The organism is Microlunatus sp. GCM10028923, from assembly GCF_042666975.1.
Classification (GTDB): domain Bacteria; phylum Actinomycetota; class Actinomycetes; order Propionibacteriales; family Propionibacteriaceae; genus Microlunatus.
Window position 1 is genome coordinate 114,094 of the sequence record NZ_JBHTFF010000014.1, and the last position, 112,978, is coordinate 227,071.

The 112,978-nt window shown below is 69.2% G+C and carries 102 protein-coding genes (2 of these 102 running past the window's edge); 67 read left to right on the top strand and 35 right to left on the bottom strand.

The window, feature by feature from the left end:
- The 4 genes from ACFQU4_RS28595 to ACFQU4_RS28610 all read left to right on the top strand — a co-directional run.
- Positions 1–874: the final stretch of a hypothetical protein gene (locus ACFQU4_RS28595; RefSeq protein WP_377498655.1), read on the top strand. 2,792 nt of this gene lie to the left of the window's left edge; only the last 874 of its 3,666 coding nucleotides appear in the window; the start codon falls outside the window, past its left edge; its stop codon occupies positions 872–874.
- Positions 875–1,333: 459 nt separating this feature from the next.
- Positions 1,334–2,962 (top strand): hypothetical protein, encoded by a 1,629-nt coding sequence (locus ACFQU4_RS28600; protein WP_377498657.1) that lies wholly within the window; start codon positions 1,334–1,336, stop codon positions 2,960–2,962.
- Between the two features lie 965 nt (positions 2,963–3,927).
- Positions 3,928–4,800 (top strand): hypothetical protein, encoded by an 873-nt coding sequence (locus ACFQU4_RS28605; protein WP_377498659.1) that lies wholly within the window; start codon positions 3,928–3,930, stop codon positions 4,798–4,800.
- Positions 4,801–5,045: 245 nt separating this feature from the next.
- Positions 5,046–5,702, top strand: coding sequence for a hypothetical protein (locus tag ACFQU4_RS28610; protein ID WP_377498661.1), 657 nt, complete (start codon positions 5,046–5,048; stop codon positions 5,700–5,702).
- Positions 5,703–6,086: 384 nt separating this feature from the next.
- On the opposite strand, the gene ACFQU4_RS28615 is transcribed toward ACFQU4_RS28610, so the two are convergent.
- From ACFQU4_RS28615 to ACFQU4_RS28635, 5 genes are all read right to left on the bottom strand, one after another.
- The gene (locus tag ACFQU4_RS28615) at positions 6,087–6,524 is read right to left on the bottom strand and encodes a hypothetical protein (protein WP_377498663.1); all 438 of its coding nucleotides are present in this window, start codon (positions 6,522–6,524) and stop codon (positions 6,087–6,089) included.
- A gap of 326 nt (positions 6,525–6,850) precedes the next feature.
- Positions 6,851–7,684 (bottom strand): hypothetical protein, encoded by an 834-nt coding sequence (locus tag ACFQU4_RS28620; RefSeq protein WP_377498665.1) that lies wholly within the window; start codon positions 7,682–7,684, stop codon positions 6,851–6,853.
- A 1,820-nt stretch (positions 7,685–9,504) separates the two neighbouring features.
- Positions 9,505–9,810, bottom strand: coding sequence for a hypothetical protein (locus ACFQU4_RS28625; protein ID WP_377498667.1), 306 nt, complete (start codon positions 9,808–9,810; stop codon positions 9,505–9,507).
- Entirely contained in the window at positions 9,807–11,126 is a 1,320-nt protein-coding gene (locus tag ACFQU4_RS28630; protein ID WP_377498669.1) for a hypothetical protein, read from the bottom strand. The genes ACFQU4_RS28625 and ACFQU4_RS28630 overlap by 4 nt, the downstream gene beginning before the upstream one ends.
- Positions 11,127–11,155: 29 nt before the next feature.
- Positions 11,156–12,280, bottom strand: coding sequence for an OmpA family protein (locus ACFQU4_RS28635; RefSeq protein WP_377498671.1), 1,125 nt, complete (start codon positions 12,278–12,280; stop codon positions 11,156–11,158).
- 339 nt (positions 12,281–12,619) lie between these two features.
- On the opposite strand from ACFQU4_RS28635, the gene ACFQU4_RS28640 reads away from it, so the two are divergent.
- The 8 genes from ACFQU4_RS28640 to ACFQU4_RS28675 all read left to right on the top strand — a co-directional run bounded on the left by ACFQU4_RS28640 (position 12,620) and on the right by ACFQU4_RS28675 (position 23,931).
- Positions 12,620–14,236 carry a hypothetical protein gene (locus ACFQU4_RS28640; RefSeq protein ID WP_377498673.1) on the top strand — a complete coding sequence of 539 codons (1,617 nt, stop codon included), beginning with the start codon at positions 12,620–12,622 and terminating at the stop codon, positions 14,234–14,236.
- On the top strand, positions 14,233–15,351 hold the full coding sequence (locus tag ACFQU4_RS28645; protein ID WP_377498675.1) for a tyrosine/phenylalanine carboxypeptidase domain-containing protein: 1,119 nt from the start codon (positions 14,233–14,235) through the stop codon (positions 15,349–15,351). The genes ACFQU4_RS28640 and ACFQU4_RS28645 overlap by 4 nt, the downstream gene beginning before the upstream one ends.
- A 58-nt stretch (positions 15,352–15,409) precedes the next feature.
- Complete coding sequence (locus ACFQU4_RS28650; RefSeq protein ID WP_377498677.1) at positions 15,410–15,718, top strand: hypothetical protein; 309 nt, start codon at positions 15,410–15,412, stop codon at positions 15,716–15,718.
- Between the two features lie 211 nt (positions 15,719–15,929).
- Complete coding sequence (locus ACFQU4_RS28655) at positions 15,930–16,424, top strand: hypothetical protein (RefSeq protein WP_377498679.1); 495 nt, start codon at positions 15,930–15,932, stop codon at positions 16,422–16,424.
- Between the two features lie 401 nt (positions 16,425–16,825).
- Positions 16,826–20,587 carry a hypothetical protein gene (locus ACFQU4_RS28660; RefSeq protein ID WP_377498681.1) on the top strand — a complete coding sequence of 1,254 codons (3,762 nt, stop codon included), beginning with the start codon at positions 16,826–16,828 and terminating at the stop codon, positions 20,585–20,587.
- A 3-nt stretch (positions 20,588–20,590) separates the two neighbouring features.
- Positions 20,591–20,818 carry a hypothetical protein gene (locus tag ACFQU4_RS28665; protein WP_377498683.1) on the top strand — a complete coding sequence of 76 codons (228 nt, stop codon included), beginning with the start codon at positions 20,591–20,593 and terminating at the stop codon, positions 20,816–20,818.
- Positions 20,819–20,831: 13 nt separating this feature from the next.
- Positions 20,832–22,673, top strand: a complete 1,842-nt coding sequence (locus ACFQU4_RS28670) for a hypothetical protein (RefSeq protein ID WP_377498685.1) — start codon at positions 20,832–20,834, stop codon at positions 22,671–22,673.
- Between the two features lie 772 nt (positions 22,674–23,445).
- The gene (locus ACFQU4_RS28675; RefSeq protein WP_377498687.1) at positions 23,446–23,931 is read left to right on the top strand and encodes an ANTAR domain-containing protein; all 486 of its coding nucleotides are present in this window, start codon (positions 23,446–23,448) and stop codon (positions 23,929–23,931) included.
- On the opposite strand, the gene ACFQU4_RS28680 is transcribed toward ACFQU4_RS28675, so the two are convergent.
- Complete coding sequence (locus ACFQU4_RS28680) at positions 23,915–24,337, bottom strand: hypothetical protein (RefSeq protein ID WP_377498689.1); 423 nt, start codon at positions 24,335–24,337, stop codon at positions 23,915–23,917. The genes ACFQU4_RS28675 and ACFQU4_RS28680 overlap by 17 nt on opposite strands.
- Here ACFQU4_RS28680 and ACFQU4_RS28685 point away from each other — a divergent pair.
- Both ACFQU4_RS28685 and ACFQU4_RS28690 read left to right on the top strand, forming a co-directional pair.
- Positions 24,312–26,639 carry a family 43 glycosylhydrolase gene (locus tag ACFQU4_RS28685; RefSeq protein ID WP_377498691.1) on the top strand — a complete coding sequence of 776 codons (2,328 nt, stop codon included), beginning with the start codon at positions 24,312–24,314 and terminating at the stop codon, positions 26,637–26,639. The two genes, ACFQU4_RS28680 and ACFQU4_RS28685, sit on opposite strands and share 26 nt — an antisense overlap.
- Complete coding sequence (locus tag ACFQU4_RS28690; RefSeq protein WP_377498693.1) at positions 26,636–27,664, top strand: LacI family DNA-binding transcriptional regulator; 1,029 nt, start codon at positions 26,636–26,638, stop codon at positions 27,662–27,664. Before ACFQU4_RS28685 ends, ACFQU4_RS28690 begins: the two co-directional genes overlap by 4 nt.
- Here the strand turns inward: ACFQU4_RS28690 and ACFQU4_RS28695 are convergent.
- A complete protein-coding gene (locus tag ACFQU4_RS28695; protein ID WP_377498695.1) occupies positions 27,652–28,509 on the bottom strand; it encodes a hypothetical protein in 858 nt (285 codons plus the stop codon). The two genes, ACFQU4_RS28690 and ACFQU4_RS28695, sit on opposite strands and share 13 nt — an antisense overlap.
- Before the next feature lie 29 nt (positions 28,510–28,538).
- The gene (locus tag ACFQU4_RS28700; protein WP_377498697.1) at positions 28,539–29,180 is read right to left on the bottom strand and encodes an FMN-binding negative transcriptional regulator; all 642 of its coding nucleotides are present in this window, start codon (positions 29,178–29,180) and stop codon (positions 28,539–28,541) included.
- A 101-nt stretch (positions 29,181–29,281) separates the two neighbouring features.
- On the opposite strand from ACFQU4_RS28700, the gene ACFQU4_RS28705 reads away from it, so the two are divergent.
- Both ACFQU4_RS28705 and ACFQU4_RS28710 read left to right on the top strand, forming a co-directional pair.
- Complete coding sequence (locus ACFQU4_RS28705; RefSeq protein ID WP_377498699.1) at positions 29,282–30,190, top strand: SDR family oxidoreductase; 909 nt, start codon at positions 29,282–29,284, stop codon at positions 30,188–30,190.
- Complete coding sequence (locus ACFQU4_RS28710) at positions 30,190–30,768, top strand: TetR/AcrR family transcriptional regulator (RefSeq protein ID WP_377498701.1); 579 nt, start codon at positions 30,190–30,192, stop codon at positions 30,766–30,768. Before ACFQU4_RS28705 ends, ACFQU4_RS28710 begins: the two co-directional genes overlap by 1 nt.
- Here ACFQU4_RS28710 and ACFQU4_RS28715 read toward each other — a convergent pair.
- Positions 30,765–32,249 (bottom strand): DUF222 domain-containing protein, encoded by a 1,485-nt coding sequence (locus ACFQU4_RS28715; protein ID WP_377498703.1) that lies wholly within the window; start codon positions 32,247–32,249, stop codon positions 30,765–30,767. The two genes, ACFQU4_RS28710 and ACFQU4_RS28715, sit on opposite strands and share 4 nt — an antisense overlap.
- Before the next feature lie 160 nt (positions 32,250–32,409).
- Between ACFQU4_RS28715 and ACFQU4_RS28720 the strand changes: the two genes are divergently transcribed.
- Positions 32,410–33,384 carry a phosphotransferase family protein gene (locus tag ACFQU4_RS28720; protein ID WP_377498705.1) on the top strand — a complete coding sequence of 325 codons (975 nt, stop codon included), beginning with the start codon at positions 32,410–32,412 and terminating at the stop codon, positions 33,382–33,384.
- A 37-nt stretch (positions 33,385–33,421) separates the two neighbouring features.
- Here the strand turns inward: ACFQU4_RS28720 and ACFQU4_RS28725 are convergent, their stop codons facing one another.
- The gene (locus ACFQU4_RS28725; RefSeq protein ID WP_377498707.1) at positions 33,422–33,811 is read right to left on the bottom strand and encodes a DUF1304 domain-containing protein; all 390 of its coding nucleotides are present in this window, start codon (positions 33,809–33,811) and stop codon (positions 33,422–33,424) included.
- 114 nt (positions 33,812–33,925) lie between these two features.
- Here ACFQU4_RS28725 and ACFQU4_RS28730 point away from each other — a divergent pair, with 114 nt between their 5' ends.
- A complete protein-coding gene (locus ACFQU4_RS28730; RefSeq protein ID WP_377498709.1) occupies positions 33,926–34,789 on the top strand; it encodes a CPBP family intramembrane glutamic endopeptidase in 864 nt (287 codons plus the stop codon).
- A 32-nt stretch (positions 34,790–34,821) separates the two neighbouring features.
- Complete coding sequence (locus ACFQU4_RS28735; RefSeq protein WP_377498711.1) at positions 34,822–36,495, top strand: extracellular solute-binding protein; 1,674 nt, start codon at positions 34,822–34,824, stop codon at positions 36,493–36,495.
- Here ACFQU4_RS28735 and ACFQU4_RS28740 read toward each other — a convergent pair.
- The 6 genes from ACFQU4_RS28740 to ACFQU4_RS28765 are packed head-to-tail and all read right to left on the bottom strand — an operon-like array spanning position 36,485 to position 43,561.
- Positions 36,485–37,516 (bottom strand): hypothetical protein, encoded by a 1,032-nt coding sequence (locus tag ACFQU4_RS28740; protein ID WP_377498713.1) that lies wholly within the window; start codon positions 37,514–37,516, stop codon positions 36,485–36,487. The two genes, ACFQU4_RS28735 and ACFQU4_RS28740, sit on opposite strands and share 11 nt — an antisense overlap.
- 2 nt (positions 37,517–37,518) lie before the next feature.
- Positions 37,519–39,000, bottom strand: a complete 1,482-nt coding sequence (locus tag ACFQU4_RS28745; protein WP_377498715.1) for an ABC transporter ATP-binding protein — start codon at positions 38,998–39,000, stop codon at positions 37,519–37,521.
- Complete coding sequence (locus tag ACFQU4_RS28750) at positions 38,993–39,820, bottom strand: ABC transporter permease (RefSeq protein WP_377498717.1); 828 nt, start codon at positions 39,818–39,820, stop codon at positions 38,993–38,995. Before ACFQU4_RS28750 ends, ACFQU4_RS28745 begins: the two co-directional genes overlap by 8 nt.
- On the bottom strand, positions 39,817–40,761 hold the full coding sequence (locus ACFQU4_RS28755) for an ABC transporter permease (RefSeq protein ID WP_377498719.1): 945 nt from the start codon (positions 40,759–40,761) through the stop codon (positions 39,817–39,819). The genes ACFQU4_RS28750 and ACFQU4_RS28755 overlap by 4 nt, the downstream gene beginning before the upstream one ends.
- Entirely contained in the window at positions 40,758–42,302 is a 1,545-nt protein-coding gene (locus tag ACFQU4_RS28760; RefSeq protein ID WP_377498721.1) for an ABC transporter substrate-binding protein, read from the bottom strand. The genes ACFQU4_RS28755 and ACFQU4_RS28760 overlap by 4 nt, the downstream gene beginning before the upstream one ends.
- Before the next feature lie 38 nt (positions 42,303–42,340).
- On the bottom strand, positions 42,341–43,561 hold the full coding sequence (locus tag ACFQU4_RS28765) for an MFS transporter (protein ID WP_377498723.1): 1,221 nt from the start codon (positions 43,559–43,561) through the stop codon (positions 42,341–42,343).
- A gap of 133 nt (positions 43,562–43,694) precedes the next feature.
- Here ACFQU4_RS28765 and ACFQU4_RS28770 point away from each other — a divergent pair, with 133 nt between their 5' ends.
- Both ACFQU4_RS28770 and ACFQU4_RS28775 read left to right on the top strand, forming a co-directional pair.
- Complete coding sequence (locus ACFQU4_RS28770; protein WP_377498725.1) at positions 43,695–44,582, top strand: LysR family transcriptional regulator; 888 nt, start codon at positions 43,695–43,697, stop codon at positions 44,580–44,582.
- Between the two features lie 134 nt (positions 44,583–44,716).
- On the top strand, positions 44,717–45,880 hold the full coding sequence (locus tag ACFQU4_RS28775) for a Gfo/Idh/MocA family protein (protein WP_377498727.1): 1,164 nt from the start codon (positions 44,717–44,719) through the stop codon (positions 45,878–45,880).
- Between the two features lie 33 nt (positions 45,881–45,913).
- Here the strand turns inward: ACFQU4_RS28775 and ACFQU4_RS28780 are convergent, their stop codons facing one another.
- Genes ACFQU4_RS28780 through ACFQU4_RS28790 form a run of 3 tightly spaced genes read right to left on the bottom strand, consistent with a single transcriptional unit; the run spans position 45,914 to position 50,249 of the window.
- The gene (locus tag ACFQU4_RS28780; protein ID WP_377498729.1) at positions 45,914–47,551 is read right to left on the bottom strand and encodes a hypothetical protein; all 1,638 of its coding nucleotides are present in this window, start codon (positions 47,549–47,551) and stop codon (positions 45,914–45,916) included.
- A 22-nt stretch (positions 47,552–47,573) separates the two neighbouring features.
- Positions 47,574–48,761, bottom strand: coding sequence for a TolB family protein (locus ACFQU4_RS28785; RefSeq protein WP_377498731.1), 1,188 nt, complete (start codon positions 48,759–48,761; stop codon positions 47,574–47,576).
- A 24-nt stretch (positions 48,762–48,785) separates the two neighbouring features.
- Positions 48,786–50,249 (bottom strand): hypothetical protein, encoded by a 1,464-nt coding sequence (locus tag ACFQU4_RS28790; RefSeq protein ID WP_377498733.1) that lies wholly within the window; start codon positions 50,247–50,249, stop codon positions 48,786–48,788.
- A 138-nt stretch (positions 50,250–50,387) separates the two neighbouring features.
- On the opposite strand from ACFQU4_RS28790, the gene ACFQU4_RS28795 reads away from it, so the two are divergent.
- The 9 genes from ACFQU4_RS28795 to ACFQU4_RS28835 all read left to right on the top strand — a co-directional run bounded on the left by ACFQU4_RS28795 (position 50,388) and on the right by ACFQU4_RS28835 (position 59,550).
- A complete protein-coding gene (locus ACFQU4_RS28795) occupies positions 50,388–51,407 on the top strand; it encodes a LacI family DNA-binding transcriptional regulator (protein ID WP_377498735.1) in 1,020 nt (339 codons plus the stop codon).
- Between the two features lie 132 nt (positions 51,408–51,539).
- Positions 51,540–53,198, top strand: a complete 1,659-nt coding sequence (locus ACFQU4_RS28800; RefSeq protein WP_377498737.1) for a TIGR04028 family ABC transporter substrate-binding protein — start codon at positions 51,540–51,542, stop codon at positions 53,196–53,198.
- Between the two features lie 4 nt (positions 53,199–53,202).
- Complete coding sequence (locus tag ACFQU4_RS28805; protein WP_377498739.1) at positions 53,203–54,144, top strand: ABC transporter permease; 942 nt, start codon at positions 53,203–53,205, stop codon at positions 54,142–54,144.
- Positions 54,141–54,974 carry an ABC transporter permease gene (locus ACFQU4_RS28810; protein WP_377498741.1) on the top strand — a complete coding sequence of 278 codons (834 nt, stop codon included), beginning with the start codon at positions 54,141–54,143 and terminating at the stop codon, positions 54,972–54,974. The genes ACFQU4_RS28805 and ACFQU4_RS28810 overlap by 4 nt, the downstream gene beginning before the upstream one ends.
- Positions 54,971–56,605 carry a dipeptide ABC transporter ATP-binding protein gene (locus ACFQU4_RS28815; protein WP_377498743.1) on the top strand — a complete coding sequence of 545 codons (1,635 nt, stop codon included), beginning with the start codon at positions 54,971–54,973 and terminating at the stop codon, positions 56,603–56,605. Before ACFQU4_RS28810 ends, ACFQU4_RS28815 begins: the two co-directional genes overlap by 4 nt.
- The gene (locus ACFQU4_RS28820) at positions 56,602–57,672 is read left to right on the top strand and encodes a putative FMN-dependent luciferase-like monooxygenase (RefSeq protein ID WP_377498745.1); all 1,071 of its coding nucleotides are present in this window, start codon (positions 56,602–56,604) and stop codon (positions 57,670–57,672) included. Before ACFQU4_RS28815 ends, ACFQU4_RS28820 begins: the two co-directional genes overlap by 4 nt.
- Entirely contained in the window at positions 57,669–58,280 is a 612-nt protein-coding gene (locus tag ACFQU4_RS28825; protein ID WP_377498747.1) for a CMD domain protein, read from the top strand. Before ACFQU4_RS28820 ends, ACFQU4_RS28825 begins: the two co-directional genes overlap by 4 nt.
- Complete coding sequence (locus ACFQU4_RS28830) at positions 58,277–58,894, top strand: alkylhydroperoxidase domain protein (RefSeq protein WP_377498749.1); 618 nt, start codon at positions 58,277–58,279, stop codon at positions 58,892–58,894. Before ACFQU4_RS28825 ends, ACFQU4_RS28830 begins: the two co-directional genes overlap by 4 nt.
- Entirely contained in the window at positions 58,891–59,550 is a 660-nt protein-coding gene (locus ACFQU4_RS28835; protein ID WP_377498751.1) for a VOC family protein, read from the top strand. The genes ACFQU4_RS28830 and ACFQU4_RS28835 overlap by 4 nt, the downstream gene beginning before the upstream one ends.
- 70 nt (positions 59,551–59,620) lie before the next feature.
- Here the strand turns inward: ACFQU4_RS28835 and ACFQU4_RS28840 are convergent, their stop codons facing one another.
- A complete protein-coding gene (locus tag ACFQU4_RS28840) occupies positions 59,621–60,097 on the bottom strand; it encodes an iron chaperone (protein ID WP_377498753.1) in 477 nt (158 codons plus the stop codon).
- Positions 60,098–60,257: 160 nt separating this feature from the next.
- On the opposite strand from ACFQU4_RS28840, the gene ACFQU4_RS28845 reads away from it, so the two are divergent.
- From ACFQU4_RS28845 to ACFQU4_RS28860, 4 genes are read left to right on the top strand one after another with little or no spacing between them, the layout of a single operon-like run.
- Positions 60,258–61,487, top strand: a complete 1,230-nt coding sequence (locus ACFQU4_RS28845) for an LLM class flavin-dependent oxidoreductase (RefSeq protein ID WP_377498755.1) — start codon at positions 60,258–60,260, stop codon at positions 61,485–61,487.
- A 25-nt stretch (positions 61,488–61,512) separates the two neighbouring features.
- Positions 61,513–62,889: an NtaA/DmoA family FMN-dependent monooxygenase gene (locus tag ACFQU4_RS28850; protein ID WP_377498757.1), complete on the top strand. Its 1,377-nt coding sequence runs from the start codon at positions 61,513–61,515 to the stop codon at positions 62,887–62,889.
- Complete coding sequence (locus ACFQU4_RS28855; RefSeq protein WP_377498760.1) at positions 62,886–64,031, top strand: LLM class flavin-dependent oxidoreductase; 1,146 nt, start codon at positions 62,886–62,888, stop codon at positions 64,029–64,031. The genes ACFQU4_RS28850 and ACFQU4_RS28855 overlap by 4 nt, the downstream gene beginning before the upstream one ends.
- A 14-nt stretch (positions 64,032–64,045) precedes the next feature.
- Positions 64,046–64,564 carry an NADPH-dependent FMN reductase gene (locus tag ACFQU4_RS28860; RefSeq protein ID WP_377498762.1) on the top strand — a complete coding sequence of 173 codons (519 nt, stop codon included), beginning with the start codon at positions 64,046–64,048 and terminating at the stop codon, positions 64,562–64,564.
- Positions 64,565–64,707: 143 nt separating this feature from the next.
- On the opposite strand, the gene ACFQU4_RS28865 is transcribed toward ACFQU4_RS28860, so the two are convergent.
- Positions 64,708–65,346 (bottom strand): nitroreductase family protein, encoded by a 639-nt coding sequence (locus ACFQU4_RS28865; protein WP_377498764.1) that lies wholly within the window; start codon positions 65,344–65,346, stop codon positions 64,708–64,710.
- Between the two features lie 169 nt (positions 65,347–65,515).
- On the opposite strand from ACFQU4_RS28865, the gene ACFQU4_RS28870 reads away from it, so the two are divergent.
- Genes ACFQU4_RS28870 through ACFQU4_RS28920 form a run of 11 tightly spaced genes read left to right on the top strand, consistent with a single transcriptional unit; the run spans position 65,516 to position 78,013 of the window.
- Entirely contained in the window at positions 65,516–66,634 is a 1,119-nt protein-coding gene (locus ACFQU4_RS28870; protein WP_377498766.1) for an LLM class flavin-dependent oxidoreductase, read from the top strand.
- Entirely contained in the window at positions 66,631–67,722 is a 1,092-nt protein-coding gene (locus tag ACFQU4_RS28875) for an LLM class flavin-dependent oxidoreductase (RefSeq protein WP_377498768.1), read from the top strand. Before ACFQU4_RS28870 ends, ACFQU4_RS28875 begins: the two co-directional genes overlap by 4 nt.
- 8 nt (positions 67,723–67,730) lie before the next feature.
- Positions 67,731–69,113 (top strand): NtaA/DmoA family FMN-dependent monooxygenase, encoded by a 1,383-nt coding sequence (locus ACFQU4_RS28880; RefSeq protein WP_377498770.1) that lies wholly within the window; start codon positions 67,731–67,733, stop codon positions 69,111–69,113.
- Entirely contained in the window at positions 69,113–70,489 is a 1,377-nt protein-coding gene (locus ACFQU4_RS28885) for an NtaA/DmoA family FMN-dependent monooxygenase (protein WP_377498772.1), read from the top strand. The genes ACFQU4_RS28880 and ACFQU4_RS28885 overlap by 1 nt, the downstream gene beginning before the upstream one ends.
- Positions 70,486–71,004, top strand: a complete 519-nt coding sequence (locus ACFQU4_RS28890) for a flavin reductase family protein (protein ID WP_377498774.1) — start codon at positions 70,486–70,488, stop codon at positions 71,002–71,004. Before ACFQU4_RS28885 ends, ACFQU4_RS28890 begins: the two co-directional genes overlap by 4 nt.
- Positions 71,001–72,599, top strand: a complete 1,599-nt coding sequence (locus tag ACFQU4_RS28895) for an ABC transporter substrate-binding protein (protein ID WP_377498776.1) — start codon at positions 71,001–71,003, stop codon at positions 72,597–72,599. The genes ACFQU4_RS28890 and ACFQU4_RS28895 overlap by 4 nt, the downstream gene beginning before the upstream one ends.
- A 9-nt stretch (positions 72,600–72,608) precedes the next feature.
- Positions 72,609–73,583 (top strand): ABC transporter permease, encoded by a 975-nt coding sequence (locus tag ACFQU4_RS28900; RefSeq protein ID WP_377498778.1) that lies wholly within the window; start codon positions 72,609–72,611, stop codon positions 73,581–73,583.
- Positions 73,580–74,476, top strand: a complete 897-nt coding sequence (locus ACFQU4_RS28905) for an ABC transporter permease (protein ID WP_377498780.1) — start codon at positions 73,580–73,582, stop codon at positions 74,474–74,476. Before ACFQU4_RS28900 ends, ACFQU4_RS28905 begins: the two co-directional genes overlap by 4 nt.
- Positions 74,476–76,119: a dipeptide ABC transporter ATP-binding protein gene (locus ACFQU4_RS28910; RefSeq protein ID WP_377498782.1), complete on the top strand. Its 1,644-nt coding sequence runs from the start codon at positions 74,476–74,478 to the stop codon at positions 76,117–76,119. Before ACFQU4_RS28905 ends, ACFQU4_RS28910 begins: the two co-directional genes overlap by 1 nt.
- The gene (locus ACFQU4_RS28915; RefSeq protein WP_377498784.1) at positions 76,116–76,988 is read left to right on the top strand and encodes a DUF1684 domain-containing protein; all 873 of its coding nucleotides are present in this window, start codon (positions 76,116–76,118) and stop codon (positions 76,986–76,988) included. Before ACFQU4_RS28910 ends, ACFQU4_RS28915 begins: the two co-directional genes overlap by 4 nt.
- Positions 76,985–78,013, top strand: a complete 1,029-nt coding sequence (locus tag ACFQU4_RS28920) for an LLM class flavin-dependent oxidoreductase (RefSeq protein ID WP_377498786.1) — start codon at positions 76,985–76,987, stop codon at positions 78,011–78,013. Before ACFQU4_RS28915 ends, ACFQU4_RS28920 begins: the two co-directional genes overlap by 4 nt.
- Positions 78,014–78,145: 132 nt before the next feature.
- Here ACFQU4_RS28920 and ACFQU4_RS28925 read toward each other — a convergent pair whose 3' ends face one another.
- Positions 78,146–80,152, bottom strand: a complete 2,007-nt coding sequence (locus ACFQU4_RS28925) for a BNR repeat-containing protein (protein ID WP_377498788.1) — start codon at positions 80,150–80,152, stop codon at positions 78,146–78,148.
- Positions 80,153–80,308: 156 nt separating this feature from the next.
- On the opposite strand from ACFQU4_RS28925, the gene ACFQU4_RS28930 reads away from it, so the two are divergent.
- Positions 80,309–81,193 (top strand): siderophore-interacting protein, encoded by an 885-nt coding sequence (locus ACFQU4_RS28930; RefSeq protein ID WP_377498791.1) that lies wholly within the window; start codon positions 80,309–80,311, stop codon positions 81,191–81,193.
- Positions 81,194–81,215: 22 nt separating this feature from the next.
- Here ACFQU4_RS28930 and ACFQU4_RS28935 read toward each other — a convergent pair whose 3' ends face one another.
- The gene (locus ACFQU4_RS28935) at positions 81,216–82,220 is read right to left on the bottom strand and encodes an iron-siderophore ABC transporter substrate-binding protein (protein ID WP_377498793.1); all 1,005 of its coding nucleotides are present in this window, start codon (positions 82,218–82,220) and stop codon (positions 81,216–81,218) included.
- Positions 82,221–82,311: 91 nt separating this feature from the next.
- Positions 82,312–83,292, bottom strand: a complete 981-nt coding sequence (fepB, locus tag ACFQU4_RS28940; protein WP_377498795.1) for a Fe2+-enterobactin ABC transporter substrate-binding protein — start codon at positions 83,290–83,292, stop codon at positions 82,312–82,314.
- 58 nt (positions 83,293–83,350) lie between these two features.
- Between fepB and fes the strand changes: the two genes are divergently transcribed.
- From fes to ACFQU4_RS28985, 9 genes are all read left to right on the top strand, one after another.
- Positions 83,351–84,634: an enterochelin esterase gene (gene fes / locus ACFQU4_RS28945; RefSeq protein WP_377498797.1), complete on the top strand. Its 1,284-nt coding sequence runs from the start codon at positions 83,351–83,353 to the stop codon at positions 84,632–84,634.
- A 110-nt stretch (positions 84,635–84,744) separates the two neighbouring features.
- Positions 84,745–86,298 (top strand): multicopper oxidase family protein, encoded by a 1,554-nt coding sequence (locus ACFQU4_RS28950; RefSeq protein WP_377498799.1) that lies wholly within the window; start codon positions 84,745–84,747, stop codon positions 86,296–86,298.
- A 48-nt stretch (positions 86,299–86,346) separates the two neighbouring features.
- The gene (locus ACFQU4_RS28955) at positions 86,347–86,778 is read left to right on the top strand and encodes a Fur family transcriptional regulator (protein WP_377498801.1); all 432 of its coding nucleotides are present in this window, start codon (positions 86,347–86,349) and stop codon (positions 86,776–86,778) included.
- Positions 86,779–86,815: 37 nt separating this feature from the next.
- Positions 86,816–89,029 carry a catalase/peroxidase HPI gene (katG, locus tag ACFQU4_RS28960; protein WP_377498803.1) on the top strand — a complete coding sequence of 738 codons (2,214 nt, stop codon included), beginning with the start codon at positions 86,816–86,818 and terminating at the stop codon, positions 89,027–89,029.
- Between the two features lie 679 nt (positions 89,030–89,708).
- Positions 89,709–89,960, top strand: a complete 252-nt coding sequence (locus ACFQU4_RS28965; protein ID WP_377498805.1) for a hypothetical protein — start codon at positions 89,709–89,711, stop codon at positions 89,958–89,960.
- Entirely contained in the window at positions 89,957–90,463 is a 507-nt protein-coding gene (locus ACFQU4_RS28970; RefSeq protein WP_377498807.1) for a DUF6879 family protein, read from the top strand. Before ACFQU4_RS28965 ends, ACFQU4_RS28970 begins: the two co-directional genes overlap by 4 nt.
- A 10-nt stretch (positions 90,464–90,473) precedes the next feature.
- Positions 90,474–91,337, top strand: coding sequence for a helix-turn-helix domain-containing protein (locus tag ACFQU4_RS28975; protein WP_377498810.1), 864 nt, complete (start codon positions 90,474–90,476; stop codon positions 91,335–91,337).
- 88 nt (positions 91,338–91,425) lie between these two features.
- Positions 91,426–91,863 (top strand): NfeD family protein, encoded by a 438-nt coding sequence (locus ACFQU4_RS28980; protein WP_377498812.1) that lies wholly within the window; start codon positions 91,426–91,428, stop codon positions 91,861–91,863.
- 24 nt (positions 91,864–91,887) lie between these two features.
- Positions 91,888–92,949 (top strand): SPFH domain-containing protein, encoded by a 1,062-nt coding sequence (locus ACFQU4_RS28985; RefSeq protein ID WP_377498814.1) that lies wholly within the window; start codon positions 91,888–91,890, stop codon positions 92,947–92,949.
- Positions 92,950–92,956: 7 nt separating this feature from the next.
- Here the strand turns inward: ACFQU4_RS28985 and ACFQU4_RS28990 are convergent, their stop codons facing one another.
- Positions 92,957–93,235: a helix-turn-helix domain-containing protein gene (locus ACFQU4_RS28990; protein ID WP_377498816.1), complete on the bottom strand. Its 279-nt coding sequence runs from the start codon at positions 93,233–93,235 to the stop codon at positions 92,957–92,959.
- A 234-nt stretch (positions 93,236–93,469) separates the two neighbouring features.
- Here ACFQU4_RS28990 and ACFQU4_RS28995 point away from each other — a divergent pair, with 234 nt between their 5' ends.
- From ACFQU4_RS28995 to ACFQU4_RS29025, 7 genes are all read left to right on the top strand, one after another.
- The gene (locus ACFQU4_RS28995) at positions 93,470–93,991 is read left to right on the top strand and encodes an HNH endonuclease (protein ID WP_377498888.1); all 522 of its coding nucleotides are present in this window, start codon (positions 93,470–93,472) and stop codon (positions 93,989–93,991) included.
- The gene (locus tag ACFQU4_RS29000; RefSeq protein ID WP_377498818.1) at positions 93,975–94,424 is read left to right on the top strand and encodes an SMI1/KNR4 family protein; all 450 of its coding nucleotides are present in this window, start codon (positions 93,975–93,977) and stop codon (positions 94,422–94,424) included. The genes ACFQU4_RS28995 and ACFQU4_RS29000 overlap by 17 nt, the downstream gene beginning before the upstream one ends.
- Before the next feature lie 276 nt (positions 94,425–94,700).
- Positions 94,701–95,711: an ATP-binding cassette domain-containing protein gene (locus tag ACFQU4_RS29005; RefSeq protein WP_377498820.1), complete on the top strand. Its 1,011-nt coding sequence runs from the start codon at positions 94,701–94,703 to the stop codon at positions 95,709–95,711.
- Positions 95,704–96,552: an ABC transporter permease gene (locus ACFQU4_RS29010; RefSeq protein ID WP_377498822.1), complete on the top strand. Its 849-nt coding sequence runs from the start codon at positions 95,704–95,706 to the stop codon at positions 96,550–96,552. The genes ACFQU4_RS29005 and ACFQU4_RS29010 overlap by 8 nt, the downstream gene beginning before the upstream one ends.
- On the top strand, positions 96,549–97,349 hold the full coding sequence (locus tag ACFQU4_RS29015) for an ABC transporter permease (RefSeq protein WP_377498824.1): 801 nt from the start codon (positions 96,549–96,551) through the stop codon (positions 97,347–97,349). Before ACFQU4_RS29010 ends, ACFQU4_RS29015 begins: the two co-directional genes overlap by 4 nt.
- A gap of 90 nt (positions 97,350–97,439) precedes the next feature.
- Positions 97,440–97,874 carry an ester cyclase gene (locus ACFQU4_RS29020; protein ID WP_377498826.1) on the top strand — a complete coding sequence of 145 codons (435 nt, stop codon included), beginning with the start codon at positions 97,440–97,442 and terminating at the stop codon, positions 97,872–97,874.
- Positions 97,875–97,932: 58 nt separating this feature from the next.
- Positions 97,933–98,568, top strand: coding sequence for a TetR/AcrR family transcriptional regulator (locus ACFQU4_RS29025; protein WP_377498828.1), 636 nt, complete (start codon positions 97,933–97,935; stop codon positions 98,566–98,568).
- 5 nt (positions 98,569–98,573) lie between these two features.
- On the opposite strand, the gene ACFQU4_RS29030 is transcribed toward ACFQU4_RS29025, so the two are convergent.
- The 7 genes from ACFQU4_RS29030 to ACFQU4_RS29060 are packed head-to-tail and all read right to left on the bottom strand — an operon-like array spanning position 98,574 to position 103,750.
- Positions 98,574–99,047 carry a PPOX class F420-dependent oxidoreductase gene (locus ACFQU4_RS29030; protein WP_377498830.1) on the bottom strand — a complete coding sequence of 158 codons (474 nt, stop codon included), beginning with the start codon at positions 99,045–99,047 and terminating at the stop codon, positions 98,574–98,576.
- A gap of 49 nt (positions 99,048–99,096) precedes the next feature.
- Positions 99,097–100,137 carry an NAD-dependent epimerase/dehydratase family protein gene (locus tag ACFQU4_RS29035; RefSeq protein WP_377498832.1) on the bottom strand — a complete coding sequence of 347 codons (1,041 nt, stop codon included), beginning with the start codon at positions 100,135–100,137 and terminating at the stop codon, positions 99,097–99,099.
- On the bottom strand, positions 100,137–100,559 hold the full coding sequence (locus ACFQU4_RS29040; RefSeq protein ID WP_377498834.1) for a hypothetical protein: 423 nt from the start codon (positions 100,557–100,559) through the stop codon (positions 100,137–100,139). Before ACFQU4_RS29040 ends, ACFQU4_RS29035 begins: the two co-directional genes overlap by 1 nt.
- Positions 100,556–101,698: a molybdopterin-dependent oxidoreductase gene (locus tag ACFQU4_RS29045; RefSeq protein ID WP_377498836.1), complete on the bottom strand. Its 1,143-nt coding sequence runs from the start codon at positions 101,696–101,698 to the stop codon at positions 100,556–100,558. The genes ACFQU4_RS29040 and ACFQU4_RS29045 overlap by 4 nt, the downstream gene beginning before the upstream one ends.
- The gene (locus ACFQU4_RS29050) at positions 101,698–102,363 is read right to left on the bottom strand and encodes a methyltransferase domain-containing protein (protein WP_377498838.1); all 666 of its coding nucleotides are present in this window, start codon (positions 102,361–102,363) and stop codon (positions 101,698–101,700) included. The genes ACFQU4_RS29045 and ACFQU4_RS29050 overlap by 1 nt, the downstream gene beginning before the upstream one ends.
- Positions 102,360–103,028, bottom strand: a complete 669-nt coding sequence (locus tag ACFQU4_RS29055) for a DUF2064 domain-containing protein (RefSeq protein ID WP_377498840.1) — start codon at positions 103,026–103,028, stop codon at positions 102,360–102,362. The genes ACFQU4_RS29050 and ACFQU4_RS29055 overlap by 4 nt, the downstream gene beginning before the upstream one ends.
- Positions 103,025–103,750 (bottom strand): glycosyltransferase family 2 protein, encoded by a 726-nt coding sequence (locus ACFQU4_RS29060; RefSeq protein ID WP_377498842.1) that lies wholly within the window; start codon positions 103,748–103,750, stop codon positions 103,025–103,027. The genes ACFQU4_RS29055 and ACFQU4_RS29060 overlap by 4 nt, the downstream gene beginning before the upstream one ends.
- Before the next feature lie 113 nt (positions 103,751–103,863).
- Here ACFQU4_RS29060 and ACFQU4_RS29065 point away from each other — a divergent pair, with 113 nt between their 5' ends.
- From ACFQU4_RS29065 to ACFQU4_RS29080, 4 genes are all read left to right on the top strand, one after another.
- Positions 103,864–105,213, top strand: coding sequence for a hypothetical protein (locus ACFQU4_RS29065; RefSeq protein ID WP_377498844.1), 1,350 nt, complete (start codon positions 103,864–103,866; stop codon positions 105,211–105,213).
- Between the two features lie 41 nt (positions 105,214–105,254).
- A complete protein-coding gene (locus ACFQU4_RS29070) occupies positions 105,255–105,944 on the top strand; it encodes a response regulator transcription factor (protein ID WP_377498846.1) in 690 nt (229 codons plus the stop codon).
- On the top strand, positions 105,944–106,960 hold the full coding sequence (locus ACFQU4_RS29075) for a sensor histidine kinase (protein ID WP_377498848.1): 1,017 nt from the start codon (positions 105,944–105,946) through the stop codon (positions 106,958–106,960). Before ACFQU4_RS29070 ends, ACFQU4_RS29075 begins: the two co-directional genes overlap by 1 nt.
- Before the next feature lie 118 nt (positions 106,961–107,078).
- The gene (locus ACFQU4_RS29080) at positions 107,079–107,810 is read left to right on the top strand and encodes a maleylpyruvate isomerase family mycothiol-dependent enzyme (RefSeq protein WP_377498850.1); all 732 of its coding nucleotides are present in this window, start codon (positions 107,079–107,081) and stop codon (positions 107,808–107,810) included.
- A 17-nt stretch (positions 107,811–107,827) separates the two neighbouring features.
- Here the strand turns inward: ACFQU4_RS29080 and ACFQU4_RS29085 are convergent, their stop codons facing one another.
- Genes ACFQU4_RS29085 through ACFQU4_RS29095 form a run of 3 tightly spaced genes read right to left on the bottom strand, consistent with a single transcriptional unit; the run spans position 107,828 to position 110,652 of the window.
- Complete coding sequence (locus ACFQU4_RS29085; RefSeq protein WP_377498852.1) at positions 107,828–108,874, bottom strand: hypothetical protein; 1,047 nt, start codon at positions 108,872–108,874, stop codon at positions 107,828–107,830.
- A 44-nt stretch (positions 108,875–108,918) separates the two neighbouring features.
- Positions 108,919–110,199: an RNA polymerase sigma factor gene (locus tag ACFQU4_RS29090; protein WP_377498854.1), complete on the bottom strand. Its 1,281-nt coding sequence runs from the start codon at positions 110,197–110,199 to the stop codon at positions 108,919–108,921.
- 42 nt (positions 110,200–110,241) lie between these two features.
- Entirely contained in the window at positions 110,242–110,652 is a 411-nt protein-coding gene (locus tag ACFQU4_RS29095) for a YciI family protein (RefSeq protein WP_377498890.1), read from the bottom strand.
- 163 nt (positions 110,653–110,815) lie between these two features.
- Between ACFQU4_RS29095 and ACFQU4_RS29100 the strand changes: the two genes are divergently transcribed.
- A protein-coding gene (locus tag ACFQU4_RS29100; RefSeq protein WP_377498856.1) for an AAA domain-containing protein crosses the window boundary here: on the top strand, positions 110,816–112,978 show its 5' portion. It continues 624 nt past the right edge of the window; the window shows 2,163 of its 2,787 coding nt (coding positions 1–2,163); the start codon lies at positions 110,816–110,818; its stop codon lies off the right edge, out of view.

Sequence of the window (112,978 nt, forward strand, 5' to 3'; positions counted from 1 at the left end):
CGACCGTCTCGACGGTATTCCGAAGTCCCTCTGGCGCGCCCTCGCTCACACCGGACGAGCAGCTGCATCGGTGGCCAACCTTCACGCCTACTTACAGGAGATGGCGGACCTGGACGCTTGGTCGGAGCATCTCGATGATGATCCGTCTCGCCTCGAGGCCGATCCGGACGACAGCGAGGAGACAAGGACGGCCGTAGCGTCAGCCATCCTGGCGATGACGGTTCAATCCGACACGTGCATCAAGCTTCTGACCACACTCAAACTCCGGTCTCCGATCGATCCCTCGAAGGTGCCAGACGGCAAGATCAACATCATCCCCGACCTTGTCGAGGCCGGCCTCATGGACGATTCGCTGACCGCCTTCCGCCGGTCGAGGTCAGACGCGCAGGTCGCGCGCCGATACATTGCCATCGCAACGCAGATCTCGAGTTATCTCGCCGAACTGACCGACCTGTCGGCAGGCGAACTCACCGCGCTCGCCGATGACGGCGACCAGGCGGCCGTCCGCGTGCTTCTCGATGCACCGGCCCTGCTGGCCAGATGCGACGAGACGGCCGCCAGCAAGATCACTAAGCGTGCGCAGCAGATCGAGAGAGTCCCCTACGACACACTCACGGTCCTCGCACGTCACTGCTGCCAGGATCCACAGCCGTTCGTCGAGCTGTTTGCGAAACAGTCACCCAACCTCGCTCCGCAGCAAGCCCAAGCGCTTCTGGACCAGATGCCAGACCCCTATCTGCATCTCGGCAAGGAGCAAGTTGAGGTGCCGCTCTGGACCCTTGGGCTGCTGGACTCTCTGGAGCGCCACGGCATCATCGGCCGCAGCCGAAAGAAGCGCAACGGAGACGTCTACGCGGTGCAACCGGCGGGTTAGTCGTCGCGGACTCCTGACAGTTGTTAGTGCGCGGACCGCGCGCCTGGGTCTGCACTCCGCCGTGCAGCAAGCGGAGATCAGTTCGCGAACATGCGCAACAGGGCAGTCGGCCTCTGGGAAGTCCGCTCCCACCAGGAGCGATCGAGCCCCTCGATGGGAGACGCCGCCCGGCCACCAAGGCGATTCCGCATGTCATGGGAGCTGTTATGCTCAATGCGCGAGCGGATCCGCTCGCTAGGTTGAGAGGAGGGTCGTATGGATAGTTACGGACCTGGATTCCAGCGGCCGTTTACGCTGGCACAGCTGGCTCGACGAGCCGGAATCTCGGAGAGCCGGGCACGTGCCATGTGGGCTTCTGACCGTGGCCGGCTTCCGCGGCCCGATGAGCGGGATGCTGATGGGCGACCACTGTGGAGAGCGGCCACCATTGACGCGTGGTGCGCACGGCAGGGTCGGAGTGTGTCTGATGACTCGCTGTGGTTCTTTCGTGTCCCGCCGGCGAAGACTGCGGCAGTGGAGCTGCAACGTGGGGTGGTCTCGCTCGGCGGCAGGGATCGGCTGAAGGCCTATGCGATCGTGTGGGACACGGAGCGCGGGCACGTGATCTACCTGCAGCAGATGGACAGTGAGGAGCTCACTCCGGGCCAGTTCGCTGAGCACGCGGCCGAGCTCATCGAACCGCGGTGGTGGGCTGATGCTCTGGTGATCATGCCGACCGGCTGGACATCGCTCGGTGGCTCCGACTTGGCGGACGACGATCCGGAGCTGATGGTGTATCGGCTGCGCACGGCTGACGATGGGGCACAGGGTCGGGGCGGTGTCGTCGAGGGCTTGAGGCGCTGGATTGCTGGTCCGGCGTCCGAGGCCTCAGACGCCCGCCCTAAGGCCGACCTGGGCACGCCCGTCGAGGCTCGAGTCATTGCGGCAGCCATCGGTACGCCAGTTCCCCTGTGGTTGAGCGGCACGACGCTGTCGGAGCACGGTCAGCAGACGCTGTCGTACAACCAAACCTTTATCGTTCCTGATCGGTCGACGGACTGGCCGGCTGCTCAGCGTCGTCTGGAGCGGGCGATTGAGGTGGGCCTTCCGGCGGAGTACCCAGCGGCGTTCGCGTTGTTGTGTGTCGACGCGGCAGAAGGTCTGGCCACAGTGCACGAGGCCCACGAGCGTACGCCGGACCGCGGAGCCGGGTGGTACCTGGTGTGCCGGCCGGCGCGGCCGGCGCCGCCGATCGAGCTTGAGCAGCTGATTACCTCAGCCGAGCCGGTTTCCGATCCCGTCCTCGTCGGAAATGAGCTGGTCGAGATGCGCACAGTGGAGGCTGACCTCGATGTCGAGGACCCGCGGGGTGCGGTGTTCGCCGCGGCGATCGAACTGACGGAAGCGCATCTACGTGTGCTCGCTGGCGCCGAGCGGAGGCAGTATGTGCCGGTCGCCGACGACAAACTCGTCAGGTACCGTGCTCCCTGGGCCGGCCAGGTCGTTGAGTCCTGGCGCCGAGACCTCTCGCCGATTGTCGATGTGAAAGCGGCCATGCGGCTTCGCCGAGGCGCTCGACTGCTGGACGGATACTCCGAATCGGATGTGATCGAAGGCTTCCGCGACCGTGACGGCCGCTTCGTCTGGATCGTGCAACTACCCCGCGAGGCGAAATATGTCCTGGCCGAGTGGCCGGTATCGCTGGACGTCACTGAGCACTGGACCGACAAGACGATCATCGCCGGAGACAACGACGCTGGTGCCGTGACGGCCTTGCTCGCGCTGACACCCACGGAGGATGGACATATGCGGGTGGATCCGGTGCCGCTGCCGCCAGGTGGAATGCGGGACGCGTTTGCCTACGGCTACGCCGGCGGAACCCCAGCCGAGACCTACCACGCGCTGCTCCGATGCGCCCTCGGCGACATCCCCGCAGTACCAGCCATGTGGTCTTGGGCGCCATCCAGGCGAATCCCGAGCCAACTGTGGGATGAAGTATCGACAACAAGCGATCGACTTCGTCTGGAGTGGCCAAAGCTGAAACTATGGGCACGCGCTGACCGCAAGAGAGCAATCGAGAGTGCGTCGACTTCGTCTGATGAGATCTGAAAGGCACCCGAGGTGCACGGACGCAACCCACGTACCCATGAAATCCCGGGATTCTCGCTTGAGCGTGACCTTGCGCCTGGTGGGCCCCATCGATGGTGGCTCGGTGCTGGTCGTCCGGCTTCGACCCAGAGGTTTCGCACGGACTCCCATTTCCATGGCTTGCACAGAAAGTCGGCGATGTCATCTGGCTCGGACAGGTAGCCGGCCTGCATCAGCACGCGGCCGGTTTCGGCGAGCTCGGTGCGGTGGTCTGTCTAGGCCCTGGTGACGTCCAGGCCGGCGAAGGCGCTGCCGGCTCGGGTGAGGCGTAGCAGGGCGTAGCGAAGGGTACCCCCAACAACCGTCGTCGGCGGCCACGCAGAGGTAATCGGGCTTGTGCCGCCGGCTAAGGCGTGTCTCTGGTCGATAGCGCGCGGCCAGGGCGTCAGAGTGGCCGTCGACCAGGGCCTTCGCCGCGTTCAGCGCTCCGGACAGCCGGCAGGACCGCCATCAGTTGTCGCAGCGCCGCCGCGAACCCGAGCAGGGTCAGACAACGGTCCCGGGCACCGCGAACGGAACAGCCAGCCCCACTGAAGGACGAGATCAGCGGGCTGGCTCGGATGACGATCGCGGTGTTCCTCGAGGCGATGCCGATGACCCTGGGCGGTGACCTCCCCCGAAGATCAGGTGGGTCCGGCCACCACGCTCCTTGAGGAATGCCTGCCGGTGATGAACCCTCGTTGACCGCTGGGGACGAGATGGAGTGGTGTCGCCGGCGGATGCGAGACTCGGTTCATTCATTACGATTCAGTACAGGTTGGCACGCGGGGCGTCAATACCATTCAGACTGAATTTTCTCACTGGCGTCAACCTCGAAGGATCCTTATGGCTACTCAAATGATCCCCGCGCTTTGCGCGGCGCCACATCACAGTCCGTTGTGTCACATTTCTCGGTCTATGGTAGTTGTCACTTGGATCCAGGCCCGATGAAGAGTCTAGCGTGGGGAATCATCTTCGCCGGTCTCTTATTCGGGACGATGGCATGCAGTCCACAAACTGATCCTATTTCAGCAGATCCCACCTCCGAGTCAACGCCGATGCCCAGTGGTGAGCCCGGTGATGGTCCCAGTGACGAGCCCAGTGACGAGCCCAGTGACGAGCGCAGTGACGATCCAAATTTTGACGTTCTTGACTTCTCAGGCAATGCTGATATCGAGACGGGCGAAGGCTACACCTATACCGTAGAATTCTCGGGATCTATCTCGTCACCAACTGCAGACATCTCAGAGGAGAAGCCGGGATTTACCAGATTGTCGTTTCCGCTCGACGGGTCGGCGACAGTCACTAACACGACACCCGGCCGGGAGTTGCCTCTCGGCGGATCAGATCTCGGCGTGGTTGGTTGGTACAAGAAGGGCTCCGCGGTCTGTGAACGGATCGAGGGCACATACAACCCGGAAGCGAAAAGGGAGTTCACAACAAAGGGGTGCTTCTTGATCCTGGGCGGATTTTCGATGTACGACACAGAGGATCCGCATGCGCGGCCAGGGGGAGTAACCGTCCCGGTGAATGCTCAGGTCACCGGGACGTTTGGGGTTTCCGGTCCAGATCGATCCAACAGGCTCTTCTACGGAGTCAAGGAGAAGCAGTCGGAAGCCCTTGCGAGAGACGTCCTCAAGCCGGACTTCATTCTCTTGTATTCCACAGAAGAAGACGTGGACAAATCCTGCAAATCCAATCACTCTGGAGACACCGATTCCTCGGTCATCTACATGGACGGTGGACTCAACTGCGGAAAGCTGGAGCAGCTCTACTACGGTTGGCTGTGGTCAGTTGACGAAGGTCTCCTGCGCAGATAACCCACTCTCTCGAGTCCTACGTCGCCGCTCTCGGCGGCCGGCTCCGGGTCGTTGCCGAGTTTCCCGATGAAACCATCACGAATCGAAGACTGAGCAGATGTGCTGCTCGCGAAACTCGGCGAGTTCCGGAACGTCTTGCTGATCCTGCGCTCATACTCGACAGGTGACCAGCGACCCAACGGACATCGACGCGGCTGACGCGATCTGTCCGATCTGTCTCGTCGAGGCTGGCACGGAGAAGGAACATGTGCCACAAGGAAGCCCTCGGCGGCCGCGTCATGACCCGCACCTGCCGGCGGTGCAACAACGATCTCGGGGCCCGGGTGGAGGCAGAACTTCAGGACTGGTTCGACCGGGCTCTGACCAAGGTCCGCATGAGCCACGACGGAGAGATTCCGGGCAAGCGACGGCTTCCGACGATCTACTACCTGGAGGAGAAGGGCAGCAAGCGGTTCGCGCTGAACCCGGCGGGGGAGCTCACCCCTGAAGTGATCCAGATGATGGAGTCGGGGACGTTCTGGCTGAACTACCGCGAGCCCGATCCGCGGCGCTGGCGGTTGGCGCTGCTGAAACACGCCTACCTTGCGGCCTGTCTGTACCGCGGTGACGTGCCGGAGTCAGCCGATGCACAGGCGATCCGGGGCGATCTGATCGCTGCCCGCGATACGCCCAGTCGAGCCTCGCTACCTGAGAGCGAGGCAGCGAGCCGGCTCAAGGTCTACCGCTCTGGAGTGGGAAGGCAAGGCAGCCCGTTGTCCTTGGTGGCCCGGGTTCATCCTCAGGATGCCAGCGCCGATCCCGAGGTGCTCATCTCCTTGGCCGGCGTTCTCTTCGTGTCGTGGCCCTTCACTGACCTGCCAGCTGGCACCTGGCAGCGGCAGGCCATCGAGGGCGACCACTAGGCTCCATCTGGGGCCGCTCCGCCCGGGCCCTCATCATCGAAGGTCGCGTCCAACGCCGGCGGCAGGTCGCCAGCCTCAGCGCCGAACACTTCGAACCACTCGTCTTGGAGCCAACTACAGCGTTCGGCGACTTCCGATGATGATCATCGCGTTCGTTCGATCTGATCGCCGTGACCGAGAAATCGTCAGGGCCGCCGGTTACCGTTCTGCCATGCGACCAGTTCGGCCAACGCGGAGGGCTCTTCTTCGGTTGCCGCGGGATTCATCTGGGCCAGGCGCACTCTGAGGGTTAGACCTAAGCCAAAGCCAATGCGACCGTCACGGCCCTGATCAACTGTTGCTTGATCAGGGTACTGCTGTCGAGGTCCCAGCTTCGGGTTTCACTCATCGAGCCACCTCGTACAGCGATCCGCCCATGACCCCAGCGACCCAGTTCAAATCGGACTCGCTCTCGGCGTAGGCCACCCAGTTGCCACCTCGCAAGATCCATCCAAAGGCGTATGCGGCGGAGGCGTTGTCCAGGATCTGTTCGGTGTTCAGCTCGCAATGATCCTCGACCACCGTCACCGTAATGGCGTTGCTTGAACCGCCATGGATGCAGTCCTCCTCGGCTCCCTGCTCCTGCCACGGATTCGAAGCGGACGCCTGATAGCGCTCCTTCCACTCCGCCCGGGTGTAGCGCTTGGTTTCCCAGCCCTCCCAAGTGGGTGCGCTCACGGTCACGACCGGCCCAGGAACCTCTACGTACTTGGTGGGCTGCATGGTCGATCCGATGGCGATCCCCCCTGCGGCACCGAGCCCGAGTGCGAGAATGGCGGTCACGGCCGCTGCTTGCCAGGTCCTCAACATGGTCTCTCCGTTCGTTGGATCCTCATCGCACGAAGGAGCTCATGACCGCGGCCCACGGGCCAGGCCCAATGATCACCGGACCGGTCTCCTTGGGTGGCCGCTCTCGTTCCCCCGCTGCTGGACTTCCAGATGTCGGGACTCGCCTGGCGCCCGGTGACCCCGTGGGCAGGCCGCAGCCAGGAGACGATCACCAAAGCGGCTGCCACCACTGCTGCGATCCCGCGACAGCCGATCATGACGGTCCACCACTCAGACCTAGCGCCGGTCTGCGCCGCGATGCGGGGGGACAATGTCGAGCATCAGCATTCGCCGAAGAAGTCCGGACTAACACGACGAGCAGTGATCTGGTACACCTTGGCGTCCTCAGGCAGCGTCTGATTGGAGACCTCGTTCTTGAACAGGAAGACGATCTCGCGGTCTCCGACGGTCACGGTCAAGACCGGAAATGGGCCACCGTTGCCTTGCTTGGACACCTGTTTGATCCTGTTGCCGTAGATGGCGCGGATCTGTCGGAGGCTCATGCCGACCCGGGCGCCGCTGCGGGTCTGGTATGCCGGGCCGAAGAGGTGGACCTCTTCGACGACGTCGAACCACACCAAACGGACGCGTTTCGACTCGAGTTGCTGCGATTCGGCGAGTCCGCCCGTACATTCTTTGGTGCTGGGCTCGAGGAAGCCTTGGTTGACCAGGTGCGTCACGGGCTGCCCGATCTTCAGTGGCCCGAGCCCGTTGGTATCGAGGACGGCGTTGAACCCGACGCTGCCTCGCTCAGGCTTACCAGTCGCAACCTTGCTGAAGACGTTTACGGATCGCGTCGAGGGGTCGAGGTTCAGTGAGAAGAGGTTGTCGAGCAGCCCGTATCCCAGGGTGATCAGAGTCGAGGCGATGTTGAGCTTTCCGATGATCCGAGATCGATAGGCCGCGCGGCTGATCTTCTGCCAATCTTCGGGCTTCAGGATCGATCGTAGGCCGCGGATCAGGACTGGCCAGTTGGCGGCTACACACCGAGTCATTTCGACCGCGACCAGCCTGACCGTGTCGGCCGAACCTTTGGCTAGTGGATCGCCAAAGGCGTTGGCGAAGCAGTGAGCAGTCACTGCCGACGCGAACTGCCACCTTGCCGGACCAGTCAACTCGAGACCCTCGGCGGCTTGCCAGGGCAAGGCCGTACAGGACGGCGGCGGTCGTCGCGGTGCCGACCAATTCGATCTGGAATGTTCTGTCCGCGGGGCGTGTGAACCCGAAGTGGACTTCTTGACCTGGTGCGAGGAGGACGGTCCGTGCCGCGGCAGGTGTGCTCGCCTGCGACAGGAGGTCGACCATGGTGCCTTTCAGGGCACCGGCTGACCTTCGCCACGACCAGGCCCAGCTCTGAGATGATGTCACCGTCATCCCGGTTCCGCGGTTGTTGGTGATCTTGACGACCAACAGCTCAGGATCGGCTTTGTCGGCGCCAGTGCAGACGAGAATCGGTGGGTCGTAGGTCTGGTCGGGGACGATGACTTCGTCGACCCAGTCCGGATTCTGTCCGGCGCACTGTGGTTGCTCACCTCGAACCGAGAACAGCGTGCCCATGGACTCTGATAGCGACCCGATGAAAAGATCGAAGTCACTCAGGTGATCAGTGATTGCCGTGACTGTGCTGCGATCGGAGCTGACCCAGGTCTCAAGGATGCTCGTTGCATCGGAGCGGTGATCTCCTCGCACGAGCACAGCGGTGTTCTTCTCCTGAAGTGGTTCAGACAGGTGATAGCTGATTGTGATCGGTTGGAGTGGTTGGGATCCTCCGTCGAGCATGAGGCTCAGTCGAGCGACTAGTCCCCAGTCCGGCACATCGAGAGCCTCGCCATCTCCTGCCTTCACCGCGAGCTCGCCCGGAACCTTGGTGACTCCCGCCGGTAGGGACACCTCGAACCTGCCGGCTCGCGCAGTTGTGGTCTCGGCCGGACTTACCCGGACCGTGACAGATTCGGCCGCCGGTGCGCTAGAGGACGAGGCCGGCGGAGCGGGGGCGGAACTGGCGGAGTCGGACTGTTCATTGCGCAGCCGCTCAACAGAGCGATGGTCGCCAGTGCGGCGATTACGGCGCGCTCACCGGCTGGCTGATTGGAGCTTGCTGGAATCGCCATGACTCAGACCGCGACCCAGAGCGCCAAGCCAATGATCAACGGTCCGGGAGCTCCTGGTTGGGCATCACGGGCGAAGAGATAGATCAGCGCGGCGATCGGAGAATCGCGACGACCACCACGAGCCCCATCGAGCAGGCAGGACGCAAACCTGCTGCCCAAATCAGCCGGCTGCGCGTGAAATTGACCTGCACTAGCCATCAATGGCTCCTGCTCTCAGGGGGCCAACGACGGGTATGCCTAGCGTCAGCCGGATCCCCCCGATCCGGCCGCCTGAAGCCGAGTATCCATGAAACTGGAACGTCGCGGGAGCGGTACTAGAGAAGAGCCGAGTCTCAATTGAGCATCGCAACGCAACGTCGGGCTGGCGAGCCGAGCTGCCGCGCCCTGTTCGCCTCCCACGCCGTCACACCCCGTGCCGCCAAACGCCGGCGACCGCGATAGCGACGGAGGAGGCTCCAACGCGACTGTCCGCGTAGCGGGCAGTGGGGGATTAGTTGATCATGGAACTGTAGTTGATCATGGTGCGAGGTCATGATCAACTACAGTTCCATCAGTGGTCTCACGCCCGCGTAGCGGGTCGTGACCGGGAGGAGCCCAACGCCGCGGGCAGGGCGCCAGCCTCAGCGCCGAACACTTCGAACCACTCGTCTTGGAGCCGACTACAGCGTCCCGTGACTTCCGCTGAAGGAGGACCGGATAGAGGAGGATCTGCCGGGATGGATCGTGGTGGGCTGGGTGTCCAAACTTGCGCCGTGATAAGGCTGGCCGGACGGCACGCGGGCACGTCGCAACCGCGCTGGGTCGGCTTCCGACCTGCTGCGTGCTCAACGAAGTTCGCGGCGGTCCCGCCGAGTAAGCCCGGCGGGACCGTTGAGCTTCATGCGGGTGGCGGCCCGGAGGGTCTTCGTGATCTCCCGGTCGGTAGCAGGGAGGCGTACCTCCGTCGCGTACTTACTGAAGTCCTTGGACTGTGCGGCGATCTGTGCGGCAGGCGTCTGCGGTACGCCGCTCGGCATGGCGAGGGCCGCGCCGATCCCGAGGACGGCCTTCGCCTGCTTGCCGCGCTGCAGGATTTTCCGGGCCAGGCCGCGAGCCTTCGCGCCGGTGACGTCACGGCCGACGTTGGTCACCGGCCCTCCTCGAAGTCGAACGGATCCTGCTGTCCTTCCATCCCGGCATCGGTCTGCCGACAGAGGAGGAACCGGTGGTGTTCAGCCAGTTCCTGCGCCTGCTTCTCGGCAAGATCGAGGCTGCTCCAGTCCAGGTCAGGCTTCGGCAGAGCGGCGTTGCGGCCGCTGTAGCTCCGAGCCGCGAGGACGCAGCGCGTTTCAGCCGACTTGCTCACGACGTCATTCGTCGTCGTGCGGATGCGCTGAAGCAACCTGGCGAGATTGTGGGTCAGCAGTCCGGCGGCCTCGATGTTGTTGCTGATCTGCTTGCCGTACCGCTGGATCTGCGCCTGCCGGGAGAAGAGGCCGGCGGAGCGGTGCCGGAGCTCGTCGGTGTCGAGGCTGCCGTCGTGCATCGTGTCGCTGTAGATGAGGTAGGTGGATCCCATGATCAGCAGCGGGAGCAGCACGGCCATGGCCACGATCAGCGGCAGGAACGCCTCGGCGTCGCGGCCGTCGTTGATGATCCGGACCGCCATCAGCGTGCCGAGCGCGCCGATGATCAAGACGATCAGGATCCGCTCGAACAGGATTCGGCGTCCCGTCGGCGTCCGCGGCGAGGGCATCGTGCCGGCACTGGTCTTGAACCGGCGGTGGCTCCGACCGAGGCCCTTGGCGACGACGGCGACGAACACAGTGCCGAGCGTGGCGAAGATCGCGGCGGAAATCGCCGGGATCCAGCCGTCGATGGCCACGGGGATGTCCTGCACGTTCACGTTCTGCAGGATGGCGAAGGTCAAGAACAGCACCAGCCAGTCGGCGCACAGGGCGATGATCCTCTTCCAGCCGTCCCTGCTGCTGTTCAGGTCGTCCTTGCGGTCGCCGTTCCTGCGGCCCGTCGCAACCTGCTCGGCGAGATCGTCGTGCCGCTGCTGCGCATTCTCGGGGGTCAGGAGTGCGCCAGTGGGGTCGACGATCGGGGCACGGCTCAGGATGTCCTTGGCCTTGGACAGGCCGTTGATCTGCGAGTGCAGCTTCTTGATCGTGTCGGCCAGCGGCTCGACATCGTTCTTCACGGCGTGGTCAAGGCGATGCTGGGCCCGGGTCACGGCGCGGAGCAGGATGACCTGTTCGCGGGGCGTTACCGGTTCCAGGGTCGGACCGTGAGTGTTGATCTCGTCGACCAGGGCCTGAGTGGCCGGCACTTTCGTGGCCGGCATCGGGCCGAAGCCCAGGACCGACCAGATCTTGTCCTTGATCGGGATGGTGGCGAGGGGCGTCGGTCCCGGCCTCTCGTTCGGCGGCTGGAGCATCCGCTCGAGCTCGTCAGCGGTCATTGGAATTCCCTTCTGTGGTGTCGGTTGGGTCACTGGATCGTCAAAACCACGACACGATTCGCCCGAGCCATCTGTGCGGAGTACTGGCCATGGGGCATGTTGTTGACCAGCTGCCCGCCGGCCTTGGCCGGGCCGAGGACCCTGTCAGGTACGCCGAGGTCGTGGAGCCGGTTGCGGACCGCGCGAGCGCGTTTCAGTTCGAGGTCGGTCGCCGGTCCGGTGCTGGTCGGCGTCCTGGCCGAGTAGCCGGTGATGGTGACCTTCTTGCCAGCCGGGCACTGCTGGAGCAGTTCGGCGATCGGTCGGAGGATCTTGGTCGCCGACTTGGTGAAGTGCCAGCTGTCGAACCGGAACGCGACCGTGGCGTCGATCGTGATCCGGCTCGCGACGCAAGCGGTTGGAATCTCGGTCAGCGAAATCAGCGGCACCGGCGCCGTGGCCTTCGGTGTCTCCTCGCTCACCGGCCGGTCGATCGACTTGCAGCTCGCGGCGCCGGCCTTCTTGCACAGCCCCAGGTAGATCGTGGTCAGTGCGGTCCGGGCGGCAGGGCCAGCGGAGGGCTGGCGCCCGGCGGCGTAGCCGAGACCGACGTAGGTGAGGTGCCGACCATCGGCGTGAGGCAGGTCGGCGGTGCGGGTGCGCTGGATGAAGCCTTTGGGATTGGCGATCCAGCCGCCGGCCTTCCGCAGGTCTGCCGGCGGGACGGAGGAGTAGCCGCTGCTGAGCAGGTAGAGCTGTCCGCCGCGCGGCGTTTCCGAGATCGCCCGGTCCAGCACCGCGATCGTGTCCAGCCCCGGCTCCGTCGCCGTAATGCCGGCAACAGTCGTCTCAAGCTCGGTCAGGTTCTCCTCGATCTTCGTGGCCGCCCTATCGGGGATGCGCTCGATCGCCGTGCCGCGCATCGGGGTGAGATCGATCGTGATCGTGCTCTTGGCGGTCACAACCCTGACGGTCGCCTCGCCCGGGTGACGCGCCGCGAGGGCGTAGGCCACGAGCTGGTCGTGCAGCACCGCCACCGACGGCAACGGCTCGGCGCTAGTCGCGGTCAGAGCCACCGTGACCAGCGGCGCCGGCTTGGGCGGGGCGCACGTCGCCGCCATGGACAGCGGGAGCAGGACGATCGCACCGGCCACGAGCGCTTTACGCAGCTTCATGATTCCTCCTTGCATCAGCAGCACCAGAGGTGAACCCGTCACGTTTCAACGGGGCGAGGGAGTTCTTCCAGGACCGCCAGTCGGACGGCGTCCCTGCGAAGCAGGTAAGGATGCGTCCGTCGCGTAGGACGAGAAGGTGTTGGCGGCGGGTCCACTTCACCTGGTAGCCGCTCGCCTGGAGCTCGCCGATGAACTTGCGCAGAGAGTTCGACACGGTTTCCCCCGATCGACTCGACCAGCTCTGGCCCCGATTGACCTGCTGGACTTATGATCAGTGTGATGCAGCAAAATGCATCATGACGATGACTTGTAGTGCATGTATCGGGCCGAGGAGATGCAATGGGCGACACGGGTGTGGAGGACGAGAAGCGGGCACCCAAGCTCCCGAGCGACGCCAGATGGCGCGAGCGGCTTCGCGAAGAAGTGCGCAGGGTCGTTAACAACGAGCGGCTGACGGTCGAGGCCCTGGCGCACCAGATGCCAGTCTCACTGCGGTCGTTGCGGAGCTGGATGGGCCAGCAGGAATGCCCCATGCCCACAGTCCCGACCTTGAAAGTGGTCGCAGGGAGGCTGACGTATCCCGTGGTGGATCAGCTCAGCGACCTGGGCGTGCTGTCAGCGGCCGACGTCTCCCCAGACTTCGGAGTCTCGCGATCCATACTGTCGGCTCAGATCGGGCGCATCCTGGACGCCGTATCCATGGTGCGACCGGGCATGACAGAGGCCGCCGCGGCCGTACTGCAGTCGTGTCGTGACACCGGCGATGTCGGCGTGTGGCGGTCGCGGCTGTTCGACGTTGCCGTCGGCCGCCGCTACCAGCGGGTGGGCTACTACGGACTAGAGGTCCAGCAATGGCGCGGCACGGGAACTGGCCCCCGGGGTTACCAGCCAGGGGTTTCGAAGGCGCTGCGTGAGCGAGTCGAGCGCCTCATGCCTGATGAGGCTGACCGAATCATGTACGCGGGCGGCGCGAAGAACTGGTCGAAGAACACACCCGGAGTCTGGGAGCGCGCCGAGATCACCTGGAGGATGAGGAAGGTCCTCCCGCTGGTCACGCACAACCGCTACGGACTGGCCGACTGGGAGGTGCACAAGCACCTGGTCCAGAGCACAGAACCGACGGATCGGCACATCTTCCTCGAGGCAGCAGGCTCGCACCTGGCGCCAGATCCGGCCACAACCACGCGGCTGCGCGATGCTCGCTCAACACAGAGTTCGTCACTGCCGGAGCGGTTGGTGTTGCTCTGCCCGCCCTCGTCGGGCGGGGCTGCACTGGGCAGGCTCATCGCAGACGGCCTGGGCTGGGATGCCGTCACCCTCCAGCAACTCGCCGGCGCGATCACCGGTCTGCCGCTCCGGGTCAGCCACATGCAGGTCCGGGACGACGAGCTCCGTCGCGCGCTCGACCATATTCGTCATGTCACGCCGGCCTACCCAACCGTCTATGCGATCGGGATAGCGCCGAAGAACATCGAGGACCGACTGTGGAAGTCGATCGCGAGCCTGATCAGCAGCGGTGACGTCATGTTGATCTTGCTGCGCCCCAGTGACGACACGGCGCGAGAGTGGTACGAACGGCAACTTGGACTCGATCCGATTTCATCAGATGAGCCCGTGAAGCGAGCACAAGATCAGTTGCGTGCGCTAGACCAGATTGCGGCGCAGGTGGGCGACGGTCAACGCGCTGCGGCAGGAACCCTAGTCCCCACGATGAAATGGTCCGATCGAGACCACTTCGAGTCCCCCGAGATCGGCGACTACCGTCTCCGGGCGGCGTACGAGATCTGTCACCTGCTGGTGCACGGACAAGTGGCAGGAAAGAGCCCGCTGCGCTGGTCTTTCCGCGAGGGTTCAGCATTGGCGAAGTTTGCCGACAAACTGCGGCTCGACACGCGCGGCTCCTCGGTCATTGAGTGGACGGTCAAGAACCTCAGGATGAAGGCGATGCCCACATGAGCCCAGCTGAAGCCCTTGCACGGATCCAGGCCGCCCTCGATGCCATAAAGCCGATCGCATGGTGCACACCTACGTCCGTAGCAGCAGTGACCACGGCCGCAACAGCGGCCGCACAATCAGGTGCCGACATTCTGCCGATCAGCCCGACCTACCCCGAACTGCCGGTCGAAACCGTGCGCTCAGCTGTTCGGACAGCAAGGTCGGCCGCTCGGTCACTACCAGACCACCCCCTCCGTGGCGTGGTCGTCGCCAAGATTGACGAGGCAGACGCGACCGTCGACGCGATCGGCAGCCGGGACGACCACAAGTTCAGTAGCTGGTCCAGGAGCCATCACGGGGAACCCACGCCGGCAGCTGTGAAAGCGGCCCAAGACATCCTTGCGGCCCCGTTGCCTGAGGAGACCGAACCCAGGTCCTTTACTGCGGCAGACTTGCAAGAAGCAGTTTCTGCCGCGCTTGCGCATTACTCGCTGGATGGCTGGACCGCGGTCACGCTAGAGCGACTCGCCACGGTTTCGGTCGACCTTGCAACGAGGCAGGTGCGTATCCGCAGCGACGCGACCTTCCGGCGCTCGGACATGGCACGACTTCTAGTACATGAGGTCGGTGGGCATGTGCTCCGAGGGGAGAACGCAGTACGGCAGCCCGACCCGGTAGCGAGCTTCGCGTTGGGTGATGCAACTGTCAGTGAAGAGGGACTTGCCGCTTGGCTTGAGATCAAGTTCGGCGTTGCCAGCCCCCGGACACACCGGCTCTACGCGGCTCGAACAGTCGCAGCGCACTTGGCGGCCGATCACGGAATCTTATCGATCATTCGCTGTCTTCACCCAGCAGTGGGCTGGGACGACGCCACTAGCATCTCCTTACGGGTCAAGCGAGGGCTGTCGGATCTCAACTCGCCTGGCGGCTTTTTGAAGGACCAGGCATACCTCAGCGGCCTGCGCGCCATCGCCGATCATATGACAAGCCATCCTGAAGACCTGCGGGCAATAATGGCGACGAAATGGCCACTCGAGAACCTCGATACCGCAGTAGGAATGATCAACTCCGGAACTCTGCAGCCGGCGGATTTGCTGCCTGAACCGGAATGCCTCGGGTTGGCCGCGTTCACCTGAGGCATCCGTCCGAGTTTGGCCTTCCGGTTGCCGGCAGCGGGCCGAGGTGCTGGACGGCGTGAAGACCCACCTGTCGGACGCCATCGCGAGTGGCGCAGACGCTTCGGCTGCGATCCGTGACCTCGGCCCGGCAGCTGATGTCGCTGACCGTGCCTATCAGGAGCATCAGGAACTGACGGGCGTCGATATCCGCCGACGGTATGTCCGGGCCAAGCGCGTACTGCAAGTCCTCGCCGCCGCCCTGGCCGTCGCCGCGGCCCTGGCGATCATCTTCCTTCCCAGCTACATCGTCACGTCCGAATCGTCCAGCGGCGGCGAAAGCGTTGATTCCGCTACCGCGCTGGAAGTCGTCGGTGGTCCACTCTGACCTCACGGGGCCAGAGGGGATCGCGTGCGATGCTGAGACTTGTCAGGGCGAGAGTTCGGCCGCGGGCCGGGCGCCGTGGATGATGATGCGGATGAAGGTCAACGGGAATCCGGCGCTGCGAGTCGAGGTTCGGTCGCCGCGGTTTTGGTGGCGGGCGAGGCCTCGACGGGTTCGGCGGTGGGTGAGGACCGATCCGGATCGAGCTGACGGTGTGCAGCGCTGGCCCGATCGGGATCGGCAACGCTGGCCGCTGATCGCGGCCGCGGTGGCGGCTGTGGGGGACGAGCTCGCCGCCGGTGCCTGGACCGTCAGTTCCGATGTGGATGATGAGCCGGGCGAGTCCGGAGTCGTCACTGTCGCGCAGCTGGGCCCGATGTCTCCGACTGAGCGCGGCATCGTCCGTTCCTGGTTTCAATTCGAGGAGGTCTGCGTCGACCCGTGGGACGAGACATTGCAGAACGGCCGACATCGGCTGTGGGCGACCCGGCGCTACTTCAGGGCCGGTCTGGTGCCCGTCGCGAGTCCCACGCTGGAGATGGCTAACCCGGACGATTACGGTCGATCACGCTTCTGGCCCGAGTGCAGCCGCGAAGATCTCGATCAGCTCGACAAGGTCAGATGGTTCGATCGCACCGACCCGCTCAACCAACGCTATCTACGGGCGCTGCGTACAGCCGCCGGCGGGGAGTTCCCGAGCCCCGTCTGAGCGGCTACTTGAGACCGAGGGTGCGCTGCCAGTCGTGCCGGGACCCGTCGGTGGACTCGGTCCCATGCGCGCCTTTTGCGTCAGGGGCCACTGCGAGGGTTCGGCACTGATCTGCTCCCACGCCCCGGGAACTCGACGACCATGGGGCCCGATCACCATCGCGCGTTGCGCCACTGCCCGCGTAACGGGCAGCCTGGGGGTTAGTTGATCATGGAACTGTAGTTGATCATCATCTGCACGTCGTAGTCCGGCAGCGGTCAGGACCTTTGGCCCTGGCCGTACCGTCCGATAATCGCTTGGCTGGTAGAAGCGCGAGGCCCGATTAGAGGTGCATCTTGACTGCTCAGCCTCCCCCTCAAGCCCCTGCAGTTCCTCCGGAGCCAGTCGTCCTCGTCGGCGGCGTGGTCAGAGTTGCCGGCAGCGACGTCGGTGTGCCGGGCCTGGTCGTCGAGGTTGTTGCCGGCGGCACCGACGCCAACTTGGGTTCGGCGATCACCGGATCGGGTGGCCGGTTCGCGGTCCCTGTACGGCTCCGGACGACCGGCCGCGAGGCCGGCCCGCTGCGGCTACGGCTGGTAGTGCTCAGCGCGGCTGCCCCCAGCGTGGACCGCGAGGGCCGTCTACTGTTCGAGTCCGACGAGCGGACGACGATGGCGCGCCGCGAGATGTATCTCGTCGAGTTGGACGCCGCCACCCTGACCGCGAGAGGTCTCGGCCGCGTGGTCGCCGACGTCCGGCCTACCGCGGAGCGTCAGGCCGACGCGCTCGCCAAGGCCGACGCCGACCGAACCCACGTGGTGGACACCGCCGAAGCGCTCTCCGTGACCCGGATGAAGGCCGGAGCCACCAAACGCAGGACCTGGCGCGAACAGGTCGTCCCCAAGGTGGTTGAGGACCTATCGCTGACCACTGCGCATGAGCGTGGCAGTGGCCGGTTCGTTCGTACGGACAACGAAGTGCTCGCCAGGGCAACTCGAGTGCAGCACGCTGAGCTGGGGAAGCTGTTCGGTGCCGCCGGACCCGGAGGCGGAGCACCGGCAGGGCAGGTTCGACATCGCGTCCGGCTCAGGCTGACCCGGGCGCAACGCAGTGCGCTGGGCGTGGAGGGGGCCGCCGGTGACGTCACCATCACCCAGGACCAGCTCGAAGCCGTCCTGGGAGGCAGCCTGAAGAAGCGACCGATCGTCGAACGGAGCGCCGCCATCGAGGATCCGTGCCGCCCACGGACCCACGCCGACGAATGCCTGGACCGCGACGACGGAGAAGGCACGGGCGAGAGGACAGTCGAGAGCGCCGGCGAGAGCGCGGGCGAGAGCGCCGGCGGCGCAACTCCGTTCGACACTCCTGGCGCGGTCGCCGCCCTGATGGACACCCAGACGGCGCCGGAGGACCAGCTGCAGATCGCGCTGGAACCCACCCTCACCTCCGACGAGCTTCCGGCGGCGATCGGCGGGGTCACCCTGATGCCGGGCCCGGCCGACGTGCCGGCATTCCACGACTTCTCCGAGCTGCAGCTGGCCTTTGAGCCGGTATGGCGTGAAGCGCTCGACGACCGCGTCTTCGACGACCTCGACTCCGCCTATGACCGGATCGTCGAAGAGGGCCTGTCCCAGGTCGACGAGGCGAGCACCGGAGTCATCAACATCGACTCCATCATCTTCACCCTCACTGGCCTGCTCACCGCGATCTCGGCGGTGCCCGACGACACTGCCGCGAACGTGCGGGTCAGCCTGGTCGAGTACCGGGCGCTGCCCGCCAGCCTGCGTGCCAAGCTCGACCTGATCGCCTCCAACATCGCCACGAAACGGGACAACCTCGTCGAGGTGCTGCTGAGCGCACCCGAAGACGGCGGAGATGGGGGCTTCTGGGAAGATCTTGCCGACACGGTCAGCTCAATCCTGACTGATCCGGTCACCGGCGCGAAAACGCCGATCGGCCCGTTGCTCGCGCTCGTTGCCGGCGGCACGCCCGCCTACCGCCAGGACGCGGTCCGGGCGTTGGAGCAGATCAAGATCCTGCAGGCACAGGCCGACCGGATTGTCGCCCACGCCAGGCAGCTGCTGATCGACCGCGAACGCAGCGCCACCTACCGGCCAACCGACGAGATCATTCGTCGCCTAGAGTCGCGGCGCAACGGCGGTTACGCGTTCCGCTACTTCGCCGCGACCCCGACTCAACGCTCCGTCAACTTCGGGGTGATGGTGACCTACCGACAGATCTGGACCCCGGTGTCCTACCAGGTCGGCGACCTGGTCTCCACGGTTCCGCTCGGACCGCGTGAGACGCGCCGTTACACCAAGCGGGAGGTCCACAAGCGCCGCCGCTCCCAACGCGAGCTCGAGCACCACGTGAGCGGCAGCAAGTACGACACTTCCGACACCTCACGCGCCGAGACAGAGATCCTTGCGGACGCGCGCGGCAAGACCAGCTTCGCGCACACCTCGGAGGGAACGTTCTCGTTCGGCTCCGACACCGGATACGGGGGGAGCGCGAAGGGGACTGTGTCGTTTCAGTCGGACGCCGACAGCCACTCCCAAGACGTCAAGAAGACCATGCGCGAGGCGGTCGTCAAGGCTTCGACCGAACGCCGGCTTGAGACGAAGCTCGAGATTGAAACCGAGGAGTCCTTCGAGCTGGAGGTCACCGAGACCGGTGAACTGACAAACCCGAGCGACGCGATCACGTGCACGTTCTTGCTCTACGAGCTGCAGCGCCGCTACCGGATCAACGAGAAGCTGCACCGGCTGCAGTCGGTCGTCCTGGTCGCACAGGAGGTGCCCAAAGCCCGTGACCTCGACCCAGACTGGCTGATCCGGCACGACTGGATCCTGAGCCGAGTCCTGCTCGACGACTCCTTCCGGCCCGCCCTGCAGTACGTGGCCACCACCCTGGTCGCCGACCGCCAGACCTTGGCGCGGATGCGCCAGGACCTCCTCGACCAGCAGCTCCTGGTCGAGGCGCTGAAGGAGGACCTGGCCGACCGGCGCTCGATGGCCGGGCTGCGCTACGCCTCTTTGGAACGCCAGATCGAACGGACCGCGCAGGCAGCCGACGGCGACGGGGGCGGTGGCGTCTGGGACACCGTCTCGGGATTGGTCAGCGGCGGCGGATTGATCGGCGGCATCCTCGGCGGCGGAGCCGAAGGAGAGGACAATGCTTCGAAGATCCGGGAGGCCGCCGCACGCGATGCGTGGGAGCGAGAACGCCGTGAAGAAGTGGACTTCAGGCAACGTCTGCTCGACGCGCAGTCCACCTTGGCCATGATGCGCACGAGTTACAACACCCGGCTGGCTGCTCACCTGGCCGAGCTCACCCAGGTCGAGAGGCTCTCCACCCACATCTATCAGAACATCCTGTACTACATGCAGGCGATCTGGGCCCACGAACCTGACGACCAACGCTTCCTCAGGCTGCGCGAAGTCCCGATCCCAACCCTACAGATGAACCCTTCGACCCACGACTTCGTCGTCCCCACCCATTCCGCCGACTTCGACGACATGGTCCTGGCGAGCGCAAGCTACGGCGGTGACGTCCTCCCGCCGAAGCCCGAAGACATCCCCACCCGCCCGCTCGCCGAGGTCGCCGACCTCAGTAACCCGGTCGGCTTCATGGGCAACTACATGATCCTGGCGATGTATGAGACGAACGCCGTCACCGACTTCATGATGGATCCCTACGTGGAGTTCGCCGCAGGCGAGTACGGCATCAGCGACCCCGACCCGACCGGCAACATGTCGCTGGAAGAGTTCTCCGACTACGTGTGCTGTCTGAAGGCGACGCTGTCCAAGACGCGGTTCGACGCCGCCATCCCCGAGCTGCGCGACCGGCTGCGAAAGCTGTTGCAGCGGCAGGTCCGCGAGAACGAGGAGATCGTCGTCGGCACGGGCAACCTCTACATCGAGGCGCTGCCCGGCACCCACTCCATCATGGAGCAGTTCAAGGTCGCCCACCGCTACATCGATATCAAGGCCGCCCAGGAGTCGCTGCGCGCCACCGGACTCGACAACGTCCGCAGGGCCCAGCGGATCTTGACCAACGACCTCGACGACCCGGACGTCTCCTCCCGGTACGTCTTCGAGGGAACCACCACCCCGATCGTCGCCCCGCCCGCCCCACCCGGTGGTCCCGGCGGTGACGGCGGTCTTGGTGGCGGGGGAGGCTAGCCGGTGGGCACGATGTCGGTGGTCGAGGACGTTATGCGGTGCATGAGGCAGTGCCTGACCGCGCGGGAGTTCCGTGACTTGATGCAGACAATTGACGATGTCCGGGTGGCCAGGTTGCTGGATCCTCGGCCCGATGCCGAGGAGATCCCGGTACCGATCGGTTCGCTCATTGTGGCCACCGTGAAGGTGCTCATCAACGGTCGGTCTGCCTCGATCGTCGACGAGACCTGAGCTTCCGAGAACCATGCCGGCGCCGGAGACAAGCCGCGACTTCATCGAGTCACAGCTGCGGGCGCTGCGCTCAGATCGAAAGGTCCGGATGTCGTTTGAGGTCAGGGACGAACTGACCAAGGTGCATCACTTCCGGGTCGGAGCCGAGCTTCGTCTAAGACGCAGGGTTACTGGCGGGCGCGAACCCTTGAGTTTCGGCATGCTGCTGGAAAGTCGCCCCCCGGCCACATCGGTCCTTGAGCAGAGGGCCCGACAGTGGACCGAGCGGGACTCCGTTCTCATGCGCGAGTATGAGCTGACTCGCGCGCGGGAGCAGTTCATCGAGGTCAGACGCGAGTTTGTCGACCAGGTGATCGAGGCGCTCAAGCGGGGGACGGCGGTTAGCCCGGAGCTGAGGGGCAGGGTCACACTAATTCACAGCCCGAGCCGTGGCGCGTTTCCCGACGCGTACATCTTCGGCACGGTGGCCGGACTGCCGGTCAAGATTCCAAACCCAGAACTGCAGCGCTGGAGGGAACAGAACATCCCCCGCGTGGCGTCAGAAGTTCGGGAAAGGGAGAGGCTGCAAAGGGACAGGCTGCAGAGTCGCGGTATGGGCGCGCTAGCCCGACCCCAGCCATCCGACCACATCTGGGTGCCGGGCGAACCCCAGTCAGAGCTCATGCTCCGGATCGACTGGAGCGCCAGCGAGATCGCCGCGTCGCCGCGACCGGCGGAGCTGTCGCGACTGGAGCGCACCCTCGACGTGATCGGTTCGATCTCCGAATCGGCTTTTGATATCGCGTCGATCGTTGACGGCGTGCTCCTGATCCGATGGGGGTCCCGGGCAAGTGTCCGGTTCCTGGCGAGAAGAGCGATGATGAGAGCGGACGTTGAGACCGCTACAGAAACCGCATCCGCGCTTTCCGCTCTAGCTAGGGGGACGGCGGACCGTGGCGTCGGCACAAGTGCACGGACCCGGATCGGGGAGTCGTTGGGAGGAGCAGGCGACACAGCCGCTGCTGGTCGCACGGCAGGACGCGAGGGAATCTCCCAAATCGAGTCTGCAGCGGCGAGGCGAGTTAGGGCGCTGCAAGCGCGCGTCGCCAGAGATGAGGCCCGCGAGGTCGGTGAGCTTGTCGCCCGGACCCTGCCGAAGGCGTCTGCGGCGGTCCGTAACGGCGTACAAAAGGTGCTTGTGCAGTATCCAAGGATCTCCCGGGACGAGGGCACCCTCCGAGGTCTCTCCGAGATCTTCCGGCGGACACTCGCGGAGCGCGTCCAGCGCAGCCAGCTACGAGCGGCGGCTGGCGAGCTTGCTGTGCTCAAGCAGCTCGCATCGTCGAACCGGGCGATCGTCCGGATCGAGGTCGTAGCGAGCCGCTCAGGGACGCCCACGGCGGACTTTCTCTTGCACCTCAGCACCGGCGAGGTGCGAACGGTCCAAGCAGAGATCCGCACCGTCACACGCGCGCGGGCCCGGGAGACCACGCGGGCGCGGGCGACCGAGCTCCCGGCAGCCCAACGAGGGGCTCGGGGAGCGGCAGAGCCGCCGTCGAGGTTTTCCGAGACAGCGCTCCGTGACGGCATCCTCGACAAAATTGCGGGCGGCCAGATCACCGAGCGCGGCGTTGTGATCGCCCACATGCCCTATGCGGCGCCGGAGGGTACGACGATGATGTCGGCCAAGAATCTCGACATTCTCCAGACCAAGCTGGCGAAGCATCCGGAGGTCCTCGAGGTGTGGCTGTCGGTACCTACTGACATCACTGACATCGGCCGGCAGCTGTGGCGTATCGATCGTAACGCCGGCGATCTCGGCATTGCGGCGCGGCTGCCACCGAGGCCCACCGTCAGGGGACGCGGAGCCAGATAAGCCGGTGACACCGAGGTTGCGTCCAATGTGTGCTGTCAGGCCCATGGAAAGGGCGCCTTGCGCGTAGTCGCATTCGACTGCGGCGCGGCATGAACGAAAGCTCGCTGTCGGATGCTGAGGACACGAATCGGTTGAACATCGCGCGTAGTGGTTCGATGCTCGGATTGGTAGGAGCATGGACCTGGGGTCAGCGTTTCGTCAGGTTCTCACGGTGTTCGAGGCGGGCGACAAAGAGATCCCAGTGGGCCTGATGGGGCGAAGGTCGTCCGGCATCGATCCAGAGATTCCTCTCGGGCTCCCATTTTCCACGGCTTTTGAAGAAAGTCGACGACGTCGTCTGGAGAAGGCAGATAGTCGGCTTGGATCAGCATTCGCGCCGTGATCGCGAGGCGGTCGGCCTGCCACCAAGGTTGGTTAGTTGGTTCGCTAGTCACGGAGCAAGATCAACATCTGCACGGTCAAACAGGCAAGTTGCCCGCTGACAATCCGCGGATCCGGCGGCACGTGGAATTCCGCGAGGACCGGTGATCCGGAACGCGCCCCGGCACCCGGCGGTGCGGTTAGGGTGTGCTCGAAGGAAGGGCCGGATGGAGGGTTCCGAGGAAGCAGCGGGTGCGTCGCCATCGCCGGCGTCGATCGAGTTGTGCACGTCGGTGGTGCGGGAACTCTCCGTCGACGGCGTCGCCGTGATCTTGATCAGCAGGGGCGGTCATCGCGTGGTGTGGGGAGCGGCCGGGGTGATGGCGGATCGGTTGGAGGAGCTCTCCGCGCTGTGCCACGAGGGCCCGCGGTTGATGCGACGGCCGTCGGGCTGCCCGTTCTGGTCGGGAACCTGGCTCATCCCGGCCGGCTGGCGCAATGGCCCCTGTTCGTCCGGGAGGCGTCGGGGCTGGGCATTGCCGCCGTCTTCGCCGTACCGTTGCGGATCGGGGCGATCAGCCTCGGCGTCCTGGTCGCCCATCGTGGCACGGCCGGCGATCTCGGGACCTGGGAGCTCAGCCGGCTGATGATGGCGGCGGACGAAGCCGCCGACCTGGCGCTCGACACGGCGGTCGACCCGGGTACGGGGACGCCGAACGCGCTCCAGGACCTCGGCAGTGCCGAGATCCATCAGGCCTCCGGCATGGTGATGGTGCAGCTCGGCGTGCCGATCGAGGCCGCGCTGGCCCGGCTGCGGGCGTACGCGTTCGCCGAGGACCGGTCCGTGGCGGAGGTGGCCCGCGACGTGGTTTCCCGACTGATCAGGTTTGAGCCGTGACGCGGCGGGATAAGGGATGGGTAGGCAGATGAGCGCAATGGAATCTCAAGAGGTACGGCTCGGGCACCTTTTCGTCAGGCTCGCCGACAGCCTGGTCAGCGACTTCGATGTCGTCGAACTCCTGGACGAACTGGTCGCCCGGTGCACCGACCTGCTCGATGCCGAGCGGGCCGGCCTGATGCTGGCCGACCACCGCGGCGTGTTGCGCGTGATGGCGGCCTCGTCCGAGGAGACCCGCCTGCTCGAGCTCCTGGAACTGCAGAACCAGGAGGGCCCGTGCCTGGACTGCTACCGGTCGGGCGAGCTGGACAGCGGCTTCTACAACGTAGTAGACAACGTTGTAGGAAGCTGCACAGGGGGAGGTTCCGGTGGTCACACGGATGGCATCGACGCACCGCGTCGCCATGGTCTCGATCCTGCTCGGGTTGACGTTGATCTTGGCGATGGGCGGGACAGCACAGCCACGGGCGGTGGCCGAGTCGCCGCCGACGTTCGCCAACCCGGTCGGCGGCGAGACGATTCCCAACTTCGCCGACCCGACCATGATCAGAGGCCGCGACGGCTACTGGTACGCGTACGCGACGGGCGATCCGCTGTTCCCCGGTGATCACTACCGCAAGCTGATGATCGCCCGGTCGGCCGACCTGGTGCAGTGGGAGTACGTCGACGACGTGTTCACCGAGCAGACCGAGCCGCGCTACGACGGACTGGGCGACGGCGCCAACCGGCTGTACTGGGCGCCCGACATCGAGTACGTCGACGGCCGCTACCTGCTCTACTACTCGTACGTGGTGAACGCCGGGGACGACCGGCACTGGCGGGCCATCGGGGTCGCGACGGCCGCCGCCCCAGAGGGTCCGTGGACCGACTCCGGCGCGTACGTGACCGGGCCGGAGACCTGGGAGCCGGTGCCGGGCACCGAGGCCTGGCGGAACGTGATCGACCCGGAGGTGGTGGCGACGCCGGACGGCACCCGGTACCTCTATTACGGCTCGGTCGACGGTGGCGTCCGGGTGGTGCCGCTGTCCGCGGACGGGCTGACCGCCGTCGGCGAACCCGTCCAGGTCACCCTGGAGAACCGCTACGAGGCCGCGCACCTGGTGCACCGGGACGGCTACTACTACCTCTTCCTGTCCGCGATCGGCGGCTGCTGCGCCGGGCCGGCCTCCGGCTATCCGGTTCAGGTCGGCCGGGCTCGGACCCCGCTCGGCCCGTTCCTGGACCGCGACGGCCACTCGGTGCTCGGCCGGCACGCGGGCGGCACGCCGGTCCAGGTGCCGACGGGCAACCGGTGGGTCAGCGTCGGCCACAACACGCTGGCCACCGACCTGGCCGGCCAGCCGCGGCTGGTCACCCACGCCATCGACCGCCACAACCCTTATCTGCAAGGGACCCTGAGCCGCAGGCAGCTGGTGATCAGCCGGCTCGACTGGGTCGACGGCTGGCCGACGACGAACGGTGGCCGCGGCCTGCTGGACGGTCCGCAGCCCGCGCCGAGCCTGATCGCGACGACGGCCGACGCGTTCGAGGACGGGGCCCTGTCGCCGCGGGTGTGGCAGCCGGCGCCGGGCTGGACGGTCGACCGGGAGCCGGCCGGCGGCTTCCTCAGCAGTCCGCCGGGACGGCAATCGCTGGACGCGGCACGGCTGACCCGGGGCGACGTCCGGCTCCGCGGCGCGGTCCGGCACGGAGACGACCGGCGCGGCTCGGCGGGCCTGAGCTTCACCCGCGGCGACCTCTCTGTCGAGGCGATGATCGATCGGGACGCCGAGTCGTTCGTGATCTTGGTGCGACGGGACGGCACCGTCCTGGAGCGCCGGGCGGAACCGTTGCCGGCCGGCTTCCGCTACGACGACTGGCACGAACTGGACGTCCGGATCCGGGGCCGGCAGCTCGAGGCGACGGTCACCGATCATGGTCTCGACGATCCGCTGGCGACCGCCGGGCTGTCGCTGCCGCCGGCCTCGGGCGGCGGGCGGCTCGGCCTGCTCAGTGACCAGGCCGCCGCCGACTTCGACGACCTCACCGCGGCGCCGCTCTACACCCCGGTCACTACGAAGCTCCCGGACCCGGCCGTCGGTCCGGCCCTGCCCGGAGCCGGCGACGAATTCGATCATGGTCTCGGCTCGGGCTGGCAGCCGCTGCGCGATCCGGCGGCCGAGGTACGGGACGGCCGGCTGACCCTGCCGGTGCAGGAGGCCACCGAACTGATCGATCAGCGTCCGGTCGCCGACGACGGCGCCGCGCTGCTGCTGCGGCAGCCGCCGGCGGGGGACTGGACCGTGGAGACCCGGGTCACCGTGCCGTACGGCGAGGGCTATCCGGGCGCCTGGCCGCAGGCCGGGCTGATCGCCCGCACCGACGATGATCATTTCGTGAATCTCACCTACGCCGCCGCTCGGCGGACCCGGCACGTGACGTTCGGCAAGGAGCTGCCCTGGGACGGCCGGGTGGTCTACGGCGACGCCCGGCTCGGCCCGACCACCGGCGACACTGTGTGGCTGCGGCTGCGTCACGAGGTGGACCCGGCGACCGGCGAGCACCGGTATCAGGCCGCGGTCAGTGTCGATGGTGATCACTGGGTCTGGCACGGCGTGCGCACGCTGCCGGCCGGGCCGTCGCCGCAGCTCGGCCTGGCCGCGTTCGGCGCAGCCCCCGGGGCCGGGCTGACCGCGACCTTCGACTACGTACGCTTCCTCGAATCATGAGCGCGACGATCAAGGACGTGGCCCGGCTGGCCGGCGTGTCGATCAAGACGGTCTCCAACGTCCTCAACGACTATCCGCACCTGACCGTCGAGACCAAGGGAAAGGTCGAACGGGCGCTGGCCGAGTTGGACTACCGGCCCAATCTGGCCGCCCGCAACCTGCGCCGCGGCCGGACCGGGATGATCGCGCTGGCCCTGCCGACCTTCGTCAGTCCGTACTTCGCCGAGCTCGCCGACCTGATCGCCCGCGAGGCCGCCGGCCACGACCTCACCGTGCTGATCGAGGCCACCGACGGCGACCTGCAGCGCGAGCGGAACGTCGCGGAAGGCTTCCACAGCAGGTTTCTGGACGGGGTGATCTTGCAGCCCTGGTCGGTCTCCGACCGCTTCCTCCGAGCCCGGACCGACCAGACGCCGCTGGTGCTGCTCGGCGAGGGCCGGGTCCGGACCGCGGACGGCGTGGCCGTCGACAGCCGGGCGGTCGCGACCGCGGCCGTTGATCAGCTGCTCGGGCTCGGCCGGCGCCGGATCGGTGTGATCGGCTCACCGCAGCAGGGTGCCGCCGGCCGGCAGCGGCTGGAGCCGACCCGGCGCTACGCCGGCTACCGGGCGGCGCTCGAGGCGGCCGGGCTGGCGTACGACGAGACCTTGATCAGCACCGTCGACGGCGACCACACGCCGGAGCGCACCGCCGACGCGGTCGCGGACCTGCTGGCGCGGGCGGCCGACGTCGACGCGATCTTCTGCTTCAACGACCGGCTCGGGGTGGCGACGATCCGGGCCCTGACCAGCCGCGGGGTACGGGTCCCGGACGACGTTGCGGTGATCGGGATCGACGACATCGAGGCCGCCCGGACGATCACCCCGACCCTGTCCACGATCGCCCCCGACAAGGCGGAGATCGCCCGTGCGGCGGTACGGATGCTGACCGAGCGGATCGGCGGGGCGACGGAACCGGCCCGGCACGTCACCGCCCGCTTCACCGTGATCACCCGGGAGAGCACCGGGGCGGATCAATCGACGTGATCGGCAACCAGGTAAGGCTTCCCGGCCGTGTGGGCGCGGCCGAGGGCCCGGGCCCAGCGCGCCAGATGATCATCGTCCGCCGGCTCGAGGGCGACGGCGGCCGCGATGATCGGGTCGGCGGTCGCCGGCAGTGAGGCCCGGGTGAGCAGCGCGGCCTGGATCAGCAGGACGGCCTCGATCCCGGAGGCCGCGGCCAGGGCCTCGGCGATCGACCGGAGCTGGTCCTCGTTCCAGCCGCCGTTGAGCCGGAAGATCCGCAGCACGTTTCCGGCGGCGGCCGCCTCCCGGACGTCGGCCAGGTCGGCGGCGTCCCGCCGGGCGGCAGGAGGCTCGCCGACCAGTTCGGCCATCGCGTCCTGGTGGCCGGCGCGGACGGCCTTGATCCACCAGGTGCGGTTCGCGACCGGATCGCCGGACTGTCCGGCCCAGTGACCCAGGGTGAACATCGCGTCCCCGAGGCCGAGCTCGGCGGACTGCTCCATCCAGCGGCGGCCGGCTTCCTGATCACCGCTCTGGTAGGCGGTCAGGCCGAGGTGATACATCGCCTCGGCGTCCTGGGTGGCGGCGAGCTTGGTCCACCAGGGCACCGCAGCGGCGAGCCCCTCGGTCCGTCCGGCCTGCACGGCCGCGTGCCGCCAGCCGACGGTCAGACCGGCCGCGCCGGCCCGGTCCCACCAGTCGTAGGCCGCGGGCTCGCCGGCCCGGTAGGCGAGGTTGCCGAGCAGCAGCATCGCCTCACCGTCACCGGCGCCGGAGGCCTCCTCGAGCAGCCGCTTCGCCCCGTCGAGATCACCGCTGCCGGCAGCCGCCTTGGCCCGGGTCACCGCATCCGCATCCTGGTTCACGGCACGAATCTACTTGGGCGACGAACCGCTCAGCCGCCGGCCCGGCGCATCCAGTCGCCGAGCCGGCGCCGGCCGTGATCGGGATCCGCGAGCGCCTGATCGGTGACCAGGGTGCGGCGGTGCTCCGGCTGGTCCTGGCTCAGCTTGTACGTGCTCGCGGCGGATTCGACCGTCACCTGGAAGGCCACGATGCCACCGACGATCCGGTCGAAGTAGTCACGTGACGGCTCCCGGTCCCAGCCGGGATCGCGGTCCCGTTCGGTGGTGTCGATGGTCAGGTTGATCACGCGGAGCAGCTCGTCGTGATCATGGAACAGGGTGACCGGACCGGTCAGGTGCACGGCCGTGTAGTTCCAGGTCGGCGCGGCCGGCTGGTCCGGATACTGGCTCGGCGACACGTACCCGTGCGGGCCGTTGAAGATCAACAACAGCCGGTCGCCGTCGGTGATCGTCCGCCACTGGTGGTTCTCCCGGGCCTGGTGGCCGATGATCCGGCAGCCCTCGAGTCCGGACCGGGCTCGATCCCGGTCCTCGGGGTGGATCAGCATCGGCACGTGAGTCGCGAGCGGCACCCCGGCGTCGCTGCTGATCATGATCCCGAACGGATTCTCGGCGATCAACCGGGCGTCCCACCCCGGCTCGGAGGCCGCGAAATGATCAGGAGTCCACACGGTGCCACCCTTCCTCGATCGTGAGCCGGACGATACCGGACCGCACTACCCGTGACGTCCCGCGGGTGGTTATAAATGAACGTTCGGTTATAGTGGTGGGCATGAGCCTTCCTGAACCTCCTCTGACCGGCCGGGTCGCGCTGGTCACCGGCGCGACCCGCGGTTGCGGTCGGGCCATCGCCATCGAACTCGGCGCCCTCGGTGCCACCGTGTACGGCACCGGCCGCTCCTCCCGGGCCGGCCGGTCCCCGATCGACCGCCCGGAGACCATCGAGGACACGGCCGAGCTGGTCGCCGCCGCCGGCGGCGAAGGTATCGCCGTGCGCTGCGATCATTCCGATCGGGAACAGGTAGCGGCCCTGGTCGATCGGATCCGTCGTGATCATGGCCGGCTGGACATCGTGATCAACGACGTGTGGGGCGGCGATCCCTTCCTGGACTGGGAGAAGCCGCTCTGGGAGCACTCGCTGGACGCCACGATCGACGTACTGCGCAACGGCATCGAGACGCATCTGATCACCAACCACTTCGCGGTACCGCTGGTGCTCGAGGGCACCGGGGGACTGGTGATCGAGGTCGGTGACGGGAAGGCCGAGGTGCCGTTCCGCGGCAACGTCGCGTACGACCTGGTCAAGGCGGCCGTGGTCCGGCTCGGTTCCGCGTTGGCGCACGAGCTGCGGCCGCACGGAGTGACCGCCCTGACCGTGACGCCGGGCTGGCTGCGGTCCGAGGCGATGCTGGAGGGCTACGGCGTCACCGAGGACAACTGGCGGGAGCGGGCGGCGACGCTGCCGTACTTCGATCATTCCGAGACCCCGCACCTGCTGGGCCGGGGGATCGCGGCGCTGGCGGCCGACCCGGACCGGGCCCGGTTCGCCGGTCACTGCCTCGGCTCCTGGGACCTGATGCACGAGTACGACCTCGTCGACGCCGACGGCACCCGGCCGGACTGGGGCTCGGTCGACCAGGCGGCTCGCCAGGTGGTCCTGGAGACCGGGCTGCCGGCCTGATGCCCAGGCCGCGAACGGTCAGCGACGAGGACCTGTTGGACGCCGTCCTGGCGCTGGCGCACCGGATCGGCCCCGGCCGGGTCACCTTCGCCGCCGTCGCGGCCGAGGTCGGACTGTCGGCGGCGACCCTGGTGCAGCGCTTCGGTTCGAAGCGCGGCATGCTGCTCGCCGCCGACCGGCGCGGCGTCGACCTCTGGGTCGGCTCGCTGGACCGAGCGGACTCGGGATCGGCGCTGGAGCGGGTCGAGGAGGGCCTGGTCGGGGCGATCGCCGGCATCGACTCCCCGGAGGAGATGGCCAACTCGATCGCCCTGCTCCAGCTCGACCTGACCGATCCGGACTTCCACGCCGAGACGCTGCGCGGCGCGCGGGCGGTCCGGGCCGGCGTCGAACGCGAGCTGGCTGCCGCGATCGATGCCGGCGAACTGCGCTCCGGCACCGATCCGGCCGCCCTGGCCACCTTGATCGAGACCGTCTATCACGGGGCGCTGATCGGTTGGGCGATCCATCGCGACGGGACCCCGGCCGACTGGCTGCGCGGGCAGGTCCGGGCCGCCCTCGATCCCTATCGAAGCTAACTGATCAACGGGTGTTGCCGGATCCTGGCCAGGATTCTGTTGTTGATCATGGGCTTCTGTTCGGGATCGACGAACCTTGGCGGTGTCCATTCCGGGAGGCCTTGATCATTGATCTTGACCTGCCAGCCGCGGTCGAGGAAGTTCCGGTGGTGGTGGCTGCAGAGCAGGGTCAGATTCGCTAGTTCGGTGAGACCACCGTCGATCCAGCGGATCACGTGATGTCGCTCGCACCACTCGGGAGGCCGATCGCAGCCGGGGAAGGAGCAACCTCCGTCGCGGGCGAAGAGGGCGATCGTCTGGTGCTTGGACGCGATCCGGCGGGTCCGGCCGAGTTCGAGCGGGATGCCGTGCTGATCGAGAACGATCGGATAGATCTCGGCTTCACCGGTCAGGCGCAGGATCTCGGCAGTGGACAGGACGGTGCCGTCGCTGGCAGTGCCGTGGCGGCGGGCTGGTCTGGTCGGCGATGAGGTGATCGGGCATCGACCGTCGACGGGTTCGGGAATCCTCCGGGCTCGGGTCGGGCCGGCCGCCGGATCCAGGCCCGGTCCTCCAACTGGTGCGGGGAACTCCGACCGGTGTCGCGGCCGGGTGAGGACGGTGTCGGCGTCGGTAGCGATCAGGACCGTGGCCGGGATTCCGCCGCACTCGGGGACGTCGCCCGTGCGGAGCATCCGGGCGAACACCTCGTCGATCGCGTCATGCAGCCGCTGCTCATGGCTGCGCAGATCTCCGGCACTCGCGACCGGGTCCAGCCGTGGATGTGCCAGCGGCTCCAACACCGCCCGGACTTTGACGGCGGTCTCGGGCGTGAACCGGAACTCGCCCGTCACTGCTCCTGAGGGCAGGGTGCGCATCCGGAAGGACCGGCGGTCCTGATTGCGCCGTTCGTCGGGCTCGGCGCCGTCCGGGTCGTAGGAGTCGAGGTATCGCTGACTCAGCTGCCGAAGATCGCCAGGGCCGAATCGGCGGCAACGGTCGACGAGCTCGGCTTCGACCAACTCCAGCTTGATCGGATCGACCTTCGCCCGATCGAGCTGGTCCAAGGTGCGGTTGACGATCATGGTCTGCTCGCTGGTGATCGCGCCGGTCGCCATTGCCTCGGCGATCACCGGCCGCACCCTGGGCAACGGCAACCCGGACATGGACTTTCGCAAGCCGGTCGCCTCCGCCGCCCGAACTCGCCGCGAAGCCTCGTGCGGCCCGATCAGGAATCGCCGTTCCAGAACCTTCGCCATGGAGCGTTGGCACTCCCGTTCCGGGACTCCGGCGTCGCGGCAGGCGGCGATCAATTCGGCATCCGCCGCCTGCAGTTGATTCCGCGCGATCTCGGCTTCGGCCAGGAGAAAGACGAGCTCCGCGGCGTCGTGATGATCAAGGCCACCCTGCCGTACCACCTCGACGAATCCGGCGATCGCGGCGCGCACCTCCCGAAGTGCGGCACCGGCTGGTGCCGTGGTGTCCAGGGTCGGTGTGGTCATGATCAGATTATATTCGAACAAACATTCGAAGAGAAGCGAATACTCTTTGTTTCATGGAGAATCAGTGATGACGCGAGTGTTGCCTCTTCGGGCCTCGGACCACCAGGCAGTCACGGCCGGCGTCGAGGGGCGCCCGGATTGTCGGCGGAGGTGATCGCGGATGACCCAGGCTGATTCGTCGGCGATCGAGCGGATGCTGGTCCGGATCTTCGGCGATCAGTCGACGCGCTGGGAGCGGACCGCAGAGGGAGTCTCGACCGAGGTCTACCGGATCAGGCGCGGCGAACAGCGGTTCTATCTCCGATTGCCCGTCGACGAGAAGTCCGGGTTCGCGGCCCAGGCTGCGGTCCACGCCGAGTTGCGCCGGCTCGGCGTCGCGGTTCCCGAGATCGTGCATTACGACCCGTTCGACGAGGGACTGCGGCGAGCGGTGCTGGTCACGACGGAGGTCCCCGGACGGCCCATGATCAGTTACGGACCGGGAGGGCGAGGGTTTCTCGACGATCCGGGGGCAACGGAACTGTCCAGCATCTACCGTGCGGCAGGTCGCGACTTGGCGCTGGTGAACCAGGTCCCGGTGGACGGCTTCGGCTGGATCCGTGATGATCATGGCGAACTGCCGCTCCGGGCCGAGCATCCTGACTTCGGGCGCTGGATCGGGCGCTTCGACACCGCACCGCTACGGAACCTGGGATTCGGCGCGGACACTGTGCTGAGGATCGAGCGGATCGTGGCAGCGGAGGTACGGCAGGCTCCGGCCCACGGCCGGCTCGCGCACGGCGACTTCTACGTGTCCCACGTCTTCCACCAGGACGGCCAATACACCGGCATGATCGACTTCGGCGACATCCAGGGAAGCAACCGGTGGCACGATCTGGCCACCTTCCGGCTCTCCGATCCGAACCGGAACACCACCCTCGAGGACGCGGCCGTGCCGCACCTCGAGGCGGGCTACGCCGAGGTCGCGGGCGAGCCGCCCGACTTCCACGAACGCATCCAGGGCACCGCGATCACGATCATGGCGGAACGGCTGACCCGTCAGTACCGGGAAGAGGGGGAGGCCGCACTGCGGCAGGCGTCGTTCCGAATCTTCCTGCATCACCTTCGCCGGCTGCTGCGGGAGCCGGCCGGCTGATCACCGACCAAGATCACGAATCCAAGCGGCCAGTGCGTCAGGCCACCAGCAGCCCGATAACGAGGACGATCACCGCGAGCAGCGGGACGGCGCCCTGCTTGATCGCGGCGGACCGGTGCTGCGCCGAGGACAGGAACAGGACGAGAGCAGCGGCGAGCATGGAGCCGACGCCGGCCAGGGTCAGGGCGGCGCCGACCGCCGTCGAGCCGAGCGCGGCGAGGACGGTGCCGAGCACCGCGAGCACGGCGAGGAACAGGTTGTAGAAGCCCTGGTTGAACGCCAGCGACCGGGTGACCTCCGCCTCCTCGGGCGTCGTGCCGAACACCGCTCGGGCGCGGGCGCTCCGCCAGGCGATCGACTCGAGATAGAAGATGAACACGTGCAGCGCGGCGGCCAGCACGGCGAGCACGAATCCGACGATGATCACCTCAGCATCATCGCCTACCGGACGCCGGTCGCGGTGAAAACACTCCACGGCCACGAGCAGCATCGCCCCGAACGTCCCCCGTCGGCCGTTAGGATCCCGGACCGGGGGTGGCTCATGATCACAGCGGTTCGGCGGCGCCCGTTCCTGGCGTTCGTCCTGCTGGCCTACCTCGGCTCCTGGATCGCCTGGAGCCCGTGGTGGCTCTCGCTCAGCGGGATCGGCGTGCTGGCGTACCAGCTGCCGCAGACGGCCGTCCTCGGGATCAACCAGCTCGGGCTGTTCGCCGGTCCGCTCCCGGCCGCGCTGGTGATCACCGGAATCGTGGACGGACGGGCCGGGCTGCGCGAGCTGTGGCGCCGGTGCCTGCGGTGGCGGATCCATCCCGGATGGTACGGGCTCGCGGTGATCGGAATCCCGGTCGCGGCCGGGGCCGGCTACCTGGTGACCGGTTCGGTCGCTCCCGACCTCGACGCCGCGAGCCAGGCGGCCCCGCTCATGATCACGTACGTCAGCTACCTGCTCGGCGGCCCGATCCAGGAGGAGCCGGGCTGGCGCGGCGTTGCGCAGCCGCTGCTGCAGCAACGCCGGTCGCCGCTGCCGGTGGCGTTGATCATCGGAGTGATCCACTGCTGCTGGCACGCGCCGCTGTTCCTGACCCGGGAGTGGGACACGGCCCGCTCCGGCCCGTCCCAGCTGGCCGCCTACCTGGTGCTGGTGATCGGCCTCTCGGTCGTCCTGTCCTGGTTGGGCAACGGCAGCGGCGGCAGCCTGCTGATCGTGATCATCGGGCACAACGGGCTGAACTGGGCGCTCGCCGCCGTGGCCGCGCTCACCGGCCGCCCGGTCACCGACACCTGGCCGGCGGCGCTCGGGATCGCGGCCCTCGCGGTGGTCGCGGTGATCATCACGCGCGGCCGGCTGGGGCTGCCCGTCGCTGAGACGGACCGTGGTGGTCCGGCCGCTGCGGGAATACGATGATCCGGGACGGCTGACCTCGAGAGGATCGAGCCATGACCGACCGCCCCGACCCCCTTCCTCCCTTCACCCGGCGCGCCGTACTGCGCGGCGGCGTGGCCACAGCGGCCGCGGTATCCCTTCCAGGCTTGGGATCGCTGGCCGCCTGCACGACTCAGAGCCGCACCCCGACCGGCGCCGAGCAGAACGCCGCGAACAGCCGGGTCACGTTGCCGGCCTTCGTTCCGTACCAGGGAGCGGAGCCCGATCTCGCCGCCTCCGCGGACGGCGGGCTGGCCGGCTACCTCACGTACCCCGCGAATCCGAAGCGGGAGATCACCGAGCCGCCGGCCGACGGCGGCACCCTGGAGCAGCTCGTCCCGATCACCTCGGGGCTGCCACCGGCGCTGGACCGGAACCGCTACTGGCAGGAGCTCAACGCGCGGCTCGGGCTGGAACTGAAGCTGCAGATGGTGCCCGACGGCGACGGGTACGTGAGCAAGCTGACCACCATGCTCGCCGGTGGTGATCTTCCGGACGCCCTGTGCATCTCGGCCCCGGCGACCCGGCCGAACATGTCCCAGATCGCCGGCCATGTCCTGCAGAGCCTGGACGAGTACGTGGCCGGCGATGCGGTCAAGGACTACCCGTTCCTGGCCAACCTGCCCACCCCGTCCTGGGCGTCGACGGTGTTCAACGGATCGATCTACGGGGTGCCGGTGCCGCGCGGCGTGTTCGGCTCGATCACCTTCCAGCGCAAGGATTTCCTGGCCGAGAAGTCGCTCAACCCGGCGCCGGAGACGTTCGAGGAGTTCCGCGGGATCTGCCGGGAGGCGACCGATCCGCGGGGCAACCGGTGGGCGATCGACCGGCCCGCGGCGGCGCTGCAACTGGTGATCAACATGCTCGGCAAACCGAACCGGTGGACCGAGCAGGACGGCCGCTTCACCAGCCAGTACGAGACCGAGGAGATCCGCCGGGCGCTGTCCGCCGTGCGCACGCTGGTCACCGACGGCTCCTGTCACCCGGACGGCGTCGCGGCGAATTCGATCCAGGGCAAGCAGTGGTTCCGGACCGGCAACGTCGTCTACTTCACCGGCGGCTACAAGGGCTGGCTGCTGGACATCTTCTCCGACTGGCCGGACCAGGCGGAACGGGTGGACGGGTTCGTCGAGCCGGGGTTCGAGGGCGGCCAGGGAAGCCACCCGCAGGGCGCGCCGCTGTTCTCCATGACGTCGCTGAAGCGCACCGACGAGGCCAGGATCCGGCAGCTGCTGCAGGTCTGCAACTGGATGGCCGCCCCGTTCGGCACGGAGGAGTACCTGTTCCGCAAGTTCGGCGTCGTCGACGTCGACTACACCCTGGACGGCTCCGACCCGGTGGCGACCGAACAGGGTGCGCAGGAGCTGCTGCTGCCCTCGTACTACGTCGCCGACGCACCGGACGTGGTCTACGCGGCCGGCCAGCAGGACAACATCCGGGTGATCCACGCCTACCTGGCCAAGGAGGCGCCGTTGATCATCGACGACCCGACCACCGGCCTCTACTCGGCGACCAACTCCACCAAGGGCGTCACGCTGGGCAAGCTGGTCTCGGACTTCCAGAGCGAGTTCTTCCAGGGCCGCAAGACGCTGGACGAGTGGGACGACCTGATCAAGAAGTGGAAGGCCGACGGCGGCGACCAGATCGCCCAGGAATACGCGGAGGCGTACACGGAGATCAACGGCTGACGCCTGCGTGATCAACAACGCCGGCGGCGCGCAGCACGGACAGCGCTTCGACGGTGACCCAGGGATTGCTCCGGCGGATGCTGGTGCCGCCCCAGTCGACGAAGTCGTGGCCGAGGGCGACCTCGGCCGACGTCCGGTAGTAGCGGTGCTCGGCCGGCCAGCCGCCGTCCGGCAGCCGCTTGCTGACCAGCAGGTCGAGGGCGTCCGCGCACCGCGGATCGCCCAGCATCCCGAGCTCGGCCAGTCCGCGCAGCCCACCGAGCACGTCGTAGTGCCAGTAGAGCGGATAGTGCAGCCGGGTGAACTCGGCGTTGATCAAGGTGCCGTCGCTGCGCCGGTAGAGCAGCCGCCGGGTCAGCAGCACCTCGGCGGCGCGCCGGGCAGCCTGCCCCGCCTCATGATCATCATGGCCCTCGGCGTACGCGGCCAGCCCGCGCAGCGGCAGCAGGGTCTCGGCGAACGACGACGTGTCCGCGGTCGGGTTCTTGTCGCAGTTCCAGCCGCCGTCCGGCCACTGCCAGTGCAGCAGCCGCTCGACCAGCGCTCCGGTCCGGTCGTCGGCCAGACCGAGCCGGCACAGGCTGCGCAGCGCGTTGCCCTGCTGGGAGGCGCACCGGCGGTGCCGGCCCGCCATCACGGGCACGCCGCGCCGCGCGTACGCGGCCGGCTTCGCGCTCGCCTCGAACTCGATGTAGAACTCGGCGCCGAGCCAGCCGTCCAGCAGCTGCTCGGCCAGCGGTCGCAGCTCGTCGTCACCGGCCGGGTAGCCGAGGTCGGCCAGCGCGGCCAGCGCCCAGTGCGCGCCCTGCCATTTCGCGTAGATCCCCCTGCGCACCAGCGATCGGCCGTCCGGCCCGCGGTGGCCCAGCAGCGTCCGGACCCGGTCCGACCTCCGGATCCGGTCCCGGAGCCGGCGCAGCTCGGCGGCGTCGCCGGGCTCGCCGAGCACCTCGGTGCGCACCCGCCACTGCACCGAGGGCTCCTCCGACCGGAGCAACGCGTCGACGATGCCGCTCGCCATGATCACACGGTACGACGATCGCCCCCGGTCCGCTGGCTCGAAGGGTCGAGGCGGAGCACCCGGTCGGCGAGCCGGCCGACGACCGCCGGCTCGTGGGTGATCATCACCAGCGCCAGCCCGTCACGGCGCAGCTCGTCGAGCAGGTCGAGCAGCCGGCTCCTGGTCACCGGGTCGAGACCGGTGGTCACCTCGTCACAGACCAGCACGCCGGGTTCGGCCAGCAGCGCCCGGGCCAGCGCCGCGCGCTGCAGCTCGCCGCCGGACAACTCGGTGACCCGGCGGTCCAGCAGGCCGTCCGCCAAGCCGACTCGGGCGAACGCTGCCGCCGCCGCGCGCCGGGCGTCCGGTGCGGCGAGGCCGCGGAGCCGGATCGCGGTCCGGGCGGCCTGTTCGCCGACCGGATGGAACGGCTCGAACGAGGACCGGGCGTCCTGGAACACGTACTGACTGCGGGCCAGGTCGTCCCGGCTACGCCGGCCGGCGGGCCAGCGAACCGGGCGGCCGTCGAGTCGCAACCTCCCGGCAGTCGGCAGGTGCAGCCCGGCGATGCACCGGCCGAGCGTCGACTTCCCGGCCCCGGACGGGCCGTCGATCACGAGACACTCGCCGCCGGCGACCTCAAGATCGATTCCGTGCAGCACCGGTGAACCGCGTCGGTAGCCGGCCTCGAGCCCGGACACCGAGAGTGCCGCCGGGGCCGCCTCGGCCCGGGCCGGCGCGGCCCGGCCGGCGAGCCGCTCGGCGGCGTCGGCGTCGGCGAGCAGCCGCCGGGTGTACGGCGAGGCCGGTGCGGTCCAGACGTCGGGACCCTGTTCGACCACCACGCCGCCGCGGAGCACGACGGTCCGGTCGGCGAGCCGGCGGACGATCCCGAGGTCGTGGCTGAGCAGGACCAGCGCCAGACCCTGGCCGACCAGGTCGGCGAACTCGGCGACGACCGCATCGCGCAGAGCAAGATCAAGACCCGTGGTCGGCTCGTCCGCGACCAGCAGGACCGGATCGCCGATCAACGCCTGCGCGAGCACCACCCGCTGCTGCTGGCCGCCGGAGAGCTGGTGCGGGAACCGGCTCAGCAGGTCCGGATCCAGGCTGGCCCGTTCGGCCGCGCGGCGGACCAGCGCGGTGGCCGCCGCCCGGCGACCGGCCCGCGGCGCCCGTCGCAACCGGGCCAGCGCTATCTCGGTGAGCACCGAGCCGACCCGGCGGCTCGGCGTCAGCACGGAGCCGGGATGTTGTGGCACGTAGCCGACCCGGTCCCGGTCCACCGCGACCGAACCTGCGGTGACCACGCCCGGCATCGCCTCGCCGAGCAGGGCCAGCCCGGTCGTGGTCTTGCCGCTGCCCGACTCGCCGACCAGCGCGAGCACCTCGCCCCGGCCGACCCGGAACGACAGCGGCTCGACGATCGTGCGGCCGCCGGCCCTCGCCGTGAAGCCGCGGACCTCGGCCGCCGCCGTCCGATGATCATGGACCAGGTCAGCCATCGGTCGCACGCTCCTTCGTCCCCGGGCGCGCCGGTACGAACTCGTCCACGGCCAGGTTGAGCCCGACGGCGAGGGCGACGATCAGCCCGGCCGGCACCAGCGTCGCCGCCGGCTGCAGCAACAACCCGTCCCGGTTCTGATCGACCATCACGCCCCAGTTGCTGGCGTCGGGATCCACGCCCACGCCGAGGAAGCTCGCCGACGCGACCAGATAGAGCGCGCCGATGAACCGCACCCCGGAGTCGGCGATCACCGTCCCGATCACGGAACGCCCGACGTAGCCGAACGCGATCCGGAACCGGCTCTCCCGCTGCAGCAGCATCGCCTCGGCGGCCGGGCTGCTGGCCGGCGTCAGCGCCGCGGCCCGGATCACCCGGGTGGCGTCCGGCGCCAGGATGACCACGACGATGCCGACCAGGAACCACCAGCCGCGCGGGCCGATCGAGGCCAGCATGATCAACAACAGCAACGAGGGGATGGCCAGCACCAGGTCCAGCGGACGCATGATCAACTCGTCCAGATGCCGTCGCCGGCCGAGTGCCGCGGCCAGCCCGAGCGGCACCGCGATCAGGTAGCAGAACAGCGTCGAGGCGATCGTCACCCCGATGATCGGGATCCCGCCGGCGAGCACCTCGGCCAGCACGTCGCGGCCGGCGAAATCCGTACCGAAGAGTCCTCGGGCCGGGTCGAAGGCGATCCCGCGACCGTCCGCGGGACGTGCCAGCGCCGGGCCGGCCAGTGCGGTCAGCACCGGTACCCCGGCCAGCAGCAGGATCGCCGCCCGGCGGACCCGTCCGGACCAGCTCCAGGACCGGGTCACAGTTCCGCCGTCCGCGGGTTCAGCCGGAAGCAGATCAGGTCGGCCAGGATGTTGATCATGACGGTGACGGTGCCGAACATCAGCGCCAGGCCCTGGATCACCGGCACGTCGCGGGAGCCGACCGCCTCGACTAGCGTCGTTCCCAGCCCCGGGATGACGAAGACGGCTTCGACGACGATCACGCCGCCGAGCAGCCAGTCGGTGGTCCGGGCCAGTTGCTGCACGGCCGGCGGTCCGGCAGTCGGCAGGGCGTGGGCCCAGGCGATGCGCCGTTCGGTGATCGGGAACCGGCGCAGGTGCCGTACGTAGTCGGACCGGTCCGCGTCGATCAACCCGGCTCGGACCAGCCGGGACACCGAGCAGAGCGGCCGGATCAGCAGGACCAGGACGGGCAGCACCAGGACTGCCGGCTCGTCGGTCAGCCGGTCGACGCCGAGGGCGTTGGCCGGCAGCACTCCGAACTGCAGGGCGAAGATCGCGATCAACAAGACGGCGGAGGCGAATTCGGGCACCGAGTAGAACCCGAGGGTGACGCCGCTGATCACCCGGTCGGTGAGCGAGCCGGGACGGCGGGCGGCCAGCACCCCGAGGCCGAGCGCGGTCGGGACCAGCAGCAGGAAGGTGAGGCCGGCCAGCAGCAGGGTCGGCGTCAGCCCGGTGATCAAGGTGTCCGCGACCGGCCGGTCCGACACCAGCGACCGGCCCAGATCGCCGCGCAGTAAGGAGATCAGCCAGTCCAGGTAGCGCTGGCCGACCGGCAGGTCGAGCCGCATCGCGGTCCGAAGCCGGTCGATCCGTTCCGGGTCGGGAGTGTCGCCGGCCAGCACCACCGCGGCGTCGCCGGGCAGTGCCTCCGTGAGCAGGAAGATCAACGTCGCGACACCGACGATCTGGGCGACCCCGAGCGCCAGCCGCCGGACCAGGTAGTGCGCAAGCGTCATCCCAGCCAGACCCGGTCGAAACGCGCCCAGTTCAACGAATTGGCCGGGGCGATCGCGATCCCGGCCAGATTCCGCGACGAGGCGACGATCCAGTCGGCGAAGCCCCAGATCAGGAAGCCGCCGCGATCATGGAGGGTCGTCTGCAGGTCCCGGTAGAGCTCGGCCCGCCGGGCCGGGTCGGCCGACGAGATGGCCTCGGTGTAGCGGGCGTCGAAGGCCTCGTCGCGCCAGTGGGTCGCGTTCGTGCTCGACGTGGTCAGCAGCCGCTGCGAGATGTGCGACTCGATCGGCATCCCGCCGGACCGGTAGGCGCAGATCGTGCCCTGGTCGAGGATGTCGGCCCAGTAGGTGCCGGCCTCGCGGTTGCGGACCGAGGCGCGCAGGCCGTACGCCCGGAGCTGGTCGGCGAACACGTTGGCGGAGGCGACCAGCCCGGTGCCGACGTCGGCGGTGTCGATCACGAGCTCGGCGTCGGCGAGACCGGAGCTGATGATCAAGGAACGGGCCCGGTCGGCGTCGGGGGTCCGCTGCGGGATGTCGTCGGCGTAGTACTGGTAGCCGCGGCCGTAGAGGTCGTTGCCGATCGTGCCCGCGCCGCCGAGCGCGGCGTCGATCAACTCCTGCCGGTCGACCAGCGCGAACAGGGCCTGCCGCGCCCCGGGCCGGTCGAACGGTGGCCGGTCGACCTTGAGCGCGAACCCGTTCATCCCGCTGTTCGGCAGCCGGGTGAAGGTGATCGCGTCCCGGTTCGCGAAGCTCTTCGCCGTCGCCGCGGTCACGTCGTGGGCGTACTGCACCTGGCCGCCGATCAGCGCGTTGATCCGGGCCGACTCCTCGTTGGTGATCAGGTATTCCAGCTGGTCGACGTACGGGCGGCCCTCCCAGTAGTCGTCGAAGGCGCGCAGCCGGAGCGATGACCCGGGCGTCCAGGCGTCGAACGCGAACGGACCCGAGCCGACCGGGGCGTCGAACCGGTCCGATCCCTCCGGAACGATGAAGGCGCCGAAGGCGGCCAGCGAGTTGGGGAACTCCGCGTACGGCCGGTCCAGCACCAGCCGCACCGTGCGGTCGTCGATCGCGCCGGACCGGGTCACGTCGAGCATTTCGAGGTTCGTCTTGGCCCGGAAGCCGAGCTTGGGATCGATGATCCGGCGGTAGCTGTACAGCACGTCGGCGGCGCGCACCGGCCGTCCGTCGTGGAAGGTCGCGGCACGCAGCCGCACCGTCCAGGTGGTCTGGTCCTTCGAGGCCTCCCAGGACTCGGCCAGCCGCGGCACGGCCGCCATGTCGTCGCCGAAGTCGGCCAGCTTCTCGAAGATCATCTTCGACCGGGAGCCCTCCAGGAAGAGATTGGCCCGGTGCGGGTCGAGGGTCTCCTGAGCGCCACCGCCGGCGAACGCGACCCGCAGCTCGCCACCTTGCTTCGGCGGGCCGGAGGCCACGGCCGGAGCCGCGCCGCCGGTCCGGCAGGCGGCCAGGCCGAGGGCCAGCGGAGCGGCGGCGGCGAGCAGGCCGCGCCGGTTGATCAGAGGTGACGACATGGGAGATCTCCCTTCCGGAGAACGGGCTTCACGAGGATTCAGGCGGGGACCGGGTTCGAGGCGGGAGCGGTCACCCGCAGCGCGGCGACGGCGGCGCAGCCGAGCCCGAGGGCGGCGCAGATCAGCCAGGGCAGCCAGGGACTGACGTCCAGCGCGGCCCCGACCAGGGCGCTCGACGCCGCCGCGATCACCCCGGAGACCAGGTAGAAGGCGCCGTAGTAACTCCCGGTCAGCTCGGCCGGAGCATGATCGGCGATCCGCTCCAGCAGGAACGGCTGGGCGATCACCACCCCGACCGCCAGCGCGACCGTGGCGACCAGGACGGCCCCGAAATCGACCGGATCCGGTACGGGGAGCGGCAGCGCGGCCAGCACGCCGGGGACCGCGAACCCGGCACCGATCAGCCCGATCCCGACCATGATCGAACGGTGGCCGCCCCACCGGGACTGCGCCGCCCTGGTCACCGGCCGCTGGCTGCCGAGGGCGACGACGGTGGAGACGACGAAGATCACCACCGTGCCGACCTGGCCGCCGAGCAGTTGGTCGGCCCGGCGCGGCAACAGCAGATACAACTGGTTCTGCAGCGCGAACAGCGAACTGCCCGCCAGGGTGAAGATCACGAACCGTTTGTTGATCAGGATCGACCACCAACCGGCCAGCAGCGGCCGCCGGTCCGCCGGCGGTGCCGCGGCGGGCAGCCAGATCAGTTGCAGCACCGTGAGCAGGGCGAAGACGCCGGCCGCGACGAGAGCGACGAGCCGGAAGTCGGCCTGCAGCAGGACGCTGCCGAGCACCGGTCCGACCAGGGCGCCGGCGTTGCCGCCGATGGCGAAGTAGGAGAACGCCGCGGCCCGCTGTCCGGCCGCGGAGGCGGCGACGAAGGCCCGGACCGCGGGATTGAACAGCGCGCCGGCCAGCCCGGTCAGCACCGCCGCGATGATCAGCAGCGGGACGGTCTGGCCGAAGCCGAACAGGCCGAAGCCGATCACCCGGAGCAGGCAGCCGGCGATGATCACCGGCCGCGGGCCGATCCGGTCGGTCAGCGAGCCACCGAGCAGGAACATGCCCTGCTGGGCCAGGTTGCGCAGGCCGAGGATCAGGCCGACGACCACGAGCGCGACGTGCAGGTCGTCGATCAGGTACGCGGCGAGGAACGGGACCAGCAGATAGAAACCGAGGTTGACGCCGAACTGGTTGATCACCAGCCACCGCACCGGAAGGGGCAGGTGGCGCCAGCGGACCTCGGGGCTGCCTGTCATGATCGCGCGCTGAACCTGTCCTCGTCGTGTGGATGTGCCCGGCCGGGCCGGCCCCGCAGCCTCCACCAGTCTGAGCGGTCCCGGACCTGAATAGAAGTGACTTTCACTTTCATTTAGTCGATAGGCTGCGGCTATGGCCAATCGGGCGAACGGGACCAGTTCCATCGACGACCTCCGGCTCGCGGTCGCTCTGGCCGACCATCGTTCGATGAGCGCCGCGGCGGCCAGCCTGCACATCGCCCAGCCGTCGGCCTCGAACCGGCTGCGTTCGCTGGAGCGCCGGATCGGTGTGCCGCTGTTCGACCGCGGCGCGACCGGCACCCGGCCGACGCACGCCGGCGTCGGCTATGTCGAGCGGGCCCGGGAGATCCTGGCCCTGGTTCAGCAGGCCGCCGACGAAGCCCGGCGGGCAGCGGGCCGGGACCGGCTCCGGTTCGGGACGTTCACCAGCCTCTCGGTGTCGGTCTTCAGCGCGCTGGATGCGCTGCTGCCGGAAGGAACCCTGGTCGACCAGCGGATTCAGAACGGCGGTCAGCTGGTCCGGCTGATCGCGGAGGGCCTGCTGGACGGCGCCGTGGTCGCCCTGCCGCCGGGCCTGGCGACACCGCCCGGGACGCAGCGGATCGAGCTGGGCCTCGACCCGATGATCTTGGTCGCGCCGGCTGCCGTACCGCTGCCAGAGCCGGGTCGCGGCAACTGGCCGGGGACGGTTCACCTGGCCAGTTACAGCTCTCAGCCGGACGACGTGGTGCAGTCCCTGGCCGGCCACGGCGCCTCGCCCAGCGTCGCCGGCAGTGCCCCGATCGCGCTCGCGGTGGCCCGTCGCCGCGGCGAGCTGGCTGCCGTACCGCGGACGGCTTGGGCGGTCGACCCGCGGCCGGGGGAGCAGATCCGTCGGCTGGGACCTGCCCTCGCCGCGGCCCTCGGACTGGTGTTGCCGAAGCCGCCGCACGAACGGCTGGACGGGCTGGCGCCGGACCTCGGCGCGGCCCTGGGGCTGATCCCGCGCGCCGCAGACTGATCATGACAACCGATGGCAAGCGTTTGCGGTCGGCGGGCAGGATCGCGCAAAGTGAGATGCGCACGGGCCGCCCGGACGGGAACCAGGGCTCGTGCTGACGACCGGAACTGCCCGCTATGACGACGAGGACTGGCATGGTTGACGACAAGGTGCGGTTGGGGATCATCGGACTCGGCACCCAGGGATCGATGTACGCCCAGTTCATCGAGCGGCGCGGTCTGGTACCCAACATGAAGGTCACCGCGATCGCCGACACCGACCCGGACAAGGCGAGCGTGGCCGCCGAGTACGGCGTCCCGTTCTTCCCGGACTATCAGTCGCTGCTGGATTCCGGCGAGGTCGACGCGGTCGTCACGACGGTGCCGCACTACCTGCATCCGGAGATCGGCATCGCGGCGCTGCGGGCCGGGATCCATGCCCTGGTGGAGAAGCCGGCCGGTGTGTACACCAAGCAGGTCAAGGAACTGAACGACTTCGCCGCGACCCGGCCGGAGCTCACGTTCGGCATCATGTTCAATCAGCGCAACAATCCGCTCTACCAGCGGATCAAGGAGATCGTCGACTCCGGCGAGCTCGGCACGATCCGCCGGACGAACTGGATCATCACCACCTGGTGGCGGCCGCAGGGCTACTACGACCAGTCCGAGTGGCGCGCCACCTGGGGCGGCGAGGGCGGCGGCGTCCTGGTCAACCAGGCGCCGCACCAGCTCGATCTGTGGCAGTGGATCTGCGGCGTGCCGAAGTCGGTCTACGCCAAGGTCGCGTACGGCTTCCGCCGGGACATCGCCGTCGAGGACGAGGTCACCGCCGTCGTGGACTACGGCGACGGGGCGACCGGCACCTTCACCACGGCGACTCATGATCTTGTCGGCACCGACCGGTTCGAGATCCTGGCCGACCGGGGCAAGATCGTCGTCGACCGGTCCAAGATCGCCACGGTGACCCGGCTGGTCAAGGACGAGCAGGACATCTCGGCGAACCTGAGCACCGACGAGGTGCGCAACCTCTTCAAGGGACAGCTGAAGACCAGCGAGCTGTACACCGAGGAGACCATCGACCTCAGCTCCGCCTGGGGATCCCAGCACGCCGGGGTCCTGGAGAACTTCGCGGCGAACATCCTCGACGGCACCCCCTTGCTCGCTCCCGGTAGCGACGGCATCAACGGGGTCCGGCTGGCCAACGCGATCCACCTCTCCAGCTGGCTCGGCCAGGAGGTCCCGATGGACTTCGACGAGGACCTCTATCTGACCGAGCTGAACCGGCGGATCCGGGACGAGGGCAAGTTCGAGGAGCGCTAGGAGGGTGGTGTCAAACACCACCCTCCTAGGACCCTAGAGCTCCAGGGCGATCTTCAGTTCGTCCCTGATCTTGTCGCCGCCGTCCTTGCGCCAGGTCGCGACCGCACCGGCCCAGTCGCTGATCGGCTTGCGGCCCTGGATGATCGCGTTGAACGTGTCGTCGATCACCGCGTTGATCTTGATGCCGTCGCTGGCGTTGGTCTCCGAGTACCGGTAGCGGCCGGGATTCGGTTCGGTGTTCGCGGCCATCGCGGTCTGGTGGGCGTGGAACCGGCGGGTCGGCTCCGGATCCTCCGGGTAGTAGCCGACCAGAGGCGGGCAGACCAGGCAGGAAAGGCTGAGCACCTCGCGCTTGCCCCGCTCGGTGCGCACCGGGTCGGAGCCGCGACGGGTGAAGTTCGGGCCTTCCTTCCCGTACGTCGTGTGCAGGTACTCCTGGCTGCCGAACGGCGCGGCCAGGTAGTTCCAGACGCCGAGGATCGTCTCCAGTCGATCTTCGTTGCCCTTCGGGATGACCCCGACCGAGTACGCCGGCGGTCCGAGGTGGAACGGGACCGTGCCGCCGTCGAAGCCGAACAGCGGCATCCCGTCCAGGTCGAACGGCGTCCCGGGCGGGTTCTCCCGGTGGAACTGGAACCAGGCGGCGTACGCGTCCCAGGCGAGGTGGACCCGGCCGGCGCCGAACAGCTGCTTGGCCTTCAGGTTCCCGGCCACGGCGAACGCGTCGGGATGGACCACGCCGGCCTGCCACAGGTCGATGCACGCCTGCAGTGCCTGCTCCTGCTCCGGCACCTCGTACGCGCTGATCAAGGTGTCGCCGTCCACCCGCCAGCCGTTCGGGATGCCGAGCAGCTGCCGGAGATAGGGGATCGGCACCGTCGCCAGCGCCCAGCTGCTCTTGCGCGCGTTGGTGAGCTCGCCGCAGAAGGCCGCGAAGTCGCCGAAGTCCCGCAGGTCGGCGGCGGACAGCCCCTTCTCCTTGATCAGATCCGAACGCTGGAACAGGATTCCGCTCTGCCAGAGCCCGCGGTCGGTCGGGATGCCGAAGATCGCGCCGTCGTAGATCCCGGCCTGCCACGCCGGGCCCGGCAGGTTGGCCAGGTTGGGATAGCGGAGGACGGCGTCGCCGGTCAGGTGCTCGGTCAGGTCGATGCAGGTCGCCCGGAGCAGCTCGGGCAGCCGGGGCACCTGGGCGAGTTCGATCATGGACGGCAGGTCGCCGCCGGCGATCGTCGTCGCGAACCGGGCCTTGTAGTCGGCGGCCGGCACCGCCTGGAACTGGAACTCGCTGCCGAGTTGATCATTGAGGTGCTGCCAGGCCAGGTTCTCCGGCAGCCCTGGCGGGGCCGGCGACCAGATCGAGGCCATCGCGGTGATCGGCTTGCCGTCACCCGGCTTGGCGTCCACCGTGCGGGCCGGCTCGGCCGGGTAGTGGAAGTAGCCGTCCGAGGCACCGTGCTCGCCCTTCAGGTCGGGTGTGCCGGCCTGGAAAGCCCGGTAGGCGGGGAGCAGGGCGCGGCCGGCCGGGTCGGCCCCGGAGGCGCCGCTCTGTTGATCATGGTTCGCGCAGCCGGCCAGGGCGCCGGCCAGCGGTCCGGCCAGGACGGCGCCGGTCAGGCCGAGCCGGAGGAAGTCCCGGCGCCCGGTCGGGGGTGCTGACGTGTCGTGCATGGTTCTCCTTGGATGGTGCGGTTCAGAGGCCGCTGAGGTCGACGACGCCGATCCGGAGCCCGCCGTCGTCCGGGCGGGCGGGGTCGGGGTCGTTGAAGAGCACGTACCGGCCGTCGGGCGAGAAGATCGGGTGGTTGTGCCGCGGATGGTTCTGGCCGCGGACGATGCCGGTCACGATCGGGATGACCAGGTTGCCGTTGGCGGTGTCGATCAACTCGATCGAGGTGCCGATGCCGGCCTGGTCGGAGGTGTCGACGACGATCCACCGGCCGTCCCGGCTGATGTCGCAGTGTTCGAACCGGCCGTCGGCGAGCTGGACCGGGGTCCGGCTGTCCAGGTGACCGCGGACCAGGCCGCGCGGGTTGGCGTAGTTGATCACCACCACCGAGTCGTCGTGGTGACAGGCTCGTTCGTGGGCCAGCCGGAGGGCGGTGCCGGTGAGTTGCGGCACGATGTTGCCGCCGTTCGGCAGGTAGGTCCGGTGGTGCGCCCAGACCCGGTCGCTCGTGGTCAGCACGTCGCCCTCATGGGCGAAGATCAACCAGGTCGGGAACGCCGGGTGGTAGTGGACGTGGTTGAACAGCTTGTCCTGCGACACCAGGACTTCGGCGGCGCCGGTGGCCAGGGTGATCTCGGTGATGTCGGAGTGCCAGTTCGGCGTGGTCCCGGTCAGCACGCTGAACGCGATCTTGGTCCCGTCCGGGTGGACGGCGACCAGGTGATCGGCGATCCGCTGGTTCAGCGGGAGCGTGTGGCGGAGCTGCCAGCTGCCGGTCCCGTCGGCGAGGAACCGAGCCGCGTCGAACGACCAGACCCGGAACGGCGCGACGGCGGGGTCGGCCGGGCTCTCGACACAGAAGATCGTTCCGGTCGGGGCGTGCACGTCGAAGTAGCCGCCGCCCATCTGGTCGCCGGAGGGCCGGGCCGGCAGCGGGGTGCGGGCCGCGGTCGCCAGGTCGACGAGGTGCAGGTACTCGGGCTGGCTGGCGGCCAGGTCCTGATACCTGATGATCAGGTGGGCGCCGCCGTTGAGGAAGCCGTTGTGGTGCGGATAGGTGAGAAAGCTCCGGTCGGTGTGGTCGGTCAGCCAGCGGACCGGCAGCTCTGCGTTGATCTTCGCGGTCGCCGGCCCGGCTCCGGCCGCTGCGGTCAGGGCGAGGCCGCCCGCGCCGGCCAGCACGGACCGGCGCGGGAATCGTACGTCGGACATGATCAGCTCCCTGGTCGCCGGCGCTCAGCGGGCGGCGAGCCGGACCCGCTCGCCCTCCGCGTCGGACAGCAGGCCGGCCCGGCGCCACTTGATCACGGTCTCGTCGACCCGCCGGCGCAGCGCGTCCGGTGAACCGAACGGCGCGTACTTGTACAACTCGTCCAGGAACGTCCGGTCGGACGGGCCGCGCCGGTTCGGCACCTCGGTGTTCACCCGGCCGATCACGATCGGCAGCGCGTCGCTGAACCCGTGCGGGCGCAGGTCGACGTAGCCGACCCGGAGGCCGGCGGCGTTGCGGTCGACCGGGTCCGGGTCGTTGAAGAACACGTACCGGCCGTCGGGGGAGAACACCGGATGGATGTGCCGCGGATGGTTCAGCCCGCGGGTCAGATCGGTCAGCACCGTAGTCGCCGTGTTGCCCAGACCAAGATCGACAACGGTGAGGCTGGTCTGCCCGGGATAGGCCGGGCCACCGGTGTCGCTGACCACGAAGCGGCCGTCCCGGCTGACGTCGCAGTGCTCGAACCAGCCCCTGGCCAGTTCCACCGGCGGCCGTTGGTCGAAGTAGAACTTGTACAGGCTGCGCGGAGCGGCGTAGTTGCAGGCGACCGTGGCCTCCTCGTCGAAGCAGGCCCGTTCATGGCCCACGCGCAGGTAACTCCCGTTCGGCAGCAACTGATTGCCGATGTTGGCGCCGTGCGGAGCATGCACCGGGTGATAGCCCCAGATCCGCTGGGTGTGCAGGTTGACGTCGCCCTCGCGGGTGAACATCACCCACTCCGGGTTCGCCGGCGAGTAGTGCACGTGGTTGGACAGCAGGTCGTGCTCGACCAGGGTCCGCTCCGCTCCCGTACCAAGATCGACTTCGACGATCCGGCAATGCCGGTCGCCGGGCAGTTCGCCGCCCGGCACAAGATCATTGGACATGATGCTGAACGCGATCTTGGTCCCGTCCGGGTGGATGCCGACCATGGTGTCGGCGACGGTCGTGTTCGGTGGCAGCCGGAACACCTCCCGCCACTCGGCGGTGCCGTGCTCCACCACGGCGTTGAGGTTGATCGCCCAGACCCGGACGGTGGTGCCGTCCAGCGCCGCCTGCGCCGCGCTCTCCGGGATCACCAGCAGCCCGGTCCGGTAGTTCACGTCGAAGTAGCCGCCGAGCATCGGCCGGCCCGGCTTGCGTTCCGGCAGCGTCTGGAAGGTGCCGGTCTTGAGATTGTGGATGGTCAGGTACGCGGGCAGGTCGGACGGGAAGGCCTGCTTGCGGATCAGAACGTGGCTACCACCGCGGAAGAACCCGTTGTTGTGCGGGTAGTTGAGGTAGCTCAGCGTGTCGTAGCCGGTGATCCGGCGAGCCGGGTAGCCGTCCACGGGCGTGGTCGCGGCGGCGGCGGTGGCGAGGGCCGCCGGTCCGCCGATCACGGCGGCACCGGTGGTCAGCGCGGTGGCGGCGAGGACGGCCCGGCGGCTGAGCTTGGCGTGGGGCATGGGATGACTCCTTCGTCATGGGCAGAGCGCCTGCCGAAATCGTAGAAGCGTTCTGTAAACAACGTCAAGGAAAATTTCTGCAAGTTTGTTACTGGTAGGGTGCCTGATCGAAGCAGAGGAAGGGAGTCGGGGCGGAGGATGACTGGCCGTAAGCGCAAGGCGAAGCAGGTTTCGCTGGCCGAGGTCGCGGAAGCGGCGAAGGTGTCGATGTCGACCGTCTCCAAGGTCGCCAACAACTCGCCGCACGTGGCCGAAGCGACCCGGCAGCGGGTCAGCGAGACGCTGGAGGCGATGGGCTACCTGTCCACGCGGGAGCGCCGGCCGCGCTATGCCGTCGCCCTGATGCTGCGCGATGTCGCGTCGCCGTTCACGCTCGACGTGATCCGCGGTGTGGTGTCCCGGTCCCAGCAGCTCGGCTGCGAGGTCTTCCTGGAGACCCTGCCGGCCGCTTCGGACGACCTGCGCTGGATTGATCAACTGGCCTCCACCGGGCGCCGGGCCGCGCTGGCGATCTCCTCGACCCTGACCGACGCGCAGTTCGACCGGTTCGCGGCGCACGGGATGCCGGTGGTGATCATCGACGTGCACTCGACCACGGCGACGAAGGCGCACAGCATCAACGCGACCAACTGGCGCGGCGCCTTCTCGGCCACCGAACACCTGCTGGAGTTGGGACATCGGGAGCTGGCCATGGTGTCCGGCCCGGCGACCGGCCTGGTCTCCCGGGCCCGGGTCTCCGGCTTCACCGCCGCCCTCGAGGGGTACGGGCTCGCGCGGGGCGACGCCGATGTCGTGCCCGGCGTCTACTCGTTCGAGTCGGGCCTCGCGCTGGGCACCGAGCTGCTGAGCCGGGACCGGCCGCCCACCGCGATCGTCGCGGCGAGTGACTTCCAGGCCATCGGCGTGATCGACGCCGCCCGCCGGCTCCGGCTCCGGGTGCCCGAGGACGTCAGCGTGGTCGGCTTCGATGATCTTGTCGTCGCGCGCAACTGCGCCCCGCTGCTGACCACCGTCCGGCAGCCGCTGGAGGAGATGGGTGCCGTCGGCGTCGAGACCGCGGTCGCCCTGATCGCCGGCGAGGACACCAAGCCGCAGAACATCGAGATCGCCACCGAGCTGGTGATCAGGGACTCGACCGCGGCACCCCGGAAGCGCTGAGCCCGGCTGCGGATTCCCTACCTTTCAGGTAGGTCCTGTCTCACGGTACGAGAGCGGACCGGCACCGCGGCCCCGGCTGCTTAGGGTCGGCGTGGACCAGAGCGGTCCAGGCACGACGGGAGGCTCAGGGGCATGACGGTTTCACGGCGCGATCTGCTGATCGCGGGTTCGGCCGCCTCGGTGGCGGGACTCCTGGCGGCCTGCGGCGGCACGGATCCGCAGTCCGGTGGGGGCAGTGTCAGCGGCGAGCCGAGGACGGGCGGTGCGCTGACGTACCTGGAACCGCAGACGTGGACCACGCTCTATCCGCCGGCCGCGGGCTTCTACCCCAACGGCGGCGTGATCAACAACCTGACCGACCGGCTGCTCTACCAGAACCCGGAGACGCTGGAGCTGGAGCCGTGGATCGCCGCGGAACTGCCCAAGATCAACAAGGACGCGACGCAGTACACGTTCACCCTGCGGAAGGGCGTCAGCTACTCGGACGGGACGCCGCTCGACGCGGCGAACGTGGTCAAGAACTTCGACCTGTACGGGAAGGGCGACAGCGGCCGGGCGCTCACCGTCTCCGAGGCGATCAACAACTACGACCACGGCGAGGTGGTCGACGAGCAGACGGTCCGGTTCCACTTCAGCGCCCCGGCGCCGGGCTTCGCGCAGGCCACCTCGACGATCAACTCCGGCCTGCTGTCCAATGCGACGCTGGACAAGACCAGCGAGGGGTTCGGTCCGGGCAACGCGAAGTCGATCATCGGCAGCGGGCCGTTCGTGATCGAGGACGAGCAGGTCGGCACCCAGCTGAGCTTCAAGGTCCGGGAGGACTACGACTGGGCGCCGCCGTCGCTGAGCCACCAGGGCCGGGCCCGGCTGGACAAGATCACCTACGTGGTCGCGGGGGAGGACAGCGTCCGGGTCGGCACCGTCGTGTCGGGCCAGGCGCAGCTGGCCCGGCAGATCGAGGCGCCGGACGAGACCCAGTTCGCCGGGCAGGGGCTGGCCCTGCACGCGGCGGCCACCAACGGGGTGAACAACGGGCTCAGCTTCCGGTTCCGTACCCCTGCGCTGTCGGACCTCCGGGTCCGGCAGGCGATCATCGCCGGGATCGACCGGCAGGCGATCGTCGACACCCTGTTCACCAAGAGCTATCCGCTGGCCACCGGCGCCCTCGCCAAGACCGCGCTCGGCTACGTGGACACCTCGAAGCACTACGCCCACGACCCGGCGCGCGCCGCCGCGCTGCTCGATGAGGCCGGCTGGGCGGCCGGACCGGACAAGATCAGGATCAAGGGCGACGAGCGGCTCAGCCTCACCTTCAACGAGGCGCTGCCGCAGCCGCGGTCCAAGGAGGTGGTCACGCTGATCCAGGCCCAGCTGGCCGAACTCGGCATCGAGGTCAAGCTGTTCCCCGGTGATCAGGCGGCGCAGGACACCGCCCGGCTCGACCCGAAGCAGATCCAGGTCTACCACTCGATGGTGGGCCGCGCGGACTTCGACGTGATCAAGTCGCAGTACTTCTCCAAGAACCGCAACACCCTGCTCAACCTGGACACCAAGGACGGCAGTGTGGGCGACGCGGAACTGGAGAACCTGCTCAGCGCCATCGCGTCCGAGCCGACGGTCGAGCAGCGTGAGGCCGCCTCCGCCGCCGCGCAGGAACTGCTCGCCGAGCAGGCCTACATCCTGCCGATCTTCGAGGAGTCGCAGGTCTTCGGGCTGCGCACCGAGGTGCAGGGCTTCGGTACGGAGTCGGTCGGCCGGCCCACCTTCTACGGCACCTGGCTGGCCGGCTGACCGGATGCCCGTCCCGTACCTGCTGCGCCGGGCCGGCCAGGCCGTGATCGTCCTGGTGCTCGCCTACACCGCGGCCTACCTGCTGCTGGCGGCTCTGCCCGGCGACGCCGTGCTGGCCCGGTACGGCAGCCCGGAGCTCGGCCTGTCGCCGGAACAGCTGCAGGAGATCCGGGCCGCCTACGGTGCCGACCGGCCGCTGATCATTCGTTACGCGGAGTCGAGTTTCTCCTTCCTGCGCGGCGATTTCGGCTTCTCGGTGCAGAGCGGCGCGGCCGTGTCGACCTTGATCACGACGGCGCTGCCGCCCACCCTGGTGCTGGCCTCGATCGGCCTGCTGGTGGCGGTCCTGCTCGCGGTGATCATCGCGTTCGCGGCGACCTACGGCCCGGGCGAATGGCTGCGCCGGGCGCTGGCCAACCTGCCGCCGCTGTTCGTGTCGCTGCCGGTGTTCTGGATCGGCATCATCCTGATCCAGATCTTCTCGTTCCGGCTCGGCCTGGTTCCGTTGATCGGCGCCGATCCCGCCCAAGCGCTGATCCTGCCGGTGGCGACGCTCGCCGTACCGATCGCGGCGCCGCTGGCGCAGGTGCTGATCCGCAGCATCGAGGAGGTCCGCGAGCTGCCGTTCGTCTCGGTGGTCCGGGCCCGCGGCGCCAGCACCACCTGGCTGCTCTGGCGGACCGTCGCCCGCAACGCCCTGCTGCCGACGCTGACCATGGCCGGCCTGCTGTTCGGCGAACTGGTCGGCGGCGCGGTCGTCACCGAGGCGGTGTTCGCCCGGCCCGGCCTCGGCCAGCTCACCGCGCAGGCGGTCGCCAACCGGGACACCCCGGTGCTGCTGGCGATCGTGGTGCTGTCCACGGCCGTGTTCGTCGTGATCAATCTCGTGGTCGACCTGCTCTACCCGGTGCTCGACCCACGGTTGCGGAAGCGAGGCGATCGATGAGCTCGCTGCAGACGACAACGCCGGCGGCGGTACGGGGCTGGCTCCGGCCGGGCGTCTTGATCCCGTCGCTGGTGATCTTGGTCGCGTTGCTCTGGGCGGTGCTGCCGTCGGTGTTCGCGCCGCTCAGCCCGACCCAGCCCGTCGCCGCCGCGCTGCAGCCGCCGAGCGCGGCGCACTGGTTCGGCACCGACGCGACCGGCCGGGACCTGTTCGCGCGGGTGGTGCACGGAGCCTCGAACTCGATCAGCGGCGCGCTGATCGCGGTGCTGGTCGGCCTGGTCGTCGGGACCTCGATCGGGGTGATCGCCGGCGCCGTGGGCGGCGTGGTCGACGACGTCCTGATGCGGTTCGTCGACGTCCTGCTCGCCGTACCGGCGCTGCTGTTGTCGCTCAGTGTGGTGATCTTGCTCGGCTTCGGCACCACGAACGCGGCGATCGCGGTCGGCGTCACCTCCGTGGCCGCGTTCGCCCGGCTGGCCCGCTCCCGGGTGGTCAGCGTCCGGGTCAGCGAATACGTCGAGGCGGCGTTCGGCTCCGGCGGTACGTTCTTCGGCGTGCTCTGGCGGCACATCCTGCCCAACTCGCTGACCCCGGTGATCGCCCTGGCCGCGCTGCAGTTCGGCTCGGCAATCCTGCAGATCTCCACCCTCGGCTTCCTCGGCTACGGCGCGCCGCCGCCGACCCCGGAGTGGGGCCTGCTGATCGCCGAGGGCCGCAACTACGTGGCCACCGCCTGGTGGCTGACCGCGCTGCCCGGCGTGATCGTGGCCGCCGTCGTGCTGGCGACCAACCGGCTCAGCCAGGCCATCCGCGGAGGAGAGGCGCGATGACGCTGCTCGCGATTCGTGATCTTGCGGTGCAGTACCGCACGGCGCGTGGCCCGGTCACCGCCGTGGCCGGCGTCTCGCTCGAGGTCGAGGCCGGCCAGGTGACTGCGCTGGTCGGCGAGTCCGGCTCCGGGAAGTCGTCGGTGGCCCAGTCGATCATCGGCCTGCTGCCGCCGAACGGCCGGATCGCCGGCGGCAGCATCGCCTTGCAGGGAACGGAACTCGTCGGCCTGCCGGACCGGCGCTGGCGGTCCATCCGGGGCGCCAGGATCGGGCTGATCCCGCAGGACCCCGGCAACTCGCTGAACCCGGTCGCGCGGATCGGCGACAGCGTCGCTGAGGCGCTCCGGATCCACGGCTGGCGGGACCGGACCAAGATCAGGACCAAGGTGCACGAGCTGCTGGAGCGGGTCGACCTGGACGACCCGGAGGCCCGGGCCCGGCAGTATCCGCACGAGCTGTCCGGCGGGATGCGGCAGCGGGTGCTGATCGCCGCGGCGCTGGCGCTGGAGCCGGAGTTGATCATCGCCGACGAGCCGACCAGCGCGCTGGACGTCACCGTGCAGCAGCGGGTGCTCGATCTGCTCGACCGGCTCCGCGCCGAGACCGGCACCGGGCTGCTGTTCATCACCCATGATCTTGCGGTCGCCGCCGACCGGGCCGACTCGGTCGTCGTGATGCGCGACGGAGCGGTACGGGAGCGCGGCGACGCGGCCGAGGTGCTGTCGGAACCGACCGACGACTACACCCGGGCCCTGCTGGCCGACGCCCCGTCGCTGACCAAGATCGTCGAACGGCCGCAACGCCCCGAGGCTCCGGCTCCGGCGGCGCCGCTACTGGAGGTGTCCGGGCTGCGGCAGGAGTTCCGCAGGTCCGGCCGGCCGCCGCTGGTCGCGGTCGACGACGTCTCGTTCACGGTGGCCCGCGGCACGACGCATGCGCTGGTCGGCGAGTCCGGGTCCGGGAAGACCACGATCGGGCGCGCGATCACCGGCTTCCAGTGGCCGACCGACGGCCGGATCGTGGTCGGTGACACCGACGTCGTGGCCCGGGGCCGGTCCCGTCGGGGCTCCCGGCGCGCATTCCACCGGTCGGCGCAGCTGGTGTACCAGAATCCGTACGCGTCGCTGGATCCGCGGCAGACCGTGGCGACGATCATCGCCGAACCGCTGCAGAACTTCCGGATCGGCAACCGGGCCGAGCAGGCGGAGCGGGTGGACCGCTATCTCGACCTGGTCTCACTGGCGCCCGAGTACGGTGCCCGCCGGCCGCACGAGCTGTCCGGCGGCCAGCGCCAGCGGGTCGCGATCGCCCGCGCGCTGATCTTGGAACCGGAGCTCGTCGTGCTGGACGAGGCGGTGTCCGCGCTCGACGTCACGGTCCAGGCGCAGATCCTGCGGCTGCTCGCGAAGCTCCAGGACGAGCTGGCGCTGACGTACGTCTTCATCTCCCATGATCTTGCCGTGGTTCGCCAGATCGCGGACACGGTCTCCGTGCTGCAGCGTGGCCGGCAGGTGGAGCATGGCGCCACCGGCCGGATCTTCGACGCCGCCGAGCACGACTACACCCGGCAGTTGATCGCGGCGATCCCGGGGACCAAGCTCAGGGCGAACCCGACGAGGAGGAGTGGATGACCGACCAAACCCACCGACCGCGGATCGGCTTCTTCACCCGGCTACTGGAGCGGACCACCCCGGCCGAGCGGTACCGCTACGCGCTGGAGCAGATCGAGCACGCCGAGCGGCACGGGTTCGCGTCCGCCTGGCTGGCCCAGCACCACTTCGGCGAGGACGAGGGCGGCCTGCCGTCGCCGTTCGTGCTGCTCGCCGCGGCGGCCCGGCAGACCTCCCGGATCGCCCTGGCCACCGGCGTGATCACGTTGCCGATCGACGACCCGGTCCGGGCAGCCGAGGACGCCAGCGTGCTGGACGCGCTGAGCGGCGGCCGGGTGCAGCTCGGCGTCGCGGCCGGCGGCACGCCGTCGTCGTTCGCCCCGTTCGGCCGCGCATCGGAGGAACGCCGGGAGCTGTTCGCCGATCACTTCGCGATCTTCCTGGATTCCCTGTCCGGCCAGGGAATCCGCGGTACGGAAGCGCGCCTCTACCCGCCGGCGGACGGACTGGACCGCCGGATCTGGCAGGCCACCTTCTCGGCCGACGGCGGCCGCCGGGCCGGCGAACGCGGCGACGGGCTGATGCTGTCCCGGACCCAGCCGCGGCCGGAGCATGATCGCGACCTGTCGCTGGCGGAGCTGCAGCTGCCGATCATCGACGCCTACGCGGCCGCGTTGCCGGCGGGCTCGCCGTACCGCGTGCTGGCGTCGCGGACCGCGCTGGTCGTCGATCCGGGTCGGCGTGATCAGGCGCTCGCGCTGGCCGAGCCCGGCCTGCGCCAACTGGCCAAGACCTTCCTCGGCGCCGACGCGGACGATCTTGAACTGGCAACCCTGATCCGGCTCACCGACACCCACGTCGGCACCGCGGAGGAGGTCGCCGAGTCGCTGGCCGCGGACCGTACGCTGACCCGGGCCAGCGATGTCGCGTTCCAGGTGCACTCGATCGACGCGCCGCACGAGCTCACCCTGCGATCGCTGGAACTGCTCGCGACGGAGGTCGCGCCGAGGCTCGGTTGGCCGGTCGGCGAGCTGATCACGGACCAACTCCGGGACGCCCACAAGATCAACACGGAAGGACCACGATGAGCCGGAACGCCGACATCATCGACCTGCTCGCCGGGATCGAGCCGGGCAGCCCGCTGGCCGCCCTGCGCGACGCCCGGGCGCAGGCCCGCGAGCACGCGCAGCGCAGCTTCGAGGCGCTGCTGGAGCCGACCGAGCCGGGTTCGTTCCCGGTCGGCGAGCGGTACGCCGTGGCGTCCTTCACCGCCGCGCTGCACCAGGACGAGCCGGCCGCCGCGTTCTACCGCGACCTGCTCGAGGACGAGCAGCCGGACCTTGTGCCGGTGATCACCAAGGCCGCCGAGACGGCCCGCGGCACCGGACCGTACGGCAACTACCGCGAGCCCGGCCTGGCGGACGAGAGCGAGCCCGGCCCGGCCTGGACCGCGGACGCCGAGACCGCCGCGGCGCTGGGTGACCGGCTGGCGGCCGCGCTCGCGCACACCCACCTGCTGGTGTTCCGGCCGCGCGAGTCGAGCCCGGCCGCGCTGCAGGCCCTGGCCGACGCCGGCTGGAACGCCGACGACGTGGTCCGGCTGTCCCAGCTGGTCGCGTTCCTCTCCTTCCAGCTGCGGACCGCGACCGCCCTCCGCGTCCTGCAGGCCGCGAACTCCGAAGGAGCGATCCGATGACGGTGACCGACCCGCAGGACCTGACCGGCCCGGACCGGTTCACCCAGCAGTCGCTCGGCTGGGTGCCCTGGCTGGCCCCGGTCGAGGAGGCCGAGCTGACCGACCGGCAGCGGGAGGCGCTGATCGACCCGGTTCGCGCGAAGAGCCCGTACTTCCGGCTGCTGGTGCGCGACCCGGACGCGCTGGAGGCCAGGACCCTGACCGACCTCGACATCTTCCGCAACCCGGCCGGCGGCGTCGGCCGGGCCGAACGCGAGCTCGCCGCGACGGCGGCCTCGCGGCACAACGGCTGCGTCTACTGCGCGTCGGTGCACTCCGCCGCCGCGACCCGCGAGTCGGGCCGCCGGGACGACGTGCAGCGGCTACTGGACGAGGGCGTCGGCGCCGACCTCGGCGACGAGGCCTGGAACGCGATCGTCGCGGCCGCGGTGGCGCTGACCCGGACCCCGTCGGCGTTCGGTGCGGCGGAGATCGAGCGGCTCCGGGCCGCCGGCTTCGACGACGCCGCGATCATCGACGTGATCAACAGCGCGGCCTTCTTCAACTGGGCCAACCGGCTGATGCTGTCGCTGGGCCAGCCCGAGGTCAAGGCACGCCGGCAGGCCGCCGAATGACGTCGGTGGCCAGGCTTCTTGATCATGTGGTGATCGCCGGACCCGACCTCGCCGAACTGGTGGCCTGGTTCGCCGACCGGACCGGGGTCACCGCGGCCCCGGGCGGCGTGCACCCGCGCGGCACCGCGAACGCCCTGATCGCCTTCACGGTCGCCGGCCGGCGCGGGTCGCACTACCTCGAGCTGATCGGGCCGGACCCCGCCGCGACGGGCTCAGGACAGGCTCGCCGCCCGGACACCTTCGGCATCGCCGACCTGGACCGCCCGACGATCGTCACCTACGCCGTCCATCCGGGCGGCATCGACGCGGTCGTCGCGGCCTCCCGCAGCGCCGGCTACGACCCGGGCGACGTCGCCGACCTGTCCCGCACCACGCCGGACGGCACCCTGCTCGCGTGGCGGCTGGCCCGCCGCGAGGACCGGTTCGACGTGCCGTTCCTGATCGACTGGGGCGACACGCCGCACCCCGGCCTGGCCGACCTGCCGACCCTGGAACTTCTTGCCTGGCAACGGATCGAGCCCGACCCGGAGCCGACCCGCGACGCGGTCCGGGCCCTCGGTCTCGACCCGGCCGATGCGGCGGAGTTGATCACCGGCGAGCCGGCCCGCTACCGGCTGGTCGTCGCCGGCCCGACCGGCGAACCGGTCGAACTCTGATCAAGCCACCACGTTCCCTGAGCCTGTCGAAGCATGTCCTGAGCCTGTCGAAGGGGGCAGGTCAGTCTGATCAGGAGGCCTCGCCGGCCGCCTGCTTGATCAACGCGGTCAGCCGCTCGGCGGCGGCCTCGGTCAGCTCGGTGATCGCATAGGCGGTCGGCCACATCGTGCCGTCGTCCAGCTGCGCGGTGCCCTCGAACCCGAACGTCGCGTAGCGGGCGTCGAACTTCGAGGCGGGCTGGAAGAAGCAGAGGTTCTTGCCGTCCTTGGTGTAGGCCGGCATCCCGTACCAGAGCTTCGGCGCCAGCTCCGGCGCCGCGGCCTTCACCAGCGCGTGCACCTGCTCGGCCAGCTGCCGGTCGCCGTCCGGCAGCTCGGCGATCTTCTCGACCACGGCAGCCTCCGCCGCCGCGGCCTTCTCCGCCGCCGTGCCCGCCTTCTTGGCGGCCTTGAGCTCGGCCGCGCGCTGCTTCATCGCGGCGCGCTCGTCCTCGGTGAAGCCGTCGTAGGACGATGCCTGGTCGGTCTTCCGCGTTGCCTTGGCCATCTCGGGTCCCTTTCCTCGTCGGTATGACCTCAGACTAGGGATCCCGTACGGCCTTGCACTTCTTGAATCCTGATCGATCGCCGCAGAGCCGATGCTCGGCTAAATCCTAGTATGTGAGTCGGAATAATCGGAGTACTCGGAATTGCCTACAGTGGGACCCATGGCAGAGCTTCCTTCTCCGATTCCGCTCGGGTTGGTCGTCGACGGCATCGGCAGTCATCCGGCGGCCTGGCGGCTGGCGCCGGAGCAGGCCCGGGCGGCGTACGGCGCGCGTTACCACCTCGATCAGGTGCGGCTCGCCGAGCGCGGCGGCTTCGATTTCGTGATCTTCGAGGACCGGTACGGCAGCGGTGCCGCCGACGGTCCCGCGTTCCGGGGCCGGCTGGACGCCGCACTGCTCGCCGCCAGGCTCGCGCCGGTGACGGAGCGGATCGGGCTGGTGCCGACGTTCGCGGTGACCCATGCCGAACCGTTCCACGTCTCGAAGTCGGTCGCCACTCTTGATCATGCGAGCCTCGGCCGGGCCGGCTGGCTGGTCGGGATCAGCACCGATCCGGTGGCGGCGGACCTGATCGGCCGGCGCTCGGCGCCCGACTCCGCGGAGGCCTGGCGGGAGGCGGCCGAGGCCGCCGACGTGGTGCAGCGGCTGTGGGACTCCTGGGAGGACGACGCCGAGATCCGCGACGTCGCCACCGGGCGGTTCGTCGACGCCGACCGGCTGCACTACGTGGACTTCGCCGGTGATCACTTCTCGGTCAAGGGACCGTCGATCACGCCGCGGCCGCCGCAGGGACAGCCGCCGACGTTCGTCCGGACCGCCGATCCGAACGCCGAAGCGGTGATCGGGCACGGGGCCGACGTCGTGGTGAGCCGGCTGGCCGGGCCCGACGACCGGGGCGGGCTCGATGATCATCACGCGTTCGTCCGTGACGTACGGGAGCTGGTCGCCGAGGCCGGACGGCCGGAGGGCGCGGTGACCGTGCTGGCCGAACTGGACGTCACGGTCGCCGCTTCCGCGGCGGAGGCGGCCGAGGTCGCCGGCCGGCTGGACGAGGCGATCGGCGGGCCACGCCGCGAGGACGCCGGCCGGTTCGTCGGCTCGGCGGACCGGCTGGCCGAGTTCCTCGGCGACACGGCGCCCTTGGTCGGTGGCTTCGTGATCAACTTCTCGGTGCTGCCGACCCAGTTGCCGATCTTCGTCGACCGGGTGCTGCCTCGGGTCCCCGGTCTCGGCGGGCTGGCCGCCGAGTCCCGTACCGGATCGTTGCGGTCGACCTTCGGCCTCGGCCGGCCGGTCAACCGCTACGCGACCGAACCCCGGGCGGAGGCGGCGCCGGACCCGGCACCGCACCGCCACTGCGATCGCTGCGCGGCCACCGCCGCGCGCTGACCGTCGTCGAAGAAGGAGCCGCACCATGGCCGAACAACAGCCACGGGTTCACCTCGCCGCCCACTTTCCGGGGGTGAACCATCACACCGTCTGGTCCGATCCCCGGTCCGGCAGTCACATCGCCTTCTCCTCGTTCAGCACCCTGGCCCAGACCGCAGAGCGCGGGCTGTTCGACTTCTTCTTCCTGGCCGAGGGACTGCGGCTCCGCGAACGCAACGGCCGGATCCATGATCTTGATGTGGTCGGCCGGCCGGACACCCTGCCGGTGCTGGCCGCACTCGCCGCGGTCACCGAGCACCTCGGACTGGTCGGCACGATCAACGCGACGTTCAACGAACCGTACGAACTCGCCCGGCAGTTCGCCACCCTCGACCTGCTCAGCGACGGCCGGGCCGGCTGGAACGTGGTCACCTCGTCGGACGCCTTCACCGGTCAGAACTTCCGCCGCGGCGGCTATCTGGCCAAGGAGGACCGCTACCTCCGCGCCGCGGACACCGTGGCCGCGGCGCGGCAGCTCTGGGACAGCTGGGACGACGATGCCGTGGTCGCCGATCATGATCAACTTCTGCGTCCCGGAGCGGTGCGGCCGGTCGCCCGGGACAGCGAGCAGTTCACGATCACCGGGACCTTCGACACTCCGCGGCCGCCACAGGGCCATCCGGTGATCTTCCAGGCCGGCGACTCCGCGGACGGCCGGGACTTCGGTGCCCGGACCGCGGACGCGATCTTCGCCCGCTGGTGGGACACCGCCGAGCGGCGGCGGGAATCCTATGCGGACTTCAAACAGCGGGCCGCGTCGTTCGGGCGCCATCCCGATCACCTCAAGATCTTTCCGGGGGTCGGCTTCGCGCTCGGCGACACGGAGGCGGAGGCGCACGAGGAGGACTACCGGATCCGCCGCGGCCAGGTGACGCCGCAGACCGCGCTGGCCCTGCTCGGCCAGGTCTGGAACGCCGATCTGTCCGAGCTCGATCCGGACGGGCCGCTGCCGTCGTTCGACCCGGACCGGTCCGGACCCGCGGTGGTCCAGGGGCAGTCCCGGCGGCTGGACGAGAACGACCTGGCGGATCGCTATCGCGCCCTGGCGCGGTCGAAGAACCTGAGCATCCGGGAGTTGATGATCGAGGTCGCCGCCAGCCGGTCCTTCATCGGCACGCCGCGGCAGGTGGCCGGGCAGCTGGCCGCGTCGGTCCGGAACCGAGAGGCGGACGGCTTCATCCTGGTCCCGCACCTGACGCCGGGCGGGTTGGAGGAGTTCGTCGACCGGGTGGTGCCGGAGCTGCAGGACCTCGGTGTCTATCCGGCCGAGTACGAGCCCGGCACGCTCCGCGACCGGCTCGGGCTGCCGCCGGCCGGGCAGCAGCCGGCGGCTGATCCGGCCTCGCACCGGGCGGCGTCGTGACCGCGGGCCGGCGCGTCCCGCTGTCGGTGCTCGACCTGATCCCGGTCACCAGCGGGCAGCAGGTGCCGGAGGCGGTCGGCAACGCGATCGACCTGGCCCGGCAGGCCGAGGCGTACGGCTATCGGCGGTTCTGGATCGCCGAGCACCACGTCAATCCCGGCGTCGCCGGGTCCGCGCCGATCGTGGCGATCGCGCTGATCGCGGCGGCGACCACGACGATCCGGGTCGGGTCCGGTGCCGTGCTGGCGGGTCACTACACCGCGCTCGGGGTGGTCGAACAGTTCGGCCTGATCGACGCGGTCCATCCCGGTCGGCTCGACCTCGGCCTCGGCCGTTCGGCGAGCCGGAAGCCGGGCGCTCCCGTACCGGGTGGGAGTCCGGCTCCGACCTCGCCGCCCTCGCCGCCGGCGACGGCGCCGAACGGGCTGCCGCTGCCGGCCGCGCCGAAGGACCTGTTCGCGAGGCTCGCCGAGTCGCCCCGGTTCCGGGCCCAGGCCGAGTTGTTCGGCCGTCGTGATCATCAGGAGTACGGCGACCAGGTGGCCGATCTGCTCTCCCTGCTGGACGGGGACTACCGGTCCGCCGACGGGATCGCGTTGCACGCGATTCCCGGCGAAGGGGCCGAGCTGGAGATCTGGATCCTCGGCAGCAGCGGCGGCGAGAGTGCCCAACTCGCCGGGGCCCGCGGCCTGCCCTTCGCCGCGAACTACCACGTCGCGCCGCAGCGGGTGCTGGAGGCGGTTGAGGGCTACCGGGCCGCCTTCCGCCCGTCCCCACGGCTGGAGCAGCCGCAGGTCGCCGTGTCGGCGGACGTCGTCGTCGCCGAGACCGAGGAGCGGGCCGCCGAGCTGGCGAGCGGCTACCGGCACTGGGTCCGCAGCATCCGGTCCGGCGAGGGGGCGATCCGGTTCCCGTCCCCGGCCGAGGCCGCCGTCCTGCCGTGGACCGACCATGATCAGGAACTGGTCGCCGACCGGCTGCAGACCCAGTTCGTCGGTACGCCGGAGCAGGTCGTCGCCGGGCTGGACCGGCTGGCCGAGGCGACCGCCGCGGACGAGTTGATCATCACCACGATCACCCACCGGCACGCCGACCGGGTCCGCTCCTACCGGCTGCTCGCCGAGGCCTGGAACCACCACTGACAAGGAGAATCCCCATGTCGATCACGATCACCGTCGTCTCCGGCAACCCGCGCCCCGGGTCCCGTACCCTGCGGGTCGCGTCCGCCGCCGCCGACCTGCTCGGCCGCGAACTCAAGGGCGACGTCGCGGAACCGATCGAGCTGTCCGACCTCGCCGGCGAGCTGTTCGCGGCCGACCATCCGCAGGTCGACGCCGCGGTGCAGCGGGTCGTCTCCAGCACGATCGCGGTGATCGCGACGCCGTCGTACAAGGGTGCCTACACCGGCCTGCTCAAGGCCTTCCTTGATCATTTCCGAGCCGGATCGCTGACCGAGGTGATCGCCGTGCCGGTGATCGTCGCCGGCGCCCCGGCCCACACCCTGTCCACCGACCTGCAGTTGCAGCCGGTGCTCCGCGAACTCGGCGCCGCCCTGCCCACCAACGCGCTCGCCCTGACGGAGGCTCAGCTCGATGATCTTGGCGGTGCCGTGGACCGCTGGGCCGCCGCCGGTGCCCTCGACCGGCTGACCCGGCTCACTGGGGCAGTCGCCTGAACCGCGGCTGATCGCGAGCCGTGCTCAAGCGGCGTCGAGTGGCACGATTTTGCACTTTGTCGCATCGGGGCACCGATTTCTCGGCCGGTGAGCGAGAGCAAAGTGCAATCCTGTGCCACAACCTCCCTAGCGATCTTGGCTCCCTAGCGATCTTGGTCCGCGACCGTCGCCCAGCCGTTGAAGGAGCGGACTTCGTCCAGGGGCTTGCGGGCGGCCGGCTTGAAGTCGGTCCCGATCGTGTACGCGACCGGGAGCAGGGCGGCCTGGGTCACGTCGTCCGGGATGCCGAGCACCTCGGCGGCCTCGCGTTCGTACGCCAGATGCAGGGTGGTCCAGACCGAGCCGAGCCCGCGTGACCGCAGGGCCAGGCAGAAGCTCCAGGCGGCGGGCAGGATCGAGCCGAAGAAGCCGGCCTGGTTGTCGCCGCTGGGCCGGCCCTGCAGGCACGGGATGACCAGCGCGGGCACCCGGTCGATCACGTCGTGCAGATAGCGCGCCGAGTCGTGCACGCGCCGCTGCGGCCCGGTGGCGGCACCCGCGCCGCGCTGGTCGAGGTACGGCCCGGCGCTGCGGCGGTAGAGCTCGGCGATCGGCCGGCGCACCTCGGGGTCGGTGAGCACGATGAAGTGCCAGCGCTGGGAGTTGCTGCCGGACGGAGCCTGCAGCGCGAGCTGCAGACATTCGTCGATCACCGCCGGGTCGACCGGCCGGTCGAGGTCGAGCCGCCGCCGGACGGCGCGGGTGGTGCTGAGGACCTCGTCGAACGGCAGGTCGGTGGGCATGGGCGACTCCTCATCTGCTGACTCTTCCGGTTCCATCGAACCCTAGACCTGGCAACGCGGAAAGCGGTCCACGAATCGAGACGGGGTTGATCAACCGGTTTTATAGCCTACTTTGTTACTAGGGAATGGGGGCAATGAGCGATGTCCTCGGTCGAGGGGGAGTGTCGGCATGGTGAAGATCATCGGGCTCGATCTGATCAGCAACGGACAGTCGGCGGACGGTGGGAGGACCGGTCCGACCGACCGGTTCTCCGAGGTGATCGACAACGCAGTGCTGTTCGAGGAGCTCGGGTTCGACGGGTTCGCGGTCGGGGAGCGGCATCACGAGCCGTTCCTGTCCAGTGCGCCACCGGTCGTCCTCAGTCACATCGCCGCGGTGACCCGCCGGATCCGCCTGTTCACCGGGGTCACCCTGCTCTCCGTACTCGATCCGGTGCGGGTCGCCGAGGACTACGCGACCCTTGATCATCTTTCCGGCGGCCGGGTGGAGTTGATCATCGGCAAGGGCAACGGACCGGAGCAGGTCGAGCTGTTCGGGATCGGCCGGACCGACGCCTGGGACACGATCGCCGAGAACTACCGGCTGCTGCGGGCGCTCTGGTCCGGCGAGCCGGTGACCTGGAGCCCGCCGCCGGGTGTTCCTTCGATCCGGACCGCGCCGTTGGACGGGGCCCGGGTTCATCCGCAGCCGCTGCAGCCGCGGATCCGGATCTGGCACGGTTCGGCCACCGCCGAGCGCTCGGTCGAACTGGCCGCCGAGTTCGGCGATCCGGTGTTCTCGGCCAACGGGATGAACCCGATCACCCGGTACGCGGAGTTGATCGACCACTATCGCGACACCTGGTCCGGCCTCGGCCGCGATCCCGGGACCGCACTGGTCGGCGCCGGGCACACCGCGTACGTGACGAGGAACTCGCAGCAGGCGATCGAGGCGTACCGGCCGGTCTACGAGCGGTTCGCCGCCAGGGTCGCCGACTCGGGGCAACTGCCGGGCACGTTCACCCTCTATCGGGACTACGCGGACTACCTGGAGCGCGGCTCGGCGCTGGTCGGCAGCCCGGAGCAGGTGATCGACAAGATCGGCCGCTACCACGCCGCCTTCGGCAACTCGGTGATCTCGATCTCCGGCCATCGCGGTGATCTTGATCAGGCCGGCTACGTCGACAGCCTGGAACTGTTCCAGGCCGACGTGGCGCCGGTCCTGCGCCGGACGATTCCGGATCCGCCCTGGCCGGATCCGGTCGTGCCCTTGGTCCGCCGCCGCGCCGGCGAGGAGGTCGTCGCGTGACCACGACGGGGGCGTTCGCGGTCGGCATCGCCGTGGACGGTGGGCATCCGGCCGGTTGGCGGTACGCGGAGCAGCCGCCGGAGCGCCAACTGTCGGCGGAGCGGCTCACCGCCTTGGTCAAGACGGCCGAACGGGCCGGCTTCTCCTACGTGATCTTTGACGACTCGCCGCTGCCGCCCGGGACGGCGCCGAACGTGACCGGCCGGTTGGACGCCGTGCAGCTCGCCGTGTTCGCCGGCCCGCTGACCAGCCGGATCGGCCTGGTCGCGCAGACCGAGGTCGTCTTCAGCGAACCGTTCCACGTCGCCACTCAGCTGGCCAGTCTTGATCATGCGACACTCGGCCGGGCCGGCTGGTGGGTGGCCGCGTCGGGTTCGGCCGAGCTGGCCGCAGGGTACGGGCGGCCGGCAGTGATCGCTCCGGCTTCGCTGCGTCGGGAGGCGTCCGATGTGATCGAGGTGTCCCGGCGGCTGTGGGACTCCTGGGAGGACGACGCGGTGATCAGGGACCGGGTCAGCGGCCGCTATCTCGACGGCGATCGCTTGCACCACGTCGATTTCAACGGTGCGACGTTCTCGGTCCGGGGCCCGTTGATCACGCCGCGGCCGCCGCAGGGCCAGCCGGTCGTCTTCGCTCCCTGGGCCGGCGCCGACCCGATCGGGGTGGACGTCACGGTGATCGAAGCGACGTCCGAGCTGGAGGCGGCGACGACCGCCGACCGGGCCCGGACGCTCGGCACCGCGCGGGTCGTTGCGGAGGTCGAGGTGCTGCTCGACCTGCCGGACCGGACGGCGGCGCAGCGGCTGGTCGAGCTTGACCGGCACGCGGACTGGCCGGCTCGCGGGCTGCGCCACGTCGGCGACCCGGCCGGGTTGGTCGCTCTGCTGCGCCGGCTCTCCGGTGCGGTGGACGGTGTCGTCCTGCGGCCGGCGGTAATCGATCTCGACCTCGCGGTCCTGGAACGTGCCGTGCTGCCCGCGCTCCGCGAGCACGGCAAGGCCGTACCGCCGCCGGCCGGCGGCACCCTCCGCCAGGTCTTCGGACTGCCGCGGCCGGCCAACCGATACGCCGCAGCGGCGGGAAGGTGATGATCACGATGGCGAATGGGGACTATCCGCGGCCGGACGCCCGGGTGCACTTCGGCGTTTTCTACCCGGCCATCGGGTCCGTGGTCTGGGGACAGCCGGAGAGCGGTGACCAGGTCAGCTTCGCGTCGTACGCGACCATGGCGCAGACGGCCGAGCGCGGGCTGTTCGACGCGTTCTTCGTCGGCGACGGGCAGCGGGTCCGGGAACACCTGGACGGCTTCAACACGCATGACGTCGCCGGACGTCCGGACGCGATCACGGTGCTGACCGCGCTGGCCGCGGTGACCAGCCGGATCGGCCTGGCGGCGACCCAGAACGCCACCTACAACGACCCGATCGATCTGGCCCGACGGCTGTCCACGCTGGACCTGCTCAGCGGCGGCCGGGCCGCCTGGAACATCGTCACCACCGACAACGCGTGGACCGGCGAGAACTTCCGGCGCGGCGGCTACCTCCCTCATGATCAGCGGTACGCGCATGCCGAGGCACACGTCCGGGCGATCAAGGCGATCTGGGACGGCTGGCCCGACGAGGCGTTCCGGACCCAGGGCCCGGATGTCTGGAGCGCTCCGGTCCCGCCGGTCCACTATGCCGACGAGTTCTACGACCTGACCGTGCATCCATTGGTGCCGCCGAGCCCACAGGGGCAGCCGGTGCTGTTCCAGGCCGGGGATTCGGACGGCGGCCGTGATCTTGCTGCCCGGCAGGCCGAAGTGATCTTCTCCCGGCACGCGGAGTTCGAGGAGGCGAGGGCGTTCGCCGAGGACATCGGCCGCCGCCTGGTCCGGGAAGGCCGGCCGGCCGACGACATCGTGATCTTGCCCGGCGCCAGCATCATCGTCGGCCGGACCAGCGCCGAAGCAGAGCAGAAGGCGGAGTGGATCCGGCAGCAGACTGTCACGCCGCGGGCGGCGCTCGCCTTCATCGAGAAGGGCTGGGGTCGTGATCTTTCCGAGTACGACGTCGACGGCCCGCTGCCCGAGATCGATCCGGTGATCGACGAGGTGAGCGTCAGCGGCGGCACGGTCGGCCACAACCTCACGCCGGCGCAACTGGTGGCCGGCTGGCGGGACCTCGCCGAGGCCAACGAGTACACGATCCGCCAGCTGGTGCTGCACTTCACGAAGTCCCGCGGGTTCGTCGGTTCCGCCGGCGAGGTCGCCGACCAGCTGGCGCACTACGTGCGGTCCGGCGTGGTCGGCGGGTTCAACCTGCATCCGTACCTGGTGCCGCACGGGCTGGACGACATCGTCGACCTGCTGGTGCCCGCGTTGCAGGACCGCGGCGTCTATCCGACCGAGTACGCCGGCGCGACGTTGCGGGAGCATCTCGGGCTGCGGCCGCCGCTGAGCCGCCGGACCCTCGCCCCGGTCGCGGCGGAGGCAAGCTGATGGCGACCTCGACTCCGCCGCGCACGATCGCGACGGTCGCCGGGGCCGGCGGCCAGGGCTCCGAGGTGTACGACCAGGCGGTCGACCCCGACCGGTCCACGATCGAGCAGGCCAAGATCATCGCGCGCCGGGCCGAGGACGCCCGGATCGACGCCCTCTTCACGGCGGACCTGCTGCGGTTCGGGGCGCAGGGCCCGATCGGCAATCAGGAGCCGTTGATCTTCATGGCGGCGCTGGCCGGGATCACGTCGCGGATCGGCCTGATCGCGACGGTGACCAGTACGTTCCATCACCCGTTCAACCTGGCCCGGCTGTTCGGCACCCTCGACCATGTCAGCAACGGCCGGGCCGCCTGGAACCTGGTCACCTCCTCGATCGGCGAGGAGAACTACGGCGTTCCGCTGCCCAGTCCCGAGGAGCGGTACGCGCGGGCGGCGGAGGTGCTCGACGTGGCGAACGCCCTGTGGGACAGCTGGCGGCCCGGGGCCCTGCGGCGAGGTGATCATGGCCGCGCGGTCCTCGATCCGGACCTGGTCGAGCCGATCGATCACCGGGGCCGCTTCTTCACGGTGGCCGGGCCGCTGAACATCCCGCCGCTGCCGCAGGGCCGGCCGGTGATCTTCCAGGCCGGCCAATCCGAGGCCGGGGTCGAGCTCGGCGCCCGCTACGCCGAGGCCGTGTTCACCTCGCTGCCGACCCTCGATCATGCGCGGGCGTACACCACCATGATCAGAAGCCGGGCCGCGCAGCTGGGCCGGCCGGGCGGACTGCCGTTGATCTTCAGCTCGCTGCACGCGACCTACGGCGCCACCGAGGCCGAGGCGCTGCGCCAGGTCCGCGAGCGGGAGGAGGCGTTCGACCTGGACCGCGGCCGGGAGCGCCTGATCGACATGCTCGGCGGCGGGGTCGATCTGACCGGGATCGGCCTGGACGAACGGGTGCCGGAGTCGATCATCCCGGACCTCACCTCGATTAACGGCCGGCGCGGCCGGGTGGAGATCTTCGCCGACTACATCCGGCAGGGCCGCACCCTGCGCGAGTTGATCATCGCGGCCCAGGACACCGGCCACTGGGCGGTCGCCGGCACGCCGGAGCAGATCGCCGACGCGATCGAGGAACGCTTCCGGGCCGGGGTGCTGGACGTGATCAGCGTCGGCAACCTGGCCGACGACACCCAGCACGACTTCGTGGTGAACGGGTTGTTGCCGGACCTGCGCCGGCGCGGCCTGGTCCGCCCCGACTATGCCGGCCCGACCCTGCGGGACAACCTCGGCCTGCCCGCCCCGACAACGCCCCCTGAGCCTGTCGCAGGGCAAGCCCGAACCGCCTTCGAATCCATACTCACCGAACCCACCTCCGGAAGGACCTCAGCGTGAGCGCCGAACCGATTCCCACCACGCCCGGCCCAGGCCCGCGCCTGGCCGACGGCACCTTCCGTCACCTGTTCCGCCGGCACGCGGCCGGAGTCGCCGTGGTCACCGTCGGCGGGTCCGCGCCGGTGGGCTTCACCGCCACCTCGCTGAGCTCGCTGTCCGCGGAGCCGCCGTTGCTCAGCTTCAACATCAACCGCCGGTCCTCCAGCTGGCCGGCGTTGCGAAGTGCCGCCGCGGTCGCGGTGCACCTGCTGGCCCATGATCAGTCCGCACTGGCGACCACCTTCGCCACCAGCGGGATCGACAGGTTCGCCCGCGTCCCCGGCTGGCGGCGCAACCGGGCCGGGCTGCCGATTCTGCCGGACGTGCTGGCCTGGATGACGGTCGAGGTACGGCACCTGGTCGACGCCGGTGATCACAGCCTGGTGGTCGGCGAGATCGTGGAGGCCGAGGTACGAGACGGCCGCCCACTCGTCTACCACGACGGGCAGTTCGCCCGGCTGGCGGAGGACTCATGATCAGCGTGCGGGCCGGCGCGGTGATCATCGGCGTCACCGCCACGCTGCTGCTGGCCGGCTGCGGCGGTGGTCCGCAGGCCGGGCAGCCCGCCGCCGACAGCACCTTCACGTTCGCTCTCGCGTCCGACCCGAGCTGCCTCAACCCGCGGGTGGCCGGCAACAACGACGGCGCCTACCCGTCCCGGCAGCTGGTCGACTCGCTCACCGATCAGGATCCGGAGACCGGCGAGATCAAGCCGTGGCTGGCCGAGTCGTTCAAGGCCAGTGACGACGCCAGGCAGTTCACCTTCACGCTGCGGGACGGCGTCACGTTCTCCGACGGCGGCCGGGTGAGCGCGAAGTCGATCAAGGAGAACTTCGACGAGATCATCCAGCACGGCGCCGAGCAGCCCAACGCGCTGCAGTTCCTGTCCGGCTACCGGCGCACCGTTGTGGTCGACGAGCTCACCGCGCGGGTCGAGTTCGAGACGCCGAACGCGCAGTTCCTGCAGGCCAGCGCCAGCCACTTCCTCGGCCTGCTGGCGCCGTCCTCGCTGGCCACTCCGCCGGCCGAGCGGTGTGCCGGCAACCTGATCGGCTCCGGCCCCTTCGTGCTGGACCGCTACACCAAGAACACCGAGGTGGTGGAGACCCGCCGCGAGGGCTACGCCTGGGGATCGTCGCTGTGGCAGCGATCCGGAGCCGCGGTCAGCCAGAAGTTGATCTTCAAGGTGATCCCCGAGTCCGGGGTCCGGTCCGGTGCGCTCAAGTCCGGCCAGGTGGACGCGATCGGCGGCGTGCCGCCGCAGGACGAGGCCGCGCTCAAGGCGGGTGGGTTCACGCTGCAGGTCCGGCCCAACCCAGGCCAGGTGTTCGCGTTGCGGCCGAACCTGAAGCGGGCACCGCTGACCGACGTCCGGGTCCGGCAGGCGCTGAGCGCGGCGATCGACCGGGATGCAGTGGTCAAGGCGGTGCTGAGTCCCAGCTTCGGCACGGCGTCCAGCACGCTGGCCCGGACCACGCCCGGCTGGGTCGATCTGTCGGCCGGGCTGCAGTCCGATCCGGACCGGGCCCGGCAGCTGCTCGACCAGGCCGGCTGGACGCCCGGGCCGGACGGGATCCGTACCAAGGAAGGCAAACGGCTCACCCTGCTGACGTACTGGAGCACGAACTTCAACCCCAACCAGGCCGCCCTGGAGCTGATCCAGCAGCAGGCCCGCGAGGTCGGCATCGAGCTCGATCTCAACTCGGCGCCGATCGGCGACCTGCAGTCGAAGCTGGCGACCGGCGAGTTCGATCTGTCCTGGGGCAACAGCACCAGGCCGGACCCGGACATCCTGCGCAACGTCTACTGGCAGAACGGCAACACGCCGTACGGGCTGTCCGACCGGAAGTTGATCAAGCTGCTGGACGGCCAGCAGGCGACGAACGACCAGGCCGAGCGGAACCGGCTGGCCGGCCAGGCGCAGCAGATCATCATCGACGAGGCGTACGGCATCCCGGTGTTCGAGCTGACCACGGTGCTCGGGCTGGCCAAGGGCGTCGAGGGCGTCCGGTTCGACTCCTATTCGCGGCTGCAGCTGCACGGCGCCGTCGCCGGCTCCGGATCCGGCTAGGCGGTCGGCATGATCAGGTACCTGGCGGTCCGGCTGGCCCAGGCGCTCGCGGTGCTGTGGGCCGCGTACACGCTCGCCTTCGTGATCTTGTACGGACTCCCGGGCGACCCGGCCGCGTTGATCGCCTCCGGCGGCGACCCGGCCAACAGCACCGCGACGCCGGAGCAGATCGCGGCACTGCGGGCCCAGTACGGCCTCGACCAGCCGGTCGGCGTGCAGTACCTGCAGCACCTGGTGGCCCTGCTGCAGGGGGATCTGGGCACGTCGCCGCGGACCGGTCCGGTGGCGGCATCGATCTTGGCCGCGGTGCCGGCTACCGCTCAGATCGCCGGCCTCGGCGCGGTCATCGCCGTGATCGGTGGCGGCGGACTGGCGCTGGTCGCGACCTATCTGAGGGTCGGCTGGCTGCGCCAACTGCTGCTGTCGCTGCCGCCGCTCGGGGTCTCGGTGCCGAGCTTCTGGCTGGCGTTGATCTTGCTGCAGGTGTTCTCGTTCCGGCTAGGCTGGTTCCCGGCCTTCGGCAACGAGGGCTTCGCCAGCCTGGTCCTGCCGTCGGTCACGCTGGCCGTGCTCGGCGGCGCGATCATCGCGCAGGTGTTCGCCCGCAGCCTTCGGTCCGAGGCGACGTCGGCGTACGTGGAACTCGCCAGCGCCAAGGGCGCTTCGCGGGCGCGGGTGCACCTCCGGCACACGGCACGCAACGCCACCCTGCCCACCTTGACCATCGTCGGGATCCTGGTCGGCCAGTTCCTCGGTGGCGCGGTGGTGACCGAGACCGTCTACTCCCGGACCGGCCTGGGCCAGCTCACCGCGACGGCGGTCAGCACCCAGGACATCCCGCTGGCACTGGGGATCGTCGTCTTCGGCGCCGCGATCGTCGTGGTCTGCACCTTGATCATCGACCTGGTCTATCCGTTGCTCGACCCGCGGATCGTGCTGGTCCGCCGGAACCTGCGTACGAGTGCCGAGGAGGCAAGATCATGACGGCGACCCTGGACGCACCGGTTCAAGATCGCGTGGCCGATTCCACCGCGGCCCCGACAGCCGACCGGCGAGCCGGGATGGCGCACCGGGCCCGCTGGCTCCGGCCCGGCTTGATCATCTCGGCTCTCTGGCTGGTCCTGGTGCTGCTCGCCGCGGCCGCGCCCGGGCTGCTGACGGGGCGGGATCCGTACGCGGTGGACCCGGCGGCGCTGCTGCAACCGCCGTCGCCGGTACACCCGTTCGGCACCGACCAGATCGGCCGGGACCTGTTCAGCCGGGTGATCCACGGATCGGCACTGTCGCTCCAGGCGACCTTGATCGCGGTCGCGGTCGGCGTGGTCGTCGGCGGGGCGATCGGCCTGCTGTCCGCGTTCGCGGGCGGCTGGCTGGACGCCGTGCTGATGCGCGGAATGGACGTGCTGATGGCGATCCCGGGCCTGTTGCTGTCGCTGGCCTTGATCATCGCGCTCGGCTTCGGCACCGTGAATGTGGCGATCGCCGTCGGGTTCGGCAGCGTTGCGAGCTGCGCCCGGGTGATGCGCTCGGAGGCACTGCGGGTCAAGGTCAGCACCTACGTCGAGGCGGCGACCTCGCTCGGCGTCCGGCCGCTCACCGTGGTGCTGCGGCACGTCCTGCCGAACTCGGTCGGCCCGGTGCTGGTGCTGGCGGCCCTCGACTTCGGCACCGCGCTGCTCGCCGTGTCGTCGCTCAGCTTCCTCGGGTACGGGGCGAAGCCGCCGACGCCCGAATGGGGATCGCTGGTGTCGGCCGGCCGGGACTTCCTGGACACCGGCTGGTGGCTGACCACGATGCCGGGCCTGGTCGTGGTGGCCAGCGTGCTGGCCGCGAACCGGATCGCCCGGGCGCTGGAACGTACGGAACGGGCGGCCTGATGAGCCTGCTGCTGGCGATCGACGACCTGACGATCAGTTACCGGACGACCGGTCGGGGGACGGGCGCCGGCCGGGTCGTCGCGGCCGACGGGGTGGGGTTGTCGGTGGGAGCCGGCGAGGTGCTCGCGGTCGTCGGCGAGTCCGGTTCGGGGAAGTCGACCACGGCCCACGCGATCGTCGGCCTGCTGCCGGCCGCCGCGCGGATCGAGTCCGGCGTGATCGACTTCGACGGCGAGGACCTGGCCCGGCTCCCGGAACGCCGCTGGCGCGGTGTACGGGGCGTGCGGATCGGCCTGATCCCGCAGGATCCGTTGACCGCATTGAATCCGGTGGTCCGGATCGGTGATCAGATCGCCGAGGTGCTCCGGGTGCACCGACTGGCAGACCGGGCCTCGGCCCGGCGTTCGGCGGTCGACGCGCTGGACCTGGCCGGGGTCGACCGGCCGGAGATCCGGGCCCGGCAGTTCCCGCACGAGCTGTCCGGCGGGATGCGGCAGCGGGCGTTGATCGCGATGGCCATGGTCGCGGACCCGGCGCTGCTGATCGCCGACGAGCCGACCAGCGCCCTGGACGTCACGGTGCAACGCCGGATCCTGGACCGGATCGAGGAGATCACCCACCGGCTCGGCACCGGCGTCGTGTTGATCACCCATGACCTGGCGGTCGCCGCCGAGCGGGCCCAGCGGATCGTCGTGATGAGGGCGGGCCGGGTGGTGGAGACCGGACCCGCGGCGCGGCTGCTCGGTGGGCCGGAGCACCCGTACACGGAACAGTTGATCAAGGCCGCGCCGAGCCTCAACTCGGTCGCCGTCCCGGAGCGGCCCCGGGACGCGGCGGAACGCCCCGTGCTGCTGGAGCTGCGCGAGGTGACCAAGGACTTCGCGCTGCCCGGCCCGGCCGGCACGGTCCGTGCTGCGGACCGGGTGGACCTGATCGTCCGGCGCGGCGAGACGTTCGCCCTGGTGGGGGAGTCCGGCTCCGGCAAGTCGACCCTGGCCCGGATCGCGGTCCGGCTGGAGCAGCCGACCTCGGGTTCGGTGATCTTCGACGGCACCGACCTGACCCGGCTGCGCGGCGAGGCGTTGCGGCGGCAGCGGCGCCGGTTCCAGTTGATCTACCAGAATCCGTACGCCTCCCTCGACCCGCGGCTCACCGTGGCCGAGTTGATCATGGAACCATTGCGGGCCTTCGGGCTCGGCGACCGGGCCGCGCAACGCCGTCGGGCCGCGGACCTGCTCGACCGGGTCGAGCTGCCGGCCGACTTCGGCCGCCGCCGGCCGGCCGAGCTGTCCGGTGGGCAACGCCAGCGGGTCGCGATCGCCCGGGCCCTGGCGCCGAAGCCGGAACTCGTCGTCTGCGACGAGCCGACGTCGGCCCTCGACGTCTCGGTCCAGGCGACGATCCTGGACCTGTTGGCCGAGCTGCAGTCCGAGCTCGGGCTGAGCCTGCTGTTCATCTCTCATGATCTTGCGGTGGTCCGCCAGATCGCGCATCGGGTCGGGGTGCTGAGCCGCGGCGTCCTGGTCGAGACCGGGCCGGTGCGGAGGATCTTCGAGCAGCCGCAGCATCCGTACACCACCGAACTTCTCGCCGCCATTCCGGGCGGCGACAGCGAACGCGGCGAACTAGTGAGGGGCAGATGACCGAGATCGATCATGAACTGGTGCACCGGGAACGGGCCTGGCAGGAGTGGCGGGTGGAGCGGGAACGTCGGCTCGCCGAACCGCTCGGTGTGCTGAGCCAGGTCGCGTTGCACTGGCTGGGCTCGGAACCCGAGCGGTTCCCCGGCCTGCCGGGGGAGTGGCGGGCCGGCGCCGGCGGTGCCGAGGTGACGGCCTCCGGCGCGGACGGCCTGGTCCTGTTGTCCGAGGACCGTCCGCTGTCCGGAACGGTCGCGGTGGAGGTGGCCGAGGCCGGCGCGGTGCGGTTCCTCGGCTTCGGAGCCGGGATCGAGATCGAGGTGGTCCGCCGGACCGGCCGGTACGGGCTCCGGGTGTACGACCCGGCAGCGCCGGCCTTGCGCGCCTTCGCCGGGATCGGCAGCTACGCCTTCGATCCGTCCTGGGTGATCGACGCCGAGTTCCGTCCGTACGCCGAGCCCCGGCCGATCCGGGTCGACGGCGCGCAGCCGGGTCTGGTCCATGATCGGCTCGCGACCGGCGAGGTGATCTTCGAGCACGACGGCGCCGAGCACCGGCTGCTGGTCTTCGGTGATCATGGAACCACTCTTTCGGGGTCCCCGCGGCGTAGTTCGGAGGAGCGAAGCGGGGGAGGACTACGTCGTGGGGTGTTGACGATCCTGTTTCACGACCGCACGAACGGGGCCGCGACCGCGGCCTGGCGGGTGCTGCCGGTCGAACCGATCGGTCCGGGCCTGGTGCAGCTGGACTTCAATCGGGCGGCCAACCTGCCGTTCGCGTTCACCCCGTACGGCACCTGCCCGAAGCCGCCGGCCGGGAACACGCTGCCGTTCGGCGTCACCGCCGGTGAGTGGAATCCGGTGGCCCGATGAGGTTCGTCGGACTGTCCCTCGGGTTCAACGGCGCTACGCCGGAACAGCCGGCGCTCACCTCCAAGGAACGGCTGAGCCGGGTGATCGAGGCCGCGGTGTGGTCGGAGGACGCCGGGCTGGACGGCTTCGGGGTCGGCGAGCACCACACCGCCGACACCGAGATCTCCTCGCCGCCGGTGCTGCTCGCGGCGATCGCGGCTCGGACCACCCGGCTGCGGCTGTTCACCGGTGTCACGGTGCTGTCCCTGCTCGACCCGGTCCGGGTGGCCGAGGACTACGCGACGCTGGACAACATCTCGGACGGCCGGGTCGAGATGATCATCGGCAAGGGCAACACGGAGACGCAGGCGCGGGTGTTCGGCTACACCAACGATGATCAGTGGGATCGAAACGAGGAGAAGTACGCCCTGCTGCATCGGCTGATCCGGGAGGAGTCGGTGACCTGGTCCGGCCGCTACCGTCCCGACCTGATCGACTTCTCACCGCGGCCGCGGTGGCTGCAGACCCCGCCCCGGGTCTGGCACGGCTCGGCCACCAGCACCCGGTCGACCGAACTCGCGGCCCGGTTCGGCGATCCGCTGTTCTCGGCGAACGTCACCGGCCGGCTGGAGCAGTACGCGGAGCTGGTCGGGCACTATCGCGAACGCTGGGCCGCCCACGGCCACCGGCCCGAGGACGCCCTGGTCGGCGCGGGCGCCGCCGCCGTACACGTCGCGGCGACCTCGCAACAGGCCCTGGCCGAGTTCGAACCGATCTTCCGGAAACGCTTCCTGGGCTTGAAACACTCGTTCAAGCAGCAGCTTCCATTCGACACGCTGGAGCAGGCCGTCGCGACCGGCTCGTACTACGTCGGCAGCGCCGAGCAGGTCCTTGATCAACTAGGCCGCTACCACGCCGCGCTCGGCCACGAGGTGCAGCACGTCGGCGAACTGGAACTCTTCGACCCGGTCCGCCGGGCCGGCCTGGAGCGCTTCGTCAGCGAGGTCGTGCCGGTGGCCCGGACCCAGTTCGCCGACCGCCTCTGAGATCGGCCCACCGTTCGAGGTCGATCTTGTCCGTCCACCGCCTCAAGCATCGACCGGGCACCAGTGCAGCGACACGCCGCCAGAACGCCTGCTTTTGTGCCCGGTCGGCGGAGATCCGTGGAGCACTGGAGCTCAGGTCAGGTGGTAGACCTCGAGCGGGCTCGGGTCGGGGTGGGGCGGGTCCCAGGGGCGGTCCTGGTTGGACGGGCGGGTCTCCCAGCGCAGCAGATACCTGCCCTCGGCGGCGCTGCCGAGCCCGGCCGGCGACTGCACGAGCATGCCCGGGAAGTCCGACCGCACGGTCGAGATCTCCGCCGGGAGCTGTGGCGTGCCGACCTCGGCGATCGGGCGCAGCCCACTGTTCAGCACCCAGGTGCGGCGGTGGCCCTGGCAGGTGAAGTCCACCCGCAGGTTGCCGTCCGGCAGCACCGAGGCTCCGCCGACGGTGACCTCGAACCGCAGCGTCCCGAAACCGCCGATGGTCCAGCGGCCGGTCCATTCGCTGACCCGGCGCAGGGCCCAGCCGCGACTTTCCCGGCGGGCCAGGAAGACCTGCGTGCTGCCGTCCCGGTCGTACTTGTGGTACGTGATCATGACCCGGCCGTCGGCGTCGAAGCCGAGCTTGGTGTTGCCGTTGATGATGCCGCCGTTCATCGGGACCGGATCGACGATTTCCCCGCTGGCAAAGGTGATCGGCAGGGTGAGCGGGGTTCCGTCGCTGCGTTCCCAGGTGCGCAGGTCCCGGCTCCGCGCGTACGACAGCCGCTGGTTGGTGGCGGCGTCGCCGGAGTCCCGCCAGACCCAGGCCAGGTGGTAGTAGTCGTCCGGCCCGAGTAGCGGCCCCTCGACATAGGCGTTGCGCAACCCCTGGCCGTCGTGCAGCGGCTGGTCGAGCAGCCGGCTCCACTGCCCGGTCTGGCTGTCGTACAGGTTGTAGAGATCGACACCGTTGCCGCTGCTGCCGTCCCGGTAGCGGAAGATCAACTTCCCGTCGGGGCTGGTGAAGAATCTCGGGTACGTGACCCGCCGCTCGGTGTCCGGGTCGACCATGGACGCGACCCTGGTCAGCGACGTGATGTCGCCCGGCCGGGTGGTCCGGAAGTAGACCAGCGGAACGACGTGCATGTTGCCCGAGACGTGCAGTTGGCCGGCCTCGTCGACGGCCATGGTGACGTAGTTGTGACTGTCCCAGCCGATCACGGAATCCAGCCGCTGCATGGTCCAGCTGTTGCTGCCGAGCGCCCGTTGCGCGACGGTCATGGTCTGGTCCGGCGCGTAGTAGGCGACGTACTGCTGATCACCGACGGTCAGCAGTGACTGGCCGACCGAGTGGCCGGACCAGCAGGGCCCGACGGTGCTGCGCCCGGTGATCGTCTCGTCGCCGCCCGGCAGCTCGTACGGCTCGCCGTCGAAGGGTACGAACTCGAGCGGTCCCGGGGCCGGCGGTGCTGCGGCCGGAGTCGTCGTCGTGACGGCGATCCGATCCACCCTGATGCCGCCGGCGTTGGCGTACAGGCCGATCCGGCCGGCGCTGAGCAGCTTCGCCAGCGGAACGACGTACGGGCTCGAGAGCAGCACCTCGGTGCCGTCGGCGATCTCCAGCTCGACCACGCCGTAGCTCGGCGATCCGACCTTGATCAGATAGTCGTGATCACGTACGACCGGGATCGGGCCCTGGGCGATCAGGCTGGCGCTGTCGACGACCGACCTGGTCACCTGGAGCAGCTGCCAGGACGGCGGGCGGGTGTCGCCGCGGGTGACCAGCCGGACGGCGTAGAAGTCCTGGGTGCCGTCGCCGTGATCGACGACGTTGAAGGCGATCCCGGCCCAGTGATCATGGGCGAGGCTGCGCAGGGTGGCCGTGACGGTGAACCGCGCGCCGAGTTCGAAGCCGGTCTGCACGGTGAGCCGCTCGGCCGGGCCGGCCGGGTTCTCCAGCCCGTGGTCCGCGATCAGCCAGTCGCCACGGAGGGCCGACCAGCCGCCGGCCGGATCACCGTCGGCCCGGTCGAAGTCGTCGGACCAGGACAGTTCCTCGCCCTCCGGATCGGCGTGCGCCAGGCCCGGAAGGGAACCGGCAACGGCGGCGGCCGCCAGTGCGGATCCGGTCAACTGCAGCACTCGTCGTCGAGTCGCCATGATCGAGCTCCCTCGTTGGGCCGTCGGCGATGGACCGTTTCAACGGCAGCTAATCATGATCATGACCGGGCCGGAATCCGCCTGTCGCGATTTTGGGACGGCGGTTGTCCCGGCCCGCCGAGGATGGGTTAGGTTAGGCTAAGAAAAGGGGGAGTGATGGTTGACGCCGAGCAGTACTACACCGCCGACGTGATGCGGGTGACCGACCTGAATTCGATCTTCCGCCGGGTGGTGCTCGGCGGACCCGGTCTGGCCGGTTACAGCTCGTCCGGTCACGCCGACGAGTGGTTCCGGTTCGTGCTGCCGGCCGAGGGCCGGACCGAGGTGCCGCCGCCCAAGATCGTCGACGGCCACGCGGTGTTCGACGAACCGCGGCCGCGGCAGCGGTACTACACGATCCGGGCGATCGACCCGGACGGCCCGGTGATCACCGTCGACGTGATGCTGCACGGTCACGGCGCCGCCTCCGAATGGGTGCGGGCCGTCCAGCCCGGCGACCAGGTGATCATGAGCCAGTCCTGGGGCCGGTACGGGCCAGCGCCTGACGCGGACTGGGAGTTGATCATCGCCGACCCGACCGGGCTGCCGGCCGCGGGCCGGATCCTGGCCGAGCTGCCGGCCGGGCGGCGGGCGATCGCGCTGCTGGAGACCCCCGGCCCCGAGGCGCGGCTGGAGCTCGAATCCGCGGCCGACCTGACCGTGCACTGGCTGGACAGCCCCGACCTGGAGTCCGGCGCCGGCCGGCTCGTCGAGGCGACCCGGGACCTGGAACTGCCGTCCGGCCCCGGCTACGTATGGATGGGTGGCGAGCAGGCGGCGTCCCGGGACATCCGGAAGTACTTCCGCAAGGAGCTCGGCTGGCCCTCCGGCCGCTACGACATCGTCGGCTACTGGCGCCCCGACTCCGAGGGCTACCTGAAGCGGTACGCGACGGTTCAAGATCAGGTCGCCGAGATCTACCAGCGCGGCACCGCCGCCGGTCAAGATCAGGAAGACACCCTCGACGAGGCGCTGAAGGTGCTCGAGGCGAACAATCTCTGAGGTCGCCTGCCGCTGACCCCGCTCAGCGGACCTTGGCCAGCGTCTCCCGCTGCTGCTCGAGAAGCCAGACGATGTTGAGCAGGGTCGGGTTGTTGCCCGCGAAGGTCGGCAGTCGGTCGGTCGGGTCGTTGACGTAGATCGTCCCGCTCCGTACCGCCTTCAGTCGCCGGAAGATCGGGTCGGCCTCCAGTTCGGACCGCAAGGCGTCGCTGCCGTAACTCAAGATCAGCAGGTCGGCGTCGAGGACGTCCATCGTCTCCCGGCTGACGCTGTTGTCCGACGCGCCCTCCGGCAGGGCCTCCAGCAGGGGCGGATTGACCCGCAGCCCGAGCGCGGTGTACTTCTGCATCGATGCCGACCGCGGGTTGGCGGCGAAGGTGCCGGAGGAGTGGTAGTACGCGCCGGCGACGGTCTTGCCCTCCAGTGCCGGCAGGTCGGCCCGCAGGTCGGCCAGGTACTGCTCGGTCTCCGCGACGGCGGCGCGAGCCCGGTCCTCCTCGCCGGCGGCCCGGCCGATCGTCGCGCTCAGCTCCTGCCAGCTGGTCTCGCCCCAGCCGGTCGCGTACGCGAGCGTCGGCGCGATCTTGCTCAACTCGTCGTACAGCTCGGGCATGCCGTAGAAGTTGCTGGCCAGGATCAGGTCGGGCGCGGCCGCCGCGATCTGTTCGATCTTGAACTCGCCGGTCTCCGCACCGTCGAGCACGGTGGCGCCGGAGAGATCGATCCGGTCCTTCAGGTACGGCACGTCGTCGCTGTACCCCGGCGCCGTCGGCGCGTACGCGACCGGCGTGATGCCCAGCGCGGCCAGGGTGTCCAGATCCTCGCCGAGGGTGACGATGCGCTGCGGCCGCTGCTCCACGGTGATCGTTCCGAACGCGTGGCTGAGCCGGACCGGGAATCCGTCCTCGGCCGCGCCCGCGCCCGGGCCGGCCGTCGGGGTCGACGAGCATGCGACGGCCAGGACCGTGATCAAGGTCGACCCGATCAGGGCCACCAGGGTGCTGCGCAGGCGGTGCGGCAACGGCATCGGTCAGCGCTCCCGTCCGGCGGTGATCAGGCGACTCCGGAGGTGGGCGTGGGTGAGCAGGACAGTCACGGGGATTCCCTTCGGTGCTTGGTCAGCCGAGCTGTTCGCGAAGCCGGTCCAGCAGATTGCCGGCGCTGTAGTAGTCGAGCCGGAACGAGTCCGCACCCATGGCGTAGACCCGGTCGTTCCGGACGGCGTCGGTCCCGGCCAGCAGCGGATGTCGGCGTACCTGATCTTCGGTGGTCGGACCCGGCGCGATCAGGATCCAGGTCCGGCCGGCCAGCCCGCGCTCGAGGTTCTCCTCGGCGATGTTGATCACGTCCTTCCGGCCGGCGCGGGTGGTGCGCAGGTCCGCCGGTACCTCGGCGAGGGTGAAGCCGACGTCACGGAGCAGCACCGCCTGGGCGGACTCCGCGGTCCACACGTTGGCGCTGACGCCGGCGTCGGTGGCGAAGACGAAGGCCGACGTCGGCTGCTCGGGCAGGGTGATCGCGGCCCGGGTCTCGGCCAGCTTCGTCCGGTAGTCCTCGATGGCCTGCCGGGCGTCCGCCTCGTGCCCGGTCGCGTCGCCGAGCAGGGTGGCCAGGTCCTGCCAGCTCTTGTCGTCGTACCCGAGCACCAGGGTCGGGGCGATCTTGCTGAGCTGGTCGTACAGGTCGGCGGCGGAGTCGGCGCCGGACTTCGAGACGATGATCAGATCCGGCTGCTGGGCCAGGACTGCCTCGACGCTCGGCGCGGACTGGTCGTAGAGCCGTTGCACGCCGCGCTGCTGCGCGACCTCGGACCACTGCCGGAAGAATCCTTGATCATCACTGAGGTACGTGTTCGGCCCGGTCGCTCCGGAGGCCACGACGGGCGCGTCGATCGCCAGCAGGGTGCCGGTGATCGTGACGCTCGTCGACACGATCCGCTTCGGCGCCGCGGTCAGCTCGACGGGTCCCCGCTCGGTCTCGACCGTCCGCGGCCAGCCTTCGGCGGGAGCGCCGGCTGGGGCCTGCTCGGTCGGGCCGGGCGTGCTGCACCCGGCCAGTGCGATCACGATCAGCAGGGCCGCCGCGACGAGCCGTTTCATCCGTCCCCGTCTTTCAGTTAGGTTTGCCTAAACTAAGAGGACTGTACAGGATGATCACATGGACGTCGAAGGCACGGCACTGCGCGGGCTGGTGGCCGCGGTGCCCGAACTGGACCGGCACGCGGTGGGCAGCGAGCCCTGGTGGCAGGCCCTGGAACGGGCCGGCCTGCCGGTGATCACGACCGGGACGGACGGGGCCCGGGTGATCAACTGCTACCGCGGCGGCCCCGGAATCGAGCGGGTGCTGATCGACGTCAACGGCCTCACCGATCACCACCGCTGGCCGCCCGCGGAACTGGACCGGGTGCCCGGCACTGACGTCTGGCTCTGGGAATCCGAACTGGACAACGACTTCCGGGGCAGCTACTGCTTCGTCCCGCTGACCGGGGCGGAGTCCGAGACCTTGATCGACTCGGTGGACGACCCGGCCTCGCGCTGGACCTGGTGGCGGTCCGTGATCACCCGCTCGGAGGCCGATCCGCTGAACCAGGGCCCGCGCTTCCGGGGCTCCTGGGACAACGCGCAGTCCCTGCTGGCCGGGCCGGACGCGCCGGCCCAGCCGGCCTGGCATCGGGTCGATCAGGACGGGCTCAGTGCCGACCCGGAACGGCTGGTCGACTTCACCTGGCGCAGCGCCGTGCTGGGCAATGAACGCCGGATCTGGGTCTACCAGGTGACCGGGCCGGATGATCATCCGGAGCCGGCGGAGCGGCCGGTGGTGCTGCTGCACGACGGCCGGCACTGGGCGGACCGGCTGCCGATCTTCGGCGCGCTGGACGAGCAGGCTCGGCGGGTCGGCTGGCCGGACTGCGTCGTGATCTTGGTCGACGCCCTGGACCAGGAGACCCGGGGCCGTGAGCTGCCCTGTCATGAGCCCTACTGGCAGGCGGTCCGGGACGAGCTGCTGCCCGCGGCCGCCGAGCTGGTGCCGTTCACCGACGACCCGGCCCGCAGCATCGTGGCCGGGCAGAGCTACGGCGGACTGGCCGCCGTTCATGCCGTGATGCACCACCATGATCGATTCCGGTGCGCGGTCAGCCAGTCGGGCTCGTTCTGGTGGCCGGAGTTCGACCGGATCCGCGGCGCGGTGGACGACACGGAGCCGATCAAGGGCCGGTTGATCAGCGACGCCGAGGCCGGCGTCTCCGCGGGTGCCGGGCTGCGGGTGATCATGGACGTGGGCAGCGCCGAGGGTGGCCAGATCGCGGTCAACGTCGCGCTGCGGGACGCCCTGGCCGCGCTCGGGCACGAGGTGGAACTGGAGATCTTCCGGGGCGGGCACGAATGGCTGTGCTGGCGCGGCTCGTTGCTGACCGGGCTGTCCCGGCTGATCACCGGCTGAGCTCGGGGTCGGCGTCGCTCCACGGCGACGTCGGAGGTCGCCTGCTGCCGTACCGCGGAGACGCCTGAGCACTGATGTGCCGCGGCGCCCGTCGCCGCAGGGTTGAGAGCATGAACTCCACCGCCCTGCCGATCTCCCGCCGTCGGCTGCTGACCGGTGCCCTGGGCCTCGGCCTGGCCGCGGGATTGTCTGGCTGCGGGGGCGGGTCGACGTCGGTGAACCGGGTGGCCGCCCAGCCGTTCACCCGGAAGCTGCCGATCCCGCCGCTGGCGCCGTCGCGCGTGATCGACGGCGTCCGGGTGTTCTCGCTCAAGGCCGGCGCCGGCCGGACCCGGATCCTGCCCGACCTCGACTCACCGACCTGGGGGTACGACGGCGCCAGCCTCGGGCCCACCCTGCGGGCCGAGCGCGGCGAACAGGTCGCGGTCGAGGTGACCAACGGGCTCGACGTCAGCACCAGCGTGCACTGGCACGGGATGCATCTGCCGCCGACGATGGACGGCGGTCCGCACCAGGCCATCCCGGCCGGCGGCCGGTGGCGGCCCAGCTGGCGGATCGATCAGCCGGCCGCGACGCTCTGGTACCACCCGCATCCGCACGGTGTCACCGAGGAACACGTCTACCGCGGCCTCGCCGGGCTGTTCCTGATCGACGACGACGCTTCCGGCCGGGCCGCCCTGCCGCACACGTACGGCGTCGACGACATCCCGCTGATCGTCCAGGACAAACAACTCGACCGGGACGGGGCGCTGCGGCTGCGGCGCGACGGCGGCGAGCCCGGCATCCTCGGCGACATCGTGACCACCAACGGCATCGCCGGGGCCTACCTCCCGGTCGGCACCGAGCGGGTCCGGCTCCGGGTGCTCAACGGCTCCACGGCACGCAGTTACCAGTTCGGCTTCGATGATCGCGACGTGCAGTTGATCGCGACCGACGGCGGCCTCCTCGACGCGCCGCTGACCGTGGACCAGCTGCGGCTGGCGCCGGGCGAACGGGCCGAGCTGCTGGTGATCATGGAACCCGGCAGCACCGCCCGGCTGCGCTCCTTCGAGGTCGACCTGGGTGGCGTCGCCGTACCCTTCGCGATGGGCGGCAACGACGCGTTCGACGTCCTGGAACTGCGCGCGGCGGCCTCGCTCAAGCCGTCGCCGGCGCCGGACTGGCCGCGCTCGGCGCAGGCGGCGGAGGACGAACTGCACGATTCGGCGGCGACCCGGACCCGTACCTTCGAACTGGACGAGCGCAAGATCAACGGCCGGACGATGGACCTGTCCCGGATCGACGAGGTGGTGACCGTCGGCAGCACCGAGGTCTGGGAGCTCCGCAGCACGGTGCCGATGCCGCACAGCTTCCATGTGCACGACGTGCAGTTCCGGGTGCTCACGATCGACGACGCCCCGCCGCCCGAGTGGCTGCGCGGCCCGAAGGACACGATCTACCTCGAACCGAGCCGCCGCTACCGGCTGCTGCTGCACTTCGCGGACTATGCCGATCCGGCGATGCCGTACATGTATCACTGCCACATGCTCCTGCACGAGGACGAAGGCATGATGGGCCAGTTCGCCGTGGTCGAGCCGGGCGACGAGGGCGCCGCCCGGGCGCCCGAGCACCAGGGCTCCGGCGGCGCCGAGGACCATGATCATCACCGACACGGCGGCAACTGACCGACCCCGCTTTCTTGACTCATTCCAGAAAAGCGTTAGGCTGCGGTCATGCCCACCACAGCGGAACTGCAGGACCTGCTGCGTGGGGTCGAGTTGCGCGTGACCCGTCCCCGGGTCGCGGTGCTGCGGGCGGCCCACCGCCATCCGCACGCCGACACCGATGCGATCATCGGCGCGGTTCGTGAGGAGTTGCCCGAGGTCTCGCACCAGGCGGTCTACGACTGCCTGAACGCGCTGACCGGTGCCGGGCTGCTCCGCAGGATCCAGCCGCTCGGCTCGGTGGCTCGCTATGAGACGCGGGTCGGGGACAACCATCACCATGTCGTCTGCCGTTCCTGCGGCGCGATCGCCGATGTCGACTGCGCGGTCGGGCATGCACCGTGCCTGACGGCGTCCGATGATCATGGTTTCGTGATCGACGAGGCCGAGGTCATCTTCTGGGGTCGGTGTGCCGCCTGCGCTGCCGTACCAACTTCTTGATCATCCTCGAACACGTATGAGTCTTGGAAGGAAAGCAATGTCTCAAGATCAGCCGGTCCCCGCAGAGGCAACCGCGGAGAGCCGGGGTCAGTGTCCGGTCGCTCACCGTGCGCCGCACCCGACCCAGGGCGGCGGCAACCAGGGCTGGTGGCCGAACCGGCTCAACCTGAAGATCCTGGCCAAGAACCCGGCCGTGGCCAACCCGCTGGGGGAGTCGTTCAACTACGCGGAGGCGTTCTCCACCCTCGACCTGGCCGCGGTGAAGTCCGACATCGCGGAGCTGCTGACCACCTCGCAGGACTGGTGGCCCGCGGACTACGGGCACTACGGCCCGCTGATGATCAGGATGGCCTGGCACAGCGCCGGCACCTACCGGATCAGCGACGGCCGCGGCGGTGCCGGTGCCGGCCAGCAGCGGTTCGCGCCACTGAACAGCTGGCCCGACAACGCCAGCCTGGACAAGGCTCGCCGGCTCCTCTGGCCGGTGAAGAAGAAGTACGGCAACAGCCTGTCCTGGGCCGACCTGATGATCTTGACCGGCAACGTCGCGCTGGAGTCGATGGGCTTCCAGACCTTCGGGTACGCGGGCGGCCGCGAGGACGTCTGGGAGCCGGAGGAGGACGTCTACTGGGGCCCGGAGCAGACCTGGCTCGGCGACGAGCGCTACACCGGTGATCGCGACCTGGAGAAGCCGCTGGGCGCGGTCCAGATGGGCCTGATCTACGTCAACCCGGAGGGCCCGAACGGCAACCCGGACCCGGTGGCCGCGGCGCGGGACATCCGGGAGACCTTCCGTCGGATGGCGATGAACGACGAGGAGACGGTCGCGCTGATCGCCGGCGGGCACTCGTTCGGCAAGACCCACGGGGCCGCGGACGCCGACGCGCACGTCGGGCCGGAGCCGGAGGCTGCGCCGATCGAGGAGCAGGGGCTCGGCTGGAAGAACAGCTTCGGCACCGGCAAGGGTCCGCACACGATCACCAGCGGGCTCGAGGTGGTCTGGACCAAGACGCCGACCCAGTGGAGCAACAACTTCTTCGAGAACCTGTTCGGGTTCGAATGGGAGCTGTCCAAGAGCCCGGGCGGGGCGCACCAGTGGGTCGCCAAGGACGCGGACGCGATCATCCCGGACGCCTACGACAAGTCCAAGCGGTGGCTGCCCACGATGCTGACCACCGACCTGGCGCTGCGCTTCGACCCGGAGTACGAGAAGATCTCACGCCGGTTCCTGGAGAGCCCCGAGGCGTTCGCGGACGCGTTCGCCCGGGCCTGGTTCAAGCTGACCCACCGCGACATGGGGCCGATCGAGCGCTACCTCGGCCCGGAGGTGCCCAGCGAAGAGCTGATCTGGCAGGACCGGGTGCCGGCTGTCGATCATGAACTGGTCGGCCCGGCGGACGTCGCCGCGCTGAAGACCAAGATCATCGAGTCGGGCCTGACCGTCGACCAGCTGGTGTCGACGGCCTGGGCGTCGGCCTCCTCGTTCCGCGGCAGCGACAAGCGCGGCGGCGCCAACGGGGCCCGGATCCGGCTGCAGCCGATGAGCGGCTGGGACGTCAACAACCCGGCCGAGCTGGCGACCGTTCTCCGTACCCTGGAAGGGATCCAGGCCGACTTCAACGCCGGCGGCAAGAAGATCTCGCTGGCCGACCTGATCGTGCTGGCCGGTTCGGCGGGCGTGGAGAAGGCCGCGAAGGACGCCGGCTACGCGATCGAGGTGCCGTTCACGCCGGGCCGTACCGACGCGTCGCAGGAGCAGACCGACGTCGAGTCGTTCGCGGAGCTGGAGCCGAAGGCCGACGGGTTCCGGAACTACCTCGGCAAGGACAACCGACTGCCGGCCGAGTTCCTGCTGATCGACCGGGCCAACCTGCTCACCCTGAGCGCCCCGGAGCTGACCGTCCTGATCGGCGGCCTGCGCGTCCTCGGCGCGAACTACGACCACTCGAAGCACGGCGTCTTCACCGACCAGCCGGGCACCCTGACGAACGACTTCTTCGTCAACCTGCTCGAGCCCGGCGTCGACTGGGCCCCGACCGGAGAAGGCTCGGACGTCTTCGAGGGCAAGGATTCCGCGACCGGCGAGGTCAAGTGGACCGGCACCCGGGCCGACCTGATCTTCGGCTCGAACTCCGAGCTGCGCGCCCTCGCCGAGGTGTACGCCGGCGACGACGCGAAGCAGAAGTTCGTCGAGGACTTCGTCGCCGCCTGGGTCAAGGTGATGGAGCTGGACCGCTTCGATCTGAAGTGATCAACTGAGCAGCACCCCGGGCCGGTCTCTTCGGAGGCCGGCCCGGTTTGCGTTCCCTCAGTGGAGGGCTCCACATGACGCACGGGCGATCCGAGCCCGCCCCGGTTGGATCGCCTGCCCCTTGATCGACGCCGTCAGAAGGGCCGGTGTCGTTCGCCGAACCGATGGGTTCAAGGAGTCAGGAACCACAACTGCTCGCTCGGTAACGGTTCCGGCTGACTCGCCCGACTCGAGGGTTCGCAGGGGTCGTTGGTTGTGTCCAGTCCAGGAAAGCGGAGCTCGATCGCTGCCTGGTAGCGAGCGGCCGTGGTTGCGTCGGCGCAATAGTCGGCGATCAGATGCGGTCCGAACCACAGCCGGATCCTCCGGCTCGGCTGACTCTCCGGGAACGTCACCTCCGCTCGCTGAGGTCGATCACGATGTCACGCACGAGCCGTGCAGCGAGTGCCACGGCAACCACGAGAGCAAGGATCGTGATCACGGCGAGACCGGCGTTGTTGATCATGGATCAGAGGCTAGGGAGCGCGTTGCCCTCCAGGCGATGTGATTGCACGGCCTTGCACCCTGTCACCGCAGGATTGCACGACATTGCACACGGGCCAGCGCGGCCTTGACTCACAGCCTTCTCCGAAGCGATGCTGCTTGTGCAATCGCGTGCAACTTCGGCAAGGGGGCACTCATGGCTCTGCGATTTCTCGGAATCTTTCCGAACACACCCACGAACGATTCGCCGACGATCTGGGTGGAGGAGGAGACCGGCGACTTGATCATCCAGTCATGGACCGCTGATCAGGGCACAGTGGCGGAGGCCCAGCGAGTCGGATCGATTCCAGGCCATTCCACCGATATACCTGCGCACGAGTCGATGATCCGTCTGCCGGCGGTGATGCGGCAGTTCCTCCCGGGACCGGAGGAGGCCGTCAGGCAGTGATCAGCTTCGCGGAAGTCCTGGCATCAACCCGGCGGTCGGCTGCGCACCTGGAGATGCGCGACGCCTACATGGCCGACGATCCCGCCTTCGTCGCCTGGCAGGATGGGCAGCACATCGATCCGCGGCAGTGGTGGCCGGACTGGCTGGATCTCGTGCGGCAGACGGTCGCTCGCGGTGTGGACATGCGCCGTGCCCGCATCGTTTCTGAGCCGATCAGCGACTACATCCACTATGAGTACGACGTGACCGACGGCAACGTGGAATCAGGGGAACAGGTGCGCTGGCTGCCGCGCCGGCGTGCGACAGATCTTGCGTTGCCCGGAAACGACTATTGGATCTTCGACGATCGGCTCGTGATGGTGAATCACTTCGCCGGTAACGGACAGAAGTCGGAGCCAGGCTACGAACTCATCGAGGATGATCAGGTCGTGCGTTTGTGCGCCTCCGCGTTCGAGGCCGTCTGGGTGCGAGCTGTCCCGCACCACGAGTACAAGCCGGTCTAATCGGCGGCCGATGGCCCTCTCCATACACTCCAGCGCGCGCGAGGCGCGGCAGCTCATCGCCGATCGGTTGCGGGAGTTGCGTGAGCAGGCGGGCCTGTCCGGGCGGGACCTCGCCGCGGTGTGCGGCTGGCATCCGTCGAAGACCTCACGCATCGAACACAACCGGACTGCTCCGTCCGCTGACGACCTCCGGTCCTGGTGCCGCGCCTGCGGAGTGGAGGACCAAGCTGTTGATCTTGTCGCGTCGTTACGGACCGTCGAGGGAATGTTCGTCGAATGGCAGCGGCTGGAGCGGTCAGGACTCCGCCAGGCACAGGAGTCCGTGCGTCCGATCTTCGAACGAACTCGGCGATTCCGGGCATATTCGTCCTGGTTGATTCCAGGCATGATCCAAACCCGGTCCTACATCGAGCAGGTCTTGCGCGCGGCACAGCGTCGCCGGCACCTCGTCGACGATGTCGAGGATGCGGTTGCCGTCAGGCTGGATCGCCAACGTCTGCTGAACCAGGCGAGCCGCACGTTCGCCTTCCTGCTGGAGGAGTCGACCCTCCACTCGGACATCTGTGATGCCGAGGTGATGGTCGAGCAACTTCGCCACTTGATCAAGGTCGCGCAACTGCCGAATGTGAGCCTCGGTGTCGTCGCTTCCGAACTCGGCCGCCACCATCGCCCGGTCGAGGGTTTCTGGATCTACGGGACGGGTCAGGTGCAGGTCGAACTGGTGTCCGGTCACCTGACCATCACCCAGCCCCGTGAGGTCGACCTCTATGCCAGGACCTTCGCCGCCCTGTCCGATCAGGCCGTGCGGGGCACTGCTGCCCGGAGGCTGATCGACCAGGCCATCCAACGTCACCGGCAGAGCCAGGGAGGGTAGCCGTGAGGAGTCCGGCCAGCCTGGGCCTGCCCGATTTTCGACTGCCGAGCTAGAGTGATCGTCAACCCCGATGGAATGGGTTGACACAATGGCGTGGATCGTTTGGCTGGTGCTCGCGGCCGCCTTGGGCGTCGTGGAGTTCTTCACCCTGTCGCTGATCTTCGGGATGCTCGCGGCAGCGGCGCTGGTGGCCGCGCTCACGGCCGGGCTCGGCGCCCCTCTCCTGGTCCAGGTGCTCGCGTTCGCTGCTGCGGCCGTCGCCGGACTTCTCGTGGTGCGGCCGATCGCCCGGCGTCACCTGGCACATCCTCCGTTGACCCGTGAGGGCAGCGACGCCCTGATCGGCCGGACGGGGGTCGTGCTCCAGCAGGTCACGGCGATGCAGGGACTGGTGAAGCTCGCCGGCGAGGAGTGGTCGGCGCGTTCGTACGACGAACATCAGGTGATCGAGGCCGGCACGATGGTCGACGTACTGGAGATCGACGGTGCCACGGCCGTGGTCTATCCGCGGGAGTTGCTGCCTTAGCGCACTGTCGAAAGGTGGAAGGACATGGAGATCTTCGTACTGTCCGTCGTCATCGCGGCGGTGGTGGTGTTCCTGGTCGCCGCAACGGTACGGATCGTGCCGCAGGCGCACCGCTACAACATCGAGCGGTTCGGCCGTTACCGCGGGACACTGCAGCCCGGTCTGAACTTCATCATCCCGCTGGCGGACCGGGTCAACACCAAGCTGGACATCCGTGAGCAGGTGCTCTCCTCCCGCCCGCAGCCGGTGATCACCCAGGACAACCTGGTGCTCAACATCGACACGGTGCTCTACTACCAGATCACCGATCCGCGGGCGGCCGCGTACGAGGTCGCGAACTACCTGCAGGCGATCGACCAGCTCACCGTCACCACCTTGCGCAACGTCATCGGCAGCATGGATCTGGAGCAGACCCTGACCTCGCGGGAGAACATCAACAACCAGCTCCGCCAGGTGCTGGACGAGGCGACCGGGAAGTGGGGCATCCGGGTCAACCGGGTGGAGATCAAGGCCATCGACCCGCCGAACACGATCAAGGAAGCGATGGAGAAGCAGATGCGGGCGGAGCGCGACAAGCGGGCCGCCATCCTGCACGCCGAAGGCGAGCGACAGGCCAAGATCCTCACCGCGGAAGGCACCCGACAGCAGGAGATCCTGGTGGCGCAGGGTGATCAACAGGCGGCGATCCTGCGGGCCGACGGCGAGGCCAAGGCCATCGAGCAGGTCTTCCAGTCCGTGCACCGCAACAACGCCGACCCGAAGGTGCTGGCCTACAAGTATCTGCAGATGCTGCCGCAGCTCGGCGGTGGCGAGAACAGCACGTTCTGGGTCATCCCCGGCGAACTGACCCAGGCGATCAAGTCGGTCACCGAGGCCTTCGGTGATCATGCCGCCAGCCCGCTTCCGCCGCCGAAGCGTGATCATGAAGAGCCGGCCGCGAAGCCGGACGACACCCGCGAGCTCACGGACGGCAAGAACGGCCGGGACCCCGCGGCCGCAGCCCTGGAGGCCGCCCAGCAGGCCGCCGCCGCGGTCGACGAGGCCAAGTCGCAGGTCGCGGCGGCCGAGCGGAATTCTCTGGGTTGAGTGGGTGTCACTTCTGCGTCAGGAACGAGCCGTCGTCACCCCGGGCGGACCTGGCCGCGTGCTCCGGATCGAGGATCGCGATCAGGCTGGTTCCGGTCAGTCCCAGCAGGGCGAACAGGCGGTCGACGAAGATCGAATGCTTGCCGGCCTCGAGCTCCCAGATGTAGCGCTGGCTGGTGCCGAGCCGGCGGGCGAGTTCGCGCTGGCTCAGTCCGTTGAGGCGCCTCGCCTGGCGCAGCACGCTGCCCAGGGCTTCCGGGCTCGAGATCAGTTCCGGGTACGTCACGCCGCCCTCCCGTGACTACCTTCTGGTAGTCCTCGGACCTGACTACCTTTCCGTAGTCATCGTGGTGCAGTCGCAGCGTGCCGGTCACTCGATCTTGATCATGGTGCGCGCCGCGAACCGTTGTGGGACAACGCGGTGACGCGGGAGGGGCCATCGGCCGAAGAGTTGTGGCTGATGTTGGGAAACGCCTGCGGCCTCAGGTTCGATGGGATAGGACTGCGGGAGGTGACCGCCATGGCCGTCGATGAGCCCAGGAGTACTGAAGCGGGCCATACCGAGGTGTCGCCGCCGAGGGAGCTGGGCGGTCCGAGATCGAAGTACGACCCGGACCTGACCGAGGCGGAGCGGCAGGAACGGATCGCCGAACTGGCGCCGAACGCGGAGCGGGCGGTCGCCGCCACCAACTGGTCGAACCGGAGCCGGGCCGGGACGGTCTATCGCGACTACCGGAACCCGGCCCTGCACGCGAAGTATCCCGACGGCGTTCCCTTCTCCTACGAGGGATTCCCGCAGTTCGAGGACTACGCGATCGCCGCCGTGCGCCACGAGGAGGGCTTCGCCGGCGACTACGAATCGGATTTCAGGAAATCCAACCTCAGGGCCGGATTTTCCCGGCAGCCCCGGGGAACGGTCTGGCATCATCACGAGGACGGCAAGACGCTGCTCCTGCTGGACCGTGATCTTCACAGCGATGTGCGGCATTGGGGCGGGGTGCGGGTGATCCAGAAAGGATCCATGAATGAGGTTGGCGATTGAACCCGAAGCGGGGGCTTCAGAGGAGCAGATCGCTGCGGTCGAAACCGCGTTGGGAGTACGGCTTCCGGAGAAGTACCGGAGCTGGCTGATGCAGACCAACGGTTGCCTGGTGGGGGAGTACACCCGGGTGCCCGGCGTCGCTGAGGGTACGTTCTCGGAGATCGACGCGGTCGAGTCACTGCCGTCGATCAACCAGTCCTCGTTGAACGACCTGATCCCGGACGACTTCCTGCAGGTGACCATCAGCTTCGGCGGGTCGTTGGCGATCAAGATCGAGGGGGAGGACCAGGGTTCGGTCTGGTGGGCGAGCTCCTGGAAGGCCGAGGTGGACGGAATCCTGGACGAGCCGAGCCGCGAGATCATGTTCCGGCTGGCCGACGACTGGGACGCGTTCCTGGTGCTGGACTTCCCGGAGCCGAAGGTGCGTTCCTGACTCCCCGGAAGGGCGTGGTCTGTCACAAATCTGCAATGCAACGGCTCCCGGAAGACGAGAAATCGATTGCAGTGCGCGTTGCGTTGCAGATTTGTGTCACCGGTCCAGGATGAGCTGATCTCCTGCGTTCAAACCCGGCTCGCGCGGTCCGGGCCAGATCCAGCAGCTGCGACGCACTCGCGCCAACCAGCAACCGGCTCACTGGCCGGCGACTCTCACTCTTGTCGTCGAAATCGCCCTGGACAAAACGTCAGAGCGAGCGGTTAGGGTCCAGCCATGCCAGCGATCGTGGTGGACCGACTCCGCAAGACGTACGTCGTTCCGGAGCGCGAAGGGGGGATCAAGGCGGCGGTGGCGGCCTTGGTCAAGCGGCGGACTCGGGAGGTCGAGGCGGTCAAGGATCTCAGCCTGAGCATCGAGCCGGGGGAGGTCGTCGGCTTCCTGGGGCCGAACGGCGCGGGCAAGACGACCACGTTGAAGATGCTGTCCGGTCTGCTCTACCCGACGTCGGGCGGAGCCACGGTGCTCGGCTACACGCCGTGGAAGCGGGACCGCAGCTACCTCGGCCAGATGGCGTTGATCATGGGGCAGCGCAGCCAGCTGCAGTGGGACATCCCGGTGGTCGACTCGTACCGGCTGAACAAGGCGATCTTCCAGATCACCGAATCCGACTTCACCACCCGGTTGGACGAACTGACCGACCTGCTCGAGCTGCAGTACCTGCTCCGCAAGCCGGCCCGCAACCTGTCCCTCGGCGAGCGGATGAAGTGCGAGTTCGCCGGTTCGCTGCTGCACCGGCCGCAGGTGCTGTTCCTCGACGAGCCGACGATCGGACTGGACGTCGCGATGCAGCGGCGGATCCGTTCTTTCGTGGCCGAATACAACGCCCGCACCGGTGCCTGCGTGATCTTGACCAGCCACTACATGGCCGACGTCGAGGCACTGTGCAAGCGGGTCGTGGTGATCCACCACGGCGAGCTGCTCTACGACGGGCTGCTGTCCGGGCTGGTCCGCCGGTTCGCCGCCGACAAGACGATCACCGTCGAGCTGACCGAGGGGCATCGGGTCGAGCAGAGCGACGTCGCGGCCATGATCAACGGGGCGCCGCTGGAGTCGACCGGGTCGGGCTGGCGGATCCAGGCACCGGCCAGCCGGACGCCGGAGGTCGCCGCGCAGCTGCTGTCCAAGCTCCCGGTGGCCGACCTGACCATCGAGGACCAGCCGATCGAGACCGTGATCGAGAAGGTGTTCGCGACGTCGGCGGCGGAACCGGGTGCCGATGTCTGACACGGCCACCCGCGCGCCGGACTTCCGGCACCTGCCCTGGCGGGCGTTGCGCGACTACTACCGGGGCGAGTTCGTCGCGTCGACCCAGGTGAACCTCGCCTACCGCGGCCAGGTGATGATCTGGGTGGTCACCTCGGTGATCCAGCCGCTGGTGATGATCGTCGTCTGGCAGACCGTGGCCGGCCCGTCCGGCACCGTCGGCGGCTACACGGCGGGCCAGTTCGTCACCTACTTCGCGATCCTGATGGTGGTCGAGCACCTCACCTTCATCTGGCTGATGTGGGAGTTCGAGTGGCGGATCCGGGAGGGCGCCTTCTCGCCGCTGCTGCTGCGGCCGATCCATCCCATCCACAAGGACATCATCGACAACGTGTCGTACAAGATCATCGGGCTGTTCGGCGTGCTACCCGGCGCGATCCTGCTGATGATCGTCTTCGGTGCCGACCTGTCCGGGATCCGGCCGCTGCAACTGCTCGCGTTCATTCCGGCGCTGATCGGCGCCGCCGTGCTCCGGTTCGCGATCGAGTGGGTGCTGGCGCTGAGCGCGTTCTGGCTGACCAAGGTGTCGGCGCTGAACAACCTCTACTTCTCGGTCCAGCTGTTCCTCGGCGGCGGCTTCGCTCCGCTGGCGGTGATGCCGGCCGCCTTCGGTGTCGTCGCCCAGTGGGCGCCGTTCTCCTGGTCGCTGGCCTTCCCGGTCGAGGTCGCGATGGGCCGGCGCACCGGCCTCGACATCCTGTACGGGTACGCGATGCAGGCCGGCTGGATCGTGATCGCGATCATCGTGCTGCGCCTGGTCTGGTCCCGTGCCCTGCGCCACTACTCGGCGGTCGGCGCATGATCTCTCACCTGAGGCACAGCGGCCTGATCATCCGTACCTACGTCCGGCTCGGCATGCTCAACTTCATGCAGTACCGCGGCGAGTTCTTCATCGCCGTGATCAATGCGGTGATCACGCTGCTGGCCCAGGTGATCGGGCTCTGGGTGATCTTCTCCCAGACCGCGACGCTGGACGGTTGGACCAGCGCCGGGATGATGCTGTTGGTCGGCATCCATTTCATGATCTCCGGCCTGCTCGGCATGGTGATCCGGCCGTCGGTGGAGGCGATGATGGAGGGGATCCGGCTCGGCACCTTCGACTTCACCCTGACCAAGCCGGCCGACTCCCAGCTGCTGGCCAGCGTGCAACGGATCTCGCCGGCGGCCCTGGCCGACTCGGTGCTCGGCCTCGGCGTGATCATCTGGGCCGGGGTCCAGCTGGACAGTGTCACGCCGCTCGGTGTGCTGGCGTTCGTGATCACCCTGATCTGCGGCGTGGTCATCGTCTACAGCTTCATCCTGCTGCTCGGCACCTGCGCGTTCTGGTTCGTCAAGCTGGACAACATCATGGCGATCTTCGGCTCGGTGTTCGGCCAGGCCGGGCGCTGGCCGGTGACGATCTTCCCCGGTTGGCTGCGGGTGGTGCTGACCTTCGTGATCCCGGTCGGCTTCGCTGTCACCGTTCCGGCCCAGGCTCTGTCCGGAACCCTGGACCTGCCCACCACGCTGCTGTCGGTCGGCGTGGCGATCTTGTTCTTCGTCGGCTCCCGGGTCTTCTGGTTCTTCGCCCTTCGTCGCTACACCGGCGCTTCCGCGTAGAGTCGGGTGCGGATTCAGGACATTCCGATCTGGTGAAGGGGCTGATTTCGTGACCTGGCTGATTCAACGGCACCGCTTCCTTCCGTTGCGATGACTTCGATCAACCCGGCGCTGCCGGCGGCGCTGCGTGTCATGGACGGGATCAACAGCCGTGACCTCTCCTGCCTCGACGAGGCCGTCACCGACGATTTCGTCGATCATGGATCGCCGTTCCCGATCCCGCCGGGACCGGCCGGCTACCGGCAGATCCTGACCTTCGTGACCACCGTCCTCGAACTCCGGTACGAGATCGAGGACGTGATCGAATCGCCCGACCGGGTGGTGATCCGGGCCACCGGCATCGGCATCGGCGTCGACGCCGTGCACGGTCCGGGCGCGGCCGGGCAGACGTACCGGATGGAGACGGCGCACATCTTCCGCACCGAGGGCGACCGGCTGGCCGAGCACTGGGGCATCCGGGACGAGTACGGGGCCCGGATCCAGCTCGGCACCGCGGTCCCGCCGGACCCGGCCTCCTTCACCTGATCCTGGCCTGCAACGCGTACTGTCGTCACCACAACGCACGTTGCAGCAGGAGGTAGGCATGGCCGGCAGGACGACCAGGAAGCGACCGGCGGGCGGCCTGGCCGACAAGCGCCGCGCCATCCTCGACGGCGCCCTGACGATCTTCGCCCGGGACGGCTACACCCGGGCCAGCATCGACTCCATCGCGGCCAGGGCCGGGGTCTCGACCCGGACGATCTACAACCATTTCCAGGACAAGGCCGACCTGTTCCAGGCCGTGATCAAGGAGAGCGCGAGCCGGGTCGCCGACGCCCAGATCGCGATCGTGGAGAGTTACCTGCGCAAGGTGACCGACCTGGAAGCGGATCTGATCGAGTTCGGCCTGGCCTGGGTCACCCCGATGCCCGACTATGCCGATCACTCGGCACTGGTCCGGCAGATCAACGCCGAGTCCGGCCACATCCCGCGGCGGGCGATCAAGGCCTGGCAGGAGGCCGGGCCGCGCCGGGTGCTGGACGCGCTGGCCGACCGGCTGGCCCGGCTCGCCGAGCAGGGCCTGCTCGAGGTGGACGACCCGCAGCGGGCCGCGCACCACTTCGCCGTCCTGATCACGGTGCCGAATCCTTCCTTGCAGGCCAGGACGTTGAGCGACTCCGACCGTGGTGAGGCGGTCGCCGCCGGGGTGCGCGCCTTCCTCTACGGCTACCGCGGCTGAACCGGTCAGATCGAGTTCGGCAGCACCGTGCTCACGGTCTCGCCGGCCGGCGCGGCCTCGTCGAGCCGATGCACCGTCCGGCGCGGGACGAACTCGCGATCATCGGATCCGTCGAACGGCAGTGACTCCAGGTTCCAGCTCCAGGAGACGGTCGGCGTGATCCGCAGGTAGGTCCCGGGGCCGAACATCCCTTCGTGCTCGACGAAGTCGCCGGTCCCGTACACCCGGAGGAAGCGCGGCGTCCAGGGCGTGATCGCGACCACGTCGTCCCAGAGCAGGACGACCTTCTCCTGGCCGCCGGCGACGTTGCGGAACTTCCGGGTCTGTTGTGGTTCGTGCCCGCCGCCGACGTAGAAGTAGCGGCCGTCGAACTCGACCCCGATCGGCACGGCGTCGGGCTGCCCGTCGCCGTCGACCGTTCCGATCCGGCCGACCGGTTGTGAGCGCAGGTACTCGATCTCTGCGGTGGAGAATGACATGCCGTCAGAGTACAACGCTCGTTGTAAAAGAAAAACCGATCGTTGTACGTCAGTCGGCGGCCAGCGCGGCCACGCCGTCGGCGAAGCCGATTCCGGCGGTGAAGCCGAGCACGGCCCGGGCCCGGGCCGGGGAAGCGACGATGTGCCGTGCGTCCGTGGCACGCCCGCCGCCGACGATGACCGGGGCCGGTCCGGCCAGCGTGGTCGCGAGGACCTCGGCCAGCTCCGCGACCGTGTGCGGTTCGCCCGAGGCGATGTTCAGCGGCAGGATCTCGTGACCGGGCTCGGCGGCCAGGCGTTCGAGGGCGAGCTGGTTGGCCCGGGCGACGTCGTGGACGTGGACGAAGTCGCGCCGCTGCCGTCCGTCCTCGTACACGCGCGGCGGGGTTCCGGCGGCCAGCGCGGACCGGAAGATCGACGCGACCCCGGCGTACGGGGTGTCCCGCGGCATCCGCGGTCCGTACACGTTGTGATAGCGCAGCGCGGTGACGGCGGCGTCGGTCTCGCGGGCCCAGGACGCGGCCAGCAGTTCCTGCCCGTGCTTCGTTACTGCGTACGTGTTCTGCGGGTCGGCCGGTGCGTCCTCGTCGATCGGGACATCGACCAGGTCCGCTGAGCAGTGCGGGCAGCGCGGCTCGTACCGGCCGGCGGCCAGGTCCGCCGGGCGCCGGGGCAACGGCCGGACCGCTCCGTCGGCGGGACAGCGGAAGCCGCCCGGGCCGTACACCACCATGGAGGACGCGAGCACCAGCCGCCTGACGCCGGCCCGCGCCATCCCGGCCAGCAGGGTCGCCGTGCCGAGCAGGTTGTGCGTCGTGTAGTCGGGCAGGTCCGCGACGTCCACGCCGACGCCGACCATCGCGGCCTGGTGACACACGGCGTCGACGCCGGTCAGGGCCCGGTCCAGGACGTCGGGGTCCCGGACATCGCCGATGATCAACTCCGGGTTGGACCAGTCCGGCAGGCTCGCCGCCGGATGCGCCTTCGGCAGCAGCAGGTCCAGGCCGACCGCGTCGTGACCGGACGTGCGGAGCCGGTCCATGATCGTCGAACCGATGAAGCCGGCGGCCCCGGTGACCAGGATGCGCATCAGGATTCCTTCCGGATCAGGCCCCAGAGGGCGACGCCGGCCCAGATCACGGCCAGGGCGATCAGGGTGCCGAGCAGGTACGGACGGTCCAGCAGGGACGGGTTGTCGGCGCGGCGGCCGAGACCGGCCACGAACGGCGCCGCGATCACCAGCAGGGCGCCGCTGATGATCAGCCCGATGATCAACGGTGCCCGCCAGCGCCGTCCGGTCCGGGCCGCGACCAGGGCACCCAGCAGGCCGATCACCGGGACCAGCAGCAGGTCGAAGATCACCGGCGGCAGCCCGAACCAGAGCGCCGCGGCGAACACGTCCGGCCAGCGCCGCAGGGTGGTCAGGGCCAGGAACAGGCCGTACCCGATGGCGACGGCGCCGCCGAGACCGATGATCAACCGGACCACGAGGGTGGCCGAGACCGACTTCATCGCACGACCTCGATCCGGGTCAGCCACTTGGTCTGCAGCGCGCCGGGGCGGTTGGGCGCGATCAACCGGGCCGGATAGCCATGATCACGATCGAGCACCTGCCCGTTCAGGGACAGTGCGACTAGGGTGTCCGGGTGCAGGGCCAGCGGCCGGGCCACCACGCTGCGGCCGTACGGGCCGGCGTCGAACGACAGCAGGCGCACCTCGCTGAAGTCGTGATCATCGGTCAGGGCGATCAGGTCGGCCAGCCGTACCCCGGTCCAGGTCGCCAGCTGGGACCAGCCCTCGACGCAGGCGATCGGCAGGTCGACGGTCCGTTGCGGCAGGGCCGTCAGGTCGGGCAGGCCGAGCTCGACGGTCCGGGCTCCGGCGATGGTCAGCCGGAAGCCGTCGCCGACCTGTTCCGGCGTGATGCCGGCGGCCGCGGCGGTGCGGTTCACCGGGAGACCCTGCGGGCCGTTGCCGGACCGCTGGGCCAGGAACGAGACACCCCGCAGCGCCGGGATCTTGTCGCCCAGCGTCGCGATCGCGATCACCGCCCCGGCCAGCGCGGTGCCGGTCAGCAGTTGCCGGCGGGACACGGTCGTGCCGGTCGGCGTCACTGTACGAGCCTGACGGCGCAGCGCGGTGATCATGGTCGGCAGCTTCACCGCAAGGTGCAGGGCGACCGAGCCGATCAGCAGCCAGGCCATGAAGTAGTGCACCTCGGGGAAGTAGAACGGCCACAGGTACGCCTCGGCGACGTTGAGCAGCCCGGTCAGCACCTCGAAGAACGCGCTGCCGACCAGCAGCAGGATGGTGCCGCGCTCCACCACGGCGATCAGCGTCGCACGCGAGACCGAGATCGGGATCCGGTGCCAGAACTTCGGCGCGACCGACCACAGTTTCACCGCCAGCAACGGAATCGAGATCATTCCGGTCGTCACGTGCACGCCCTGGGTGACCCGATACAGCCAGGACGGCCCGGTCGGCCAGGCGAACCAACCCGGCGGATGCTGGATCAGGTGGCTGATCAACCCGGTGATCATGCAGACGGTGAAGGCAATGCCGAGGGCGATCCCGATCAGGCTGGTCAGGGTGGGTGACCGGAGCGGGGACCGGAAGTCCTCCTCGCTCGGCGGTCGGAGGTTCTTGATCATCACCACGGTTGCACCGCCCTCAGCTCGGCCTGCCAACGTTCGCCCGCCGTCCAGTGATCGACCAGCCGCAGCCCGCACCACTCCGCGAGTACGGCGAGCGCAGGCTGATCGACCCAGCACCACGGGAACCAGCCGCTGACCCGGCCGACCGCGGACAGCCGGACCCTGCGGCGGACGTAGCCGGTGCCGGGTTCGGCCAGATCGAGCAGGACCCGGCCGGACGGCGCGAGCAGCGAACGGCAGCGGGCGAGCAGCCGGACCGCGTCGCCGCCGATCCCGATGTTGCCGTCGGCCAGCAGAATCGTCTGCCACCGGCCTTCCGCGGGCAACGGCGCGAACAGGTCGCGCCGCAGGGCGACCACGCCGCGCCCGACCGCGGCCCGGACGGCGCCGGCGGACAGGTCCACGCCGAGCACCGGCGTCCCGGTGGCCTGCAGGGCCTGGGTCAGCCGCCCCGGGCCGCAGCCGAGGTCGAGGGTCGGTCCGGCACAGCGGTCGAGCAGCACCCGGTCGGCATCGTCGGCCGCACCCGTCCAGGTCGCCACCGGAAGCCCCCGTTCCTCACCGGATTCGGTGATCATGGTCGTCGGCCGGCCGTCCAGCGCCGCCGCGTAGAGCCGGAGCGGGCTGAGCCGGCGGTCCGTCCGGACCGGTGAGGTGATCATCGGGCCGCCGGTCCGGTCAGGGTGCCGACCAGGTCGGCGAACCTCGATCCCGGTGCCGCGGCCGCGACGGCCGCCGCGTCGTCGATCGTGTCGACGTCGCGCAGCGCGGGCAGCAGCCCGATCCGCAGGCCACCGGCCCGCAACGCCGCCAGGGTGTCCGAACCGGTGTCCCGGGTCGACATCCGGACCTGGCCGACCGGAGCGACCTGCTCGGCGTGCCGCAGGCCGAGTCCCCACCAGCCGCCGTCGACCGCCGGCCCGAGGACGGCGTCCGGGCCGTCCCCGCCCTGCAGTTCCCGGATCGCGTCCATGATCAGTTCGGAGGTCAGTTGCGGGGTGTCCATGCCGACCTGGAAGATCGGGCCGGGCCCGGAATCCAGGTGCGCGTTGACGATCCGTTCGGCCAGCCCGACGCCGCGCTGGGCGATCACGGTGAACCCGGCCAGCGCGCTCCTGATCATGGTCGCACCGAGCGCCTGGTCGAGGTCGCCGCTCAGCGCGAGCACCCGGCGGACACCGGGCGTCGCTCCGGCGGCGGTCAGCGTGTCGGTCAGCGCGGCGGCGGCGACGGCGGCGGCCTCATGCTGGGTCAGTGGCGGGCAGAGCCGGGTCTTCACCCGGCCCGGCTCGGGTGCCTTCGCCATGATCAACACCGTCGCGGTCACCGGGCGACCCCATCCCGCCGGGCGGCAGCGGCTCCGCCGTGGGCGACGACCGGCCGTGCTTCGGCGCGGGCCACCCGCAGCATGTCGGTGGCGACGGCGACCGTGCCGCGCAGCGTGCCGGTGATCTTGGACCGGCTGCCGTCCGGCCGGGATCGATAACTGACGTCCCGTTCGACCACCCGCCAGCCGGCCCGGCCGGCCCGAAGCAGCGTCTGCAGTGGATAGCCGTACCGCCCGTCGGTGATCGCCAGCCCGAGCAGCGGCCGGCGCCAGGCCACCCGGACCGGCGCCAGGTCGTGCAGCCGGACCCGGCCGCCCAGGCTGAGCAGCGCGGCCAGGACGGCGTTCGCGATCCGGGAGTGCAGCGGCCAGGATCCCCGGTCGACCGGCCGGCGCCGGCCGCAGACCAACTCGGCGGGATCGTCCAGCAGGACCGCCACCAGGGCGGGCAGCTCGACCGGGTCGATGGTGGCGTCGCAGTCCATGATCACCACCAGGTCCGCCGTCGCCGCGGCCAGTCCGGCCTGCACGGCGGCTCCGTAGCCGCGCCGCGCTTCGTGAACCACCAGCGCCCCGAGCTCGGCGGCGATCAGGTCGCTGCCGTCGCTGGAGCCGTTGTCCACCACGATCGCCCGGTACCGCCGCGGCAGCCGGTCCATGATCCAGGGCAGCGCGGCGGCCTCGTCCAGGCAGGGGAGGATGACGTCGACCCGGTGTTCCATGCCTCGAACCTAGGAAGCGCGGCCCTTACGGATCGAGGGTCAGGTTCTTACCGATCTCTTTCGGGTACGGCCGCGCGGTGTCGCCGGGCGGTCCCGGCCCCTAGGGTCGAACCGTGATCAAGTCGGACGGGATCGCGGTCGGCGCGGCGTGCTCCTTGATCATCGCCGCGGCCGGCGTCGGCGCCTGGTTGCTGGCCACCGGCGTCCGGATCGAGGTCTACGCCCCACCCCTGTTCGGCTGGCTCTCGCCGCGGGTCGGGCCGGGAACCCCGGCGGTGATCGGGTTGGCGATCATCGCCGTCCTGCTGGCCCAGCGGTTCGCCGCCGTCCAGTCCTGGCGTCGGGTCATGATCATCGGCTACCTGACCGCGATCGCCTGGACCGTGTCGCTGGCCATGATCGACGGCTGGTCCGGCGGCCTCGGCTCCCGGCTGACCAACGGGCACGAGTATCTGCACGAACTGGGCCGGATCACCTCGCTCGGCGAATTCCTGGCCACCTTCAGTGATCACATTCTTGACTTCCAGCCGGGCAGCTGGACCACGCACGTCGCCGGTCATCCGCCCGGCGTGACGGGGCTGTTCTGGCTGTTCCAGCAGGCCGGGCTGGGCGGCGGGGACTGGGCGGCGGTGATCATCGTCGTGGTGGGCTGCCTGGCCGCGGTCGCGGTCCCGGCGACGGTACGCGCGCTCGGCGCCCCGGAGGCGGCCCGCCGGATCATCCCGTTCACGGTCCTCCTGCCGGGGGCGCTCTGGGTCGGCGTCTCGGCCGACGGGCTGTTCGCCGGCGTCGCGGCGGCCGGGCTGGCGCTCGTCGTCGTCGGCGTGCGCAGCCGCTGGCCCGGGTGGCCTGTCCCGGTGTTCGCGGGCGGGCTGCTGCTCGGCCTGGTGCCGTACCTCTCCTACGGACTGATCTTGTACGGGCTCGTCGTCGCTGCGGCGGCCGGGCTGACCCTCCGGCTGGACGGCCGGCGGGTGCTCGGCCGCTGGCTGGTGGCGACCGGGGCGGTGGCCCTGGTCGCGATCGCCTTCACGGCGGCCGGCTTCGCCTGGTGGGAAGGGCTGTCGCTGGTGCACACCCGCTACTACCAGGGCGTCGCCACCGACCGGCCGTACGCCTATTTCGTGTGGGCCAACCTGGCCGCGTTCCTGATCATGGTCGGACCGATCATGGCGGCGGCCGTCGTCCGCGCGGTGCGGGCGCTGCCCGGGATCGGTGGGCGTAGCAGGGTGGCGCCGGAGCAGCTGGTGCCGGCCGTGCTCGGGCTGGCGGGCTTCGCCACCGTGCTGCTGGCCGACCTGTCCGGCCTGTCGAAGGCGGAGACGGAACGGATCTGGCTGCCGTTCGGCTACGTCGTCGCGATCGCCGCTGCCCTGCTGCCGGCGGTCTCGGCGCGGGCCGGGCTCGCGTTCTCCGTCCTGCTGACCGTGGTCGTCGCACACCTGGTCTGGACTCCGTGGTGAACCGGAACGGGCGGCTGAGCGCCATGGAGCAGACTGTCCTCATGCAGCGGGTACTGGTGGTCGACGACGACGAGACGGTACGCGACGTCGTCCGCCGCTATCTGTCCCGGGAGGGCTACCAGGTGCTCGAGGCGGGGACAGGGCCGGACGCGCTGGCGATCTTCCACGCCGAGCGGCCGGACCTGGTCGTGCTGGACCTGATGCTGCCCGGCACCGACGGTCTGGAGCTGTGCCGGTTGATGCGGGCCGAGGCTCCGGTCGGCGTGATCATGCTGACCGCGCTCGGCCTCGAGTCGGACCGGGTGGTCGGCCTCGAGCAGGGCGCCGACGACTACGTGGTGAAGCCGTTCAGCCCGCGGGAGCTGACCCTGCGGGTGGGCCGGTTGCTGGAACGGCTCGGCCCGCCGGCCCCGCGGAGCGAGCCGGAACCGCGGCTGACCGACGGGGATCTGATCATCGACACCCAGGCCCGGACTGCCCACCGTGGCGACACCCCGCTCGGGCTGACCGGCCGCGAGTTCGACCTGCTGGTGTTCCTGGTCGGGCACGCCGGCAGGGCGTTCACCCGGAAGGAGCTGCTGGAGCGAGTCTGGGACTGGTCGTTCGGGGACGACTCGACGGTCACCGTGCACGTCCGCCGGCTGCGCGAGAAGATCGAGGACGACCCGTCCCAGCCGCGCCGGCTGGTCACGGTCTGGGGCCGCGGCTACCGCTACGACCGGGAGGCGTGATGGACGACCTGCTGCACATCCTGCCCTGGGCGGCGCTGGCCTGCGTCCTGACCACCATGATCGAACTCGTGGTGCTCCGGCTGGTCCGGGACCGACCGGCCGAGGTCATGATCACCGTCCTGGTGGTGGTGCCGATCCTGGCCGTGTTGATCTTCGTCGTGATGATCAGCGGCTTCATGTTCACGCCCCAGCTTGGCTGGACCGCGATCACCTGCGGCCTGATCGCGATCGCCGTGATCCCGACCGCCGTGGTGCTCGGCCGACGGATCACCCGTCGCGGCATCCAGGCCGAGGCAGCCCGGGCCGCCGAACGCCAGGTCGACGCCTCCCGGCGGGAACTGGTCGCCTGGGTCAGCCACGACCTGCGGACCCCGCTCTCCGGGATCCGGGCGATGAGCGAGGCACTGCAGGACGGCGTCGTCACCGACCCGGCCGAGGTCGCCGGCTACGCGGGCCGGATCTCGACGGAGACCGACCGGCTGTCCCGGATGGTCGACGACCTGTTCGAGCTGTCCAAGATCACCGCCGGCGCCCTGCAGCTGACCTATCGGCCGGTGCCGCTGGAGGACGCCGTCTCCCAGGCCGTCGATGCCGTCAGCGTCACCGCGGTCCGGCGCGGCGTCACCCTCGCGGTCGATCCGCCGGGCAACTGGCCGACCGTGTCCGGTTCCGGTCCCGAACTGGACCGGGTGCTGCGCAACCTGTTGATCAACGCCGTCCGGCACACCCCCGACGGGGACTCGGTGATGATCATCGCCCGGGTCGACGGCGGCACCGCCCGGCTGACGATCCAGGACGGGTGCGGCGGCATCCCCGAAGCCGAGCTGCCGCGGGTGTTCGAGGTCGGCTTCCGCGGCGGCAGTGCGCGCACGCCGGGCATCGACGATCCGCAGACCGGCGCCGGCCTCGGCCTGGCCATCGTCCGCGGCCTCGTCGAACTGCATCGCGGCACCGTCACCGTACGCAATCATGGCCCGGGCTGCCGGTTCGAGGTGTCCCTGCCCTTGATCAACTGACGTGCCCTGAGCCTGTCGAAGGGCAGGGCCCGATCTGGCTTGGCACCCTTCGACAGGCTCAGGACATGCTTCGACAGGCTCAGTGCGCGTTCGGCCCTGGCCACCTAGGCTGTTGCCGATGGAGATCGCTGCTCTGCTGGACGCACTCGACTCGGCCGGCCATCGGCTGGCCGAGGCGGCGGACCGTCGCGGCCTGACCGCGGAGGCCCCGCACTGCCCCGGTTGGCGGGTGCGCGACGTGGTGGCGCACACCGGCGGGGTGCACCATTGGGCCGCGTCCTTCGTGATCACCGGCCGGACCGAGTCGTACACCGAAGCTGAGGAGGCGGAGTTCCTCTCCGCGCCGGAGACCGGGCTGACCGACTGGTACCGGGCGATGCATGCCCGGCTGGTGGAGTCCCTGCGGGCGGCGGATCCGGCGCTCGACTGCTGGAGCTTCCTGCCCGCGCCGTCGCCGATCGCCTTTTGGGCCAGACGGCAGGCCCACGAGGCGACGATCCACAGCCTCGACGCAGGGGCGGCAGCCGACTTCGCGCCGGAGTTCGCGGTCGACGGCATCAACGAGTTGCTGACCGGGTTCTTCAGCCGGCGTCGCCGGCGGCACGCCGACGACCCGCCGCTGTCGGTCGGCCTGCGCACGACCGACACCGATGATCACTGGACGGTACGGGTGCAGGCCGGGGTGGCCGAGTTGATCACCGACGGGGCCAGCCAGGTGACGGTCGCCGGGACGGCGGCCGACCTCTATCGGCTGTTGTGGAACCGGCTCGATCCCGATGATCTTGAACTCACGGGCGACCGGTCCGTTCTTGATCAGTGGCGGGCCCGGATGCGGATCACCTGGGCCTGACGGACGCAGGTCGAACGTCAGGCGGCGCGGGCGTCGTCGCGGGTCCGGCGGGCGACCTTCGCCCACGCGTCGAGCAGTCGGTCGGTCGAGCCGCCGACCGGCCCGACCGCGTCATAGAGCACGTCCTCGTCCGGCAGCTTCGCCGCACTGATCGCCGGCACGGCCTCGGCCGGATCGTCGATCGTGGCCGAGCAGACGTCGAGCAGGTAGTCCGGCACGGTCAGCGCCGGGTCGACGCAGCCGACCACCGGGACCCCGGCTGCAGTGATCAACGGGAACACGGTGCCCGGGATCCCGATCGCGGCCTCGGCGCGGGCCGACGCCTGCAGGGACGGGACCGAGCTGACCTCGTACCGGCTCCACAGCTTCGGGTCCTCCCGCGGATGCAGCCCGACCAGGATGTGCCGGCCGTCGGCCTGCAGGCGCTCCGCGGCATCGAGCAGCAGCTGGGTGCCCGGAGCCGCGCCGCCGGTCTGGTCGGGATAGGTGACGCTGGTCAGCACCAGCACGGTGCCCGGCTCCGGAGCGCGTACCGGAAGGGTGTCGGTCTGCGGCGAGCCGACCACGCTGATCCGCCGATGGCTGCCGAGGTAGGTCGCGAAGGCCCGCCCCTCGGCCGGCGACGACGACGTGATCGACTTCAGCCGCCGCCGGAACGACTCGGCGTGCGGCGCCTCGACCGGATTGAGGTACGCCAGCGAACTGGCAGCCAGCGGCAGCCGGGGCAGCGTCGCCGCGCACTCGGCCGGCCAGTCGGCGGCGCCGGTGATCACCAGCAGGTCCGCTTCCGGCGCGTCGTCCGGCGTCGCCACCGGCACCGGGTCGGCCGGATCGACGGACGCGAGGTCCGGCACCAGCTGGGTGATCGCCCAGCCGCGCCGCTCGGCCGCGGCCAGCAGGGGCTTGACGTGATACGTCCCCCACGGCTCGTTGGTGGCGATCAACACCCGGGCCCGCGGCGTCGACCGCGCCCAGGCCGGTGCCGCTCCCAGGGAAAGGGTCGCGGCGCCACCCACGGCACCGGCCAGCAGGGCGCGACGAGACAGTCCCCGAACCTGTTCCATGATCGGGACGCTAGCTCCGCGACCTGAACGACGGGTGAACGCGATCAGGGCTCCAGGTCGGCGAGCTTGCCGAGCAGCACCGAACGCTCGCGCTCGTTGCCGCACAGTTCGACGGCGCGCTGCAACTCGGTCCGGGCCTCGGCGGTCCGGCCCAGCCGCCGGAACAGCTCGCCGCGCACGGTGGGCAGCAGGTGCGAACCGGCCAGCGCCTTGTCGTCGGCCAGCCGGTCGACCAGCGGGAGGGCCGCGGCCGGCCCGTCGGCCATCGACACTGCGACGGCGCGGTTCAGGTCGACGATCGGGGACCGGGTGAGCCGCCCCAGGGCCGCGTACAACATCACGATCCGGGGCCAGTCCGTGGCATCCACCGACGGCGCGACGGCATGGCACTCGGCGATCGCCGCCTGCAGCCCGTACGCACCGAGACCGCGGCCGGACGCCGTGGCCTGCGCCAGCGCGGCCCGTCCACGCTGGATCGCCGGACGGTCCCACCGGCGCCGATCTTGATCTTCGAGCAGCACCGGCTCGCCGTCCGGCCCGGTCCGGGCCGGGAACCGGGCCGCCGTCAGTTCGAGCAACGCCAGCAGCCCGTACGCCTCCGGCTGGTCCGGCATCAACCGGGTCAGCACCCGGGCCAGCCGGGCCGCCTCGCCGGCAAGATCGAAGCGGATCAACTCCGCTCCGGAGCTCGCCGTCGATCCCTCGGTGAAGATCAGATAGATCACGTTGAGCACCGAACCGAGCCGTTCGTCGCGCTGCTCGGCCAGCGGCACCTCGAACGGCACCTGGGCCGCGGCGAGGGACTTCTTGGCCCGCGTGATCCGGGCCTGCACGGTCGCCGTCGGCACCAGGAACGCCTTCGCGATCTCGTCGCTGGTGAGACCGCCGACGACCCGCAGGGTCAGCGCGACCCGGGCCTCCCTGGCCAGCACCGGGTGGCAGGAGATGAAGATCAACGAGAGCACGTCGTCGTCGATCCGGTCCGGATCCCACAGCTCGGCGTCGTGCTCGGGATCGGTGGCGCCACCCGACGTGGCACCTCCCTCACCAAGATCACGGGCCATGGCCGCATACCTCTCGTCGAGCGCCGAACGACGGCGGAAACCGTCGATCGCGCGGCGCCGGCCGACCGTCAGCAGCCAGCCGGCGGGATTGTTCGGTACGCCCTCCCGCGGCCAGGTCACCAGGGCCTCGGCGAGCGCCTCCTGGGCGAGGTCCTCGGCCAGCACGAAATCGCCGGTGTAGCGCGCGAGCGCACCGACGATCCGTGCCGACTCGATCCGCCAGACGGCGGCGACCGCCTCCCGGCCGGTCGGATCACCCATCTCGTGTCCCGACCTGGCAGCCGGGGCGGGCGAGGTTCAACGTCAGAGCTGCCCGGTCGCTTCGCGCCAGGCCCGCTCCTTGGCGATCCACGGGTTGTCCTGCGGGAACTCGTCGATCGTGGTCACCCGACGGATCTCGGTCTTGAAACCGGCCCCGGCCCCGGGCACTCGCTTCGCCCACTCGACCGCTTCCTCCTTGGACGCGACGTTGAGGAGGTAGAAGCCGCCGAACAGCTCCTTGGTCTCGCCGTACGGGCCGTCGGTCACCACCGGCGGCTCGGAGCCATGATCGACGACGACGCCCTCGCTGGCATCGTCCAGCCCCTCCGCGGCGAGCAGCACCCCGGCCCGGATCAGCTCGTCGTTGAACTTGCCCATCGTGTCCATGATCTCGGTGAAATCGACGTTGGCCATGTTCGCGTACGCCTCGTCGGTGGCCCGCATGATCAGCATGTACTTCACGGTTCTTCTCCTGTTGTTCCGGGTCCCTCGCGGACCCTCTCACCCCCAGGTCGAACGGAGTAGGCCCGGGATCGACATCCTGCCCGAACTTTTTTCGGGAGTGTCGGATTATGCCCAGGTAACCTAAGAAGGAGCCTTCTCTGCGGGAGCCGACATGATCGACGTAGACAGTCAGCTGATCCTCATTCGGTCCAAGAAGACTGGTCAGCCCACCGACAAGACTGCAGAGATCGAGTCATGTCATGAGCACGGGTCCAAGGTGCTCATCAAGTACATCAATGGATCAGAAACCTATGGATACCCACGGGAACGTGCTTGGGTCCTGCGCGATCCGGAACGGGTCCGGCTCGGCGGGACGGGACCGCGGATCGAGGTCAAGGGCGACGTCTGGGAGAACGCGATCGAGGCACTGCGGTTCAGCCGTGGGACCGAAGTCTGGTGGAAGATCCGCTACAAGACGTCCGATGGGGAGCGGCAGACTGTGCGGTGCGGCGGGAGCGTGCGGCTGCTGCCGAACTGCCTCGCGACACCAGACACTGCTGCGGTGCTGGGCTACTGGCGCAGCATCGGCGCGCGGCTCGACGACGCGAGCCGATCGATCCGGACCTTCTACCAGCGGCTGGAGCACCTGTCACCGGACTCCCTGCTCGGCAGGTATCTCCAGTCGCAGCCGCTTCCGGCACCGGTGATGCCGAACCGACCGCTGATCTTTCCGTTCCGGTCGAACCTCAGCCAGCGCGAGGCCGTCCGCAACGCACTCGGTTCCCCGGTGTCGGTCATCTTCGGACCTCCCGGTACAGGCAAGACCCAGACGATCCTCAACCTCGTCGCCAATCTGGTTGTCCAGGGCGAGACCACGGTCGCAATCGTCTCCTCCAACAATGCAGCGGTCGAGAATGTCGCCAGCAAGCTGGCCATGGCAGGGTTCGGATACATCGCGGCGCCGCTCGGACGGTCTGAGAAGGTGGACCGGTTCTTTGCCGGGCAGCCGGCCCGGAACGCGCAGGTCGACGCCTTACGGCATGGCGACGAGCCCGAGTCTGTTCTGGCCGCCGACCTGGACGCACTGAACTCCAAAATCCACGACCTCCAGGAGGCGGAGCGTCGGGCCGGCCGGATCAGGCAAGAGCTTGCTGCCTATCGACTGGAACAACAGCACTTCGAGCGAGCCTTCGATCGACGTGAGCTTCCGGAGCTTGGCAAGGTGCCCTTGTTAACGCGGTCTGCGGAGACGATCTTGGCCTATCTAGCCGAGGTCGACGTGGACCTGGGTTATCGGGGGCCGGTGGCACGATTCATCGGTCGCATCAGACGCTATTTTCGGTACGGTCCCACGGGTGGTCTCGATGTTTCGGACGTCGGCGCAGTGTTGCGGTTGCAACGGATCTACTACGAGAAGCGCGTGGGTGAACTGCGGGAAGATCTGGCGCGAACCGAGCAGCAACTGAGCGCTGGCACTTACGACCGGTTGATCCAAGATCAGCAACGAACGTCCGAGCTGGTCCTGCGGCGCGCTCTCTGGCAGCGCTATCAGGGTGGGACGACTCGTTACGACAAGGGATCCTATCGGAGGAACTTCGCGGAGTTCAGTGCTGACTTTCCGGTCATCCTGAGCACCTGTGACTCACTGGGCAACAACCTGGGCGGCAATACTGTCGACTACTTGATCATCGATGAGGCTTCCCAGGTCAACCTGCTCCAGTCTGGCGCCGCGATGGCATGCGCCAAGAATCTGGTAGTCGTGGGTGACTTGAACCAGCTTCCACACATTCCCGGCGTGCCGGAACTGGAGCAAGCGCCAGCGTCCGACTACGACTATTTCCGACACAGCATCCTTTCCTCGCTGGTCGCAATGTACGGGGATTCCCTACCGAAAGTTGAACTCATCGAGCACTATCGATGTGCTCCTGATATCATCGAGTTCTGCAATCAGAAATTCTACGACGGTCGACTGATTCCCTACACTGGCCGTCGTCGTACTGAGAGTCCCTTGGTGATCTGGACCACTCCGCCGGGATTCCACATGCGCACCTATCGGAGCGGTGGGCGCTTCAATCAGCGGGAAATCGAGGTCATCCGTGAGGAAGTCATTCCGCAGGTCTGTGGTGATCTTCCTGTTGGCGAGGTTGGCATCACGACGCCCTACCGGCGGCAGGCCGACAAGCTTGGTGAGACCTTTGGTGACTTCATAGAATCTGACACAGTGCACAAGTACCAGGGTCGCGAGAAGTTGGCCATGGTCCTGACGACTGTCCTCGACGAGTCCAAGAGTGGGCATTTCGGTATCACTTTCGTGGACGACCCGAGGTTGATCAAC

What these genes read in the sequence shown, in the direction of transcription:
- ACFQU4_RS28605 (WP_377498659.1), top strand. Translation starts at nt 3,928, where the DNA reads ATGAAGAGTCTAGCGTGGGGAATCATCTTCGCCGGTCTCTTATTCGGG.
- ACFQU4_RS28610 (WP_377498661.1), top strand. Translation starts at nt 5,046, where the DNA reads ATGTGCCACAAGGAAGCCCTCGGCGGCCGCGTCATGACCCGCACCTGC.
- ACFQU4_RS28630 (WP_377498669.1), bottom strand. Translation starts at nt 11,126, where the DNA reads ATGACCGCTGACGAGCTCGAGCGGATGCTCCAGCCGCCGAACGAGAGG.
- ACFQU4_RS28635 (WP_377498671.1), bottom strand. Translation starts at nt 12,280, where the DNA reads ATGAAGCTGCGTAAAGCGCTCGTGGCCGGTGCGATCGTCCTGCTCCCG.
- ACFQU4_RS28640 (WP_377498673.1), top strand. Translation starts at nt 12,620, where the DNA reads ATGGGCGACACGGGTGTGGAGGACGAGAAGCGGGCACCCAAGCTCCCG.
- ACFQU4_RS28645 (WP_377498675.1), top strand. Translation starts at nt 14,233, where the DNA reads ATGAGCCCAGCTGAAGCCCTTGCACGGATCCAGGCCGCCCTCGATGCC.
- ACFQU4_RS28670 (WP_377498685.1), top strand. Translation starts at nt 20,832, where the DNA reads ATGCCGGCGCCGGAGACAAGCCGCGACTTCATCGAGTCACAGCTGCGG.
- ACFQU4_RS28685 (WP_377498691.1), top strand. Translation starts at nt 24,312, where the DNA reads ATGGCATCGACGCACCGCGTCGCCATGGTCTCGATCCTGCTCGGGTTG.
- ACFQU4_RS28680 (WP_377498689.1), bottom strand. Translation starts at nt 24,337, where the DNA reads ATGGCGACGCGGTGCGTCGATGCCATCCGTGTGACCACCGGAACCTCC.
- ACFQU4_RS28690 (WP_377498693.1), top strand. Translation starts at nt 26,636, where the DNA reads ATGAGCGCGACGATCAAGGACGTGGCCCGGCTGGCCGGCGTGTCGATC.
- ACFQU4_RS28705 (WP_377498699.1), top strand. Translation starts at nt 29,282, where the DNA reads ATGAGCCTTCCTGAACCTCCTCTGACCGGCCGGGTCGCGCTGGTCACC.
- ACFQU4_RS28710 (WP_377498701.1), top strand. Translation starts at nt 30,190, where the DNA reads ATGCCCAGGCCGCGAACGGTCAGCGACGAGGACCTGTTGGACGCCGTC.
- ACFQU4_RS28715 (WP_377498703.1), bottom strand. Translation starts at nt 32,249, where the DNA reads ATGACCACACCGACCCTGGACACCACGGCACCAGCCGGTGCCGCACTT.
- ACFQU4_RS28720 (WP_377498705.1), top strand. Translation starts at nt 32,410, where the DNA reads ATGACCCAGGCTGATTCGTCGGCGATCGAGCGGATGCTGGTCCGGATC.
- ACFQU4_RS28730 (WP_377498709.1), top strand. Translation starts at nt 33,926, where the DNA reads ATGATCACAGCGGTTCGGCGGCGCCCGTTCCTGGCGTTCGTCCTGCTG.
- ACFQU4_RS28735 (WP_377498711.1), top strand. Translation starts at nt 34,822, where the DNA reads ATGACCGACCGCCCCGACCCCCTTCCTCCCTTCACCCGGCGCGCCGTA.
- ACFQU4_RS28740 (WP_377498713.1), bottom strand. Translation starts at nt 37,516, where the DNA reads ATGGCGAGCGGCATCGTCGACGCGTTGCTCCGGTCGGAGGAGCCCTCG.
- ACFQU4_RS28745 (WP_377498715.1), bottom strand. Translation starts at nt 39,000, where the DNA reads ATGGCTGACCTGGTCCATGATCATCGGACGGCGGCGGCCGAGGTCCGC.
- ACFQU4_RS28755 (WP_377498719.1), bottom strand. Translation starts at nt 40,761, where the DNA reads ATGACGCTTGCGCACTACCTGGTCCGGCGGCTGGCGCTCGGGGTCGCC.
- ACFQU4_RS28760 (WP_377498721.1), bottom strand. Translation starts at nt 42,302, where the DNA reads ATGTCGTCACCTCTGATCAACCGGCGCGGCCTGCTCGCCGCCGCCGCT.
- ACFQU4_RS28765 (WP_377498723.1), bottom strand. Translation starts at nt 43,561, where the DNA reads ATGACAGGCAGCCCCGAGGTCCGCTGGCGCCACCTGCCCCTTCCGGTG.
- ACFQU4_RS28770 (WP_377498725.1), top strand. Translation starts at nt 43,695, where the DNA reads ATGGCCAATCGGGCGAACGGGACCAGTTCCATCGACGACCTCCGGCTC.
- ACFQU4_RS28775 (WP_377498727.1), top strand. Translation starts at nt 44,717, where the DNA reads ATGGTTGACGACAAGGTGCGGTTGGGGATCATCGGACTCGGCACCCAG.
- ACFQU4_RS28780 (WP_377498729.1), bottom strand. Translation starts at nt 47,551, where the DNA reads ATGCACGACACGTCAGCACCCCCGACCGGGCGCCGGGACTTCCTCCGG.
- ACFQU4_RS28785 (WP_377498731.1), bottom strand. Translation starts at nt 48,761, where the DNA reads ATGTCCGACGTACGATTCCCGCGCCGGTCCGTGCTGGCCGGCGCGGGC.
- ACFQU4_RS28790 (WP_377498733.1), bottom strand. Translation starts at nt 50,249, where the DNA reads ATGCCCCACGCCAAGCTCAGCCGCCGGGCCGTCCTCGCCGCCACCGCG.
- ACFQU4_RS28795 (WP_377498735.1), top strand. Translation starts at nt 50,388, where the DNA reads ATGACTGGCCGTAAGCGCAAGGCGAAGCAGGTTTCGCTGGCCGAGGTC.
- ACFQU4_RS28800 (WP_377498737.1), top strand. Translation starts at nt 51,540, where the DNA reads ATGACGGTTTCACGGCGCGATCTGCTGATCGCGGGTTCGGCCGCCTCG.
- ACFQU4_RS28805 (WP_377498739.1), top strand. Translation starts at nt 53,203, where the DNA reads ATGCCCGTCCCGTACCTGCTGCGCCGGGCCGGCCAGGCCGTGATCGTC.
- ACFQU4_RS28810 (WP_377498741.1), top strand. Translation starts at nt 54,141, where the DNA reads ATGAGCTCGCTGCAGACGACAACGCCGGCGGCGGTACGGGGCTGGCTC.
- ACFQU4_RS28815 (WP_377498743.1), top strand. Translation starts at nt 54,971, where the DNA reads ATGACGCTGCTCGCGATTCGTGATCTTGCGGTGCAGTACCGCACGGCG.
- ACFQU4_RS28820 (WP_377498745.1), top strand. Translation starts at nt 56,602, where the DNA reads ATGACCGACCAAACCCACCGACCGCGGATCGGCTTCTTCACCCGGCTA.
- ACFQU4_RS28825 (WP_377498747.1), top strand. Translation starts at nt 57,669, where the DNA reads ATGAGCCGGAACGCCGACATCATCGACCTGCTCGCCGGGATCGAGCCG.
- ACFQU4_RS28830 (WP_377498749.1), top strand. Translation starts at nt 58,277, where the DNA reads ATGACGGTGACCGACCCGCAGGACCTGACCGGCCCGGACCGGTTCACC.
- ACFQU4_RS28835 (WP_377498751.1), top strand. Translation starts at nt 58,891, where the DNA reads ATGACGTCGGTGGCCAGGCTTCTTGATCATGTGGTGATCGCCGGACCC.
- ACFQU4_RS28840 (WP_377498753.1), bottom strand. Translation starts at nt 60,097, where the DNA reads ATGGCCAAGGCAACGCGGAAGACCGACCAGGCATCGTCCTACGACGGC.
- ACFQU4_RS28845 (WP_377498755.1), top strand. Translation starts at nt 60,258, where the DNA reads ATGGCAGAGCTTCCTTCTCCGATTCCGCTCGGGTTGGTCGTCGACGGC.
- ACFQU4_RS28850 (WP_377498757.1), top strand. Translation starts at nt 61,513, where the DNA reads ATGGCCGAACAACAGCCACGGGTTCACCTCGCCGCCCACTTTCCGGGG.
- ACFQU4_RS28860 (WP_377498762.1), top strand. Translation starts at nt 64,046, where the DNA reads ATGTCGATCACGATCACCGTCGTCTCCGGCAACCCGCGCCCCGGGTCC.
- ACFQU4_RS28865 (WP_377498764.1), bottom strand. Translation starts at nt 65,346, where the DNA reads ATGCCCACCGACCTGCCGTTCGACGAGGTCCTCAGCACCACCCGCGCC.
- ACFQU4_RS28870 (WP_377498766.1), top strand. Translation starts at nt 65,516, where the DNA reads ATGGTGAAGATCATCGGGCTCGATCTGATCAGCAACGGACAGTCGGCG.
- ACFQU4_RS28880 (WP_377498770.1), top strand. Translation starts at nt 67,731, where the DNA reads ATGGCGAATGGGGACTATCCGCGGCCGGACGCCCGGGTGCACTTCGGC.
- ACFQU4_RS28885 (WP_377498772.1), top strand. Translation starts at nt 69,113, where the DNA reads ATGGCGACCTCGACTCCGCCGCGCACGATCGCGACGGTCGCCGGGGCC.
- ACFQU4_RS28895 (WP_377498776.1), top strand. Translation starts at nt 71,001, where the DNA reads ATGATCAGCGTGCGGGCCGGCGCGGTGATCATCGGCGTCACCGCCACG.
- ACFQU4_RS28900 (WP_377498778.1), top strand. Translation starts at nt 72,609, where the DNA reads ATGATCAGGTACCTGGCGGTCCGGCTGGCCCAGGCGCTCGCGGTGCTG.
- ACFQU4_RS28905 (WP_377498780.1), top strand. Translation starts at nt 73,580, where the DNA reads ATGACGGCGACCCTGGACGCACCGGTTCAAGATCGCGTGGCCGATTCC.
- ACFQU4_RS28910 (WP_377498782.1), top strand. Translation starts at nt 74,476, where the DNA reads ATGAGCCTGCTGCTGGCGATCGACGACCTGACGATCAGTTACCGGACG.
- ACFQU4_RS28915 (WP_377498784.1), top strand. Translation starts at nt 76,116, where the DNA reads ATGACCGAGATCGATCATGAACTGGTGCACCGGGAACGGGCCTGGCAG.
- ACFQU4_RS28920 (WP_377498786.1), top strand. Translation starts at nt 76,985, where the DNA reads ATGAGGTTCGTCGGACTGTCCCTCGGGTTCAACGGCGCTACGCCGGAA.
- ACFQU4_RS28925 (WP_377498788.1), bottom strand. Translation starts at nt 80,152, where the DNA reads ATGGCGACTCGACGACGAGTGCTGCAGTTGACCGGATCCGCACTGGCG.
- ACFQU4_RS28930 (WP_377498791.1), top strand. Translation starts at nt 80,309, where the DNA reads ATGGTTGACGCCGAGCAGTACTACACCGCCGACGTGATGCGGGTGACC.
- ACFQU4_RS28935 (WP_377498793.1), bottom strand. Translation starts at nt 82,220, where the DNA reads ATGCCGTTGCCGCACCGCCTGCGCAGCACCCTGGTGGCCCTGATCGGG.
- fepB (WP_377498795.1), bottom strand. Translation starts at nt 83,292, where the DNA reads ATGAAACGGCTCGTCGCGGCGGCCCTGCTGATCGTGATCGCACTGGCC.
- fes (WP_377498797.1), top strand. Translation starts at nt 83,351, where the DNA reads ATGGACGTCGAAGGCACGGCACTGCGCGGGCTGGTGGCCGCGGTGCCC.
- ACFQU4_RS28950 (WP_377498799.1), top strand. Translation starts at nt 84,745, where the DNA reads ATGAACTCCACCGCCCTGCCGATCTCCCGCCGTCGGCTGCTGACCGGT.
- ACFQU4_RS28955 (WP_377498801.1), top strand. Translation starts at nt 86,347, where the DNA reads ATGCCCACCACAGCGGAACTGCAGGACCTGCTGCGTGGGGTCGAGTTG.
- katG (WP_377498803.1), top strand. Translation starts at nt 86,816, where the DNA reads ATGTCTCAAGATCAGCCGGTCCCCGCAGAGGCAACCGCGGAGAGCCGG.
- ACFQU4_RS28965 (WP_377498805.1), top strand. Translation starts at nt 89,709, where the DNA reads ATGGCTCTGCGATTTCTCGGAATCTTTCCGAACACACCCACGAACGAT.
- ACFQU4_RS28975 (WP_377498810.1), top strand. Translation starts at nt 90,474, where the DNA reads ATGGCCCTCTCCATACACTCCAGCGCGCGCGAGGCGCGGCAGCTCATC.
- ACFQU4_RS28980 (WP_377498812.1), top strand. Translation starts at nt 91,426, where the DNA reads ATGGCGTGGATCGTTTGGCTGGTGCTCGCGGCCGCCTTGGGCGTCGTG.
- ACFQU4_RS28985 (WP_377498814.1), top strand. Translation starts at nt 91,888, where the DNA reads ATGGAGATCTTCGTACTGTCCGTCGTCATCGCGGCGGTGGTGGTGTTC.
- ACFQU4_RS28995 (WP_377498888.1), top strand. Translation starts at nt 93,470, where the DNA reads ATGGCCGTCGATGAGCCCAGGAGTACTGAAGCGGGCCATACCGAGGTG.
- ACFQU4_RS29000 (WP_377498818.1), top strand. Translation starts at nt 93,975, where the DNA reads ATGAGGTTGGCGATTGAACCCGAAGCGGGGGCTTCAGAGGAGCAGATC.
- ACFQU4_RS29005 (WP_377498820.1), top strand. Translation starts at nt 94,701, where the DNA reads ATGCCAGCGATCGTGGTGGACCGACTCCGCAAGACGTACGTCGTTCCG.
- ACFQU4_RS29010 (WP_377498822.1), top strand. Translation starts at nt 95,704, where the DNA reads ATGTCTGACACGGCCACCCGCGCGCCGGACTTCCGGCACCTGCCCTGG.
- ACFQU4_RS29015 (WP_377498824.1), top strand. Translation starts at nt 96,549, where the DNA reads ATGATCTCTCACCTGAGGCACAGCGGCCTGATCATCCGTACCTACGTC.
- ACFQU4_RS29020 (WP_377498826.1), top strand. Translation starts at nt 97,440, where the DNA reads ATGACTTCGATCAACCCGGCGCTGCCGGCGGCGCTGCGTGTCATGGAC.
- ACFQU4_RS29025 (WP_377498828.1), top strand. Translation starts at nt 97,933, where the DNA reads ATGGCCGGCAGGACGACCAGGAAGCGACCGGCGGGCGGCCTGGCCGAC.
- ACFQU4_RS29030 (WP_377498830.1), bottom strand. Translation starts at nt 99,047, where the DNA reads ATGTCATTCTCCACCGCAGAGATCGAGTACCTGCGCTCACAACCGGTC.
- ACFQU4_RS29035 (WP_377498832.1), bottom strand. Translation starts at nt 100,137, where the DNA reads ATGCGCATCCTGGTCACCGGGGCCGCCGGCTTCATCGGTTCGACGATC.
- ACFQU4_RS29040 (WP_377498834.1), bottom strand. Translation starts at nt 100,559, where the DNA reads ATGAAGTCGGTCTCGGCCACCCTCGTGGTCCGGTTGATCATCGGTCTC.
- ACFQU4_RS29045 (WP_377498836.1), bottom strand. Translation starts at nt 101,698, where the DNA reads ATGATCAAGAACCTCCGACCGCCGAGCGAGGAGGACTTCCGGTCCCCG.
- ACFQU4_RS29050 (WP_377498838.1), bottom strand. Translation starts at nt 102,363, where the DNA reads ATGATCACCTCACCGGTCCGGACGGACCGCCGGCTCAGCCCGCTCCGG.
- ACFQU4_RS29060 (WP_377498842.1), bottom strand. Translation starts at nt 103,750, where the DNA reads ATGGAACACCGGGTCGACGTCATCCTCCCCTGCCTGGACGAGGCCGCC.
- ACFQU4_RS29070 (WP_377498846.1), top strand. Translation starts at nt 105,255, where the DNA reads ATGCAGCGGGTACTGGTGGTCGACGACGACGAGACGGTACGCGACGTC.
- ACFQU4_RS29075 (WP_377498848.1), top strand. Translation starts at nt 105,944, where the DNA reads ATGGACGACCTGCTGCACATCCTGCCCTGGGCGGCGCTGGCCTGCGTC.
- ACFQU4_RS29080 (WP_377498850.1), top strand. Translation starts at nt 107,079, where the DNA reads ATGGAGATCGCTGCTCTGCTGGACGCACTCGACTCGGCCGGCCATCGG.
- ACFQU4_RS29085 (WP_377498852.1), bottom strand. Translation starts at nt 108,874, where the DNA reads ATGGAACAGGTTCGGGGACTGTCTCGTCGCGCCCTGCTGGCCGGTGCC.
- ACFQU4_RS29090 (WP_377498854.1), bottom strand. Translation starts at nt 110,199, where the DNA reads ATGGGTGATCCGACCGGCCGGGAGGCGGTCGCCGCCGTCTGGCGGATC.
- ACFQU4_RS29095 (WP_377498890.1), bottom strand. Translation starts at nt 110,652, where the DNA reads ATGCTGATCATGCGGGCCACCGACGAGGCGTACGCGAACATGGCCAAC.